The organism is Catellatospora vulcania (assembly GCF_009720385.1).
Classification (GTDB): domain Bacteria; phylum Actinomycetota; class Actinomycetes; order Mycobacteriales; family Micromonosporaceae; genus Catellatospora; species Catellatospora vulcania.
This window is the reverse complement of sequence record NZ_ML769303.1, coordinates 149,979-265,321: the sequence shown is the minus strand read 5'-3', so window position 1 is coordinate 265,321 and position 115,343 is coordinate 149,979. Positions and strand designations below refer to the sequence as shown.

The 115,343-nt window shown below is 71.0% G+C and carries 97 protein-coding genes, 3 tRNA genes and 1 pseudogene (1 of these 101 only partly in view); 46 read left to right on the top strand and 55 right to left on the bottom strand.

The features are described from left to right. On the top strand, positions 1–2,606 hold the 3' portion of the coding sequence (locus tag F6W97_RS09235) for an ATP-binding protein (protein WP_155369792.1). The gene continues 208 nt to the left of window position 1, outside the view; the window shows 2,606 of its 2,814 coding nt (coding positions 209–2,814); the start codon falls outside the window, past its left edge; it ends in the stop codon at positions 2,604–2,606. A 14-nt stretch (positions 2,607–2,620) separates the two neighbouring features. Here the strand turns inward: F6W97_RS09235 and F6W97_RS09230 are convergent, their stop codons facing one another. Next, positions 2,621–3,817, bottom strand: a complete 1,197-nt coding sequence (locus tag F6W97_RS09230) for an LCP family protein (protein WP_155369791.1) — start codon at positions 3,815–3,817, stop codon at positions 2,621–2,623. Between the two features lie 158 nt (positions 3,818–3,975). Between F6W97_RS09230 and F6W97_RS09225 the strand changes: the two genes are divergently transcribed. Next, positions 3,976–4,179, top strand: a complete 204-nt coding sequence (locus F6W97_RS09225) for a CsbD family protein (protein ID WP_155369790.1) — start codon at positions 3,976–3,978, stop codon at positions 4,177–4,179. 98 nt (positions 4,180–4,277) lie between these two features. Here the strand turns inward: F6W97_RS09225 and F6W97_RS09220 are convergent, their stop codons facing one another. Beyond that, positions 4,278–4,460 carry a hypothetical protein gene (locus F6W97_RS09220; RefSeq protein WP_155369789.1) on the bottom strand — a complete coding sequence of 61 codons (183 nt, stop codon included), beginning with the start codon at positions 4,458–4,460 and terminating at the stop codon, positions 4,278–4,280. A gap of 131 nt (positions 4,461–4,591) precedes the next feature. On the opposite strand from F6W97_RS09220, the gene F6W97_RS09215 reads away from it, so the two are divergent. Together F6W97_RS09215 and F6W97_RS40020 are read left to right on the top strand one after the other, a co-directional pair. Continuing rightward, positions 4,592–5,008 carry a hypothetical protein gene (locus F6W97_RS09215; protein ID WP_155369788.1) on the top strand — a complete coding sequence of 139 codons (417 nt, stop codon included), beginning with the start codon at positions 4,592–4,594 and terminating at the stop codon, positions 5,006–5,008. A 76-nt stretch (positions 5,009–5,084) separates the two neighbouring features. Then, positions 5,085–5,240: a DUF6131 family protein gene (locus F6W97_RS40020; protein WP_166382865.1), complete on the top strand. Its 156-nt coding sequence runs from the start codon at positions 5,085–5,087 to the stop codon at positions 5,238–5,240. Between the two features lie 60 nt (positions 5,241–5,300). Here the strand turns inward: F6W97_RS40020 and F6W97_RS09210 are convergent, their stop codons facing one another. Continuing rightward, on the bottom strand, positions 5,301–6,401 hold the full coding sequence (locus tag F6W97_RS09210; RefSeq protein ID WP_155369787.1) for a hypothetical protein: 1,101 nt from the start codon (positions 6,399–6,401) through the stop codon (positions 5,301–5,303). Positions 6,402–6,505: 104 nt separating this feature from the next. Continuing rightward, entirely contained in the window at positions 6,506–6,979 is a 474-nt protein-coding gene (locus tag F6W97_RS09205; protein ID WP_155369786.1) for a hypothetical protein, read from the bottom strand. Between the two features lie 113 nt (positions 6,980–7,092). Here F6W97_RS09205 and F6W97_RS09200 point away from each other — a divergent pair, with 113 nt between their 5' ends. Beyond that, entirely contained in the window at positions 7,093–7,716 is a 624-nt protein-coding gene (locus tag F6W97_RS09200; protein WP_155369785.1) for a TetR/AcrR family transcriptional regulator, read from the top strand. Positions 7,717–7,820: 104 nt separating this feature from the next. On the opposite strand, the gene F6W97_RS09195 is transcribed toward F6W97_RS09200, so the two are convergent. Both F6W97_RS09195 and F6W97_RS09190 read right to left on the bottom strand, forming a co-directional pair. Next, positions 7,821–8,711 (bottom strand): diacylglycerol/lipid kinase family protein, encoded by an 891-nt coding sequence (locus F6W97_RS09195; protein WP_155369784.1) that lies wholly within the window; start codon positions 8,709–8,711, stop codon positions 7,821–7,823. After that, positions 8,711–10,267, bottom strand: a complete 1,557-nt coding sequence (locus F6W97_RS09190) for an FAD-binding oxidoreductase (protein WP_155369954.1) — start codon at positions 10,265–10,267, stop codon at positions 8,711–8,713. The genes F6W97_RS09195 and F6W97_RS09190 overlap by 1 nt, the downstream gene beginning before the upstream one ends. 57 nt (positions 10,268–10,324) lie before the next feature. On the opposite strand from F6W97_RS09190, the gene F6W97_RS09185 reads away from it, so the two are divergent. From F6W97_RS09185 to glsA, 5 genes are all read left to right on the top strand, one after another. Beyond that, positions 10,325–11,842 carry a glycerol-3-phosphate dehydrogenase/oxidase gene (locus tag F6W97_RS09185; RefSeq protein ID WP_155369783.1) on the top strand — a complete coding sequence of 506 codons (1,518 nt, stop codon included), beginning with the start codon at positions 10,325–10,327 and terminating at the stop codon, positions 11,840–11,842. Between the two features lie 97 nt (positions 11,843–11,939). Further along, positions 11,940–13,502: an FAD-binding oxidoreductase gene (locus tag F6W97_RS09180; RefSeq protein ID WP_155369782.1), complete on the top strand. Its 1,563-nt coding sequence runs from the start codon at positions 11,940–11,942 to the stop codon at positions 13,500–13,502. Between the two features lie 157 nt (positions 13,503–13,659). Further along, positions 13,660–14,547 carry a DUF4132 domain-containing protein gene (locus F6W97_RS09175; protein WP_230686520.1) on the top strand — a complete coding sequence of 296 codons (888 nt, stop codon included), beginning with the start codon at positions 13,660–13,662 and terminating at the stop codon, positions 14,545–14,547. Positions 14,548–14,549: 2 nt separating this feature from the next. Then, on the top strand, positions 14,550–19,313 hold the full coding sequence (locus tag F6W97_RS09170; RefSeq protein ID WP_155369780.1) for a hypothetical protein: 4,764 nt from the start codon (positions 14,550–14,552) through the stop codon (positions 19,311–19,313). Positions 19,314–19,421: 108 nt separating this feature from the next. Then, positions 19,422–20,801 carry a glutaminase A gene (gene glsA / locus F6W97_RS09165; RefSeq protein ID WP_230686519.1) on the top strand — a complete coding sequence of 460 codons (1,380 nt, stop codon included), beginning with the start codon at positions 19,422–19,424 and terminating at the stop codon, positions 20,799–20,801. 33 nt (positions 20,802–20,834) lie between these two features. Here the strand turns inward: glsA and F6W97_RS09160 are convergent, their stop codons facing one another. Together F6W97_RS09160 and F6W97_RS09155 are read right to left on the bottom strand one after the other, a co-directional pair. Then, positions 20,835–22,514, bottom strand: coding sequence for an AbgT family transporter (locus F6W97_RS09160; RefSeq protein WP_155369779.1), 1,680 nt, complete (start codon positions 22,512–22,514; stop codon positions 20,835–20,837). A gap of 58 nt (positions 22,515–22,572) precedes the next feature. Continuing rightward, entirely contained in the window at positions 22,573–24,108 is a 1,536-nt protein-coding gene (locus F6W97_RS09155) for a leucyl aminopeptidase (protein WP_155369778.1), read from the bottom strand. Between the two features lie 135 nt (positions 24,109–24,243). Between F6W97_RS09155 and speB the strand changes: the two genes are divergently transcribed. The 4 genes from speB to F6W97_RS09135 all read left to right on the top strand — a co-directional run bounded on the left by speB (position 24,244) and on the right by F6W97_RS09135 (position 30,297). After that, positions 24,244–25,278 (top strand): agmatinase, encoded by a 1,035-nt coding sequence (speB, locus tag F6W97_RS09150; RefSeq protein ID WP_155369777.1) that lies wholly within the window; start codon positions 24,244–24,246, stop codon positions 25,276–25,278. Positions 25,279–25,342: 64 nt separating this feature from the next. Then, on the top strand, positions 25,343–25,960 hold the full coding sequence (locus tag F6W97_RS09145; protein ID WP_155369776.1) for a class I SAM-dependent methyltransferase: 618 nt from the start codon (positions 25,343–25,345) through the stop codon (positions 25,958–25,960). A gap of 342 nt (positions 25,961–26,302) precedes the next feature. Next, positions 26,303–28,996, top strand: coding sequence for a glycoside hydrolase family 6 protein (locus tag F6W97_RS41375; RefSeq protein WP_155369775.1), 2,694 nt, complete (start codon positions 26,303–26,305; stop codon positions 28,994–28,996). 395 nt (positions 28,997–29,391) lie between these two features. Then, a complete protein-coding gene (locus F6W97_RS09135) occupies positions 29,392–30,297 on the top strand; it encodes an MEDS domain-containing protein (protein WP_155369774.1) in 906 nt (301 codons plus the stop codon). A 23-nt stretch (positions 30,298–30,320) separates the two neighbouring features. Here the strand turns inward: F6W97_RS09135 and F6W97_RS09130 are convergent, their stop codons facing one another. Next, on the bottom strand, positions 30,321–31,358 hold the full coding sequence (locus F6W97_RS09130) for a LacI family DNA-binding transcriptional regulator (RefSeq protein ID WP_155369773.1): 1,038 nt from the start codon (positions 31,356–31,358) through the stop codon (positions 30,321–30,323). A gap of 81 nt (positions 31,359–31,439) precedes the next feature. Then, on the bottom strand, positions 31,440–31,940 hold the full coding sequence (locus F6W97_RS40520; RefSeq protein WP_230686518.1) for a hypothetical protein: 501 nt from the start codon (positions 31,938–31,940) through the stop codon (positions 31,440–31,442). A 129-nt stretch (positions 31,941–32,069) separates the two neighbouring features. Here F6W97_RS40520 and F6W97_RS09120 point away from each other — a divergent pair, with 129 nt between their 5' ends. Further along, positions 32,070–33,326, top strand: a complete 1,257-nt coding sequence (locus tag F6W97_RS09120) for an MFS transporter (RefSeq protein WP_155369772.1) — start codon at positions 32,070–32,072, stop codon at positions 33,324–33,326. A 99-nt stretch (positions 33,327–33,425) separates the two neighbouring features. Continuing rightward, the gene (locus tag F6W97_RS09115; protein WP_155369771.1) at positions 33,426–33,725 is read left to right on the top strand and encodes a DUF2795 domain-containing protein; all 300 of its coding nucleotides are present in this window, start codon (positions 33,426–33,428) and stop codon (positions 33,723–33,725) included. A 51-nt stretch (positions 33,726–33,776) separates the two neighbouring features. On the opposite strand, the gene F6W97_RS09110 is transcribed toward F6W97_RS09115, so the two are convergent. Both F6W97_RS09110 and F6W97_RS09105 read right to left on the bottom strand, forming a co-directional pair. Then, positions 33,777–35,816, bottom strand: a complete 2,040-nt coding sequence (locus tag F6W97_RS09110) for a carboxypeptidase regulatory-like domain-containing protein (protein ID WP_155369770.1) — start codon at positions 35,814–35,816, stop codon at positions 33,777–33,779. A 222-nt stretch (positions 35,817–36,038) separates the two neighbouring features. After that, the gene (locus tag F6W97_RS09105; RefSeq protein ID WP_155369769.1) at positions 36,039–38,084 is read right to left on the bottom strand and encodes a carboxypeptidase-like regulatory domain-containing protein; all 2,046 of its coding nucleotides are present in this window, start codon (positions 38,082–38,084) and stop codon (positions 36,039–36,041) included. A 254-nt stretch (positions 38,085–38,338) separates the two neighbouring features. Between F6W97_RS09105 and thpR the strand changes: the two genes are divergently transcribed. Further along, positions 38,339–38,926: an RNA 2',3'-cyclic phosphodiesterase gene (gene thpR, locus F6W97_RS09100; RefSeq protein ID WP_196279035.1), complete on the top strand. Its 588-nt coding sequence runs from the start codon at positions 38,339–38,341 to the stop codon at positions 38,924–38,926. Between the two features lie 57 nt (positions 38,927–38,983). Here the strand turns inward: thpR and F6W97_RS09095 are convergent, their stop codons facing one another. The 3 genes from F6W97_RS09095 to F6W97_RS09085 form a co-directional block, all read right to left on the bottom strand. Then, positions 38,984–43,921, bottom strand: a complete 4,938-nt coding sequence (locus F6W97_RS09095; protein ID WP_196279034.1) for a carbohydrate-binding protein — start codon at positions 43,919–43,921, stop codon at positions 38,984–38,986. A gap of 65 nt (positions 43,922–43,986) precedes the next feature. Further along, positions 43,987–44,895 (bottom strand): HoxN/HupN/NixA family nickel/cobalt transporter, encoded by a 909-nt coding sequence (locus F6W97_RS09090; RefSeq protein WP_155369766.1) that lies wholly within the window; start codon positions 44,893–44,895, stop codon positions 43,987–43,989. Continuing rightward, positions 44,892–45,545, bottom strand: a complete 654-nt coding sequence (locus tag F6W97_RS09085) for a hypothetical protein (RefSeq protein WP_155369765.1) — start codon at positions 45,543–45,545, stop codon at positions 44,892–44,894. Before F6W97_RS09085 ends, F6W97_RS09090 begins: the two co-directional genes overlap by 4 nt. A 335-nt stretch (positions 45,546–45,880) precedes the next feature. Here F6W97_RS09085 and F6W97_RS09080 point away from each other — a divergent pair, with 335 nt between their 5' ends. Continuing rightward, a complete protein-coding gene (locus tag F6W97_RS09080) occupies positions 45,881–46,390 on the top strand; it encodes a SigE family RNA polymerase sigma factor (RefSeq protein ID WP_155369764.1) in 510 nt (169 codons plus the stop codon). Continuing rightward, on the top strand, positions 46,387–47,202 hold the full coding sequence (locus F6W97_RS09075) for a hypothetical protein (RefSeq protein WP_155369763.1): 816 nt from the start codon (positions 46,387–46,389) through the stop codon (positions 47,200–47,202). Before F6W97_RS09080 ends, F6W97_RS09075 begins: the two co-directional genes overlap by 4 nt. A gap of 118 nt (positions 47,203–47,320) precedes the next feature. On the opposite strand, the gene F6W97_RS09070 is transcribed toward F6W97_RS09075, so the two are convergent. Continuing rightward, positions 47,321–48,601 carry an MFS transporter gene (locus F6W97_RS09070; RefSeq protein WP_230686517.1) on the bottom strand — a complete coding sequence of 427 codons (1,281 nt, stop codon included), beginning with the start codon at positions 48,599–48,601 and terminating at the stop codon, positions 47,321–47,323. A 134-nt stretch (positions 48,602–48,735) separates the two neighbouring features. Between F6W97_RS09070 and F6W97_RS09065 the strand changes: the two genes are divergently transcribed. Then, a complete protein-coding gene (locus F6W97_RS09065) occupies positions 48,736–49,233 on the top strand; it encodes a MarR family winged helix-turn-helix transcriptional regulator (protein ID WP_155369762.1) in 498 nt (165 codons plus the stop codon). A 69-nt stretch (positions 49,234–49,302) separates the two neighbouring features. Here F6W97_RS09065 and F6W97_RS09060 read toward each other — a convergent pair whose 3' ends face one another. The 3 genes from F6W97_RS09060 to F6W97_RS09050 all read right to left on the bottom strand — a co-directional run bounded on the left by F6W97_RS09060 (position 49,303) and on the right by F6W97_RS09050 (position 54,912). Beyond that, positions 49,303–51,726 (bottom strand): MSCRAMM family protein, encoded by a 2,424-nt coding sequence (locus F6W97_RS09060; protein WP_155369761.1) that lies wholly within the window; start codon positions 51,724–51,726, stop codon positions 49,303–49,305. Positions 51,727–52,080: 354 nt separating this feature from the next. Beyond that, positions 52,081–53,616 (bottom strand): hypothetical protein, encoded by a 1,536-nt coding sequence (locus F6W97_RS09055; protein WP_155369760.1) that lies wholly within the window; start codon positions 53,614–53,616, stop codon positions 52,081–52,083. A 972-nt stretch (positions 53,617–54,588) separates the two neighbouring features. Beyond that, positions 54,589–54,912, bottom strand: a complete 324-nt coding sequence (locus F6W97_RS09050; RefSeq protein ID WP_155369759.1) for a hypothetical protein — start codon at positions 54,910–54,912, stop codon at positions 54,589–54,591. A 133-nt stretch (positions 54,913–55,045) separates the two neighbouring features. Here F6W97_RS09050 and F6W97_RS09045 point away from each other — a divergent pair, with 133 nt between their 5' ends. Then, a complete protein-coding gene (locus F6W97_RS09045) occupies positions 55,046–55,594 on the top strand; it encodes a hypothetical protein (protein WP_155369758.1) in 549 nt (182 codons plus the stop codon). 28 nt (positions 55,595–55,622) lie between these two features. On the opposite strand, the gene F6W97_RS09040 is transcribed toward F6W97_RS09045, so the two are convergent. Further along, the gene (locus F6W97_RS09040) at positions 55,623–56,219 is read right to left on the bottom strand and encodes a DUF4238 domain-containing protein (RefSeq protein ID WP_196279033.1); all 597 of its coding nucleotides are present in this window, start codon (positions 56,217–56,219) and stop codon (positions 55,623–55,625) included. A 419-nt stretch (positions 56,220–56,638) separates the two neighbouring features. On the opposite strand from F6W97_RS09040, the gene F6W97_RS09035 reads away from it, so the two are divergent. Beyond that, positions 56,639–56,854, top strand: coding sequence for a hypothetical protein (locus F6W97_RS09035; protein WP_155369756.1), 216 nt, complete (start codon positions 56,639–56,641; stop codon positions 56,852–56,854). A 125-nt stretch (positions 56,855–56,979) separates the two neighbouring features. Here F6W97_RS09035 and F6W97_RS09030 read toward each other — a convergent pair whose 3' ends face one another. From F6W97_RS09030 to F6W97_RS08985, 10 genes are all read right to left on the bottom strand, one after another. Next, the gene (locus F6W97_RS09030; RefSeq protein ID WP_155369755.1) at positions 56,980–57,261 is read right to left on the bottom strand and encodes a hypothetical protein; all 282 of its coding nucleotides are present in this window, start codon (positions 57,259–57,261) and stop codon (positions 56,980–56,982) included. Between the two features lie 221 nt (positions 57,262–57,482). Then, positions 57,483–58,715 carry a hypothetical protein gene (locus tag F6W97_RS09025; RefSeq protein WP_155369754.1) on the bottom strand — a complete coding sequence of 411 codons (1,233 nt, stop codon included), beginning with the start codon at positions 58,713–58,715 and terminating at the stop codon, positions 57,483–57,485. A 178-nt stretch (positions 58,716–58,893) separates the two neighbouring features. After that, complete coding sequence (locus F6W97_RS09020; protein ID WP_155369753.1) at positions 58,894–59,811, bottom strand: hypothetical protein; 918 nt, start codon at positions 59,809–59,811, stop codon at positions 58,894–58,896. Positions 59,812–60,075: 264 nt separating this feature from the next. Continuing rightward, a complete protein-coding gene (gmk, locus tag F6W97_RS09015) occupies positions 60,076–60,690 on the bottom strand; it encodes a guanylate kinase (RefSeq protein ID WP_155369752.1) in 615 nt (204 codons plus the stop codon). Between the two features lie 352 nt (positions 60,691–61,042). Next, positions 61,043–63,052: a hypothetical protein gene (locus tag F6W97_RS09010; RefSeq protein WP_155369751.1), complete on the bottom strand. Its 2,010-nt coding sequence runs from the start codon at positions 63,050–63,052 to the stop codon at positions 61,043–61,045. 160 nt (positions 63,053–63,212) lie between these two features. Further along, a complete protein-coding gene (locus F6W97_RS09005; RefSeq protein ID WP_155369750.1) occupies positions 63,213–64,145 on the bottom strand; it encodes a protein NO VEIN domain-containing protein in 933 nt (310 codons plus the stop codon). A gap of 6 nt (positions 64,146–64,151) precedes the next feature. Further along, positions 64,152–66,035, bottom strand: a complete 1,884-nt coding sequence (locus F6W97_RS09000) for a DEAD/DEAH box helicase (RefSeq protein WP_155369749.1) — start codon at positions 66,033–66,035, stop codon at positions 64,152–64,154. Continuing rightward, positions 66,032–67,474: a hypothetical protein gene (locus tag F6W97_RS08995; protein ID WP_155369748.1), complete on the bottom strand. Its 1,443-nt coding sequence runs from the start codon at positions 67,472–67,474 to the stop codon at positions 66,032–66,034. Before F6W97_RS08995 ends, F6W97_RS09000 begins: the two co-directional genes overlap by 4 nt. Positions 67,475–67,551: 77 nt before the next feature. Next, positions 67,552–68,676, bottom strand: a complete 1,125-nt coding sequence (locus F6W97_RS08990) for a hypothetical protein (protein WP_155369747.1) — start codon at positions 68,674–68,676, stop codon at positions 67,552–67,554. A 261-nt stretch (positions 68,677–68,937) separates the two neighbouring features. Beyond that, complete coding sequence (locus F6W97_RS08985; protein ID WP_155369746.1) at positions 68,938–69,189, bottom strand: hypothetical protein; 252 nt, start codon at positions 69,187–69,189, stop codon at positions 68,938–68,940. 683 nt (positions 69,190–69,872) lie between these two features. Here F6W97_RS08985 and F6W97_RS08980 point away from each other — a divergent pair. Both F6W97_RS08980 and F6W97_RS08975 read left to right on the top strand, forming a co-directional pair. Beyond that, positions 69,873–70,040, top strand: coding sequence for a hypothetical protein (locus F6W97_RS08980; RefSeq protein WP_155369745.1), 168 nt, complete (start codon positions 69,873–69,875; stop codon positions 70,038–70,040). A 96-nt stretch (positions 70,041–70,136) separates the two neighbouring features. Continuing rightward, on the top strand, positions 70,137–70,934 hold the full coding sequence (locus F6W97_RS08975) for a protein kinase family protein (RefSeq protein ID WP_155369744.1): 798 nt from the start codon (positions 70,137–70,139) through the stop codon (positions 70,932–70,934). A 55-nt stretch (positions 70,935–70,989) separates the two neighbouring features. Here F6W97_RS08975 and F6W97_RS08970 read toward each other — a convergent pair whose 3' ends face one another. Both F6W97_RS08970 and F6W97_RS08965 read right to left on the bottom strand, forming a co-directional pair. Beyond that, positions 70,990–71,280: a hypothetical protein gene (locus F6W97_RS08970; RefSeq protein WP_155369743.1), complete on the bottom strand. Its 291-nt coding sequence runs from the start codon at positions 71,278–71,280 to the stop codon at positions 70,990–70,992. A gap of 333 nt (positions 71,281–71,613) precedes the next feature. Continuing rightward, positions 71,614–71,689 (bottom strand) — tRNA-Lys (locus F6W97_RS08965). 314 nt (positions 71,690–72,003) lie between these two features. Here F6W97_RS08965 and F6W97_RS08960 point away from each other — a divergent pair. Both F6W97_RS08960 and F6W97_RS08955 read left to right on the top strand, forming a co-directional pair. Continuing rightward, the gene (locus F6W97_RS08960; protein WP_155369742.1) at positions 72,004–73,272 is read left to right on the top strand and encodes a L,D-transpeptidase; all 1,269 of its coding nucleotides are present in this window, start codon (positions 72,004–72,006) and stop codon (positions 73,270–73,272) included. A gap of 128 nt (positions 73,273–73,400) precedes the next feature. Further along, positions 73,401–74,735, top strand: coding sequence for an Ig-like domain-containing protein (locus tag F6W97_RS08955; protein WP_155369741.1), 1,335 nt, complete (start codon positions 73,401–73,403; stop codon positions 74,733–74,735). Positions 74,736–74,786: 51 nt separating this feature from the next. Here the strand turns inward: F6W97_RS08955 and F6W97_RS08950 are convergent. Both F6W97_RS08950 and orn read right to left on the bottom strand, forming a co-directional pair. Continuing rightward, a tRNA-His gene (locus F6W97_RS08950) sits at positions 74,787–74,862 on the bottom strand. Between the two features lie 97 nt (positions 74,863–74,959). Beyond that, entirely contained in the window at positions 74,960–75,565 is a 606-nt protein-coding gene (gene orn, locus F6W97_RS08945) for an oligoribonuclease (RefSeq protein ID WP_155369950.1), read from the bottom strand. A 105-nt stretch (positions 75,566–75,670) separates the two neighbouring features. On the opposite strand from orn, the gene F6W97_RS08940 reads away from it, so the two are divergent. Next, positions 75,671–76,882, top strand: a complete 1,212-nt coding sequence (locus tag F6W97_RS08940) for a glycosyltransferase family 87 protein (protein WP_155369740.1) — start codon at positions 75,671–75,673, stop codon at positions 76,880–76,882. A 144-nt stretch (positions 76,883–77,026) separates the two neighbouring features. On the opposite strand, the gene F6W97_RS08935 is transcribed toward F6W97_RS08940, so the two are convergent. From F6W97_RS08935 to F6W97_RS08920, 4 genes are all read right to left on the bottom strand, one after another. Beyond that, complete coding sequence (locus F6W97_RS08935; RefSeq protein ID WP_155369739.1) at positions 77,027–78,229, bottom strand: hypothetical protein; 1,203 nt, start codon at positions 78,227–78,229, stop codon at positions 77,027–77,029. A gap of 137 nt (positions 78,230–78,366) precedes the next feature. Beyond that, entirely contained in the window at positions 78,367–79,068 is a 702-nt protein-coding gene (locus F6W97_RS08930; protein ID WP_155369738.1) for a YcnI family copper-binding membrane protein, read from the bottom strand. Positions 79,069–79,101: 33 nt separating this feature from the next. Continuing rightward, positions 79,102–80,793, bottom strand: a complete 1,692-nt coding sequence (locus F6W97_RS08925) for a copper resistance CopC/CopD family protein (protein ID WP_155369737.1) — start codon at positions 80,791–80,793, stop codon at positions 79,102–79,104. Positions 80,794–80,849: 56 nt separating this feature from the next. Beyond that, a complete protein-coding gene (locus F6W97_RS08920) occupies positions 80,850–81,500 on the bottom strand; it encodes a hypothetical protein (RefSeq protein WP_155369736.1) in 651 nt (216 codons plus the stop codon). Positions 81,501–81,606: 106 nt separating this feature from the next. Between F6W97_RS08920 and F6W97_RS08915 the strand changes: the two genes are divergently transcribed. Genes F6W97_RS08915 through F6W97_RS08900 form a run of 4 tightly spaced genes read left to right on the top strand, consistent with a single transcriptional unit; the run spans position 81,607 to position 84,692 of the window. Further along, on the top strand, positions 81,607–82,182 hold the full coding sequence (locus F6W97_RS08915; protein ID WP_155369735.1) for a sigma factor-like helix-turn-helix DNA-binding protein: 576 nt from the start codon (positions 81,607–81,609) through the stop codon (positions 82,180–82,182). 30 nt (positions 82,183–82,212) lie between these two features. Beyond that, positions 82,213–82,785, top strand: coding sequence for a DoxX family protein (locus F6W97_RS08910; protein ID WP_155369734.1), 573 nt, complete (start codon positions 82,213–82,215; stop codon positions 82,783–82,785). Positions 82,786–82,800: 15 nt separating this feature from the next. After that, a complete protein-coding gene (locus tag F6W97_RS08905; RefSeq protein WP_155369733.1) occupies positions 82,801–83,535 on the top strand; it encodes a DsbA family protein in 735 nt (244 codons plus the stop codon). A 20-nt stretch (positions 83,536–83,555) separates the two neighbouring features. Beyond that, positions 83,556–84,692: a hypothetical protein gene (locus tag F6W97_RS08900; protein ID WP_196279032.1), complete on the top strand. Its 1,137-nt coding sequence runs from the start codon at positions 83,556–83,558 to the stop codon at positions 84,690–84,692. A gap of 179 nt (positions 84,693–84,871) precedes the next feature. Here the strand turns inward: F6W97_RS08900 and F6W97_RS08895 are convergent, their stop codons facing one another. The 4 genes and pseudogenes from F6W97_RS08895 to F6W97_RS40510 all read right to left on the bottom strand — a co-directional run. After that, the gene (locus F6W97_RS08895) at positions 84,872–85,630 is read right to left on the bottom strand and encodes an energy-coupling factor ABC transporter ATP-binding protein (RefSeq protein ID WP_155369732.1); all 759 of its coding nucleotides are present in this window, start codon (positions 85,628–85,630) and stop codon (positions 84,872–84,874) included. Beyond that, positions 85,627–86,397 (bottom strand): cobalt ECF transporter T component CbiQ, encoded by a 771-nt coding sequence (gene cbiQ / locus F6W97_RS08890; protein WP_155369731.1) that lies wholly within the window; start codon positions 86,395–86,397, stop codon positions 85,627–85,629. Before cbiQ ends, F6W97_RS08895 begins: the two co-directional genes overlap by 4 nt. 2 nt (positions 86,398–86,399) lie before the next feature. Next, positions 86,400–86,762, bottom strand: a complete 363-nt coding sequence (locus F6W97_RS40515; RefSeq protein ID WP_230686547.1) for a PDGLE domain-containing protein — start codon at positions 86,760–86,762, stop codon at positions 86,400–86,402. Positions 86,763–86,780: 18 nt separating this feature from the next. Continuing rightward, positions 86,781–87,458, bottom strand: a pseudogene (locus F6W97_RS40510) (energy-coupling factor ABC transporter permease); the annotation flags it as partial. A gap of 107 nt (positions 87,459–87,565) precedes the next feature. On the opposite strand from F6W97_RS40510, the gene bcp reads away from it, so the two are divergent. From bcp to F6W97_RS08870, 3 genes are all read left to right on the top strand, one after another. Further along, positions 87,566–88,042, top strand: a complete 477-nt coding sequence (gene bcp, locus F6W97_RS08880) for a thioredoxin-dependent thiol peroxidase (protein WP_155369730.1) — start codon at positions 87,566–87,568, stop codon at positions 88,040–88,042. Between the two features lie 76 nt (positions 88,043–88,118). Then, positions 88,119–88,191 (top strand) — tRNA-Leu (locus F6W97_RS08875). Positions 88,192–88,322: 131 nt separating this feature from the next. Continuing rightward, positions 88,323–88,856, top strand: a complete 534-nt coding sequence (locus F6W97_RS08870; protein WP_155369729.1) for a hypothetical protein — start codon at positions 88,323–88,325, stop codon at positions 88,854–88,856. Between the two features lie 24 nt (positions 88,857–88,880). On the opposite strand, the gene F6W97_RS08865 is transcribed toward F6W97_RS08870, so the two are convergent. Further along, a complete protein-coding gene (locus tag F6W97_RS08865) occupies positions 88,881–89,234 on the bottom strand; it encodes an MmcQ/YjbR family DNA-binding protein (protein ID WP_155369728.1) in 354 nt (117 codons plus the stop codon). Positions 89,235–89,400: 166 nt separating this feature from the next. On the opposite strand from F6W97_RS08865, the gene F6W97_RS08860 reads away from it, so the two are divergent. Beyond that, positions 89,401–92,508: a M14 family metallopeptidase gene (locus F6W97_RS08860; protein ID WP_155369727.1), complete on the top strand. Its 3,108-nt coding sequence runs from the start codon at positions 89,401–89,403 to the stop codon at positions 92,506–92,508. Between the two features lie 89 nt (positions 92,509–92,597). Further along, the gene (locus F6W97_RS08855) at positions 92,598–93,113 is read left to right on the top strand and encodes a GNAT family N-acetyltransferase (RefSeq protein WP_155369726.1); all 516 of its coding nucleotides are present in this window, start codon (positions 92,598–92,600) and stop codon (positions 93,111–93,113) included. Here F6W97_RS08855 and F6W97_RS08850 read toward each other — a convergent pair. Further along, complete coding sequence (locus F6W97_RS08850) at positions 93,106–93,948, bottom strand: MOSC domain-containing protein (RefSeq protein WP_155369725.1); 843 nt, start codon at positions 93,946–93,948, stop codon at positions 93,106–93,108. The genes F6W97_RS08855 and F6W97_RS08850 overlap by 8 nt on opposite strands. Positions 93,949–94,005: 57 nt before the next feature. Next, positions 94,006–94,848: a class I SAM-dependent methyltransferase gene (locus F6W97_RS08845; RefSeq protein ID WP_155369724.1), complete on the bottom strand. Its 843-nt coding sequence runs from the start codon at positions 94,846–94,848 to the stop codon at positions 94,006–94,008. Between the two features lie 124 nt (positions 94,849–94,972). Between F6W97_RS08845 and F6W97_RS08840 the strand changes: the two genes are divergently transcribed. From F6W97_RS08840 to hutH, 6 genes are all read left to right on the top strand, one after another. Then, complete coding sequence (locus tag F6W97_RS08840) at positions 94,973–95,842, top strand: MurR/RpiR family transcriptional regulator (protein WP_407924562.1); 870 nt, start codon at positions 94,973–94,975, stop codon at positions 95,840–95,842. A 12-nt stretch (positions 95,843–95,854) separates the two neighbouring features. Beyond that, on the top strand, positions 95,855–97,504 hold the full coding sequence (gene hutU, locus F6W97_RS08835) for a urocanate hydratase (RefSeq protein ID WP_155369723.1): 1,650 nt from the start codon (positions 95,855–95,857) through the stop codon (positions 97,502–97,504). 142 nt (positions 97,505–97,646) lie between these two features. Beyond that, on the top strand, positions 97,647–98,846 hold the full coding sequence (locus tag F6W97_RS08830; protein WP_155369722.1) for an allantoate amidohydrolase: 1,200 nt from the start codon (positions 97,647–97,649) through the stop codon (positions 98,844–98,846). Further along, on the top strand, positions 98,840–100,228 hold the full coding sequence (locus F6W97_RS08825) for a formimidoylglutamate deiminase (RefSeq protein WP_155369721.1): 1,389 nt from the start codon (positions 98,840–98,842) through the stop codon (positions 100,226–100,228). Before F6W97_RS08830 ends, F6W97_RS08825 begins: the two co-directional genes overlap by 7 nt. Beyond that, complete coding sequence (hutI, locus tag F6W97_RS08820; protein ID WP_155369720.1) at positions 100,216–101,433, top strand: imidazolonepropionase; 1,218 nt, start codon at positions 100,216–100,218, stop codon at positions 101,431–101,433. The genes F6W97_RS08825 and hutI overlap by 13 nt, the downstream gene beginning before the upstream one ends. Beyond that, on the top strand, positions 101,430–102,965 hold the full coding sequence (gene hutH, locus F6W97_RS08815; protein ID WP_155369719.1) for a histidine ammonia-lyase: 1,536 nt from the start codon (positions 101,430–101,432) through the stop codon (positions 102,963–102,965). The genes hutI and hutH overlap by 4 nt, the downstream gene beginning before the upstream one ends. Positions 102,966–103,304: 339 nt before the next feature. Here hutH and F6W97_RS08810 read toward each other — a convergent pair whose 3' ends face one another. From F6W97_RS08810 to murI, 5 genes are all read right to left on the bottom strand, one after another. Next, positions 103,305–104,522: an FAD-dependent oxidoreductase gene (locus F6W97_RS08810; protein ID WP_155369718.1), complete on the bottom strand. Its 1,218-nt coding sequence runs from the start codon at positions 104,520–104,522 to the stop codon at positions 103,305–103,307. A 125-nt stretch (positions 104,523–104,647) separates the two neighbouring features. Further along, entirely contained in the window at positions 104,648–105,271 is a 624-nt protein-coding gene (gene rdgB / locus F6W97_RS08805; RefSeq protein ID WP_155369717.1) for an RdgB/HAM1 family non-canonical purine NTP pyrophosphatase, read from the bottom strand. Beyond that, positions 105,268–106,044 carry a ribonuclease PH gene (gene rph, locus F6W97_RS08800; RefSeq protein WP_155369716.1) on the bottom strand — a complete coding sequence of 259 codons (777 nt, stop codon included), beginning with the start codon at positions 106,042–106,044 and terminating at the stop codon, positions 105,268–105,270. Before rph ends, rdgB begins: the two co-directional genes overlap by 4 nt. Positions 106,045–106,062: 18 nt before the next feature. Next, positions 106,063–106,809, bottom strand: coding sequence for an MBL fold metallo-hydrolase (locus tag F6W97_RS08795; RefSeq protein ID WP_155369715.1), 747 nt, complete (start codon positions 106,807–106,809; stop codon positions 106,063–106,065). A gap of 67 nt (positions 106,810–106,876) precedes the next feature. Beyond that, entirely contained in the window at positions 106,877–107,671 is a 795-nt protein-coding gene (murI, locus tag F6W97_RS08790) for a glutamate racemase (protein ID WP_155369714.1), read from the bottom strand. 167 nt (positions 107,672–107,838) lie between these two features. Between murI and F6W97_RS08785 the strand changes: the two genes are divergently transcribed. After that, entirely contained in the window at positions 107,839–108,330 is a 492-nt protein-coding gene (locus F6W97_RS08785; RefSeq protein ID WP_155369713.1) for a hypothetical protein, read from the top strand. 139 nt (positions 108,331–108,469) lie between these two features. Here the strand turns inward: F6W97_RS08785 and F6W97_RS08780 are convergent, their stop codons facing one another. From F6W97_RS08780 to clpS, 5 genes are all read right to left on the bottom strand, one after another. Continuing rightward, positions 108,470–109,435, bottom strand: coding sequence for a PLP-dependent cysteine synthase family protein (locus F6W97_RS08780; protein ID WP_155369712.1), 966 nt, complete (start codon positions 109,433–109,435; stop codon positions 108,470–108,472). A 175-nt stretch (positions 109,436–109,610) separates the two neighbouring features. Next, positions 109,611–109,925: a MoaD/ThiS family protein gene (locus tag F6W97_RS08775; protein WP_155369711.1), complete on the bottom strand. Its 315-nt coding sequence runs from the start codon at positions 109,923–109,925 to the stop codon at positions 109,611–109,613. Positions 109,926–109,990: 65 nt separating this feature from the next. Further along, a complete protein-coding gene (locus tag F6W97_RS08770) occupies positions 109,991–110,506 on the bottom strand; it encodes a M67 family metallopeptidase (RefSeq protein WP_155369710.1) in 516 nt (171 codons plus the stop codon). A gap of 64 nt (positions 110,507–110,570) precedes the next feature. Next, positions 110,571–111,086 (bottom strand): DUF2017 domain-containing protein, encoded by a 516-nt coding sequence (locus tag F6W97_RS08765; RefSeq protein WP_155369709.1) that lies wholly within the window; start codon positions 111,084–111,086, stop codon positions 110,571–110,573. Positions 111,087–111,096: 10 nt separating this feature from the next. Beyond that, positions 111,097–111,399, bottom strand: coding sequence for an ATP-dependent Clp protease adapter ClpS (clpS, locus tag F6W97_RS08760; protein WP_120316753.1), 303 nt, complete (start codon positions 111,397–111,399; stop codon positions 111,097–111,099). Positions 111,400–111,549: 150 nt separating this feature from the next. On the opposite strand from clpS, the gene F6W97_RS08755 reads away from it, so the two are divergent. The 3 genes from F6W97_RS08755 to F6W97_RS08745 all read left to right on the top strand — a co-directional run bounded on the left by F6W97_RS08755 (position 111,550) and on the right by F6W97_RS08745 (position 115,258). Further along, positions 111,550–112,842 (top strand): nicotinate phosphoribosyltransferase, encoded by a 1,293-nt coding sequence (locus tag F6W97_RS08755; RefSeq protein ID WP_155369708.1) that lies wholly within the window; start codon positions 111,550–111,552, stop codon positions 112,840–112,842. Positions 112,843–112,920: 78 nt separating this feature from the next. Then, entirely contained in the window at positions 112,921–113,496 is a 576-nt protein-coding gene (locus F6W97_RS08750) for an isochorismatase family protein (RefSeq protein ID WP_155369707.1), read from the top strand. A 118-nt stretch (positions 113,497–113,614) separates the two neighbouring features. Beyond that, positions 113,615–115,258 (top strand): glycosyl hydrolase family 18 protein, encoded by a 1,644-nt coding sequence (locus F6W97_RS08745; RefSeq protein WP_155369706.1) that lies wholly within the window; start codon positions 113,615–113,617, stop codon positions 115,256–115,258. The last annotated feature ends 85 nt before the right edge of the window (positions 115,259–115,343 follow it).

Below are 115,343 nucleotides of genomic sequence, written 5' to 3'. Positions count from 1 at the left end.
AGCAGCAACTGCCGTTCTCGGCGATCGCCAACTGCCTGGGCATCGGCGCGGCCACCACCGATCCCGAGCTGGCCCGCGCCTCCGGGCTGCTGCGCGGCGAGCAGGCCTTCACACAGAGCCTGGCCGCCGTCAACCACGACTTCGTCATCACCGAAGCGATCCTCGACCTGTTCGACGACTGGTTCGCGCAGGGCCCGGTAGCCCTGCTGCTGGACGACGCGCAGTGGGCCGACCCGCAGAGCCTCGTGGTGACGCACCGGCTGGGCCGCGGCATCGAGCAGCAGCCGATGCTGCTCGTCGTCGCCACCCGGGCCGCGCCCCGGGCCGAGGCGGTCGACGCCCTCGAACGCAGTCTCGTCGCCCGGGGCGGGCACGTGATCGAGCTGGCCCCGCTGCCGCCGGACGAGGTCGACACGCTCGCCCGCGACCTGCTCCACGCCGACGCCGGACCCCGGCTGCGCCGGCTGCTGACCACCGCCGGCGGCAACCCGATGTACGTCACCGAGCTGCTGGCCGAGCTGTCCGAGGAGGGCGCGCTGGCGGTCCGGGACGGTGGCATGGAGCTGGTGTGGGACACCGACGAGCGGGCCGAGGGCTGGGTGCCGCCGCCCCTGGCGGAGGTGATCCTGCACCGGCTCGGCTTCCTGCCGCCCGCCGTACGCGACGTGCTGCAGACCGCCGCGGTGTTCGGGCGCGCGGTCGACCTCGCCGAGCTGTCGCAGGTGCTGGGCCGCCCGGTGGCCGAGCTGGCCGGCGTCGCCGCCGGCGCGGTCGAGGCGGGCATCCTCACCGACACCGGCGCCCGGCTGGAGTTCCGGCAGCCGCTCATCCGGGAGGCGCTCGCGGCCCGGGTGCCGCCCTCCGCCCGCGCTGCGCTGCACCGGCGGGCGGCGCGGTCGCTCGACGCCGGCGGGGCGGGCGTGGAGCGCATCGCCGAACACCTGATGGCGGGCGAAGGCGTCGACGACCGTACGACGGAATGGCTGATCGGCGTGGCCGATCCGCTGACCGCACGTGCTCCCGACCTGGCGGTGGACCTGCTGCAGCTGGCGTTGCCGAAAGCGCCCCGGCGGCAGGCGGGCAAGCTGCGCCTGCAGCTGATCCGGGCTCTGCTCTGGCGAGGCGAGCACGGCGAGGCGGAGCGGCTGGCCCGGGTCGCCGTCGCCCTGGGCGAGGATCCCGCATGCGACGGAGCGCTTCGCTGGCTGCTGGCCCAGACCTGCTACCGCCGCGGGCACCTGCGCGAGTCGCTGGAGGTCATCCAGCAGGCCCTGGCCGAACCCGGGCTGAGCCAGACCGAACGCGGCCGCTTCCACGGCTTCGCGGCCGTCTGCCTGTTCTTCCTGACCCGGTTCGGCGAGGCGCGGGCCGCCGCCCGGCAGGCGGTGCTGGACGGCGAGACGACCGGCGATGCGCGCACCATCGGCATCGGCGACTTCGCCCTGGCCATGACGCTGGCCATGGAGGGCGACCTGACGGCGGCGCTGGCGGTCAACGACCGGGCCTTCGCCGCGCTCACCGAGGGGGTGCAGCCGGACCTGCAGGTCGACCCCCACACCCTGCGCGGGATGTGCCTGCTGGAGCTGGACCGGCTGGACGAGGCCGACCAGGCGCTGGCCACCGCGATCGCCGCCAACCGCGACTCCGGCGGGGCGTACCTGCCGATCGCGCACACGCTGCGGGCGCGCCTGCTGTTCCTGGACGGGCGCTGGGACGACGCGCTGGTCGAGATCGAGGCCGCCGCCGACCTGCCGGACCTGCTCGGCAGCGCGGTGCGGCTGCGCGGCCTGGCCGACCTGATCGCGGTGCACCGCGGCGCGACCGTCGACCCGCCCGCGGGCGCCGGCACGTCCTATCCGCACCACTTCAGCCGCTGGGCGCGGGCGCTGTGCGTGGAATCCCAACAGGGCCCGGCGGCCGCCTTCGAGCTGCTGGCCCCCGCCTGGGAGAAGGCGCACGGGCTGGAGCCGCGGCGGCTGGTGTACCGGGTGTGCGCCGACCTCGCCCGGCTGGCGGTCGCCGCGGGCGACCGGGACCGGGCCCGCGCGCTGGCCCGGGAAGTGGACGAGCTGCTGGCCCAGGGCGCCCACCCGAGTCTCACCGCGACCGCGAAGCTGTGCCACGGACTCGCCACCGACGACGCGGACCTGCTGCTGGCCGCCGCTGCCGACTTCCATGAGGCGGGGTGGCCGCTCTACGAGGGCAACGCCTACGAGAACGCCGCCGAGGCGCTGGCCCGCCAGCACCACCCGGCACGGGCCCGCAAGGCCCTGGACCGGGCACTGGAGCGGTACGGCACGCTGGAGGCGACGGCCGACGCCGACCGCGCCGAGGCACGCCTGCGGGCGGCGGGTGTACGCCGGGGCGTACGCGGGCCGCGCAAGCGCCCCAAACACGGCTGGGAGGCGCTCACCGAGACCGAGCAGCGCGTCGCCGCCCTGGTGGCGGCGGGTCTGTCCAACCCCGATGTCGCCGCGCAGATGTTCCTGTCCCGGCGTACCGTGCAGTCGCACGTGTCCAGCATCCTGGCCAAGTTGCAGCTCAGCTCACGGGTCGAGCTGGCCGTCCAGGCAGCCGAGCGCACCGCGGTGCGCTCGGCCGGTTGAACGCGGCCCGCGGATCACCGCCGGTTCGCGGCCCCCGGACCCTCGGCGGGGACACCGACGTCCTCCGCGTCGCCGATGACGGACTCGGGGTGGGCGGCGACGTACTCGTCGAGCGTGCCGTCGGCAGCCGCCTGGAACATCAGCAGGGTCTGCGGGCTGATCGCCTGGGTGCCCTTGACCTTCGCCCGGTTGTACATGCCGTTGTTGGTCTTGAGCATGACCAGGTCGGACGGGGTCAGGCCGCGCAATGTCCAGATGTAGTCGAACAGGTCTGCGTGGCCGGTGTCGAGCTTGAGCGTGCTGCCGGCGGCCTTGAGCAGGGAGTTGATTTTGATCGGGTTGGTGATGATCCCGGCCGAGGTCACCTTGTCGCCGATCGCCTTCAGCAGCTGCTGCTGGTGGCGCTGCCGGTCGTAGTCGCCGTACGGGCCGCTCTTGCGCTGGCGGGCGTAGTCCAGCGCCTCCCAGCCCGCCATGTCGCGGCAGCCGACGTGGTGCACGAAGGTGTTGGGCAGGTACACCCCGGTCTTCTTGCCGTAGGCGTACTGCGGCTTGCCGTCGACCACGACGAAGTGGTCCGAGCGGGTCTCCTGGTCGACGCACATGTGCACGCCGTCCAGCTCGTCGACCACGTTCTTGAACGCGTCGAAGTCCACGACCGCGACGCCGTCGAACTTCAGCCCGGTCAGCTCGTGCACCATGTTCGCGGTCAGCGCGGCCCCGCCCTGCCAGCCCTGCCCGTTGCGCGAGCCGTACGTGTAGGCGGCGTTGGCCCTGGTCCGCGCGCCGTAGAAGTTGGCCTTCGGGTACGCCGGGATGTGCACCAGGGCGTCGCGCGGGATCGACATCAGGTATGCCCGGTCGTGCCCGGCGGGCACGTGCAGCACGATGATCGTGTCAGCCCGCCCGCTGCCCTCGACCCAGCCGTCGCGGGTGTCCAGACCCAGCAGCAGGACGTCGATCGAACCCCGCAGGGTGCGCCCCTCGACCGCCGGCTCCTTGCGCGCGTCGCCCTCCAGCACCGAGCCGGTCTCCACCGCGCTGGTCAGGCTGTGCAGGTAGGACTGGGTGACCATGGCGCCGCCGAACCCCAGCGCCAGCACGAGCACCACCATGCCCAGCATCAGCACCGCCCACACCGGAAGCCGCCGGCGGCGGGGCCGGAGCGGGGGGATGTCGGGCAGGCCGCGGGGGCTGTCGAGCAGGGTCATCTGTGTCTCCGTGCCGGGGGTCTCCTGGCGATGGACCATATCAGCCATTAAATGATCGTTAGCGTGTTTTGTCTCGTTCGCTCGACTCGGGAGGTTTCAGAAGATCCGCACCGGGTACTCAGGTGTCAGAGATATCCGCTATCTCGAAGGAGTGCACCATGGGCATCACCGACAAGATCAGCAACACCGCCGAGAACGCCAAGGGCAAGGCCAAAGAGGCCACCGGCAAGATGACCGACAACGAGAGCCTCGAGGCCGAGGGCAAGATGGACCAGGCCTCGGCGAAGGCCAAGCAGGGTGGCGAGAAGGCCAAGGACGCCATGGGCGACGCCAAGGACGCGGCCAAGGACGCGCTGCGCTGATCGCCGGCAGTTGCAGATCATGAAAGGCGCCGCCCCTGGGGGCGGCGCCTTCACTGTCGCGTATCGAATGTCGCGTATCGAATTCGGCTCGGCAGCCCTCAGTGCTCGGAACCCGAGAACGGCTCGGGCGGGTTGCGCGGGTCGCGGCGCTCCTCGGTCAGTCGTTCGGTGTCCTCGTGCCGACGTTCCTCGTCGCGGTGCGCCTCGTCCCGGGTGTGCTCCAGGTCGGAACCGGCCGCCGGCTCGATCGGCTCGTACTCCTCCGGGCTGTGATCGGTCATGTCTGACTGCATACCCCCGCCACGGCCTGCACAAACGCTTGCCAGAAGGGTGTCGGGTGTATCCTGATCATCTCGGCGACATCCCGTGTTGTGCCCGCCGCGAACCCATCGTGACCCTATGATCTGTTGACATGACAGTCAGTGAACAGCTCATCACGGCGAGCGACGAGGAGCGGGCGGAGCTACGCGCCGAGCTGATCACTCTGCTCGACCGCTGGCAGGCCTGGCGCAACGACCCGGCGTACCCGGGCACCGGCCGGGTGGGACCGGCCTGGCAGGCGGGTCTCGACCGGGCCATCGCCGCCACCCGGCAGTCCGTCGATGCACTGCCGCCCGACCACGACCCCAGCGCGCTGGCCGATCTGACCCAGCCCCTGCTGAGCACCTTCTGGGCGCACCGGCCCGGCCCGATGTCCGAAGTCGTCACGCAGGTGGCGCTGCTGCGGCTGCGGGCGGTGGCGATGCACGGCCGGGTCGCCCGGCAGCTCGCCGAGGAACTCGCCCAGGCTCAGCCGGCGAGGGAACCCGTGGGCACCGCCGCCAAGTGATCGGCCCGGTTTAACCCCGCGGGGTGCCGGGTACCTGATCGCTGATGGGGAGTGTTCCTCGAGTGGGGAGATCGAAGTGCTCGTTCTAGGCCTGATTCTGTTGCTGCTGGGGTATTTCCTCCACATCAGCATTCTCTGGACGATCGGCTTGATTCTGCTGATCGTCGGCGCGATCCTCTGGATCCTGGGCGCGGTGGGCCGTCCGGTGGGCGGAAGACGCCATTACTGGTGACAGGATCCACAACGAAGAAAAGGGGCGCCCTCGGGCGCCCCTTTTCTTCGTCCCCGGGCACTACTCCTGCGTGACCGCCGCGCTCGGGCGGCCGGTCGCGGCCAGCACGACCGCCACCAGCAGACCCGCCAGCGCCTGCACCACCGGGATGCCGGTGTAGAGCTCGGGCAGCGCCTGCGCCGCGACGGAGGTACCCGAGGGGTCGATCATCTGCGGCGTGAACAGGAAGCCGATCGCCAGGTAGAGAGACCAGGTGAACAGGCCGGCCAGCGCGGCCAGTGCCCACAGCCTGCCGCGGCGCGCGGGCGACGGCCGCAGCCACAGCACGACCAGGTCGGTGAGCACCCCGGCGACCAGCAGGCCGCCGATGAGTTCGAGGTTGCCGAACCCGGTGATCGCGGCGCAGAGCGCACCGATCACCGCGTAGACGACCGTGACGCTGCCGGGCGGCAGCGCCCAGCGCCGGGCCAGCGTCAGGATCGGGATGAGCAGCACCAGGTTGGTGACCAGGATCGAGGTCGCCATGTCGGAGCTGAGCCGCTCGTCGAGATTGGTCAGCGCCATCATGATCCGGCCCGGGGTGTACACCAGCGCGTTCGCGTACTGCAGGAAGAGCAGCACCAGGGTCGCGCCCAGCGCGATGGACAGCACCGCCGGGAGCAGGCCCAGCAGCCCGGGGGCCGGGTCGGTGCGGCGCGCCCACGCCGTGCGCAGCGGCGTGGTCACGATGACCATCATCGCGGTGACCAGGCCCAGATGGGTGGGGCTGAACAGGATGTCGATGGTCTGCTCGACACCGAACACGACGTGCCAGAGCATGTCCCCGAGACCCGCCAGCGCGAACCCGCCGATCGCCAGCAACGCCGCCGGGTACCCGGCCGGCATGGCGCGCAGGTCGGGCAGCCGCCCGCCGCGGAACGCCGCCCGGCAGGTCCACAGGATCCAGCCCGCGGTCACGATGAAACCCCAGTAGAAGACCGCGTGCCAGGGCGTGAAGAACGTCTCCAGCTCGGGCACGTTGTTGTGCGCCCAGGCGTCGACCATCAGGCCGATGGTGAACCACGTGCCCAGCAGCACGGTCACCAGGTCGGTGCGGTAAGAGGTCACCGGCCGGTCGGGATCGGACGCCGTGGCGACCTGTTCGGGTGCGGTGCTGACCATGTGGATCCCCATCCTGCCGTGAGCGGTTCCGTGGCGGGACAAAGGATATCGCCGTCGATCACCACGCGCCGACCGCAGGAGTGCCCACGATCGACCCGCACGGGTCAGGGCGCTGTGGTGGGCGAGGCAGGCGCGGCGGGCGCGATGGGCGCGGTGGGCGGAGGCACGGGCAGCGGCGCGCCGCCGCCGTCCGGCAGCGTCCTCGGCGGGAGCGGCCAGGGCATCGGCTGGCCCTCGAAGCCGCGCTGGCGCAGCCGCTCCAGCAGCTGACGCTTCAACTCCTGGTCACGCAGCCGCTGCTCGGGCCGCACCCGCTCCCCCCGGTCGCGCTCGCCGCCCCACGGGCCGCGCTCGACCCGGTCGAAGTCGTGGTGGCCGCGGTGGTGTCCCGCCATCAGGCCGGCCGCGAGGCCGAGCCCACCGCAGAGCAGGCCGCCCAGCAGGAACGCGATCAGCACCGCGGCCAGCGTCCCCGCGGACGGCCGGGACCAGGTGCGGGCAGGCGGCGCGGGCTGCGGGTCCGGCTGCGGCTCCGGCTCCGGGGTGGTGTCGTCGACCGGCTGCGGCTCGGTGGTCATACGGGCTCCCAGGCTGAGGGGTACGGCAGGACGCCGGCGCTGCCGCGCGGGCCGGGTACCACTGTGACACCGTCCGGCGCTGCGCGGAAGCCGGGCGTGGTACACATGGGCCGGTGGACGCTGAGGAGGAGCCGGGCGGACGGCGCGTGGAGGACCTCGTGCTCGACGCCGCCCGTGACTGCGTGCTGGCGTACGGCGTGCGCCGGACGACGGTGACGGACGTGGCGCGCCGGGCCGGGGTGTCCCGGATGTCGGTGTACCGCCGCTGGCCCGACGTGCAGAGCCTGGTCGGCGACCTGATGAGCCGGGAGTGGCATCGCGTGATCGTGGACGCGGCACGGCAGGCGGCGGCGTCGGACGGGCCGCTGCGGTCCCGCCTGGTGGCGCAGTCCGTGGCCGCCGCGGCGACGCTGCGCACCCACCCGCTGCTCCGCAAGATCATGGAAGTGGATCCGGAGATCCTGCTGCCGTACATGCTGGACCGTCGCGGCGCGGGGCAGGAGGAGATGCTCGGCTTCCTGGTCGAGATGATCGCGGCCGGGCAGGCCGAAGGCTCGGTGCGCCCCGGCGACCCGGCCCGCCTGGCCCGCGCCGTCCTGCTGACCGCCCAGTCCTTCGTGCTGTCCGTGGCCACCGTCACCGACGGCCACACCCCGTCCGACCTCGACGAGGAACTGACCCTCCTCCTCGACCGCTACCTCTCCCCCACCGCGCCCGCCAACCGTGCCCCGCGCTGATTCCGGGGGCGGGCACTCCGTGCCGCCGCACCGCCCGTCCTTGATAGACGCTGGCCTATCTGATCGATTTTTTGTAGATCGGACTCGATCAGATAGGCCAGCGCCTATGACAGAACAGGGCTCGCGACAGGGGCGAAGAGCGACAGGGCGGCGGGGAGCACACGGATCGGCAGCTCGCCGAGCACGGTGAGCGGGTCGCCGTCGGCGTAGGCGGGCACCGGGCGGTCGGCGGCGACGGTGACCGAGGTCCCGCGCAGCACGGTGACCTGCGGGCGGCGTACGTGCCTGCCGCCGCGCATCTCCCGTAGCACCAGCGGGAACAGCAGTTTGGACACCTCGCCGAGCACGACCACGTCGAGCAGCCCGTCGTCGGCGGCCGCGCCGGGCGCGACGTGCAGGCCGCCGCCGTAGTAGCCGGAGTTGGCCACCACCACCGAATACGCCCGCACCGACCGCTCCTGCCCGTCGACGGTGAGCCGGTAGACGGTGGGCCGCCAACCGACCAGCGCACGTGCCCCGGCCAGCGGGTAGACCAGGGCGGCCGGGGTGAACCGGGCGCGGTTGGCACGCTCGTTGGCGGCGGCGTCCACCCCGGCGTACACGCTGCCCAGCACGATCTCGCCACCGGCGTCGAGCACGTCGACACGGCGCGGCTCGCCGTCCAGCAGGAGCCGCGCCACGTCTTCCGGCCGGGACGGCAGGCCGAGCTGGCGGGCGAAGTCGTTGCCGCGCCCGGCCGGGACGACGCCGAGCACGCCGCCCGTGCCCGCCAGCGCCGCGCCGAGGCAGCGCAGCGTGCCGTCGCCCCCGGCGGCGAGCACCACGTCGCCGTCGGCGGCACAGCGCCGGGCGACCTCGCGGGCCTGCTCGACACCGCCGGTGTACTCGACGCGCACCCGCGCCCCGCCCGCGCGAAGCAGCTGCGCGACCGGCATCAGCCGGGCCAGCCCACGCCGCGCGGCCGGGCCGACCACCGCCGTGAACGACCGGGTCATCAGGGCACCAGAATCCCCGGGTTCAGCACCCGCGCCGGATCCAGTTCGCGCTTGACGGCGCGCAGCACGTCGACCCCGAGCGGGCCGATCTCCTGGGCGAACCAGTCGCGGTGCTCGGTGCCGACGCCGTGGTGGTGGCTGATCGTCCCGCCGGCCGCGATGATCGCGTCGTTGGCCGCGGCCTTGGCCCGCTGCCAGCGCGCCACCGGCTCGTCGCCGTACGCGGTGACGACGGTGAAGTAGAGGGAGGCGCCGGTCTCGTACACGTGCGAGATGTGGCACAGCACCATCGACGGCACGGGCAGCGCCGCGAACAGCGCTTCGCGGACGGCCTCGTACAGGCCGGGCAGGGCGGACCAGAACGCGGCGGTCTCCAGCGTCTCGGCGAACGCGCCCGCGTCGAGCAGCGCGTCGCGCAGGTAGGGCGCGTCGAACCGGTGTGCGGCCCACTGCTCCCCCGGCTCGGTGCCCAGCTCCTGGCCGCCGCACTCGCGCAGCACCGCCGCGGTGTCGGCCGCGGCCCGGTCCACCGACGCGCCCTCGTGGCCGACCACCATCAGGCAGCCGCCGTCGCCGCGGCCCCGTCCGGTCGCCCCGAGCATGGTCTCCACCTCGTCGGACAGCCGCAGCACGGTCGGCCGCGGCCCGTCCTGGGCCAGCCGCCGGGCCGCCGCGGCGCCGTCGGTGAACGACTCGAACCGCCAGCCCTCGTAGCGCCGCTGGGCGGGCAGCGGGCGGACCCGTACGGTCACGTCGGTGATCACGCCGAACGCGCCCTCCGAGCCCAGGAACAGCCGGCGCAGGTCCGGCCCGGCCGCCGAGGCGGGAGCGCGGCCGGTGCTGATCGTGCCGCGCGGGGTGGCCACCGTCATCCCGACGACCATGTCGTCGAAGCGGCCGTAGCCCGCCGAAGCCTGGCCGGAGGAGCGGGTGGCGGCGAAGCCGCCGATGGTGGCGTACTCGTACGACTGCGGGACGTGGCCGAGGGTGAAGCCGTGCTCGGCGAGCAGCTCGTCGGCGCGCGGCGCGGGCAGCCCGGCCTGCAGCACCGCGGTGCGCGACACCGGGTCGACGGCGACCAGCCGGTCGAGGCGGCGCAGGTCCAGCGTGAGATAGCCGCCGGTGTCGGGGGTCAGCCCGCCGACGACCGAGGTGCCGCCGCCGAGCGGCACCACCGCGAGCCGGTGCTCGGCGCAGACCGCCAGCACGGCCAGCACCTGGTCGTGGTCGGCCGGGGCGACGACCGCGGCCGGGAGCGCGGGCAGCTCGCCGGTGCGCTGGTGGAACAGGTCGGGAGTGGACTTGCCCGAGGCGAGCAGCGCCCGCGCCGCGAGCTCGGTGCTGACGTGTTCCGCGCCCACCACCGCGGCGAGCGCGGCACGGGCCTGCTCCGCCAGCGCGGGAACGGAGACGGCGACCGCGTCCGGCGTGACCGCCGGGGCCGGCGGCGTGACCTCGAAGACTTGCTTGAGCAGCCCTGCCACGGCCTCGGGCAGCGGCTTCGCCTGCTCCGGTGTGCCCCAGCGCGCCCAGCCGGCCCGCCGCTCTTCCCGCATCGCATCCATGTGTGACAGAGTTACATCAAGTGTCACTTCGGCGCAAGGAGGAGACCCGTGTCGGACACCTCTCTGACTGCGGCACGCCGGGCGCGCGAGCTGGCCGCACTCACCGCGGGCGAGGTGGTGGACGTGCTGGTGGTCGGGCTCGGCGTGACCGGCGCCGGGGTCGCGCTGGACGCGGCCACCCGCGGGCTGTCCGTTGCCGCCATCGACGCCCACGACCTCGCCTTCGGCACCTCGCGGTGGAGTTCCAAACTGGTCCACGGCGGGCTGCGCTACCTGGCCAAGGGGGAGGTCGGGGTGGCGTACGAGAGCGCCGTCGAGCGCGGCACGCTGCTGGCCCGCACCGCCCCGCACCTGACCCGGGCGCTGCCGATGGTGCTGCCCGCGACGGCGTACACCGCGCCGCTGACCGTCGGGCTGGCCGGGGCCGGGCTGCGCGCCGGCGACCTGCTGCGCCTGGCCGCGGGCACCCGGCGCGCCGTCCTGCCCGGGGTGCGCACGCTGTCGGCCGCCGAGGCGCGAGGCATGGTGCCCGCGCTGCGCTCCGGCGGGCTGCGCGGGGCGCGGCTGTCCTGGGACGGGCAGCTGTGCGACGACGCCCGGCTGGTCACCGGCCTGGCCAGAGCCGCGGCCGGGGCGGGCGCGAAGGTGCTGACCCGCTGCCGCGCGACCGAGCTGGCCGGCGACGGGGCCGCCGTGGTCGACACGCTGACCGGGGCGCGGCACACCGTCCGGGCCCGGGCGGTCGTCAACGCGACCGGCGTCTGGGCCGGGCAGCTCGCCCCCGACATCACCCTGCGGCCGTCCCGCGGCACGCACCTCGTCCTGCCGTCGGCGCTGCTCGGCGGCCTGTGGGCGGGGCTGACCATTCCGGTGCCCGGCGAGCTGTCCCGCTTCGTGATCGTGCTGCCGCAGGCGGACGGCCTGGTCTACGTCGGGCTCACCGACGAGCCGGTCGACGGCCCGGTCCCGGACGTGCCCGAGGTCCCCGAGTCGGATGTGGACTTCCTGCTCGACGTGCTCAATTCCGCCCTGGAGACCCCGGTGCGCCGGGCCGACGTGCTCGGCACGTTCGCCGGGCTGCGCCCGCTGATGGCCGCCGGTGGGCGGACCGCCGACATCTCCCGCCGCCATGCCGTCGTGCAGGGCCGCGACGGGGTGGTCACCGTCGTCGGCGGCAAGCTGACCACGTACCGGCGGATGGCGCAGGACACCGTGGACGTGCTGGCCGCACGGCGGGGCGTGCACGCCGGCCCATGCCGCACGCGCGACCTGCCATTGCCCGGGGCGGCGTCCCGCGACCTGCTGGCCCGCGTGCCCGCCCCCGCCCGCCTCATCGCCCGCTACGGCACCGAGGCCCCGGCCGTCCTGGCGCAGGCCGCCCCGGAACTGCACACCCCCGTCGCGCCCGGCAGCCCGGTGACCGGGGCCGAGCTGCAGTGGGCGGTGCGCCACGAGGGCGCGCTCACCGTCGACGACCTGCTCGACCGGCGCACCCGCCTGGGCCTGGTGCCGCCGCAGCGCGCCGCCGCCCTCCCGGTCGCCGAACACATCCTCGCCACCAACTGAGGCGAAGGAAGGGCACCTTCTTATCGCTATGCGTTGTAGAAGGTGCCCTTCCCATCATCACAACGCTGTGAGCAGCGACGATTCGAGCGGAGGCGGTATGAGCGACGGAACCGGCCGGGAGCGGTCGTGGTGGGGCTGGGGCTGGGCGGACCAGGCGGTCGACGCCGACGGGTGCGCGAAGCTCGCGCGGCGGGTGAGCCCGTTCCTGCCGCTGGACGGCGAGCTGACGCCGGTGCCCGCGGTGCCGGAGCTGCCGCCGTCACGGCTGCGGCCGCCCGCGAGCGTCGCCGCGCTGTGCCGTGACGACGCGCGGACCCGGGCCGCGCACGCGTACGGGCGCGCGTACCGCGACGTCGTCCGCCTGCTGCACGGCGCGCTGGACAACCCGCCGGACCTGGTCGCGTACCCGCGCGACGAGCCGGACGTGATCGCGCTGCTCGACTGGGCGTCGGACGCCGGGGTGCCGGTGGTCCCGTTCGGCGGCGGCACCAGCGTCGTCGGCGGCGTCGAGTACCGCGGCGGCGGCCCGTGGCTGTCGCTGGACCTGACTCACCTGGCCGGTGTCGTCGAGGTGGACGAGGTCAGCCGGGCGGCGCTGATCCGGGGCGGCACGTTCGGGCCCGACCTGGAGGACGCGCTGCGCCCGTACGGCCTCACCCTGCGCCACTTCCCGCAGAGCTTCGAGTTCTCCACGTTCGGCGGCTGGCTGGCCACCCGGGCCGGCGGGCACTACGCCGCCGGGTACACGCACATCGACGACCTGGTCGAGTCGATGCGGGTGGTGACCCCGGCCGGGGTCGCGCAGTCGCTGCGGGTGCCCGCCTCGGGCGCGGGCCCGTCGCCGGACCGGTTCTGGCTGGGCTCCGAGGGCATCCTCGGCGTCATCACCGAGGGCTGGGCCCGGGTGCAGCAGCGCCCGTCGTTCCTGGCCAAGGCAGCGCTGCGCTTCGAGGGGTACGCCGACGCGGTGCGCGCCGTGCGGGCGGTCGCCCAGTCCGGGCTGCGCCCGGCGAACTGCCGGCTGCTGGACCCGCTCGAAGCGATGCTCGGCGCGGCCGTCGCCGACGGTTCGAGCCGCCTGCTGCTCGGCTTCGAATCCGCCGACCACCCGGTCGACGCGCTGCTCGCGCGGGCCGTCGAGCTGTGCCGCGAGCACGGCGGCACGGTCGAGCAGGCGCAGGACACCACCGGGCGCTGGCGGGACACCTTCGTCGGCGCGCCCTACCTGCGCGACGGGCTGGCCCGGCTCGGGGTGGTGGTGGAGACGTTCGAGACCGCGTGCACGTGGGCCGCTTTCGACACGCTGCACGCGGCGGTGGTCGAGGCGGTCGCGTCGGCGGGACTGTCCGAGACCGGTAGCCCGGCGCTGGTCACCTGCCGGTTCACGCACGTCTACCCGGACGGCCCGGCGCCCTACTTCACCGTGTACGCGGCCGGCCGGCGCGGCGGCGAGGTCGCGATCTGGGACGCGCTCAAGCGGGCGGCCGGGGATGCGATCGCCGCGCACGGCGGCACGATCACCCATCACCACGCCGTCGGCCGCGACCATCTGCCCTGGTACACCGGGCAGCGGCCGGAGCCGTTCGCACTCGCCCTGCGCGCCGCGAAGTCCATTGTGGACCCAGCCGGGGTGCTCAACCCGGGCGTGCTGCTGCCCTGACGAGGGCATGAAGAAGCCCGCTTCGGCGATCACGGGGGAAACCGTCGAAGCGGGCTTGCAAGCGAAGGTACCTCGTTTTACGGCGCGGCGCCATCCCTGCCCTCAGGAATTTCTGCGCAAGCAACTTTGTCGGGCGGCGGTGGCACAATCCCGCGTCGTGAACGGGGAAACGGAACCGGGCTGGCTGCCCGCGGGCACGGGATACCAGGTGGCGCTGCACGGCGGGCGGGTCGTGGCGCGCAACGCGTCCGGTGTGCGGCTCAAGAGCCTGCCCGCCGCCCTGAAGGACGATCCGGTCGTGCTCGACCTGCGGCAGCTGCGCGAGTGGCTGGCCCGCCACGAGGCGGAGTGCCTGGCCGAGGTGGAGCGCTGGATGGTACGCGGGCTGCCCGTGGCCGCCCCGGTGCTGGCCCGGATCTGGGCCGACGAGGCCTGGCGGGCGGCCCTGCGCGACCTGGTCGTCGCGCCCTACGGCGAGCACGGGCCGGACCTGGCGCAAGCCGGGTTCCTGCGCGACGTGGACGCCGAACGCGGCGCGGGAGTGGTCGGGCTCGACGGCGAGTCGGCGTGGCTGCGCCCCGGCCCCTTCGCCGTCCCGCATCCCGTGCTGCTCGACGAGGTGGAGGAGCTGCGCGAATTCGCGGCCGAGCTGGACGTCCGGCAGGGCGTGGCGCAGCTGTTCCGCCAGGCGCACCGCCGCCCGGCCGGCTTGGCCGAGCAGGCGGCCCTGCTGCACGGCTACGCCGGGGCGCACTACGCGCAGCTGCGGCACGCGACCTCGCGCGCGCTCGCGCTCGGCTACGCGGTGCGCGGCGGCATCGCCCGCTGCCGGATCGTCGAGCACGGCCGCGCCGTCGACGCCTCCGTCTGGCTCGGCGACGGCGACCCGGGCTACGAGACCTGGACCGGCCCGCTGCAGTTCGCCGACGCGTCCGGCCGCACCGTGCCCGGTGCCGAGGTCGGGCCGATCACCTGGTCGGAGGGTGTGCGCCTGGCCGCCGCCGTGCACTCCGGCCGCACCGGGACCAGCGAGACGGGGAGCTGAGCATGACGACGACCTACGAACCGTCCGCGGCGGACGGCCTGCTCGACGCGGGCGCGGTGCTCGACGGCCCGGGGCCGGACGATCCGGCCGTCGCCGCCGTGACCGGCCGGGCCTACGTCCACCCGGCGCTGCCCGGCCGCACCGTGGTGCGCCTGGTCAGCGAGCCGGTCAGCGCGGCCGAGGACCTGAGCATGGAATTCCTCGGCTTCACCGCGGACGGCGCGGTGCCGGTGGGGCACGGCCGGATACGCGCGCTGGCGTTCCCCGCCTCCGCGCTGGTGCAGGACCCGGCGCACGGCCGCGAGGCGCTGGCCCTGGTCAAGGAGATGGAGAAGCTGGCCCGGCTGGCCCGCTCGAAGCCCGGCAACGCCCGCGACGGATATCTGGCCGTGGCGGCCCGCCTCGCCGGAACCGTGCCGCACTTCCTGCCGGGCTTCTGGGAGCAGGCGGGACGCGCGTTCATCGACGCGGAGAACCTGCGCCAGGCCGCGACCTGCTTCGGCGACGCGCGCCGCGCCGAGCAGACCTATGCGCTGCCCGTCGACGAGGCCCGCCTGCGCGACGCGCATCTGGAGTTCGCCCTGGCAGGCGCGCTGACCGCGAAGGCGTTCCGCGACTACGCGCGCGACGCGCTCACCCGGGCACCGGCCGCGTCGGCGTACCCGCTGGTCCGCTCGGTGGCGGTGCGGCGGGTCGCGGGCGGGCTGCCGCCCGGCCCGGGGCTGGCCGCCGACCTGCGACGGCTGGCCAAAGCCGCCGGGCTCGGCGCGGCCGCCGAGGACGAGTCCGTCGTCGCCGAGCTGCTGATGCTGCCCGCTGTGGTACGCGCCGACGCGGGCTTCTGGACCGCGTACCGCAAGACGCTGCCCCGGCTCGCCCGCCGCGACCCGGCGGTGGCGGCCCGCCTGCTGGAACTGCTGCCGGAACCGCCCGGCTGGAAGGCCGACCTGTCCGAGGAGTGGCTCGACCTCATCCTCGACGCGGGTGTGCTCGACGCGGCGGACGCCGACGTCGCCGGCTGGCTGGAGCGCTTCGCCTGGTATCGGGCGAAGCACCGCTGGGCCGTGGGCGCGGTCAGCCCGCGGCTGCACGACCTGGTCGCCCGGCTCGCCCCGCGGCTGCGCGCGGCGGGACGGCCGCTGCGGCTGCGGCCCGCCGACGGCTCCGGCCCGGTCGACCTCAACCTGGTGGACGTCTGCCTGGCCCACGGCGTGCCGGTGGCCGTCGACCCGACACCCGAGGGCCTGCCGGTGACCCGCTGGCACGACATGATCGGCGAGGGCCGCCGGGATCTGCGGGCGATCGCCGCCGACCCCGGCCTGCTGCCGGAACTAGTGCGCGGCCTGTGGCGACTCCTGGACCGGTACTCGCAGGTCGACCCCGACGGAGCCAACGCCGCCAACCTGATCACGACGCTGACCGAGGTGCCGGGCCTGCTCGTCGCGCTCCGGCACGGCATCGGGCGGCAGCGGCTCGACGGCAGCACCGTCGCCGGGCTGGAGGCCACCCTGCGTGAGCTGTACCCGCTGTGGTCGGCGGCCGGGGTCCGGCTCGCGGCCGGCGAGCTGCGCCGGGTCGCCGCGCTCGACGCCGCCGAGGTGCTGGCCGGCTCGCTGCGCGCGGGCCTGGTCGACGAGCTGGGCTGGCCCGCGTACGAAACGGCGGTCGCCGATCTCAAGCGGCTGGGCCTGTCCCCGAGCTGGCCGACGCTGGCCGCGTGCGACTTCAACCGGGCGGTGACCGTCGCCCCCGACGGCACGGCCACGCAACACGTGGTGCGCACCCCGCCGGACAGCTGGCGCACCGACGTCAGCTGCCACGAACTCGGCGGACGCCTGCTGGTGTCCGGGGACTCGCACTACAGCGAGGGCTGGGCCTACTGGGCCGACCGTCCAGATCAGACTTTCAAGGTGCCGCGTGCCGACCGGGCCGAGCACGCCGGTCCGCCCACGCCGTTCCTGCCGCTGCCCGGCGGCGGGGTCACCGGCGGCGGCCGCCCGTGGCTGCCGGGCGACCCGGTGGCACCGGCGCCGGGCCCGGTGAGCAGCGACGGCGTCACGTACTGGCGTTGCGAGCAGGAGCCCGACGGGCCGCGCTGGCGTGAGTACGACCCGCAGACCGGCGAGCCCGGTCGGCACAGCCTGCCCGCGTTCCTCGCCGACGGCGTGCCGGACGGCGGGCGGCTGCTGCCCGAGTGGTCGTGGCTGCGGCCGGGCCCGGACGCGTTCGCGGACTCGCCGCTGGGCAGCGCGGACGGCCTGCTCGGCTGGCGCGTGCACGTGCTCCCCGACGGCACCCAGGTCGGCCGGTCGGTCGACGGCCGCACCGTGCGGTGGCAGCCGACCGTGCCCGGCGAGGTCCTGGTCGGCGCGCTCCGGCTGCCCGGCGACGACCGTCTCCGCCCGGTCACCACGCGGGTCGGCGACCGGCCGCGGCCAGGTGACCTGGCCGTCACGGTCTGGGCCCCCGACGGTGGCGGCCCGTTGCAGGAGTGCCTGGCCACGCACAGCCGCCCGCCGTTGCCGCACTGGCACGCGCTGCGACCCCGCGACGCGGCGGGCTCGGCGGCGCTGCGCGCGATGACCGCCCCGCGGGCCGCCGCGCTGCTGGCCGACGTAAGCAACGGCAACGCCGCCCTGGACCACCTGACCGACCAGGCCATCGCCCGGCACCTGCCCGAGGTCACCGACCCGACGCTGCTGCGGGCCCTGCGTGCCGTGGTCCGCACGACGGTGCGGTTGCAGGTCAGGCTGGAGCGGTTGCGCGAGCTGCTCGCCGCGAACGACGCCGAGCAGGCCGCGTCGGCCGCGTCCGGCCCGGACGGCACGCCACCCGCCGCACCGCAGGCCGGCGAGGAGGGCAAGTCGTCCGTCGGGTCGCAGCCGGGGCCGGGCCCGGCCCGGCCCGAGGTCTCCGACACCGACCTGTCCCAGGCGCTCGTCGCGCTGGTGGCGTGGCGGGGGCGCTACTTCCATGGCTCGAAGGACTCGCGCACCGCGGTGATGGGCCAGCTCAAGGCGCTGTCCCGGCTGTTCGCCGACCCGCCGGAGCCCGAGCAGGTCCCGCCGCCGGACGCCGAGTCGTCCTGGCCCTGGCTGCTGCACGGGCTGGGCGCGGTGCTGATGGTCGCCGCCTCCCCCGCCACCGCGCCGGAGGCGCGCTCGGCCCTGGCCCGGCTGCTGCGCGCGTTCGCGGCCTCGCCGTTCGCCGCGCCCGACCCGCGGATCCGCTTCGTCACACTCGCGGTCACCACCGCGCACAGCGCCGCAGAGGCGGGCGAGGGCGGGCGGCGCATCGTGTTCCTCTCCGGCGGTCACCGGCTGCACTCCGTCGGCCCGCGCTTCTCGCGGTACGCCGTGGACCGCTGCGCGGACGCCGAGTTCGCGCCGATCGCGGGCATCGACGTGCACACCGCCATCCACCGGGACGGCTGGGGCGACGCCGCCCGGCTCAACGCCGCGGCCGACCGGCTCGACGGCGAAGGCCCCGTGCCCTGGCGGGCGGACGGCCCGCCGCGGCTGGCCGAGCTGACCGGGCTGACCCGGGCCGAGGCCACGATGCTGCTCGCCGGGCTGCCGATCGGCGGCTGGAGCGAGCACACCCTCGACACCGCGCAGCGCAAGGCGCTCGGCCTGTCCGTCGCCGAGGCACGCCTGGCGGCACAGCTGTGGCACGGGATCGGGCGCACGCACCGGATCGCGCTGCTGGACGCGGCCGTGCCGGCCGACCCGGCGGACCTGTGGCGGCACGGGCCCGACGTGGACGCGCTGGCGGCCCGGTGGATCGCCCTGTTCGGACGGCGTACGCCGCTGCCCGAGGAGCTGCTGGTCGAGGCGAAGCGGGTGATCCCCGGCGAGATGGGCCAGGAGGTGCTGCGGATCATCGCCGAGCCCCAGCCCCGCACCTGGCTGTGCACCGACGGGGTGACCGAGGCGGGCTCCTGGCGGCTGGAGACGGTCGCGACCCAGGGTGACGCCTTCGACGAGGGCTGGCTGAAGGCGGCCGCCGCGGCGCTGGCCTGGCTCGCCTACCGGCTGCCCGCCGGCGACCCGCTGCGCGCGGCGCTGCCCCGGGCGCTGGACCTGGTGCGGCAGCGGCTGGACAACCCGAAGCTGGCCGTGGGCACCACGGTCCGCCGCCTCGGACTGGTGCCCGACGGGCTGCCGGGCGTGTGGCACAGCACCGAGAACGGCGGCTACGGGGTGTACCACCTGCTGCCCGCCGCGATCACGACCCCGGACGACCCGGCGCTGGCGCTGGGCGAACCGGGTGTCGCGGACGCCCTGCGGCTGCTGCGCGATCCGGCCCTGGCCGCGGCGGTCGCCGAGGCGGACGCGCTGGCCGCGGGGACCTGGCCGCAGGACCCTCGGCACACGGCGCCCGACCTGGTGGCCGAGGTGGCGGCGGCGCACGCGCTGACGCCGGAGGCCGCGGCGTACTACCTGCAACTGCTGGCGCTGCCCGACCCGACCGACGCCAACGCGGCCCGCTGGCTGGGCGTCACCACGGCGGGGCTGAAGCCGCTGCGGGCGGCGCTGATCGCGGCGGGGCTCGTCGTCGAGGCGCGGCGCGAGCGGGCGGGCCGGGCGGTGTTCCTGCCGGGAGGGTGGCTGAACCTCAAGGCCCCCGCGCTGCCGGTCGAGGCGTGGAAGGCCCCGCTGCTGGGCCTGCGCGACGACACCGCCCCGCCCCTGGGCACGGCGCTGCTCGGCCGCCCGGTCGCCGACCTGTTCCGCGCCGCGTGGGCGCGGGTCACGGCACGTTGACGGGGCCATGATCGCTGTTTCGTGTCGGAAAGTGCGGTCCGGCTGCACTTTCCGACACGAAACAGCGATCTTCGCTGCTGCTGCGCGGCGGAACCGCAGGTGGACGGGGTGCGGCTCCCATACGCTGGCGGCGAGGACGACGGGTGGTGGGCCGTGGCGGCGGTGGGGGTGGTCTCGCGGGCGCTGGCCGAGCTGCACGCGCGGCTGGCCACCGTGGACGACGGCACGGTCGCCGACTACATCCCGCAGTTGGCGCTCGCCGACCCGGCCGCGTTCGGGCTGGCCCTGGTCAGCATGGACGGCCACCGGTACACCGCGGGCGACGCACTGATCCCGCTCACCATCCAGTCGGTGTCCAAACCGTTCGTGTACGCCCTCGCGCTGGCCGAACTCGGCCTGGACGCGGTCACCGCCCGCGTCGGCGCGGAACCCAGCGGGGAGGGCTTCAACGCGATCAGCCTGGAGCCGGGCACCGGCCGACCGGCCAACCCGATGATCAACGCGGGCGCGATCGTGACCACGTCGCTGATCCCGGCCGCCGACCCGGCGGAGCGCTTCGAGCGCATCCTGGCCTGCCTGTCCGCGTTCGCGGGCCGCCGGCTGGACGTCGACGAGGCGGTGTACGCCTCCGAGTCGCGCACCGGTGACCGCAACCGGGCGCTGGCCTACCTGATGCGTGGGGCCGGCTCGCTGACCGGCGGCGTCGAGGAGGCGGTGGACGTCTACTTCCGGCAGTGCTCGGTGCAGGTGACCACGGCCGATCTGGCGGTGATGGCGGCGACCCTGGCCAACGGCGGGGTGAACCCGGTGACCGGCGAGCCGGTGGTCCCGGAGCTGACCGCCGAGCGGGTGCTGGCGGTGATGGCGACGTCCGGCATGTACGACGCGGCGGGCGACTGGCTGCTGCGGGTGGGCCTGCCGGCCAAGGGCGGCGTGTCCGGGGCGCTGATCGCGTGCAGCCCGGCCCGTTTCGGCATCGCCGCGTACAGCCCGCCGCTGGACGCGGTCGGCAACCCGGTGCGCGGCGTGCTGGCGCTGCGGGAACTGTCCGAACGGTACGCCCTGCACCTGATGCACCACCCTGGTGCGGCTCCGGCGACGGTCACCCGCGACCTGCACGGCGAGGCGGTCGCGCTGGTGACCGCGCAGGGGCCGCTGGAGTTCACCACCACCGAGCGGCTGCTGTCCGCGCTGACCGAAGCGGTCGCGCCGCTGCCCGCGGCCGGCGGCGTGGTGCTGGACCTCGACCGGGTGAGCCGCGTCGACCGGGCCTCGGCGGCGATGCTGCGCGAGGAGCTGACCGCGCTGCGCCGCCACGGCCTGACCGTCGCCGCCGTGGGTGAGGCCGGGGCGGCCGTGCTCGACGACCCGGACCACGTCTTCGGCTCCCGCGAGCGCGCCGCGGCCTGGTGCGAGCAGCAGGTCGCCGCGGCGGAACCGCCGGCCGACCGGCACCGGCCGGAACAGCCCGGCGAGCCGCACTGGTGATCGGGCGACCGGCAGCGGCGCCGGCCGGCGTGGCTACCCCAGCTCGACCGGCGCGCCCGGACCGAGCGGGATGCCCAGCAGGTACCAGAGCACGAAGAACAGCGTCCAGGCCACCGCGATGATCAGCATGTACGGGATCATCAGCGAGATCACCGTGCCGACGCCGGCCTCCTTCTTGTACTTCTGCGCCAGCAGCACGATGAACGGCAGGTAGACCATCAGCGGGGTGACCACGTTCATCGGCGAGTCGGCCACCCGGTACGCGGCCAGCACTGTCTGCGGCGCGACGCCCAGGCGCAGGAACAGCGGGACGAAGATGGGCGCGAAGATGGCCCACTTCGGGATGACGCCCGGGATGATGATGTCCAGCACCAGCACCACCAGGATGAAGCCGATGAGCAGCCACAGCGGCCCGATGTTGGCGCGTTCCAGGCCGTCGGCCATCTTCACCGCGGCGACGGTGGCCATGTTGGTGTAGTTGAAGTACGCGATGAACTGGGCGATCACCAGCAGCATGAAGATCAGGCCACCGAGCCCGGCGAACGTCTTGGTGATGGCGTCCATCGCCGCCGCGCTGCCCTTGAGGGTGCCCGCGCCCGCGCCGTAGCAGAGGCCGCAGACCAGGAAGACCAGCATGATGATGAAGATCAGGCTGTCCATCAGCGGCGAGTCCTCGACCAGGCTGCCGGTGACCGGGTTGCGCAGGATGCCCCACGGTTTGGGCGGCACGGACAGCAGCAGCAGCACGGCCAGCACCGCGAGCAGGCCCCAGAAGGCGTACCGCAGCCCTCGGGCCTGCGCGGACGCGGGCGCGTCGCCCTCGACCGGGGCGGCGTCGGGGATGTCAGTGGCCTCGTGCGACACGGCTCCCGTGTACTTGCCCAGGCGCGGCTCGATGACCTTCTCGGTGATGAAGGTGATCAGGAAGGCCAGGAAGATGGTGGAGCCGATGGCGAAGAACATGTTCGCGGTGAGGCTGATCTTCCGGGCCGGGTCGGCCAGCGCGACCGCCTCGTTGGTGATCTCGGTGATGATGCCGTCGGTGGGCGTGATGAGCACGTTCACCATGAACGTGCCGCCCACCGCGCCGAACGCGGCGGCGAGCCCGGCCAGCGGATGCCGCCCGACGCTCATGAACGCGACTGCGCCGAGCGGGATCAGCACCAGGTATCCGGCGTCGGAGGCGATCGACGACAGGATGCCGACGAGCACGATGATGAAGGTCAGCGACCACGGCGGGGCGACCGCGACCAGCTTGCGGATGAGCGCGCCGATGAGCCCGGCGCGCTCGGCCAGGCCCACGCCGATCATGGCGACGAGGATGACGCCGACCACGCCGAAGTTGGTGAAGTTGCTGACCGCCGAGGTGAAGATGAACCGGATGCCGTCCGCGGTGAGCAGGCTCTTGATCGCGGTGGTCTCGGTGTGGGTCTTGACCGGCGGGTGGTACAGCTCCTCGGGCGGGATCTCCAGCGAGGGTTCCTGGGTGCCACCGGGGTAGGTCTCCTCCGCCACCACCGGTGCGGGCGCGGCCGACTCGTAGGTGACCTGCACGCCGATCGCGGCGAAGACCGCCGACAGCACGATGATCAGACCGATCAGGATCAGGAAGATCATCACCGGGTGCGGCACCTTGTTGCCGACCTTCTCCACTCCGTCCAGCATTCGAGCCGTGAACGGACGCTTACCGGCGTCCGCGGTCGCTGCGGTCATGCCCGCTCCTCGCTGCGCTCGTCCTCGGCATGAGCCGATGCTGACCCGGTTCGCTCGCTCACGAGCGCTCCTTGGCAGCCAGTGGGTCCGGTTCCGGGCGCTGGAAGGCCAGTGCCAGGTCCAGCAGCAGGCGCGCGCCGAAACCGGTGCAGCCCTGCGGGTACCAGGTGCGCGGCTTGTCGTTCTGCGCCGTGCCGGCGATGTCGATGTGCGCCCAGGGGGTGCCGGCGACGAACTCCTCCAGGAACAGCGCGGCGTGGATCGCGGCGGCGTTCGCGCCGCCCATGTTCTTGATGTCGGCGACGTCGGAGTCCATCTCGGCGCGGTAGCGGCGGGCCATCGGCAGCTGCCAGACCGGCTCGTCGACCCGTACGGCCGCGGCCCGGACCTGGTCCACCAGGCCCTGGTCGTTGCCGAACACCCCGGCGATCTGCGCGCCGAGCGCACGCAGGCAGGCCCCGGTCAGCGTGGCGATGTCCACGATCGCGTCCACCGGCTCCTCGGTGGCCAGCACCAGCGCGTCGGCCATCACCAGGCGGCCCTCGGCGTCGGCGTTGACCACCTCCACGGTGGTGCCACCGCGCATGGTGAGCACGTCGCCGAGCTTGACCGCGCTGCCCGAGGGCATGTTGTCGGTGCACATCAGATACCCGGTGACCGCGACGGGGCAGTCCAGCTCGCCCAGCAGCGCCATCGCGGCGAGGATCGCGGCCGCGCCGGACATGTCGTTCTTCATGGTCGCGTGCACCGCGTCGGCGGGCTTGAGGCTGATGCCGCCGGAGTCGTACATGATGCCCTTGCCCACCAGCGTCAACCGGGGCACGTCGGGGTCGCCCTCCGGGCGGTAGCGCAGCTTGATCATGCGTGGTTCGTCGGCGCTGCCCGCGTTGACCCCGAGCAGGCCGCCGCAGCCCAGCTCGGTGAGCGCGTCCCGGTCGTACACGTCGACGGACAGCCCGCTGTCCGCGCCGAGCCGCGCGGCGACCCCGCCCAGCCGCTCCGCGGTGAGCAGGCTCGGCGGCGCGTTGGCCAGGTCGCGGGCCAGCGCGGCGGCCCTGGCGTACGCGAGCCCGCGCCGCACCCCGCGCCGCACCGCTTGCACGTCGCCCTCCGCGGCCACCAGGGTCAGCGCGGTGACCGGCGGCGCGGGCTCCTTCTTCAGCACCTCGAAGCGGTACCGGGCGAGCAGCGCGCCCTCGACGGCGGCCTGCCCCGCCGTCTCCGGCGGCACACCGGTCGCCCCGTCCAGCGCCAGCACCAGCCGTCCGGCGGCGCCTGCGGCACGGGCGTACGCGGCGGCCGCGTCCCGCAGCAGGTCGGCGTCGAGTTCCGCCGGGTCGCCGACGCCCACCGCGATCAGGGCGGGTCCGCCCGGCCGCGGCAACGCCAGCGTCTGCCCGATCCCGCCGGTGAACCCGGCCCCGGCCAGGTCGCCCCGGTCCACGCCCAGCGCCTGTGGCACCGCGCCCGAGGCGGCCACCAGCACGCCCATCGGCGCGTCGGCCGCGTCGAGGTCCCCGGCCGCGACGACGGTGACCTCGGGGACACGCGTCCAGGACGGGACTGGGTCGAAGCCTGTCGCCGTCGCTGTCATTCCACCGCTCCTCCATGCCGACGGCACACCACCGGTCTGTGCAGCCCTGAAGCACAGCATCACGGCTCGAAGGTGAATATGTGGACGTTTTGCGAGGATTGACCGGGCGACCCGGCCACCGGCGAGAATGGAGGCGTGACCCGCTACGGCGCGCAGTACGGCCCCGACTTCACGTTCCTCGGGGTGCCCCGCTGCGACTGGGCCGACCCGCGGACGTACGCCGACGCCGACGTGGTGATCCTGGGCGCGCCGTTCGACGGCGGCACCTCGCACCGCCCCGGCACGCGGTTCGGGCCGAGCGCCATCCGCGGCACCGACTACCTGCCGCACGACGGCTCCCGGCCGCACCTGGCGTTGCGGGTCGACCCGCTCGGCCCCGACCTTGTCGTACGCGACGCGGGCGACCTGGAGCTCTACAGCGGCGAGGTGCTCCGCAGCTGCCAGAGCATCGAGGACGCGGTGGCGTTCCTCGCCGGGCACGGGGTGATCCCGCTGATCCTGGGCGGCGACCACACGGTGACCTGGCCGGACGTCACCGGCGTGGCACGCCACCACGGCTACGGCCGCAGCTCGGTGATCCACTTCGACGCGCACGCCGACACCGGCGACATCACGTTCGGCTCGCTCTACGGCCACGGCCAGCCGATGCGTCGGCTCATCGAGTCCGGCGCGGTGCGCGGCGACCGCTTCCTGCAGCTCGGCCTGCGCGGCTACTGGCCGGAGCCGCCGACTCTGGACTGGATGGCCGACCAGGGCATGCGCTCGTTCCACATGAGCGAGATCGGGGCCCGCGGGCTGGACGCGGTGCTCGACGAGGCGTTCGCGATCGCCCTGGACGGCTGCGACGCGGTCTTCCTGTCCGTCGACATCGACGTGTGCGACCCGGCGCACGCCCCCGGCACCGGCACGCCCGAGCCCGGCGGCCTCACCGCCCGCCAGCTGCTCGACGCCGTGTCGCGCATCTGCCGCACGCTGCCCGTGGTCGGCATGGACGTGGTCGAGGTCTCCCCGCCGTACGACCACGCCGAGATCACCGCGATGCTCGGCAACCGGGTCGTCCTGGAGGCCCTGTCCGGCCTGGCCCGCCGCCGCCACGACGCCCGCACCGGCACCACCTGGAACCCCGCCACCCCGCTGCTCGACGGCCGCGGCTCCACCACCTCCGACTGACCCGCCGGGCGGGTCCGGCGATGGTGCGGCGGGCGGAGGGGTCGGGGCGGTAGGGTCGGCGGCGATGGACGCCGAGGACTGGAACCGCCGCTACGCCGCTGCTGACCTGGTGTGGAGCGCCGAGCCCAACCGCTTCGTGGCGGCCGCGCTCGACGGGCTGCCGCCGGGACGGGCGCTCGATCTCGCCTCGGGCGAGGGGCGCAACGCGCTGTGGCTGGCCGGCAAGGGCTGGCGGGTGACCGCGATCGACTACGCGCAGGTCGCGGTCGACAAGGGACGTGAGCGGGCCCGGCAGGACGGGCTCGAGGTCGACTGGGCGGTCGGCGACGTGCTGGCGTACCGGCCTCCGGTGGAGGGGTTCGACCTGGTCCTGATCGCCTACCTGCAGCTGCCGCCGGAGCAGATGGCGCAGGTCTGGGCGCTGGCGGCGCGGGCGGTCGCACCCGGTGGCACGCTGTTCGCGATCGGCCACGACCGGACCAACCTCACCGACGGCACCGGCGGCCCGCAGGACCCCGAACTGCTCTGGGCGCCCGAGGAGCTGACCCACACGCTGGTCGCGGACGGCCTCACCGTGGACCGCGCCGAGCGGGTGCGGCGCGAGGTCGCCACCGAAGAAGGTGTACGCCACGCCGTCGACACCCTGTTGCGAGCCCACGCCCCGGTGCCCGACCTGCCCTGACCCGTAGCGCCAACTGGAACGGCGTCGGACGGATCATGCCAGGTCATCATACCTCTTAGTTGCACGACCCTACTTTGTGCCAGATCTATCGGCACGCATTGCAGTCCTGTTGCGACGGTGTGAAACTTCCATCACGCGCGCAGGGAGCCATACGCGCGACTCGGCACCGAGGGCCCCGGTTCTCCGGGAGGTGCCGCGCACCGCCGTCACAGCCTGTCCGGGTTGTCCATTCCTTCCTGCGCTCGAACGCGCCGCCCGCCCGGTGGTTTGCGATCCCTGCGCAGGCCCCGCACCGGTCCCGAGGCGAAACCGACCGGTCCGGCCTGGCTCAAGGAGTACCCAGTGAGGATTCCGATCAGATCCACCTTGCGACGCCGATTGACGGCGCTGCTCGGCGTGAGCGCGCTGGCCACCATGGGGCTCGTCGCCGTGGCCACACCCGCCCACGCCGCCGTGTCCTGCCAGGTGACCTACACCAAGGCCTGGGACAACGGCAGCGGCTTCGGCGCGAACATCAACATCACCAACACCGGCGACCCGCTGACCAGCTGGTCGCTGACCTGGACCTGGCCCGGCAACCAGGGCGGCATCCAGGGCTGGTCGGCCAACTACGCCCAGTCCGGCCAGAACGTCACCGCCACCAGCCTGTCCTACAACGGCAGCCTGGCCACGGGCGCGTCGACCGGCATCGGCTTCAACGCCTCCTACAGCGGCACGAACACCAACCCGAGCAACTTCGCGATCAACGGGGTCTCCTGCGGCGGCACCACGCCGACGGTGAGCCTGGTCGTGTCGCCGACCTCGGTGAGCGTGCCCGAGGGCGGCACCGCGACGTATGCGGTACGCCTGTCCGCGCAGCCCAGCGGCAACGTCACGGTCGCCACGACCGCCGGTTCCGGTGACTCCAACCTCACCGTGTCGTCGGGCGCGAGCCTGACGTTCACGACGAGCAACTGGAACACCAACCAGAACGTGACCCTCGCCGCGGCGGAGGACACCGACACGACCAACGGCACAAGGCCGTTCACGGTCGCGGCGTCCGGGCTGTCGTCGGTGACGGTGAACGCGACCGAGGCCGACAACGACAGCACCACGACCCAGTCGCTGGTGGTCTCGTCGACCGCCGTCAACGTGCCGGAAGGCGGCACGGCGACCTACACCGTGCGCCTGGCAGCCCAGCCGTCGGGCAACGTGACCGTGACCAACACGGCCGGTTCCGGTGACACGAACATCACGGTGTCTTCCGGTGCGAGCCTGACGTTCACCACGAGCAACTGGAGCACCGCCCAGACGGTGACCCTGGCCGCGGCCGAGGACAGCGACACGACCAACGGCACCCGCCCGATCACGGTCGCGTCCAGCGGCCTGAGCTCGGTCACCGTGAACGCGACCGAAGCCGACAACGACAGCACCACGACCCAGTCGCTGGTGGTCTCGTCGACCAGTGTCAGCGTGCCGGAAGGCGGCACGGCGAGCTACACGGTGCGCCTGGCCGCGCAGCCGTCGGGCAACGTGACGGTCACCAACACGGCCGGTTCCGGTGACACCAACCTCACGGTCTCGTCGGGCGGCAGCCTGACGTTCACCACGAGCAACTGGAGCACCGCCCAGACGGTGACCCTGGCCGCCGCCGAGGACTCCGACAACACCGCCGGCACCCGGCCGATCACGGTCGCCTCCAGCGGCCTGACCTCGGTCACCGTCACCGCGACCGAGGCCGACAACGACGGCGGCACCGGTGGCCCGCGCGCCGACAACCCGTACGCCAACGCCGGTGTCTACGTGAATCCGCAGTGGCGGGCCGCGGCGCTGGCCGAGCCCGGCGGCAGCCGGATCGCCAACCAGCCGACCGGGGTCTGGTTCGACCGGATCAGCGCGCTGACCGGCAACGGCAGCCCCACCACGGGCACCATGGGCCTGGCCGACCACCTCGACCAGGCGGTCATCCAGGACGCCGCGAACGGCTCCGCGCCGATGGTGATCCAGATCGTCGTCTACAACCTGCCCGGCCGTGACTGTGCCGCGCTGGCCTCCAACGGCGAGCTGGGCCCGACCGACCTGCCGCGCTACAAGGCGGAGTACATCGACCCGATGGCGGCGATCCTGGCCCGCCCGGCGTACGCGAACCTGCGCATCGTGGCGATCATCGAGATCGACTCGCTGCCGAACCTGGTGACCAACGTCGGCGGCCGGGCGACCGCGACCCCGATGTGTGACACCATGCTCGCCAACCGCGGTTACGTCGACGGCGTCGGTTACGCGCTGAACAAGCTCGGCGCGGTCCCGAACGTCTACAACTACATCGACGCCGGGCACCACGGCTGGATCGGCTGGGACGACAACTTCGGGCCGAGCGCGAACATGATGTTCACGGCCGCGACCTCGTCCGGCAGCACCGCCGCCAACGTGCACGGCTTCATCGCCAACACCGCCAACACGTCGGCGCTGACCGAGCCGTACGTGGGCTCGATCACCGAGCAGCTGCGCCAGACCAGCTGGATCGACTGGAACCGGTACAACGACGAGCTGACCTTCGCGCAGGCGTTCCGGTCGCGACTCATCCAGTCCGGCTTCTCGTCGAGCATCGGCATGCTGATCGACACCTCCCGCAACGGGTGGGGCAGCTGCGTGCAGACGCCGTGCCAGCCGACGCAGGCCACCCGGCCCACGGCGCCGAGCACGTCGACTGACCTGAACACGTTCGTGAACCAGTCGCGTATCGACCGCCGCATCCACAAGGGCAACTGGTGCAACCAGGCCGGCGCCGGCCTCGGCGAGCGCCCGCGGGCCGCGCCCGCGACGGGCATCGACGCCTACGTCTGGATCAAGCCGCCGGGCGAGTCCGACGGCTCCAGCAGCCTGATCCCGAACGACGAGGGCAAGGGCTTCGACCGGATGTGCGACCCGACCTACGGCGGCAACGCCCGTAACGGCAACAGCATGTCCGGTGCGCTGCCCAACGCCCCCGTGTCGGGGCACTGGTTCTCCGCTCAGTTCCAGCAGCTGATGGCGAACGCGTACCCGCCGTTGAGCTGACCGCTACCGAGTGACGGTCCCGCATCCGCGTGGGTGCTCAGGATCGGGGCCGTCCTCGCGCCGGCCGGGCATCCGTCACGGCTGCCCGGCCGGCGGGAACCCCGCCGCACCGGGCGCACCGGCGCGGCGGGTCTGTAGGAAGTGCCGCTGGGGCGGAAACTTGGGCCCCGCCGGCAGCGGCACGGCCGCCGGCGTCGTTCTCACGACGCCGGCGGTCCGCCGTTGCACGGTGCTCATGCCGTCCCGCGAGGGCTTGGCGAATCTTTTCCGCGAACGGTGTTTAACCGCTGTCGGCGCGGGGTAACGCCCCCGCTATGGCATGGCAACAGGTGGCCTCATGGCTCGTGCCCCGCGAAGGCGCGTCCACCGCACCACCGCTCCCGGCCGCGTGACGCATGTCCGAACCTGCACCACGCGAACACGTCGGCTTCCCCTATCGCGGGGTCGCCGAGTACGTCAGCGGCACCCTTGCCTTCGTCCACACCGCCCTCGGCGCCGGGCAGCCGGTGCTGGTCGCCGTGCCCAGCGCGAAGCTGGAGATCCTGCGCGACTGCCTCGGCTCGTACGCCGAGCGGGTGCGCTTCACCGATCTGACCGTCGCCGGCCGCAACCCCGGCGCCATCCTGCCCGGGGTGCTGCTGGCCTTCGCCGACGAGTTCGGCGGCCGCCGCACCGCGATCGTCGCCGAGCCGCTGTGGCCGGGCCGCAGCGCGCTGGAGTATCCGGCCTGTGTCGCGCACGAGGCGCTGGTCAACCTCGCGTTCGCGGGCCGCGACGTGGCGCTGCTGTGCCCGTGCGACGCGGCGAACCTGGACCCGCACATGGTGTCGGACGCCCACCGCACCCACCCCGAGCTGCTGCTGCGCGGCGAGCGCCGACCGAGCCCCGCGTACGGCGACCCGCGGCAGACCGCCGTCGCGTTCCACCCGCCGCTGCCCGCTCCCCCGCCCTACGCGGCGACGATGCGCTACGACGCGGTGCACGACCTGGCCGGGGTGCGCTCCTTCGTGACCGGCCACGCGACCACCGCCGGGCTGAAGCCGGAGCGGCGCGACCTGCTCGCCGACGTCGTGTCCGAACTGGCCGGCGGCACCCTCGCGCACACCGACGGTCCCGGCGCGGTGAGCGTCTGGCCCGAACGCGACCTGGTGGTGTGCCAGCTGCGCGACTCCGGCCAGCTCACCCACCCGCTGGCCGGCGGCGGCGGCCTGCTGACCGCCAACCTGCACTGCGATCTGGTACGCGTGCACGCCCGCCCCGGCGCGACCACCATCCGCCTGCACATGGCCGTCCACGACTGAGCCCGGCCGGCCCTCGGCCCAGGTCAGGCGGAGTCGCGCACGATGAGTTCGGTGGGCAGCACGGTGGCGCTCTCCCCGGGCAGCTCACCGTTGGCGGCCGCGAGCAGGCCCTGCACGGCGGTCGCGCCCATCAGCTCGACGGGCTGGCGCACCGTGGTCAGCGCCGGGCGCACCTGCACGGCCAGGGCGTGGTCGTCGAACCCGACCACGGCCACGTCGTCGGGGATGCGCCGGCCGGCCTGGCGCAGGTAGCGCACCGCGCCCGCCGCCATCACATCGGACGCGGCGAACACCGCGTCTAGCTGCGGGCGCTGGCCGAGCAGCCGCTGCATGGCGTGGGCCGCGGACGCCTGGCTCCAGTCGCCGTACGCGACGGGCAGGTCGGTCAGCCCGGAGGCATGGATCGCGTCGCGGTAGCCGGCCAGGCGGTCGGCCCCCGGCCCGGTGTCCGGCGGGGCTGCGATGTGCCCGATCGACCGGTACCCCTTGCTCAGCAGGTGTTCCACAGCCGCGCGGGCCCCGCCGCGGTTGTCGGCGTCCACATAGGGCAGCTGGTAGGGGTGCAGCGGCCGGCCGACCACGGTCATCGGCAGCCCGAGCGCGGCCAGCGAGCCGGACAGCGGCAGCGGGCCGTGATCCGACACGATGATCACGCCGGCCAGGTTGCCGGCCCGCAGGTAGCGCCCGACGTTCTCGGCCAGCGAGCCGGACACGTTCGTCACCAGCAGCGGCAGATCGTAGCGCGCCAGCTCGGTCTCCACCGCGCCCAGGAAGCGGGCGAAGAACGGCTCGGTGAAGACCAGCCGGTGCCCGGCGTGCACGACCGCAGCCACGGCACGGGCCCCGGCCGACGAGCGCCCCCAGGCCGCCCGGTGCCGCCGGTAGCCGAGCCGGCTCGCCGCGTCGCAGACCCGCCGGTACGCCTCGGCGCTGACCTGGCTCGAGTTGTTGAGCACGCGCGAGGCGGTCGCGATGGAGACCCCGGCCGCGCGGGCCACCTCGGCCAGCGTGGCCGGCCCGGCAGGTCCCGGGTGCGGCGTGGAAGCGCTCCCGTCCGTCATTGATGCACCATAACCCGCTGTTCCCGGGCGGCGGTAGGGTTCGCGTACGCCATCGTCCACTGTGGGCGAAAGCAGCCCGGCTCACCCGGCGTAGACCAGGTCCATCGTGTCGGTGTGGCCGGGCCAGCTCAGGTACAACCGCCAGCAGCCCGGCCCCGGCAGGTCGATGATCGACGGCCCCGGTCCCCGAGAGACCTCGCGGAGCACCGGCTCGCCCGTACCCTCCCGCCGCGCCTTGATCGTCAGCGTGCCCGGCTCGGACGCCTCCCGGGACACCCACAGGATCTTGTTGCTCGCACCGTCCTTGCGGTCATGGGTCAGCGGGTGCCCGAACAGCACCGCGGCGATCTCACCCTGCACGCCGAGCACGTACACAGCCCGCGCGTCGCCGCTGAACCCGGCGCGCGCCCAGTCCGGCAGCGGCCCGTTCTCCACCTTGGTGGCGGCGCACCCCGGCGCGAGGGAGGGGGCCGCCGGCGACGGGCTCGGCGTGGCGGACGGCTGATCCTGTCCCGTGCAACCGGCGGCGAGCATGGCGCAAGCGGCCAGGACGGCTGCAGATTGCCTCAGCGAAACGGTCATCGGAGTCTCCCGGGTGCGGGGCGGCGGTCACCAGGACGAGTCGCCACAGCCCCGCACGGTTCCGGCACAGTCGCCCGACCCGCCGGACACCCTTGACCTCAAGCCTGGTTGAACTGGCAGGCTGTGCCGATGCGTGTGACGAATCGCCTGGTCCCGGCCGCCTACCGGGACGTGCTGCAGGTGCCGGGGTTCCGCCGCCTGCTGTCCGGCGAGACCGTGTCCTACCTCGGCGACGGGCTGAGCGTGGTCACCATCTCGCTGCTGGCCATCCGCATCGCCGCACCGGAGCGGGCGGCCCTCGTCGTCGGCGCGGCCGTCGCCGCGTACACGCTGCCCGCCGCGCTCGGCGCGCTGGCGCTGGCCCCGTGGCTGCGCCGGGTCGACGCGCGTCTACTGGTCACCGCGAACGCGCTGCTGCGGGCCGGCGGCCTGGGCGCAGCCGCCGTGCTGCACCTGCTCGGGCTGCTCTCCCCCGCCGGCTACGTCGCCCTGCTGGCCGTCTCGTCGCTGCTGGTCGCGTGGGGGTCGGCCGGCACCTACACGCTGGTCAGCCGACTCGTGCCGGCCGAGCACCGGCTGCCCGCGAACACGCTGCTCGGCACCAGCCAGACCACGGCCATCATCACCGGGCCGCCGCTGGCCGGGCTGCTGGTCGCCGCCACCGGCCCCGGCATAGCGCTGGCCGTCGACGCGCTGACCTACCTCGTGCTGGCCGCGCAACTGCGCCGCATCCCGGCCGCCGCCGCCCCGGCCGAGCCCGAGCCGACCGGCACCACCAGCGGCTTCCGCCTGCTGGCCCGGCGACCCGAGCTGCTCGGCCTGCTCGCGCTCACCGCGGTCTTCTTCTTCCTGTACGGCCCGGTCGAGGTGGCGCTGCCGCTGTTCATCGTCGACACGCTCGGCCGCTCGGCCGGCTTCCTCGGTGTCTACTGGGCCGTCTTCGGCGTCGGCGCGCTGCTCGGCGGCCTGCTCGCGGGCTCGCTGCGGCGGGTGACGCCGTGGCCGTTCACCATCGTGGTCATCGCGGGCTGGGGGGCTGCGCTGCTGCCGTTCGGGTTCACCACCTCGACCTGGATCACCATGGTCGGGCTGGCCGCCGGCGGCCTCATCTACGGCCCGTTCCCGGCGTTCAACATCACGCTGTTCCAGTCCGCGGCCGGTCCAACCGACCTGCCCGCGGTGCTGGCCGCCCGGGGTTCCATCACCGTGGCGGCCGCCCCGATCGGGGCCGCGTTCGGCGGGCCGCTGGTCGCCTGGCTCGGACCGGGCAGCACGCTGCTGGCCTCGGGCGCGGCGACGGTGGCGCTGGCCCTCGTCGCGGCCGCCCTCCGGCTGGCGGGCACGGCCCGGCGGCGGGCCGTGCCGGTGGCCGCCGCCACGAGCTGACGCGGCAGCGGCCCTGCCCGGACGGCACGGAAGCCGCTGCGGCGAAGGATTTTCCGGGAACAGGCCGTGTGCGGCACAGCGACGGATCAGAGTCGAAGCATGGAGAACCAAACCTGGCTGCAGATGCAGCAAGCACTGCGCGACATAGACTTTCCGGCGGATAAGCACGCAATCTTCTCACACGTCATCGAATACACCAGTGACGGTGACGTGCTGAAGCTCGCCCGGACGCTGCCGCCCGAGGTCTACCGGAACATGTCCGAGGTGCGCAGCTCGGTCCGGCTCGACCCGTCGGTCGAGGAGGGGACCACGGTCACGCAGAAGGCCGCCCAGGCACGCTCGCACAACAAGAAGGTCGCCTCGTACCTGCGCGAGGTCCCGAACACCGAGCTCAGCTGACCGGTCGCGCGGCGGCGGAGCCGGGGCGGGCGGACCCGCCCCGGCAGACCGTCATCGGGTGACGTTCACCGTCAGGGTGCCCGTCGCGGGGATGTTCACCGAGGTGGCGGTGGCGAAGTCGGCTCCGCCGTACCAGAAGTCCTCCTCGTTGCCCCAGATCTTGAAGCGCACCTTCTGCGGGCCGAGCACCAGCATGTCGCAGCTCATCGCGGGCCAGCCGCTGCAGCTGCCGCTGGTCTCGCCGGTCGCCGCGTGGTACGCCACGAACGCGCCGCTGTCCGGGGCGTTGACCGTGACCTTGGTGCCCTTCAGCAACTGGATGTCGTACACGACCGTTTTGCCCGCCCGCACCTTGACCTTGGTCGCGCCGGACCGGCCGCCCGAGTTCCCGCTCCACTGCGGCGCGTGGTCCTGGGCGTAGAAGTGCAGCGGCCACAGGTACGGACCGAGGAAGTCGACGGAGTAGGCGCCGTCGGCCGCCGCCGGGAAGTTGATGCCCCCGTCGCCGCTGTGGTAGTGGAAGTTGCCGAAGCCGACGTACGCCTTCTTGGCGGGCGTGCCGTCAGCTGCCCGGATCTTGCCGGTGACGGTGCCGCGGCGGTCCAGCTTGACGGTCGGCGCGGCGACGGTCTGCCCCGGCACGGCCGTGATGACCGCGGCCAGCGTCTGGGTGCCGGTGCCACCGTCGGCGGTGACCCACTGCGCGCCGTAGGGCGTGGGGTTCTGACTGTTCGGCAGCTTGTAGGCGAACAGCTGGTAGGTCCCGGCGGCCAGCCAGTCGATGACGACCTTGCCGGCGCTGTCGCTCTCCGCGCAGCCCGTGCCGATGGCGAGACCCGTGGGCACGATCGGCTGCACGCAGAAGCCCTCGACGGGCGCGCCGGTCTTCGCGTCGACCACCGTCGTGGTGACCTTCGCGACCGGGCTGAGCGCCACGGCGATCTCCGTGGTGACGCCTTCGGCAACCACGACCCCGGTCCGGGCCGCGCCGAGATAGCCTTCGGCGCTGACGTAGTACCGCTGCGCGCCGGCGGTGACACCCTCCAGCGTGAGCGAGCCGTCGACGCCGTCCGCGTGGATCATGCCGACCTCTCCCCAGAACGCCGGGATCGGCGCGCCGGTTACCGCGTCGGTCACGGTGAGGTGCACCGTGCCGGTCGGCAGCAGGGTGTCGTCGACCCGGGTGACCGCGTCCGCGGTCACGGTGAACGCCGTCGCGTCGGCGCGGTCGAGCTTGCCGTAGGCGTGCTGCTCGAAGTTGCGCTCCCAGCTGTAGAAGGACACCCGGTAGTCGTCGCTTTCGAACACACCGTCGATGCGGTAGTCGCCGGCCGCGTCCGTCATCGCGGAGTAGTACGGCCCGGCGTCGCTCTGCACCGACACCTGCACGTCGGCGATGCCCGCCCCGGCCCGGTCGACGAAACGCCCCGCGACGGAGCCGGAGGGCAGCAGCGTGTCGTCCACCGTCACGGTCTGGCCCACCGCCACCGGGTAGACGGAGGCGGTCTCGTGCCCGATCTTCCCCGGTGCGTACTGGTAGGCGCCCGAGGAGACCTCGAACAGCACCCGGTAGGAGCCCGGCAGCACCCGCAGCGTGTAGCGGCCGTCCTGATCGGTGTACGCGCTGACGCTGTCGCCGTCGGGCGAGTCGGCCCGCACGTACAGCGACGGCACGGGGTTGCCCGACCGGTCCCGGAACGTGCCGGTGATGGTGCCGGTCGGCAGCAGCGCGTCGTCGACGGTCACCTGACCGCCGGCGGGCACCGTGATGCTCGCCGCCGCGTAGTAGTCGACCGTCCCGTAGGCGTACTGGCCCGGCCGGCCCGACACGTCGAAGTAGACGCGGTAGGCCCCGGCGGGCAGGTCCGCGAGCTGGTAGTGGCCGGTCTCGTCGGTGGTGGTGTAGCCCCAGCCCTCACCGTCCACGGCCGTGGCCTGGACCGACGCGCCGTGGACGGGCTGACCGCCGTCCGTGAGCTGCCCGACGATCGTGCCGGGAGCAGCGGCCTGGGCAGGCGCAGCCAGGCCCAGGGTGCCGATGGCGAGCGCGAGGGCGAGCACGCCCAGTCGCCTCGCAGATGTTCTCAACATGACGTCCTCGAGGGGTACGCGAAGCGTCGCCGCGTTTCGCAAAGATGGAGCCGCCCCGTGAATCAACTGCGGCGCACGTGATTGTCCACGACGGACAGCTATCGTGCAGGCCCCCCGAACGGCGGCGACACCTACCCCAACAGCTGATCCCGCAGCACGGACCGATGGAGGAATCACCGGTGGCGGCGGAGCCGGGGCGGGCGGACCCGCCCCGGCAGACCGTCATCGGGTGACGTTCACCGTCAGGGTGCCCGTCGCGGGGATGCTCACCGAGGTGGCGGTGGCGAAGTCGGCTCCGCCGAACCAGAAGTGCTCGCGCTCGCCCCAGATCTTGAAGCGCACCTTCTGCCCCCCGAGCACCAGCATGTCGCAGGTCATCACCCACCTGCCGTTGCACATGCCGCTGGTCTCACCGGTCGCCGCGTGGTAGGCCGCGAACCAGCCGCTGTCCGGCGCGTTCACCGTGACCTTGGTGCCCTTGAGCAGCTGGATGTCGTAGGCGACGCTCTTGCCCGCCCGCACCTTGACCTTGGTCGCGCCCGAGCGGCCGCCCGAGTTGCCGCTCCACTGCGGGGCGTGTCCGTCGGCGTAGAAGTGCAGCGGCCACAGGTACGGCCCGAGGAAGTCCACGCTGTACGCGCCGTCGGAGGCCACGGCGTACGACATGGCCCCGCCGCCCATCTGGTAGTCGACGTTGCCGAAGCCGACGTAGGCGTTCTTGAGGGGGGTGCCGGCGGCCGACCGGACGGTGCCGGTGACGGTGCCCCTGCGGTCCAGCTTGATGGTCGGCCCGGTCACGGTCTGCCCCGCCACCGCGGTGACGACCGCGGCCAGCGGCTGGGTGCCGGTGCCGCCGTCGGTGGTGACCCACTGCGCGCCGTACGGCGAGGCGACGTCCGCGTGCCGCTGGCCGTAGGCGAACAGCTGGTAGGCGCCGGGACGCAGCGTGTCGATGAGCACCTTGCCCTCGCTGTCACTCGGCGTGCAGCCCATGCCGATCCCCAGCTCGGTCGGCACGATCGCCTCCACGCAGAAGTTCTCGACCGGCGCGCCGGTCACGGCGTCGACGACCGTCGCGGCGATCTTCGCGGTGCGCTCCAGCACCACGGCGACCTCTGCGGTCCCGTTCTCGGTGACCGAGACCCGGCCCGAGTTCAGGGTCTGGTAGCCACTCGCGTAGATCGAGTAGCGCTGACGGCCGACCGGAACACCGGCCGCCGTGGCCGTGCCGCCGGCGCCCTCGGCCGACAGGTTGCCCAGATACGCGGAGAACTCCGGCAGCGGCCCGCCCGTCACCGAGTCGGTCACCGTGAAACGCACCGAGCCGGTCGGCAGCTGCGTCTCGTCGACCCGCGTGGTCGCGCCACCGGTGACGGTCACCGGGGCGGCGTCGAGGCGCTCGACCTTTCCGTGGGCGTACTGGAAGACGCCGCCGCGGTTCCAGTCGACGAACTCGACCCGGTAGTCGGCCGGGAGAAGGTCGTCGAACCGGTACTCGCCGGCCGCGTCGGTGACCGCGAAGTGCCAGCGGTCCCCGGTCATGCTCGACGCCGTCACGTCCACGCCGGCCAGGCCCGCGCCGGCGCGGTCGGTGAAGCGGCCCGCGATGGCGCCGGTAGCCAGCACCGTCTCGTCCACGGTCACGGCCTGCCCGCCCGCCACCGTGTACCGGGTCGCGGACTGCTGGTCGACCGCGCCGGCGGCGTACTGGGTGCGGTCCGCGGCCACCTGGAAGGCGACCGTGTAGACGCCCGCGGACACCTGCAGCGTGTAGCGGCCGTCCTGGCCGGTCTGCGCCGAGACGCCGTCACCGCTGCCCACGGGCCCGGCCGACACCGTCACCCCGGCCACCGCGCCGCCCGCGCCGTCCCGGAGCGTGCCGGTGATCGTGCCCAGGGGCAGCAGCTCGTCGTCGATGGTCAGCTGACCGCCCGCACGCACGAGGAACGTCGACGCGTCGTTGGCGGCCACCGTCCCGGACGCGTACTGCGTCTGCCGGCCGGGCGCCTCGAAGGTGACCCGGTAGATCCCCGTCGGCAGGTCCGGCAGCGAGTAGTGGCCGGTGTCGTCGGTGGTGGCGTTTCCCCAGGCGGGGCTTTCCAGCGCCGTGGCCGAGACCCGCACCCCGGCGGCGGGCTGCCCGCCGTCGGTGAGCCGTCCGACGATGCTTCCGGTGCCGGCGGCCTGCGCCGGTGCGGCCAGGCCCAGGGTGCCGATGGCGAGCGCGAGGGCGAGCACGCCCAGTCGCCTCGCAGATGTTCTCAACATGACGTCCTCGAGGGGTACGCGAAGCGTCGCCGCGTTTCGCAATGGTGGAGCCGCCCCGTGATCAACTGCGGCGCAGTGATTGTCCACGAACGATCAGGTCCTCGCAGGTCCCCCGAACGTCACCGGAACCCGTCCGATCGGGCATCAGCGCACCTGAGAGCTGCCGCTGACGTCTCCCCGGCACGGCGTATCCCTGCGCACCGCGACGGCACCCGGCAGGCGGGCACCGCGCCGGCTCGATAGCGTGGTCTGCCGTGCGACCTCCCACGCAGCGCCTCTTCGTCGCGGTCTACCCGCCCGCACCGGCGATCACCGACCTGGCCGGGCTGGTGTCGCGGCTCGCCTTCACCCGGCCGCACCCCGAGGGCCTGTCGCTGCGGCCGGTGCCGCCGGAGCAGTGGCACGTCACCGTGGCTTTCCTGGGCGAGCTCGACCCGGCGCAGGTCGGCGCGACGACCGCGGCGATGAGCGACGCGGCGGCCGCTACCGGGCGCGCCCCGCGCCTGCGGCTGTCCGGCGGTGGGCGCTTCGACAACGGGCGGGCGGCCGCGGTCTGGGCCGGACTGCACGGCGACCTCGACGGCCTGCACGAACTCGCCGACCGGCTGCGCGCCGCGCTGACCGCCGCGCGCATCCCCTTCGACCCGCGCCCCTACCAGCCGCACCTGACCCTGGCCCGGCCCGGCGACCGGCTCGGCCCCGACGAGCTGCGCGAGATCATGGACCAGCTCGGCGCGTACGCCGGACCGGTCTGGGCCGCGCCCGCCCTCGTGCTCATGCGCAGCGACCATCCGGTGAGCAACCGCTACACCGAGGTGTTCTCCGCACCCCTGCCCGAATGACCACGGGCACACGTCGGCCCGGGACCGTAGCGGTCCCGGGCCGACGCGCGCCGTCCACTACCTGATCAGCTGCCAGGGGTTGCCGGAGCCGGTGGCGGGCGCCTGGTTGCGGGTGTACCACTTCGCCTCGTAGACGTGGCTCTGGTACGACACCCGGTCGCCGGCGTGGTACACCGTCGTGGGCGTCCAGGCGGCCGGGCTGCCGTCGGGTGACGGCGGGGCCAGCTCCTCCCAGGGACCGTTCGGGTCGCCCGGGGCCTGATTGCGGGTGTACCAGCGGGCGCGGAACCTCTTGTCCTGGTGGACCACGACGTCGCCGCCGGTGAAGATCCGCGACGCTGTCCAGACCGTCACGCCGTCCTCGGTCATGGCGAGTTCCTGCCACGGACCGTTCGGGTCGCCCGGCTTCTGGTTCTGCGCGTACCAGGAGGCCTTGAAGACCTTGCCCTGGTAGCCGACCTTGTCGCCTTCCTTGTACGCCTTCGACGCGACCCAGGCGGCCGGCAGGTTCACCGTCACCGTGCCGCTGCCCTGGGCGGGGTCGAGCTGGTCACTGCCGGCGTAGGACGCGGTCAGCGGATGGCTGCCCGCCGCGAGGCCCACCGGCAGCGCGAACGTCGCGGACCCGTCGGTCGTGGTGACCGAGCCGCGGACCTTGTCACCCTCGCGCAGCTCCACGGTGCCCGCCACGGGCAGCCCGCCTGCGGCGACCTTGACGGTGACCTTCGCCGCCGTGCCCCAGTCCACCGCCGCCGAGGTAACCGTGACCGCGGGTTTGCCCTTGCCGGTGCGGAACACCGCCGGCTGCGCCACGGCCGTGCCGTCGTCGGCGCTGCGCGCCGAGACGATCCAGGCGTACGACGTCACCGGCTTGAGCCCCGGCCAGGTCACCGCCGCGGTGCCGTTCGCCGCCACCTCGTCGGAGCCGATGACGCCGGCCGGCACGTAGACCGCCAGCGAGTCGGTGGAGAACGACGTCTTGCGGCTGGTCAGGTCGACGGGCAGGGTCAGGTTGTCCTCCGCGCCGTTGTAGCGCGGCCTGGTCTGGCTGCCGTCGGCGCGGATGTCGAACTCGGTCGCCCCGAAGGTGTCCAGGAACGGCGAGTACGTGTCGATATGCATCTCGGCGTTCTTGACGTCGAACTGCATCAGCCGCAGGAAGCTGGCGCCGAACTGCAGCCGGTCGGCGGCCTTGTGGTCGATCGTGCCGTCGCCGTCGACGTCGATGTTCCCGTTCGCGTCGACCCTGTCGGGCCACAGGTCGCTCGCGGGCACCGTGTAGAACTGGTAGTCCGCCAGCAGCTCGACGACGTCGTGCGACACCGTCACGCCGACCTTCGACTTCAGGTTGATGCCGACGCCGTGCTCGTGGCCGGCGAGGATCAGGAACACGTTCGGGTTGTTCTCGACGACGCCCTTGTAGAGAGCGGAGCCGTCCGGGTCGGAGAACGCCGCCCCGCGGCCGTCGGGGTTCGCCGACGGCTTGAGGTAGTCGTGGGAGAGCAGGATCCCGTTGCGGTCCTTGTACCGCTTGAAGATCGAGTCAGCCCACCGGGCCTCGGCCGGGGTGACGCCGTAGGACAGGCCGACCGCGACGAAGTCCAGACCGCCCGCGCTGAACAGCACGTAGTTGTTCTGGTTGTCCCGGCCCGGGGTCACCGTGCCGTCGGCGTCGGCGACCTCGTCCCACGCGTGGTACGACGCACCGGCGGGCCACGACTTCGCCACGCCGTAGTACCGGTCGGCGCTGAACGTCTTACTGAACCGGGAGTCCGGCCCGGTCTCGGCACCGAGCTGGTCGTCGTGGTTGCCCGCGATGACCTGGTTCACCACACCGCTGTCGTCGAGGATCTTCTGGTACCCCGACGAGACCGCCAGCTCCTTCTCGACCTGCTCATGCAGGCCTGGCCGCAGCAGCGTGCCGTCGGGGTTCCTCGCGAGCGGGTCGTAGTAGTCGTTCTCGATGATGTCGCCGGTGTGCGCGGAGTACGCGATCTTGCGGCTGGCCGCGTTGTCCGCGATCCACTGCGTCTCCGCACGGTAGGCCGCCTGCCAGATGGCCTGCTCCTCCGCGGCCATCACGTCCCACGGCTCGGCCTTGCCGTCCCAGTCGTCGTACGTGCCGCCCGCCGCCCCCTCGGTCAGGTACTGCGTGTCGGTGAAGTGCGAGATCGCGAAGTCGTACGTGCCTGCGTCCTCGAAGTGGTTCTTGTCGGCTGCCGCGGACGCGTCGCGCGGCGACAGGTCGTCGGCGAACGGATCCTCACCGGTGACCAGCACGTGCACGGTCGTGCCGTCCCGGTAGCCGGCGGCCAGCGGCGCGGTCAGCACCGTGCTGCGGGCGGCCTGCCCGCGGGAGCTGGTGAGCACCGTCCACTTCGCCGCGGCCGGGTCCCACACCCGCAACGCCACCAGCCGCTTCGGGTCGATGGCGCCCTCCCAGCGCAGCGTCGGCGGCGCGGCGGTCTCCCCGATCGTCAGGTCGTACCGCTGGAACACCACGTCACGGCCGGACGGCGTGTCTACCGTCAGGCCGTCGAGCGGACGCAGCGAGTCCACCTTGACGGCCGTGTCGTGCGCGACGTCGAGCGTGCTCGGCACGGCGACCGCCTCGCCCTGGTAGCCCGCGGTCGGCAGCACCACGTCGGCCTTGGTGAAGGTGGCCGTCAGCGGCACACCCTGCTCGCCGGGGATCCGGGCAGACAGCCTGGCCGACGGCGCATTGGGGTCGGACACGGTCGCGGTCAGCTCGGCCGGGACGTCCGGGATGCTCGCGCTGGTGAAGCGGATCTGCCGGGTGCCGGTGTTGCCGAGCACGTCGGTCGCCGTGACCGCGATCGTGTGCGGGCCGGCGGGCAGGCCGTGGCCGATCTGGTCGCCCTGCGCGACCGTCTTGCCGTCCAGCGTCATCGTCGGCGTGCCGGCCACGCCCGAGGCGTCCTTGACCTTGACGTTGAGCGCCACCGTCGCGACCAGCTTCTGGCCCTCGGCGGGCACGCTCCCGTCGAGTTCCGGCGCCGTGTTGTCGACGGTGAACCGCCGCGTCGAGGTCCTCCCACCGACGACGGCCGTGATGGTGTGCCGCCCGTCCGCCAGTTTCGCGGTGTCGACGTCGGCCCGCGTGCCGAGCACCGGCAGCGCCGCGCCGTCCGCGGCGGTGACGTCGAACAGCATCGCCTTGACCAGCGCGCTGTTGAAGCTGCTGCCGCAGGTGCCGTCACCCATGTGCACGGTCACCGGCGCGCCCGCCGGGTAGCTCGCCGACCCGATGGTCACCGTGGTCTGCGCGAGCTGCCGGGTCAGCTGCGTCGCCTTCGCACCCGCCGGGAGCAGCTCGAAGTCGCGCAGCGTGAAGTCGTCGAAGTTGTCGCAGCCGCCCGGCTTCGCGCTGCCGTGGTCGCTGCCCGCGACGAACTCCAGCACGTTGACGCCGGGCACCAGCCACTCGTTCGGGAACGCGACGTCCGCGGTCTCCTTCTCCCACACCCCGAGGTCCAGCGGGATGCCGTTGATCAGGACCTTGTTGTCGTACCCGTTGTCGGTGCCGTTGCCGCCGACGAACATGCGCAGGTGCGCGTCGCCGCCGCTGCCCAGGGTGCCGACGGTGCGCACGGTCGGCGCACCCGCGATGTCGAAGTGGAACTCGGCGTCCTTGCCGGGCCCGCACGTGCCGTCGCCCAGCGCCAGCGAAACGGCCGTCGTCTCGGCCTTCGTCTCCGTCGTCCCCGTCGTCGTCACCAGGTACGTCGTACCGGACGTCACCGTGCCCGCCACGCTCAGCGCGAGCTTCGCCGAAGCCCGGGTGACCTTGAAGTCGTCGTGGTTGGCGCAGGTCGCGCCGCTCGCCGTGCCGTTGTAGTCACCTGTGCGGACCTGGACGACGTTGTCGCCATTACGCAGGAACCGGGTCGGGAACCGCAGGCTGACGTCCTCCGCGCCCAGCGCGCCGAAGTCGCCGCCGAGGTCGACGCGGTTGCCGTTGACCAGCAGGAAGTTGTGGTACTTCGCCTCGGCGGAGTTGCCTGCCTCGACGGTCAGGCCGAACGTGGCGGTGCCCGCGGCCAGCGTCTCCGCGTTCGCGGCCGGGACGCCGTCGATCGCCAGCGACTCGACCGCGTCGCCGCTGCCGAACGGCTGCGCCGCGATGACCAGCTGCGTGCCGCGCGACAGCGCGCCATCGGCCGGCGTCACCTTCGCCGCCCCCGCCGGGGCGTTGTTGACCTCGACGGTGACACTGGTCCGCGCGCCCGACTCCGCCGTCGCGACGACCGTGTGCGAGCCGTTGGACAGCTTCGTCGTGTCCAGGTCGGCGCTGAGCCCGGCGGTGCTGCCCGGCTCACCGGAGACGACGAATGTCAGCGGCTGGCTCAGCAGGCGCTTCGAGCTGCCGCAGGTGCCGTCACCGAAGCTGTAGCTGAACGCGTTCTGCTCGCCGTCGGCCACCACCCCGAGCAGGCCCAGGCCGATGCTGCTCAGCGCGAAGTCGTCGAAGTTCGGGCAGCGCATGCCCTCCCCGTACGGCAGCTGCTCCACCCCGACCGCGGTCGCGTTCGTGGTGTCGACCCAGTTCGCCCCTGCCTTGACGGTGATCGTGTTGGTGCCGGTCTGCAGCCACGAGCCCGGGAAGTCCAGCGTGCCGCGCGTTCCGCCGGCGACGTCCGGAAGGAAGATCCGGTCGGCGTCCGCGGTGTGCCCGTTGACCACGATGTAGTTGTGGTAGCGGGCCTCGGTGCCGTTGCCGCCCATGTCGAAGCTCAGGCGCGCGGTGCCGGCGGTCTTGTCCGCGCGGACCGTCACGCCGTCGACCGTCAACGCGGCGACCGAGTCGCCCTCCACGGTCGGCCCCGCGGTGACCTTCACGGTGCCTTCGAGGCTCTGGCCTTCGCGCAGGTCGAGAGTCGGCGCGCTGTCCGACGCCGACGCCGGCGAGCCGTCCGCGGCGACCGCCGCGACGATCCCGGCACCCGTGCCGGTGACGAGCGCGAGCGCGAGCACCGGCCCGAGTAGGCGCGGACGTCTCCGTCCGCGACTCCAAAGGTGGATCATGAGGGGGTGTCTCCTTAGGTGACATTCGTGAGCTGCACCGCTGCGACAGCGGTGACACCGGCGCCGAACAACGTGATGCCGGCGGCGGCGAGAACAGGGGCCACCCGGGTGGCCAGATGCAGGGCGGCGCTCGACCGGGCCCCACGGACTACCAGCGAACCGCCCGCGATCGCGAGCACGCCGACCCCCGACAGCACCACGGCCATGCCGATGCCGAACGTCATCACCAGCAGCAGCGCGAACCCCGGCCGCCCGATGAACAGCCCGGTCACCAGCACCAGGAAGGCGGCCGGCGACGGGGTGAGGCCCCCGGACACCCCGAGCAGCACCAGCCCTGGCCGTTTACCGTGGCCGCGGGTGTGAGCCGCGTCGATGTCGTGCGCAGGTGCGGAATCGGTTTCGTGCGCGTGGTCGAGGCCGTAAGCACGACGGTGCCCGTGCGTATGACGGTGCCCGTGCGCATGTCCGTGGCTGTGCGTATGTCCGTGGCTGTGCGAGGGGTCATGCGAAGGTCCGTGGCTGTGCGAGTGGCCGTGCGATCCGCCGTTCCCACGGACGTGCCGTCGCACCAGGCCGAGACCCGTCGCGAGGACGAGCAGACCGGCGAGCAGTTGCAGCCAGCCGGTCAGCTCCTCCATCCGCAGGAGGTCGGAGAGGGACAGGAACGTCCAGGCCAGGCCGATGACGAGCACCGACACGGTGTGCATGACGGCCACCGACCCGCCGAGCCAGGCGGCGTCGCGGAGCCTGCCGCGTGACCCGATGAGATAAGCCGCGGCCAGGCTCTTGCCGTGACCCGGAGCGACCGCATGCGCCGCACCCGCGACGAAAGCGAGCCCGAACGCCAGCGGTGGCACCCCCGGTGAGTGGATGACGTTCTGCAACTGGTCCGCGATGGACGCGGTGGATGCGGCGGCGCTCATGCGATGACCTGCCGCCCGCGGGCCCACCGGCGGCACAGCAGCGCCGCGAGCGCCGCCACCAGCACACCGCCGATGACGGCGGACAGCTGGACCGCGGCGCTGCGGCCGAGGTCCGCGGTGGTCGGGGGCGGTGCGTCGCCGAGGACCCAGTCGTGGCGGGGCTGTTCGGAGGTGTACACCGCGCGGGCGCCGTCCGGTCCCGTGGCCAGCGTGCGGTACGCGGGATTGAGGTCGGTCAGCGTGCGCACCGTGACCGCGACGGCGCCGACCGGGCCGGGGCACGTGTAGTCGATGGTGACACCGCTGCGGGCCAGGTCGGCCGGTGGGGTGAGGGTCCCCGCGCACGCCTGCCCGGCGCTTTCGACGGTGATCTGCCTCAGCAGGTACGCCGTGAACTCGCCGGACGGGGCGATCGTCGCCGCGTCGGAGTCGTGGAAGAAGACCGCGCCGTCGAGCATGACCCGGTCCTGCGGCAGCAGGCCGAGCGCGACGCCGAGCAGGGTCAGGTCGTCGGCGCCGCCCACCCTCCAGCGGACATGCACGACCTCGGGATGCGCGGCATCGGGTGCGACGGCGACGGTCTGCGGATCTCCGAACGGGTGTGCTCCCGCCGGGGCGGCCGTGGCGAACAGGGTCACGACGAACGCCATTAGCGCGAAGGCGACCGTCGCGCCGCGACGCGGCCGATGTGCGTATGAGGGCAAGGACGTGGCTCCGGATCCCTTGGTGCTTGTGGCACGCCGAGGGCGCAACCAGCCAGGGACTCTGCCGAGCGTTCGCGAACTCGAATGATGGCCCCAGTGATCATCAGAGGTCGTCCGCGTGAACAGTCGGTAGCCCAATCACGAGCGTGTATATGCGGCGGATGTCGGACGCCGCAGCACACCGTCGGGTCGGCGCCCGACCGTCCTCATGCAACCGTCACGGCAAGCCGTTCCGTGTCATACCCGTACCGACGGACGAACCAGAACAGGATCGGGGCGAGATGGATCGTGACGGCGAGTTCACGGCCTACTGCGCGGCTCGGAGCGAGACGCTGCGCAACACCGCGTACCTGCTGTGCGGTGACTGGCACCTGGCGCACGACCTCACCCAGACCGCGCTTATCAAGCTGTACCTGGCCTGGTCGCGGGTGAACCGGCACGGGGCGCTCGACGCCTACGCCCGCCAGGTGCTGGTGCGGGTGTTCCTCGACGAACGCCGCCGTCCCTGGCGGCGCGAACGCGGTGTCGCCGACCCGGCGGTGTTCGACCGCCCGGCGCACGACCCGGCGATCGCGGAACGGCTGGCCGTCCGAGCCGCGTTGGCCGAGGTGCCACCGCGTCAGCGGGCCGCGCTCGTGCTGCGGTTCTGGCTGGACCTGTCGGTCGACCAGGCGGCCGAGGCACTGCGGTGCTCACCCGGCACTGTGAAGAGCCAGACCGCACGCGGCCTGGCGACGCTGCGGGCCGCGCTGGAGCGGATGCCCGAACTCACGGAAGGACAGCGCAGATGAACGACGTCAGGGAGGCGTTCGGAAGGCTGCTGGAGGAACCGGGGCCACCGCCGGCCACGGCCGTGCAGCTGCTCGGGGCCGCGCACCGGGCGCAGGCACGGCGGCGGCGTGCTTTCGGCGTGGCCGGGGCGGCGCTTGCGGTGCTCGCCGTGGTGGGCGCGGGATGGCTGATCCCCACCGAACGGACGCCTCCGCCGACGGCGACGGCGACGGCGACGGCGACGGCGACGGCGACGGCGACGGCGACGGCCAGTCCTTTCAGCGGCCGGCCCCTGTCGGAACCCGCTGCCCGGCTCGTCGCGCAGCGGATGGAGAAGGCGCTGAGCAAGGTCCTCCCGGCGGGTGTGATCCCCATCGGCGAGGCCTCGGAGTGGGGCGGCGACGGCAGCAGCCCGCCGAACGGGATCACCACCGTGGGCGCGTTCACCGACCTGTTCGTCGGCCCGCGGCACGGGCCGCTCAAGGGCGGTCAGTTCCTGGCATACCTGCTGGCCGGTACGGAGACAGGTGACGGCGATCTCTGCGCGCTCGCGCCGGACCGCCGCCTGATGAACGGCACGGAGATCGGCTGCGAAGTGCTGGCGATCCGCGGCAGCAAGGTGCGGGTGGGACGCATGCGCGAGGCCGTCGCGCCGACCCGGGTCGCGAGCGGGTACGTCGAGTTCCACTACGCCGCCCGCTACGTCGACGGGTGGATGATCATTGTCTGGGAGCTTCCGTACACCAACGAGCCGCTGGACAACCCGGTCGGCGAGGGGGCGGTGCCGATGCTCGACCAGCCGGTCTTCAGCCCACGCGGCTGGCGGAACTGACCCTGGAGCCTGGATTCGCCCCACCGGCGTGACGCGCGTGGTCGCCGACCGCACGGCACCGGCATCAGGGCCCGACCGTTTCCGGTGCGCGCCCTGATGCCGGCCGGTGCGATGCCGCTCAGGCGCGGGCCGGCACCCGGCCCAGGGTGCGGATCGGGCGGGCGGCCAGCAGGGCGACGGCGGTGAGCAGGGCGACCACGACGCCCACCAGGAGCACCCGGTCGGTGCCGAACGCCCCGACGGCCGGCCCGGCCAGCGCGCTGCCGATCGGGTACATGCCGACGGAACCGGCGACCTCGTACGCGTGGACGCGGTTGAGCACCTCGCCCGGCACCTGGGTCTGCACGCTGGTGGCCCACATGACGCCCCAGACGCCGATCCCGGCCCCGACCGCGACCTGGGCGGCGGCGAGCAGCCAGACCGGCCAGCCGAGCACGATCCCGAGTGGATAGAGCGGGTAGGCCAGCATGGCCACGGCTCCGGCCGCGAGCGGCCGCGCGGGCTTGTAGCGGATCGCCAACAGGCCACCGGCCACGGTGCCCGCGCCCAGCGCGCAGTTGAGCAGGCCGAAGGCGGTCGCGCCGTGCTCGGGCACGATGACCCCGGCGGCCACCGACAGCTGCGGCCCCCAGGACAGCACCGCGAAGAACATCCAGATCGCGATGACGCCCCAGAGCCACGCCCGGGAGCGGAACTCCTGCCAGCCGACCGCCAGGTTGCGCCACAGGCTCTCGCCGGCAGGCGGGGCGGGCACCACCCCGAGCCGGAGCGCGAGCAGGCAGATCGCGCTGGTCCCGTAGGCGACGGCGGCGAGCACCATCACCCAGCCGGTGGCCCCGAACCCGACCAGGGCGCCGGCCAGCGCCGGGCCGCCGAGCCCGGTGAGCGCCTCCGCCGTACGCAGCACCCCGTTGGCGCCCTGCACGTCACGGGCCACCAGCGGGACGGTCGACGACGCGCCCGGCTGGAACATCGCGTTGGCGGTGCCGGCCATCGCCAGCACCGTGTACAGCTGCCAGAGGTGGTCGATGCCGTAGAAGAACAGCAGGGCGAGCAGCACGTGGGCGGCGAGGTTGGCCAGATCGGCGGCGATCATCATGCGGCGGGCGGTGAACCGGTCGGCGAGGACCCCGCCGAACAGCACCAGCCCGGCGAACGGGCCCACCAGGAAGGCCATCGCGTACCCGGCGGTGTCCAGGCCGTACCCGCCGCTGAGCAGCCCGGCCGCAACCGCGACCGGCAGCATGGCCCAGCTGAGCAGCCCGGCGCTGCGGCCGGTGAAGTAGTACCGGAAGTTGCGGGACCAGATCGCCGGTTCCCTGGTCGTGACCTGCGGGGAGGGTAGCGCTGACGGAGGTCTGCGGGACGGCTGGAGTGCGACGGTGTCGTTGTGGCTCACGCCGCAGCACATTACGTGCACACGCACTTAATGCACAAGAACTAAATGACGGCACACCTTGTGTGCTGCAACCTTATGCGCCATCACCTAGTGCATATACATTTAGTGCAATCGCATGTGCTAGCCTGCGCGTCATGGAGACCACCGCCGTCGGCACCCGGGTCGATCGAGCCCTCGTCGACCAGTGGCGGGAGCTGACAGCCCGCCAGGTCCGCATCGGGAACGCCCTGGAGCAGGCGCTCGAACAGCAGCACGGCCTGAGCTGCCAGGAATTCGAGGTGCTGGACCAGCTCGCGGAGTGCGCACCAGAGGACAAGCCGCGGGTTCAGGACATCGCGGACGTCGTGTCGATCACCCAGAGCGCCCTGTCCCGCCTCATCGGCCGCCTGGAGAAGCAGGGCCTCATCGAGCGCCGGCTCTGCGAGGTCGACCGCCGGGGCATCAACGTGTTCCTGACCGACGCCGGCCGCGCCCGGCACGCCACGGCCCGCCCGACGTACTGCGAGGTGCTGGCGGGGCAGCTCGCCCCCGGCGACGCCGCGGATGCGGCTGCGCCAAAGCGCGGGCTGGGCGAGATCCTCGAGTCGCGGAGAGACACCTCCGACCGGCACCGGTACGGCGCCACGGAATGAGAGGGGCCGGGACCAACCGGTCCCGGCCCCTCTCAGGTCACCTCCGTACGGGCTACCGCCCGCCGGTCACTACGGCCGGTGCGGGGGCAGCGCCGGGGCCGGGACCTTGGTGTCCCCCGTGCTCCCCCGCGGCGGGCGGCTGCCGCAGACCTCGAACGTCGTGGCCGAGACACCGCAGAAGTCCAGGGTGACGTTGCCACGCAGTTCGATCCGGCTGGTGCCGAGCAGGTTCGCGCTCGACTCGGCGTCGTACTTCTCGAAGGCGAACCACGCCGGCACCGGCGTGAGCACACGCATCTGGTAGACGCCGCCGATCGTCTCGCCGACGGCGATGTACTCACCGGTCGCCGCGTGGGACACGATGAACCGGCCGTCCGGGGCCGAGCCGTCAACCAGCTTGATCTTGCCCTTGACGAGGCTGCCGACCTTCATCGTGTAGTTGTAGGTCGTGGTCGCGTCCGAGGTGACCTTGACCGTCTGGGCGGAGAACCGGTTGGTCGCACCGCCGCTCCACTGGGTCGCGTGGCCCTCCGCCGCGAAGATCAGCGCCCAGTTGTACGGACCGAGGAAGTCCGTGCTGTAGCGGCCGTTCGCGTCGATGGACACGTGGCCGTAGCCGTTGCCCAGGCCGGGGTGCGGCGAGTAGACGCCCACCGACCCCCACTTGATCGGCTGCCCGCTGTCGCTCTTCACCGTGCCGGTGATGGTGCCCGCGCGGTCGAGCTTGATCGTCGGCGCTGCGACCCACTGGCCCGCGGCCGCGGTGATCACGGCCGCCTTACGCGGATCGCCCGTGCCGCCGCTCGCGCCGACCCACTGGGCGCCGTACGGGCCGTCACGGTCCGGGATGGCGAACAGGTGGTAGCTGCCGGCGCCGTTCCACAGCGGCATGAGGTAGTTGCCGGCCGCGTCGGTCTCGTACCCGCAGCCCTCCGGCAGGCTGAACCGGCTGATGGCGATCGGCGCCACGCAGACGCCCGCCACCGGCGCCCCGGCCGCGTTCACGACCTTGCCCTGGACACTCGCGACGCGGTTGAGGGTGACCGTCGCCGATGCCTGCTGGCCCGCGGTCACCGTGACGTTCACGACGCCGTCGCTCTCCGCGTACCCCTGGGCGGAGACGCGCAGCGGGTGGGTGCCGACCGGCACGTCAGCCAAGGTCACGGAGCCGCTGGTGGCGTCGCCGTAACGGTAGAGGACACCGACGCTGAAGTCCGGGATCGTCGCACCGGTGGTGGCGTCCTTCGCGGTCACCTTCACCGATCCGGTGGCCAGCAGCTTGTCGTTCACCGTGGTGGTGGCGCCCGCGGTCACCGCGAAGGTGTTCGCCGTCTCATAGCTGAGCTTGCCGGTCGCCCACTGGTCGAACTCGCCGGACTCGTACTCGGTGAAGTTCACCCGGTAGCTCCCGGTGAACACCGGCTCGATCCGGTAGTCGCCGTTCTCATCCGTGACACCGCTGACACCCTGGTAGAGGGCGAAAGAGGCCATGACGCCGGCGTGATCGACCCCGGTGGTGCCATCGGTCCTGGTCAGCCGGCCCGCGATGCCCCCGGTGGGGAACAGGGTCTCGTCGACGTCGACCACCTGGTCGGCCACGACGGTCACCGTCTGCGCGTTGTCCATGCCGAGGACGTGCGGGTGGTACATCGTCGCGCCACTGCCGGGCAGCGTGAACGAGACCTCGTACTGCCCCGGCGCGAGGTTGTCGATCCGGTAGCCGCCCGACGAGTCGGTCAAGGTGTTGGCGAAGCCGTTGCCCGTCTTGAGGCTGAAGGCGACGTCGATGTTCTCCGCGGGCTGGCCGCCGGCGGTCAGCACCGTGCCGCTCGCCGACCCGGTCGGCAGCAGGGTGTCGTTGACGGTCAACGACTTTCCGGCGGCGACGACGAACGTCTGCGCCTCCCAGTCCTCCCGCTTGCCGTAGGCGTACTGCGAGGAGCCGCCCAGCTCGAACTCCACCGTGACCTCGCCCACCGGCACGGGCACGGCGTAGTTGCCGTTCGCGTCCGTGGTGCCCCGGTTGCTGATGCTCCAGTCAGAGGTGGAGGCGACGGCGACGGACACGTCCGCGACACCGCCGCCGGCGCCGTCGGTGAGGCGGCCGACAACGGTCCCAAACGGGATCAGCGTCGCGTTGGCGGTGGTCGTCGCGTTCTCGTTCACCGCGTAGAGCTGCGCCGCGTCCCAGCTGGGAGTGTTCGGCGCGTACTGGACCGGGTGGCCCTCCGCGAAGATCTGCACCAGGTACGGGCCAGGCACCAGGTCGGTGACGGTGTAACGGCCGCTGCCGTCGGCCACGGCCGAGCCCCCGTCGCCGGTGTCGACATTGGAGGCGTAGATGAAGGCGTTCGCGACAGGAGCGCCGTTGTAGGTGATCTGTCCAGCGATGACGCCGGTGTCAGCAGCTCGTGCGGGCGTGGTCATGCCCATAGTGGTGACGACCACGGCCAGCAGCATCAGCCCGAACCGGCGCAGCGGTGTTCTGCGCATGAGTCCTCACAGGGGAAGGGGTGAACGCATGGACCGGGCTTGAAGGAGCCCCGTTGGCAGGCAGGCTAGTGGATCGAGCCAAGTCGAGCCGCCCCGGCTCATGGGGATTCGGGAGTCACGATCCGCGCGGCCGGGCAGATCAACCCGAACAGAGGAGGCCCCCGTCGGCCCCGTACGACGAAAGGCCGTAGGCCGCTGCCGGCAAGCCCCGTCCGGCGAGTGGGCATCGCGTGACCACCGTGCGCCGCCCGCTGCCTCGACGAGCCGGTCGCCGTCCGACCGGCCCCGCACCGGAGCAGCGAAAAGGGGACCGGGCCGGGCGCCGTGCCCGACTCGGTCCCCTCGTACCTACGCTCAGGCGTCGGTGACGGTCAGCTGGAGCGGACCGCCGGGCATCGCCAGCCCTTCCGGCCCGTACATGGTGCGCAGGCCGCCCGCGTCGTAGAGCACGAACCCGTACGTGTACACGCCCGGCGCGATGCCGTACGGCAGGTAGCCCCAGATGGTCAGCTCGCCGTTGTAGACGGAGCCGCCGCCGCCCTGCTGGGCCACGATCGTCCCGTTCGCGTCGTAGAGGTACATGTCGTAGCCGCTCACCGGCGCGAGCGGGGCCACCACCTGCACGGTGACCTTCGGCGACACGTTGCCGGCCTGGCTGCGCGCGATCGTGGTCGGCGTCAGCGTGACCGCGGTCGCCGTGGGCGGGGTGGTGTTGGGCAGCCGGTCGATGCGCAGCCCGACCGCGGGAGCACCGTAGTCGGGGCCGTACACCGCGACGTTGCCCGCGCCGTCCCGCACCGCGTACCCGAGCACGTTGCATCGCTGCACCTGCCGCGGCACCCGGACCGGCACGGAGTACACGCCGTTGCCGTCGTCGGTAGGCGTGGTGGACGTCTGCCGGCAGCCGAAGATGTCGAACTCCACGACGATCTCCGCGACGCCGTTCTGCGCCCCGGTGATCGTGGCGCCCACCCGGGCGGTCACGTCGGCCGTCCAGTTGTTCACCGGGTTCGGCGTCGCGGTGAAGCCCGCCGCGCTCACCGTCTCGTTCGACGTCACGGTGATCACCAATTCGGGCGCCAGCCCGGTCAGCGTCGCCGCGTTGCCGGCATTGTCGACCAGCGTCAGCTGCGACACCCGCCACTGGCCCGAAGCGGTGCCCGGCGGGAACACCACCTCGATGGTGCAGCTGACCGAGTGGAGATCCCCGCCGGTGACCGAGCCGCAGCTCCGGTCATCGGTGAAGTAGCGCAGCTCGAAGGGGGTGTCCAGGGTCCGGCCGCCAGGGCCGGACAGCCGCAGCGAACCCTTCCAGAAACCCGCCCCGCTGTCGTTCACCGTGAAGCCGAAGTGCTGGTAGCCGGGGGTGCCCCCGACGTACACGTACGGCTTCTCGGCCTGGATCCGCTCCCAGCTGAAGTACTGCTGGCTCGGCGGCGTGCTGTCGGCCACGGTCCGGGCCTTGAGCGTCGCGGCGCCGAGCGCGGTGCCGCGCACGGTGGCCGTCGCGCCCCGGTCGTCGCGGAGCTCGACCTCGGTCACCGCCCACGAAGTCTGGTGGGTCCGGCCGTAGCGCGGCACGACGAAGTCGTAGTGGTACGTCGACTGCGCAGGCGTGCCCGAGACGAACTGCGCCTCGGTGTACCACTGCTCGCCGTACTCGAAGTCGATCTCGTAGAGCTGGCCGACGCGGTTGCCGTCGGAGTCCAGGGCGTGGAGTTTCACGCGGCCGGACACCTCCTCGGCGGTGGTGTCGGTGTCGCGGACCGTCCATTCCAGCGGGACGACGGTCCAGTCGCCGCGGGCGTCGACCGTATTCACCGAGAAGTTGATCGCGCTGATGCTCAGCGGATCGGCCGGCGCCGCAGCGGCCGGCAGGGCTGCTCCCACGAGCCCCGTACACGTGATTACCGCCAGGAGGCGCGCCGCCTGGCGAGTGAGCAGAAAGGACATGGCGATCTTTGTACCACTGCGGGGCAACGAGATTCGCTGCCTTTCCGCCCACACCAACCACCGGGCCACGACACGGATCCGCGGCCCACGTAAGCCGAACGGCCACCCGTACCCGCCTCCGACCTCTGCACTGTGCCCGAAGATCAGTGCTTTGTATCGAGATAGGTCAGACCCGACGGCCTGACAGGAATTCGCGATCTTGCAGACCGTATGGCAGCCGGGGAACCTAGCAATGTCAGAAGCCCTGACCACGTCAGACGGGGCTTTCGCCGTGCAGCGTGGTCACCGGAACGGGTACCGATTCCTGCTGGTTACGGGTAGGCCGCTGCCGGTGACCCCCGTCCGGCGGGTGAGCACCGCGAGGTGACCGTGCCCGGAGGCACTCGGGTGCCGCCACGGCGCACCGGGCCAGCGCAAGGCCCTGATCGAGGAGAACGTCGCCGAGTTTCAGTTCCACGGAGCCCGGCTGATCCAGGTCTTCAAGTCCCGGAAGAAGCAACAGAGCCGGTCGAAGAATCGACCGGCTCTCCCGTTGCATCGGTTCTCAATGGAACCTGTGGTGCGCCGCCAGGGACTCGAACCCCGAACCCGCGGATTAAGAGTCCGCTTTGTAATTTTACAGCTGTAAGAGACTGTTCATAACATATAGTTCCTCAAGTCCCAATAAAGGACCGGGAGATGTCCCGTCGTATCAGCACCTGGCGGAAAGCGCCGGGAACTGCCGCAGCGAGTACCCATCGCAATCGAGAGTCGTCGCCCAGATTCATCGATATCTGCCGGGTGGTGCCGGGAGAGCGTAGGACGTATGAGCACACACCGAGCGCACACGAGCAGCTCCTTCTGAGCGGCGCCGCGAAGACCAGTCCGCGGGTTTGGGAAGGCTGGCTTCGCTTGAGAGGTCGAATAGCGTCAGATCGTGCCGCGTGGGACGGCATGGGCCGTATGAGCACGCACAGTCGTAGCGCTACCGCTCACTAGCTGGCCAGCGAGCTGGCGCGGGTCGTCGGCAGCGCGTTCGTCGCGTCCCGCTTCGGCCCCGCCAAGTACGGGCTCCTCGACGTTTCTGCTGCCTGCCTGGCTGATCGCCGTTTCGAATTCAGCGACGTCACGAAGGACGCTTAACTGGCGTGTTTTGCGCCAGAGATAGATCGCCAGAAGGTAGGCGCGCGCCTCAACCAGCAGCGCGCCGCTGGCTGCCAGTAACGCCGTCGCGGAGGTGATCCAGATGAGCATGGCGATCAGCTTCCGCGATTGCCTCGCGTGGGCCAACCTTCCTATCAGGTTTCCGGCCCTACATCGAGTGTGAGCGCATGACCTGCGATAACGTCATTTTGAGACGTCAGGGAAAACCTGACAGAATCGAGCGATGGCCAAGCCGTTCCGCAACACTCTTCGAGCTCACGCTCACGCAATTTCGGTGCTCGCCCGAGCTCTTAACGAGCTCGCGACCGAGCACCGGGTTGCGGCGAGCGCCCTGGAACGTGGCGACACAACTGTCCTCACCGCCGACAGTCATTTCGCCGAGTGGCTGGCGGGGATATGCGAACTGTCTGCGGCTGCCGAACGGCTGCTGGCGCTGGAAGCGGAGCTGGCTCGAAAATCCGGTGTCACCTGGGAAGAGATCGGAGGCGCGATCGGCATTAGCCGACAGTCCGCCTGTGAGAGGTTCGGCACGCATGAACGCTGGGACAAAACCCATCGGACGAGTCAGCTGCGACGAGCAAGGCGTGCCACGTACGTGAGGTGGCTGAAAGCGGAGAAAGGCGAAGAGATTGCTGAGTACGCACGCAAGGCGTTCGGCCTTGGCGGCAAGGTCAGCAGCTCCACATCCACAGGCAAGTTGGCCGCATCAGACCCGAGGAGCCGGCAGTCACGTGTGCAGCTCCGCGATCGTGAACCTCACGATCGCAACTGATGATTTGTCGCGGTGACCTATCCAAAGGTCACAAAGCAACCTGGGATACCGCCTCCAGCTGGGCACCGTCGCGACCGACATATGGCCGTTTGGTATTCAATCCTTCTTGGACACAACCGGACCCGTCAAGCGCCTCGGTGCCGAGCCGCACGGTCCGCACAAAGCCTTCCAGACCGCTGGCAGGGTGCACGAAAACGTATTCGCGAGCCGCACGAACCTGGAAGGTGTTCAACTCCGCCACGACTTCGGCAGGCACCACGCCGGTGGCTGAAGGGCCGAAGGCGATCAGCGTTCGTGGGGTCAACGGCATGAGTATCTGGATTGCGTTCCCCATTGCTACGCCATTTTCAGGGCCAAGTTGCCCGAGGTGATCGATGGAGATCACCGGCGAATCGCCAATGAGGAACATCCCGTCCCCCGGATGCAGCAACTGCACCGGCTTGTTGACCATCCACTGGCGGCATTCCATGAATGCACTTTCAAAATAGGCATCATGGTCTTCATCATTTCGTAGTGCCCGGCCGAATTGACTGCGGAAACCCTCCTCGTATCCTGGCATGTTTCGTGCGTTCTGCCGCAGCTCCTCTCGGATCTGCTCATACCCGCGCTCATGAATCGCCAACACCGGGCGTTCGGATATAGTGCAACGCCACTGTATCCCGAACAACCGCGAGCGCAGCGGCATCGCCGTGCAGGCGGTCCTGCTCGCATAGCTTAATAACTCTCGGTACGAGGTTCTCGGTTCTACCCCATAGTTCTTCTGCGGACTTCGACGCCTGACGTACGAAGTTGGGCACCTTACCCAAACCACGTGGACCTCTTATGAGGGGCCCTGCCTCGAGATCGGTGACGCTGACCGCATGTAGTAGACGTCTATTGTCGGTAAACTGCTTCAAGATTACTTTAGATAGAACGTGTTGCGCTTCGATATTGTTGCCTGCTTCGGCCCGAAGTTCTTCAACACGACGGGCTAGGGCACTACGATTAGGTCTGCTGTCTCGCAACGGGCTAGTGGCGATTCGCGATGTCTGGAGTGGCGTAACTGTGGAAGACACCACCCACTGGAAGGCCATCGAGGCGCTGAACATTGCCGTAATTCAGAACCTGAGCGTGCCCAACACAGAGAAAAATCGGCGCGATGCACGCGAAGTCCGCGACAATTGGATCTTTCCTCTCTACTCATTGGACCTCGGGATGGAAAGGGTGCCTCTGGCCGAGCTGCAGTTGGCTCGGCAGCGTTGGCTCGAGCGCGAGATGTGATTCGGCGCGTCACATGGGCACCCACACGATAGCTGAAGGGCGCGCAGGCGAACTGCCGGCATGAATGCCAACGGGGTGATGCCCAGCCTGGTCGTGGGAGACGAGCCGGGCGCTAACACCACAACCTAATAGTCGACGATCCGAACCGTGCCCTCGTGATCCCTGAGGATTCGGGTGGTCCCGTTCTCGAGCAGATCGAGCACGAGGTCGATGTTGTGAGCAGCCATGTTCGCCAGGTCCGCAGGATTGATCACGAAGTTCCCCCGGCCCTCCGAATCCCAGGCGTGAAGACCCACGATGTCGGGGTCAGCTGGCGCGGTAGAGAACTCCAGCTCCCAGCCGACCTTCTCACCAACTTCACGGGCACGCTTCTGAAAGTGTTCTAACTGGTCGGGCGCAAGAGACATATCCAACGTCTAACACCTCCAGCACCCGCAGGAAACCACACACGCAGCGCCCTAGGCAAAACCACCCGGAAGTGGCCGGGCGCTAGTGGGATGGCGTCGAACACGCAACTGCGCGAGCAAAAGATCGGCCCTCCAAATCTAAACTCACTACATGCTGCTTATCCCGCGTCATGTTCTGGACGACATAATCGAGCACGCAATGGAGGACCACCCCACCGAGATTAAGCGACTCGAACGGACCGAAGTACTTGAAGCGAGGCGGAAAGCGCGTCGAATACTCCAAAGACATCCGCCACGAGGTCGAGATATTGGACACCATCTGGTTTCGTGTCGCTGAAGATTTTTCCAGTACGGAGGTCGTGCCAGGCGGTCGCGTGGCCGATCGCGTTCCGAGTGTGGTTGTTGAGGAGGGCCGCGTACCTCTCCCATCCCGGAACCTGTCCGATGTAGGCCAGGCGGGCTGCGTTGCCCAGCTTGTCGTAAGCGTTGAGAGACTTTGGGTTCGCCTTTTGATTGTTCAGGCTGAGTGGCACATCAGGTCCGAAGTCGTCCGGGTCCTGCCGCTTGATGGTGTTCTGCGCCGCAACGGCAAATCTCAGCGTCTTGCAAACCGTTTCGAACCCTTGTTGATAGAGATCTCGAAGGATGTCGAACTCATCGCGAAAGAGCGTTAGATCCTCAAGCATTACCAGACGATTGGTAGGCATCACGCGGCGCAGGACACCCATCTGCCATGCGTCAAAGTGACCAATGAATCGATCCAACAACTGAAAGGAGCCCCGCTGCAACTGAGGCACTAGTCCAGAGGCAACATCCGCTCGCGAGGAATGAAGGTACTTTGTCAACCTTAATGCGGCGGTATGTTTGTTGCGGAACTTGTGCAGGTAGCGAGTCGCAGAATCGTTAATGTCATCTGTTATCGCCGCAGTCACTGCCCACACGGCTTGGTGCGCCGCGGTAGCTCGCCCGTGATTCGTCGCGGCCGTTTGCCAATCATTAAATGCATCCTTGCCGGCCTTGTCGAAGTGCTTCCAGTCTTCGACCAGGTAATATTCGTATATTCGACGAACCTTCGGCCAGACCTCGTCGACCGCCGACCTACTTCTGGAAAGCACTTCGAAGAGGGCTTCTTCGCGCCCGGCTCCTACTAGAAGCATCAACGTCATGGTAGGAAATGTGCCGAGCTCCCCTCTCTGCGTGGCCGAATAGTTTGAAGGGACGTTCGGATCCACAGTGACGAACGTATCCTCGAGAGAAGGCTCGCTCGGCAGCACCTCGGCCTCGAACTCGAGCCGATGCGAATCCAAATCCTGGCCGTGGGATCGCCCTCTGATCGGCAGACTGCAATTTGCGCACGGAACATAGAAGCGAGCCATCTTTGACGGACCGACGCCGAACCGGACGTGAAACGGCTGCTCGCAGCCTGGGCACCGCAATGTGTTCAGCATAATCACTCGGCAAATTTAGATGATGCCCCCTAAAATCTGCAGCGGGTTTTTGGCCACGAAATCCTGGATATCGTTCCGATAGTCGAAACGGAAATATGAACGCGAGTTGATGGCGGGCCACCTCAGCTGCCAGCAGCACGAACGTCTCATGGCCGCCTGTCAGTTGCGCCAACCCGTCTCTGCGTCACCGCAAGTCTGGGAGTTCGTCAGCTTCTGGCCACTCGTAGATCATCACGATGGTTAGTGGGATCCCAAGGTCTTTCATTGCTTGTGTTCGATGCTGACCGTTGATCCAGGCCCACCCCTCACCGTCGCGCACAATGTGAATGGGGTCGTGGAGCAAGGTGCCCAGCGCGTCTCGCGAACCTTGATCCGACAACAGGCCGGCGGCCCGGTCCTCGACCTCCGTGATGAGCTCCTCCCCTCGCAGTCCCTCACCCCACGCCTTCTTCAGCACAGGTATGCCCACTTTGTTCACCTGCACCCAGTCGATCTGGTGATAGAAGCAACAGGTCCGTCTGCCGATAGCGCCTCGACGCCGAGATAGGAACTGGAACTGACCTGGCCATGAACGGCGCGAGGGCTCAACCATGCAGGCGGCCCGAAACGGAGTGGTCAATGGGAGTTGCTGCACCGGGAATGCGATAAAGACCTCGATCGGCTCAGGTTCCGGCGGTGGGGGGATGTACCCGTCTCCTCGGGTTAGGTCGACCTCGCAGCCGACCAGCTGCGACAGCCGGGGCGGGTCGATCGTCTCCCAGCTTGGGTCAGTCAACCGAAACGGCTCAGCGTGGCCGAATCTCACCACCTTCAACCGTGGCTCAGCAGTGCTTTGGAGTAACTGGTTCTCGATCCAGATTGGGGGTTGTGCCTCTTCTGGACACAGCCGCTCCCATACCGCCGCAGCATAGATCTCGGCAGCATTCGTCAGCGACCGCCCGTCTTGCCCGGGGATCTGCGTCGCTATCCCGACCGGCCGCAGTCCGGGTGCGGTGAACACCTGGATCCGGAAGGTAGCGTTCGTCCAGGTCCCGCTATCAGGCTGGAACATGTGCTCATCGGCCGTCCGCCGTCTCAGACCGTCTTGTCCATCGATCGTCACAGATTCTGCGTCCCTCAGTCATCGAGCCATCAAGCGCTACCCGCCGTAGCCGATAGTTGCACGATGCAGGCTTCTGTACGTCAGTCCAGGCGGGAGCAAGTTAGCCAGAGGCACGGAATAGGGCTTCATTTCCACGCCTACATCGCGCGCATACATTTCGACGTCGTGCCGACGCCAGCCAGCGTGCGTCGATCTGAGCACGTAGTAGGTCGGACCCGTGGAGCGGCTACGAAGCCGGAGGGCGTGAGGCCCTGGTTGCGTTCATCAACGCCGAGCCGGTGCGGCGACGAGCGGTGTCGCCGCCAGCAGCCCGATCAGCTCATCTGCGGCTCGTTCGAGTCTGTCGTTCACGACGGTTACATCGAACTCCTGCTCTGCGGCCAGTTCCTCGTCGGCGTGGGCCAGCCGGCGGCGCAGAGTTACGGGGTCTTCGGTGCCGCGGCCTACCAGCCGGCGGCGTAGCTCTTCTCGGCTGGGCGGTGCGAGGAAGACCAGTTGCGCGTCGGGCATGGTCTCGCGGACCTGACGGGCACCTTGCAAGTCGATCTTCAGGAGAACCGGCACACCGGCGCGGAGACGATCCTGCACCGCGGCGCGCGGAGTGCCGTAGAGGTTGCCGGCGAACTCTGCCCATTCCAGCAGCAGGCCGGCATCTACGAGGGTCTGGAACTCGGCCCGGGACACGAAGGTGTAGTGCATGCCGTCGATCTCATAGTCCCGCTTGCGGCGCGTTGTTACCGACACAGATAGCCAAACGTGGGCGGACCTGTTGCGGACGGCTTCGATAACCGCGTCCTTACCGACACCGGAGGGCCCGGACAGCACGGTCAAGCGGGTGGGCGAGGGCGCTGACGTGGTGAGCACTCCGGCATCTTCCATTCTCAGGTTCTACCCGACCGAGGATCGCCGCCGCCATTCGGGGCTCCCCCTGCAGGCTCACCGAAGAACTCCAGGCCGAGCGCAGACATCATGATCTACGGCCGGCGAGCGCAACAGCGTAGGTCCGCCATCGCGTATGGCCGACAACTCTGATCTTGACTGCGTGGCACTGGCTTGTGATCGCCATATCGCTGGTGATGGTGGCCGTGAAGCAGCGGCCCGATGCGCTGCCACGCAGGGCGTACCGTTCTTCAGGCGGATCCAGCTGAACGTGGCATGCGCGAAGGCGGGTGGTCCCGGAGGGGGAGCGCGGCCCGTGTCGGGAGGACGTCGACAACGGGCCGCGACGACCCTATGCCTTCTCTGGCGGTGCGGGCTTGGCCTTCTTCGGCCCGGCCAGGAAGGCGGTGCTGGCCAGGTCGGCCTGGAACTGCTTCTCCCATCCGGTCGGCAGGGAGCCGATTTTGGCGAACGTGTCCGCGACGATCCTGAGGAACGTCACCTCGATCGAATCTTCGGTGGTGCGGGGATGGTGCGGCTCGATGGGGGTCTCGTCGGCTACCACCAGGTCGAGGATTAGGTCGAGCGTACAGGCGCGGACGCCGCGTTTGGCGTGGTCTGTCTCGTTCTCGCTGTGGACGATCTCGCAGCCGGAGGCACGGAAACCAGCTGCCTGCAGCGCGTTGAACACTTCAACCCACGCTGATGGACTGCGATTGGCGTAGCTGAAGACCAGGTGTCCTGATGGCTTGAGTGTGCGCCGGACCTCGGTGAAGATCCGCTGCAGTAGTCCGCCGTAGGCGCCGTCTTCGGTGAGCTGGCCGAGCGCCCCGTTGACCACGGCTTCGCCGGACAGATGACCGTCGTCCATCTGCGGGTGCCACAGCGGGCCGTCAACAATGTTGGCCCAGGCCCGGAACGGGCGGGACAGCTCCGAGTATTGGACGTCGTCGTGGTAGGGCGGATCGGTCAGGACGAGGTCGACGACGCCGTCGGGCAGCAGGATCGTCTCTGAGGAACCCTCGACCACCCTCACGTCGTCGGTGAACGGCGCAGGAGTCTTTGCTGTCGCGAACAGGGGCCCTTCCACGCTGACGTCTTTAGCCGTCTTCTTGTGGAACCACTCAGCGGCCTTGATCAGCTGGTTGATGCGACGCAGCACCGTTCCGCGGCCGCTGTTGTGGGTGCCCCACGCGTTCGGCTCGACGGTGAGGGTGGTCAGGTTGAACCGGTGGCCCGCCATCGATTCGTAGCTCTTGAGGTAGTAGCGGTCCCAGCGTGAGACATGTCCCGCCATTTCGGCAGAGCCGATGACCGCCATCGACATGGCCTGTACAACGGCGGCGTCTTGGGAACAGCTCTGCGCGGACAGCAGGATGCGTTCAAGCAGGTACCGCTGGCGGCGCGGGTAGAGGTCGTCCCAGGTGGTAAAGCCGTGCCGAAGCAGGACCTTGGTCTCTTGGCCTTCGGGGATGGCTCCGAGTTGGCGGCTTGGCTGCCAGCGTTCGTGGTCCGCGGCTTCGATCTCGCTGGTGGACGGCAGGGCGAGTTCACGCTTCTTCTTGCCGCTGCGTTCGACCAGCACGATCTCCCATTGCCAGGTGCCAGCACGTTGCTCCAGCCGGTCCTCGTGTTTGCAGGAGCGGCAGACGACCTGGCGACGTGCCGTATAAGTGGCGTCGGGGTCGGTCTTGGTCTTGCACTGCGGACAGATGTTGACCTCGGAGGAGTCGCCTGCGAAGAGGTGGCCTTCGGGGCAGGCCAGGAAGGCTTCGGGCTTGTCGCGTTCGCGGCGGGCGAGCAGTGTGACCATGGCGTGGGGGAAGAGGCGGGCACGGACGTGGCAGTTGGTGCATTCGGCGGTGGCGACGCGGAAGGTGTGGGAGACCAGGCCGCTGGTGCCGTCGGACAGTGTCGTTCCGTAGGCGGCCGATACCTCGGCGTCGATCCACTGGCGCATGGCCGCGTACGCTTCTCGCAGTGAATTGGCCGTAGGCAGGCCGAGCATCGCGGCCAGGCCTGTGGCGGCCCAGGGGTTGAGGTCCTGCGCGTACACCTGGTGATTACGTACCGCTGCCGCCAGTGGGATGACCCCGCCGCCTGCGAAGACGTCAGCGATGAGGAGCTTGCCCGGGTGGTCTTGGGCGAAGGCGTCGATGATCGCGCCGTTGACGGCGGCCGTGCGGCGGGCCCACCAGCGGTAGATGCTGACGGGTGGCAGGTGGACCTCGCGGTTGCGGCTTTCGATCTTGGCTGCCGCGCTCACGGCGGTGGGGTTGAGGTGTCGTAGAGGGCTGACACGCGCGGATGGCGCGTCGAGCGACTCCCGGGTCTGGTGTCCCGTTATCGTCGCCGTAGCCATGGTCGTTGCTCCAAGTCGGTCATTGCGTGAGTGAGGCCAATCTATGCCGCCGTTAGCGGCGCGACCGGCAGCAACTCGACCTGCTGATCCGCGAGCCGCGTGGCGGCCTTGATCATAAGTGGTCTCGCTGATGATCGCGAGTCAACGCGCAGTGGCCGGGTCAGTCAAGTGGTAGCCCTGGGCGTAGCCGCCACTGGGGGACGACGATCTTCGTCGACGCCCATCGGGCAAATGAGTCGGTGTCGGTGATCGTGTCACTGGGAAGCAGGTCGTGAATATCGGTGTACTTCAGCCAGCCGACGACCTCGGTTTCGGCCTGGCCGTCGCCCGACACGACCACTTGCCTGGCCACCACGATGGCCCAGCACTCGTCCCTCTGGCCGACTATCGCCTCGTTGCGGCTCAGGTAGAACCCAATGCGCTCGGTGATCGACCGCGTGGTCTTCACTTCCATGTGGTGTCGGCTGCCGGCGCAGTCCAGCGCGTAGACGTCGAATCCGGCCGTGTCGTCGGTGAGGCTGACCCTAGTCACCATCGCGGCCAGGTCGCCCCGGTTCTTGCCGGACAAGTGCTCGCGGCATCTAGCGACAACAGCAACTTCCCCGTCGGAGCCGATCTCGGCCAGCAGCGCCGCGTCGACTTTGCGGGCGGAGGCGAGGATGAAGGCTTCACGTCGTCCGGTGTCTTCGAAGACTGAGGCCAGCAAGTTGTGCGCCTCGGCCGGGACGCGCTCCCAGTGGACCTCGTCGGCATCGGCGAACGTAGGCAGCCACAGCGTCGCCCACGTCAGCAGCGCACGCTCGGTCAGGACCTCGACACGCATTTGGTGCGCCATATCCTGAAACGCCCGCAGGTCAGGGTGGGAATACAAGGAGCCGTCACGTTCGACGATCAACCCGAGGCGCAGCAGCAGTTGCTGACCTTGCCACAGCGAGGCGTGGTCGTGCACGCCCTGGGTGGGGATCCTGTGGTACTGCGACTCCAGCTTGCGGGCGTTCACACCTTCCTCGGTGAAGATCGGCCAGAGTTCGGCGGCCGCGTTCACCTGCAGGATGCCCGGGATAGTGCGCTGCGCGGGAAGAAGCAGGTTCATCAGCGTTCACCGCTCTCCGCGAAGGTGCGCGAACAGGGCCTGGACGTCTGCTTCGTCGTCAATAGTGGCGCCGTAGCCCTCCTCGTCGCTGTCGGGCAAGGCCATCGCGACCAGATCGGGATCGTTGAGCATGTTCCCCAACGCTGTCGCCTTGATCTTGATCCGGTCGTTGACGACGTCATCGATGGTGTCGGCGGTCGCCAGGAAGGTGAGCCGTGTCTCGACGCCGGGGTCCAGGCCCAGCCGGTGGATGCGGTCGATGCTCTGCAGGTACTGGCCTGCGTTGAAGGTCCGATCAAGGTAGATCGCGTCGTGGCAGGTCATGTGCAGGCTCACGCCCTCGCTCATGGCGGCGGGGTTGGCCAGCAGCACCATGCAGTCGTCGTGGCGGAAACGGCGCAGCTCCTGCTCGCGGGTGCGACCGTTGCCGGGCGGGCCGTTGCCCTCCGACGGCACACCGCCGTAGATCATCGCCGGGTTGAGTCCGCGAAACATCCGCTCGAGCATGTGCAGGTTCCGGACGAAATTCGACCACACCAACGTCTTACGGCCCATTTCGGCGTTGGCCTTGACCATCTGCGCGAGCCGGACGAACTTGGTAGGCGTCTCGTACTGGTTGTAGCGCTGCAGCAGATCCCACAACCTGCTGCCTGGCTCCACAGACAGCGGCGGGTGCCGGAACTCCGGCGCGTCGTCAACGCTGGACCCGGTCGCCAGCAGGAACGGGTTCGTCGCCGCCTCCAGCAGGTACATCACGACCGCGCCCATGCGGCCCAGCTCGACCCGGTCGGTCATGTTGACCTTCATCTCACCGGCGTACTGGTCCCGCAGCGCCAGGTAGATGTCGCGGTGCAGGCCCTCCAGTGGCACGGACTCGACCCGCAGCCGCGGCGGGGTGAGGCCGAGTTCCTGCTTGCGAGTGCGCACGAACAGCGGCCGGATGGCCCGGGCGACGTCGTGCACGGCTTCGGTCGACGGGCGGCTGGCCAGCGCAGCCCGCGGGATAAGCCTGCGAGCCTGCCCCGGCCACAGGAAGTCCAGTAGCGCCAGGAAGTCGTTCGGGGCCTGCGGCGCCGGGGTGCCAGTAAGGATGTCGCGACGAACTGCGCCGAACGCCAGGTCCAGGCACGCGCTGCCGTGCTGGCCGTTGCGGCCGGCCTTCATACGGTGCGCCTCGTCCAGCAATGTGAGCGTCGGCGCCTGCGCGACCCAGCGCACGACCGTCTCGAAGTTGCCGGCCAGCCGGTGGTAGTTGACCAGCAGCACCTCGGCGTCGCCGGGGTCGCCGTCGGTCAGCACCCGGACTTTAGGCGCGTCGGCAGCGTCGAAGCACTCAGTGATCTCCGAGCGCCATGCATCGAAGGCCGACAGCGGCGCCACGACCAGCATCTGCGACACCTTGCCCGCGACGCGTTCGGCCTCGTAGACGGCGTAGGCGACCGTAGTCTTGCCTGCGCCCGGCACGGAGAAGTTAGCGCCGTGCGGCAGGGCGAGCAGCCGGCCGACGTCGCGCAGCTGGAAGTCGCGCAGGTCCCGGTTGAACCGGGTGTCGGCGAGGCGTGCCCGGACCTCGTGAGGTTCCAGCGGCACGGCCTTGTCCAGCAGCGCCTCAACCTGTCGGCGTTCCTCGATAGATTGACGGACGACGTCCTTCAGCTTCAGATCCCAGTCGAGGCTGACCTCGTGCTGCTCACACGCAGACCGCAGCCACCCCAGGTTCGCCCGGAACCGCGCCATAGGCACCCGCACCGACCGCGCCGGATCACCCGCGTAGCCCCACTCCACCCGCAGACGGTCCCAGAACACTTCCGGCACTGCGGCGTTGCGAGTAGCGATAGCGAACGGAGGTGCGCCCTCACCGAGCACCAGCGTCAGCAGCGGGGCCGTCACGCCAGGTCGCCGTCGTCGATCGACACACCGAACTGCTCGAGCACCATGACCATCTCGTCACGTGCCCGCTCAAAGGCGCCCAGCGCGGACTTCACCTTGTCCAGGTCGACGTCGCTGCGGTCGTTCACCCTCGCCACTGCCTCCTTAACCTGGTCACAGGCACGGGCAGCCAGCATCAAGCGACGGTAGGGCGACTCGAGCTCCGTGCCGTGCTTGCTGTCGCTAGCCATGGCCATCAGTGCCGTGTTCAGCCCGGCGAACACAGCCTTGGAGAAGACCTCACGCGCAAGGGTCTTCGCGGGGCTGTCACCAACAGCTGGCAGCTTCACCTCTCCATCCTTCGGCGTCGCGGCGAGCAGCCGGTAGACCGGCTCCAGCGTCACCACGCCGGCGCCCGCCTCGTCGTCACGGCTGTCGAAGTCGTCAAGATCGTCGAGGTCGTCGAGGATATCCAGCCCGGTCACGTCAGCCGCCGCATGGTCCGACGGCTCGGCGGTGGTCAGCAACGCGACATGGTCCTTCAGCAACGGCTGCTCGCGAAGCGCACCGACGACATAGTCCGACAGCAGCGTCGCGTCGATGTCACGCACCTTGCGGTAGTCCATTTCGGCCAACATTCCGGCGATCTTCGCCCGGCGCACCCTGTCTGCCAGCTGCGGCTGGCCCCTCCGCAGCAGCGCCTCGTAAGCGATGTCGATATCCTTGACGTTCTGCTGCTCACCATCGAAGAACTCGTAGGTCAACGCCCCACCGGAGTCGTGGATGACGTTCTCGATCATGTTGAGGAGCCGAGCACTGGTCTCTACCTCGGCCGTGGCCTTCTTGCGGTCAGCCTCGATGTTCCTGCTCAGCGCTGGGTCGAGCTTAAGACCGACGTCTTCAGGCTGGTGGGTGCGCAGCAGGTCGCGGATGAACAACAACCTGTTCGTGAACGAGTAGGGCTGCTTGCTCTCCACCTCCATCTGCAGACTCAGCTCAAGATCTGCGAGTTCGATCTCGTTCGCGTCGGCCGGCAGGACCTGCACCTTGACGTACTCGCGGTTCAACTCACGAAGCGCGACCACGCGCGTGTTGGCGTTGATCAACACGCCCGCCGTGGTGACCATCCCCGGCTCGCGCTGTGGCTCCTGCGACAGCAGCTTCCTGATCCGCTCGTAGCCCGGCGTCTCCTTGATGATCTGCGCGATCACATCCTGCGCGGGCGCGCCGAACGGATCCGCGGCCATCAGGTCCGTCCACGCAGGGTTGGATTTGAGCTGCGCCTGGATCCGGTGGCTGCGCGGGTTGAGGACGACATGATCAACACGCAGCGACACAACGGGCAGCAACTTCTTGCCTGCGCGCCACGGAATCTCCCGCCGCTCCACGTGGGAATCCGTCGCGGCCACAGCCAACGTTTCCTCGATCACACGCCGACGGACCTGCGTCAACACGACCATTGCCACTCCCCGACTACCTGTCCGCTCCTACGACCGCACCAGTCTGCACCGACCGGCCGACATTCGGCCTCCGCGCCCTACCTGCGGCCGCCGGCGAGGTCCCCTACGAGCTGATCGAGAGTGAGATCCGAGTACACCCTCCCATCGAATCCACGGATGAGGTCGGCGGTGTTCCTACGCTGCGACCACCCCTTGCCCATGAGAACGACCGCCACACGCATCTTGAGATGATCAACCAATCCCAGTAGCTTTGCTCCGCTCTTGTTAGCGGTGCCGGTGTCGGTAGCCACCGACACGATGATCGCCATCGGGGCCTTGCCTTCGGTGACCAGCTTCACCTGCTTGACCGTGTCCCGGTCTACTCCGTCTTTGATGAAGTCCGCCATGAACGCCTTGGACACGGCGTCGCTTCGCAGACGGCGAACCTTCACACCGGCCGCTTCCAGCTTCTCCTGCAGCTTGTCGTTCACCTCGTCCTGCACTCGGCCGGTGGTCGAATTCCGGTGGGCCAGCCAGGCCGATCCCACGGCACGCTGCGCGAGCAGCACCGAGTAGGGAACGCCGCCGGTGCGCATCTGCTCCACAGCTCCCCAGCCGTCGCCGAAGCCGTCCGCAGGCATCATCAGCTCTACCGGGCGCATGGGAGACGCCACAGGCGAGCGACACTCCACCGTGCCGCGCACGATCATGTCGACCACCCCGAACGCCGCGGTTACCTGCTCCCCGTTCCACCTACCCTGCGCCTGTCCGGGCAGCTTGACCGAGCATCGCGCCTTCAGCTCCTTGAAGCTCAGGCCCGCGATCAGACACAGCACCCGCATGGTCAGCGAATTGCGCGCCTGCGCCGCCAAGACAATGGCCGGATTCAGGTCGCGTAGCGAGCGCCCGGGCGTCAGCCCCACAAGGTCGCTGAGGGCCTGGTCGTATTCGCTCGAACGAGTGACCTTGTCGACGGCGAGTAGTTCCGCGGCGGGATCGATGTCCGACTTCAGGTGAGTCTTAGTTGCGGCCAGCAGGGCGCTACGGCCGAGCTCGGCGAGGTTCGGCGACTGGTCAACAATGGTGATCAATGCGACGAACAGGTCGCGGACGTCCGGTGGCTGGGCAAGCTGCCGGCCCTCCACCAGCCACTCCAAAGCGTCGCTGACCTTCTTGCGCCTGGTCAGCGCCAGCAGAATGTCCGAAGCCCTCTCGAAATCCACCGACTACCTCCTACACAGGCCCGAACTTGAGATCCTATGGCCCCGGTCACCCGGGCCGAAAGCTTCGATCATTGTCCCCCGGCTGATCGTCACCACCCAAAGTGGCGGACGTTGCCGCTACGGAGGCTTTGGCCGATGACTCGCAGTGACCGCTATATCCGTAGATACGGCCCTACTGGTCAACACTGTTCTGTCGATCGTTTCAGCTCCGGAGGCCGTGTCGGCCCAATGCTGAGGCTGGACTGAGCGCCGCCGACTGTTTCAACCTCGGGTGACCGCAGATGCTCCGCTAGCCCCGACCAACCCTCGGTTGCCCAGCGGTGCGTTCAACCGCACCTGGTACGGCTCGGCTAGCTGCTCGAAGTCGCGGAAGCAGTCGTCGCCCGTGGTCGTGGCGGTAGCCGGCACGATCTCCGCCACGTACAGCCCGACGGTGACCGCGGTCACGGACTCCGTCGCCTTCGCTGCCAGACGCAGAGTCGGCTCGCCGCGGCATGGCGCCTTCAGCTTCATCATCATGATGGTCAGTGCCCGCCCGTCGGCGGACACTGTGGCCGCGGAGGTCGCCGTAGTTGGGCTCGCCTGGGTACCAGAACGCCTCGGCGGCAAGTGCGGGCACGGCCAGTGTTCTGACCGGCTCCGCCACGGTGAACAGCCATGCGGGAAGCGTCAGCCTTCCGCGGTCGGAGATGTACTCCGCCGCGCCCAGGGTGACCTCCGTGATCCGGCAGCGGTCGGCGACCGCCGCCTCACGGGTGTCGAATCCGCTACGGCGTGGCAACCGCCGTTCGCCGCGTGGCGATGCGGGTAGGTCCATCTGGTATTGGTAGGTGCCGTGGTCGGCAGGCCACGACCCGTCTTCGCGTCGTAGCTTCGGGCATAGGGCACCGAGCGGTTTTAGTCCATTTCGTAGTCTTCCAGGTCTTGGGTCGGTAATTCCGGATGGGTCCGTCGAATGGCCTCGATCTGCAAGGTCGGCCGGGACCCCAACATCGACCTCCTCGCCGAAGGCGTGGAGGGCCTGCGCCGACTCGGCGGCATAGCCGACGGCCTGCTCGCCAGGACCGGCGGGTGCAGCGGATGCGGCGTGCAAGGCACGTGCAACACGTGCATGCCGCTGGTCCGGCTGTACCGGCAGGCGAAGTCGCCGATGGAGCGCTACTGCCAGCATCGAGAAAGTGGGGAGGTGATTGTCAATGGCACCGACACCCACAGCGACCCGGCCGGCACCGGTCATGGTCGCGCTGTCCCAGCGTCCGCAGCCGCGGCCTGAGGTGACGGAGATCGAGTTCGTCAACGTCGAGCAGACCGTCCTGGCCGCGAACAAGTGCAACTGCAACTCCAGCGACGACAACCCGTACTAGCCGCTCGGTGGGGTGGTCCCGGCGTGGGCGCTGGGACCATCCCCAACGTTCCCTGTAACCTCGCCGCCGGTAAGCGGCCCAGCGATGGAGGAGACCATGAACCCGCGTGTGTCATGGGATGACCTTCCCGCCAACCTGCGCCGCATGATCGAGGCCGAGACAGGCGCGTTCGTCCGTGCCGACCAGGTCGACACCGGGCACAACTGTCTGCTCGGCATGGTCATGCACACGGCGCGCGACCGATACTTCCTCAAGGGTGTCCCAGCCGACCACAAGCGGGCCGTCTGGACCCATAGCAACGAGGCCGCGATCAACGAGCATGTCCGGCACGTGTCGGCTCCGCTCGCCTTCCGCGTGGCCGCGGACGGCTGGGACGTGCTCGGCTTCCTGTATCTCGACGGCCGCCACGCCGACCTCAGCCCTGGATCGCCGGACCTACCGAAGATCGCCACAAGCCTGCAGGCCCTCGCCTCGATCCCCGCCCCACGAGGGCTGACCCTGCGCACCATCGAAGACCGCTGGCGCGACTACGCCGGAGACCGCGCTCATCTGCTCGCCGGAACGACCATCGCCCACACCGACCTGCACCGCCACAACATCCTGGTCGACGGAACCGCGAAATTCATCGACTGGGCCTGGCCGACGCTCGCCGCATCCTGGCTCGACACCGCCTGCGTAGGTCTGCAGCTCATCCAGGCCGGGCATACCCCGAAGAACGCCGAGCACTGGTGCCAGGACTCCCCCACCTTCACCCTCGTCACCGACGAAGCGGTGTCGACCTTCGTCACCGCGGCGAGAGGCCTGTGGGCTGAGATCAGCGCCGCCGATCCACAGCCGTGGAAGATCGAGGTCGCCGAGGCTGCCCGAGCCTGGGCGGAGTACCGAGGCGTGTAGCGGCCCGCAGACAGCCCGCCCCCTCCGCGCGAATCCAGTGCGCGCAGGGACGGACTCAGTGCTCGTCGATGGCGCGTTGCCGCTCACTGCCCGTATCGAAGAATGCGTCGAGATAGGCGTCCAGGTCGAGGTCACTGTCACGCATCAGGGAGAACACCTCTGCCCCGTGGCCCGGCATGTCGGCGAGTTCGTAGGCCTGAGCCAGGCCGGTGTACTCGCCGCCGATAGCGGCCGCATACTCGCGGACCTCCACCTCCGCAAGCCGCACCGCCTCGTCGAAGTTCGCCACCCGCCACAGCGTGACCCGTTCCTCGAACGTCGAGCGCTGCTCGGCCGGAAACCGCACGACGCACCGCACCGAGAATCATCCGCCGTCGCCCACAGCTGCCGCCTCCTCCCCGTTCTGGCCACTTTCTGCCGAACCCGTCTGAACGAACCGTCTGACGATCCCACTCCAACTCCACTCTGCGCGACCGTCGGGAACGTTGCCGAAACGACACCTGAGCCGATCCCCGTCGACGCCCCGAAACAAGATCAAAGATCAGTCGGTGACAGCACCTGACGCCACGTATCGGATGCTCACGGCGCATACGAGCACACGTCGAGCGCACCGGCCGCCGACAGATACGGCCCCGTAATGCCAGAAGCCCCATCTGACCAGGTCAGATGGGGCTTCTTTTGGTGCGCCGCCAGGGACTCGAACCCCGAACCCGCGGATTAAGAGTCCGCTGCTCTGCCAGTTGAGCTAGCGGCGCTCGTTGGCAACGGAGAGAACATTAGCATGACGATCCGGGGGTTCTCCAATCGGTTAGCGGACTCGCGGTCGGCATCCGCAAACCCCCGCAAACCACCTGCCAGAACGCCGCATACCACCCCACAATGACGCGCCGCCCGGCCTCCGCCCCGCAGCCACGAAGCGTCACGACCGCGCCATGTGAGCACGCTCACGCAAAGATCATCCGTGTCGCCACGCCAGATCCTGAGATTCCGTCAGAACCGCCCACACACCCCACCCGCCTGCGGCAATATGTGAACCGGGACATATCGGCGGTAATGGGTAGGTGGCGTCATGGGTGCACTGCGCAGGTTCGGCATAGCCGCGGTTACGGCCGCGGTCCTCGTACCGCTGGGCTCGTGCGACACCGGCGATCCCGTCAAGAATCAGGCGGCCCCGCAACCGGCCCCGCCCGCGCAGACCCTGGAGCTCACCCCGGCGGCCGAGCAGAAGGACCTGCCGGTCAGCGCCGAGATCGGGATCAGCGTCGCGAACGCCTCGGTCCGCTCGGTGGCCCTGGCCGACGCCAAGGGCCGGCTGCTGTCGGGCCGGATGCGGCCGGGCGGCCTGTCCTGGGTCCCGGACAAGCCGCTGGAGTACAAGGGGCGCTACTCGGTCACCGTGACCGCCACCGACGGGCGACGGGCGATCACGAAGTCGACCTCGTTCAGCACGATGGCGGAGCCCACGCGGCAGGTCGGCACGGGCATGTACCTGTTCGACGGCAACACCTACGGCGTGGCGATGCCGGTGGTGGTGGAGTTCTCGGAGCAGATTCCGGAGGCGTCCCGGGCGCAGGTGGAGTCGCGGCTGTTCGTGACGACGACACCGGCCCAGCCCGGCGTGTGGCACTGGATGAGCGGGCGGCAGGTGACCTACCGGGCGCCGGAGTACTGGAAGCCGAACACCGTGCTCAGCGTGCGGGCCGCGCTGAAGGGCCTGCCGATGGGCGAGGGCCGGTTCGGCGACGACGACCGCAAGGCCACCGTGAAGATCGCGGACGAGAAGCTGGAGCTGATCGTCAAGAACTCGAACAAGCACATCGACGTCTTCCGCGACGGTAAGAAGGTCAAGTCGATGCCGGTGAGCCTGGGCAAGGCGAGCACCCCGTCGTCCTCCGGCACCATGGTGATCATGGATAAGCAGGAGTCCACCATCTTCGACACCACCGGCGAGCCGGGCGACCAGTACCGGGTGGCGATCCAGTACGCGCAGCGGCTGACCTGGGGCGGCGAGTTCATCCACTCGGCCCCGTGGAGCGTCGGCGACCAGGGCAACCGCAACGTGTCGCACGGCTGCCTGAACGTCTCGTACGGCAACGCGGTGTGGCTGTTCCAGAACACGCACGTGGGCGACCCGGTGACGGTCAGGGGTACGGGGGTGAAGCTGGAACGCGGCAACGGCTTCACCGCGTGGGACCTGAGCTGGAAGGAGTTCGTCAAGGGCAGTGCGCTGCCGATCCCGCAGGAGCTGCTGGAGCCGGTGCCGGCGGTGGCGCCCTCGCCGTCCGCGGTCGCCTCTGCCGCTCCGGTGAGCCCGTCCCCCTCGGATCCGGCCAACTAGTCCGGTTTATCCTCGAAGATCCCGGTGTGCAGCCTCACTGGATGCAACGCATACCCTTGGCGGAGCGTCTTTGAGGCAGTATGGATACGCGCATCGCGCACACACCCCTCGATCTTGGTGAGGAGCCTATGCCCACCCCCGATCTCCCGACCCCCATGTCCATGACCCGGCGGCGCGCGCTCACCGCGCTCGGCCTGGCCGGCGCGGGTGTCGCCGGAGTGGCCGGCCTGGCTGCCTGCACGGGCGACAAGTCGCCGATCTGGAACGGCTCGAACGGCGACGGGGACTCCCCGGCCGAGACGCCGCCCAAGGCGACGGTCACCATCAGCGGCCCGGCTGCCGATGCCAAGGACGTCCCGGCCAGCGCAGAGATCGTGTTCGCCGCGACCGAAGCGGTGGACACCACGGTCTCGCTGAAGGACGCCAACGGCGCCGAGGTGAAGGGTGCCATGCACCCCGACGGCAAGGGCTGGCTGCCGGAGAAGTCGCTGGCCTTCGGCACGGCGTACACCGCGACGGTGACCGCGACCGGCGACGACGGCAAGGCCGCCACCGCCACGACCACGTTCACCACCATGGCCAAGCCGTCCAAGCTGGTCGGGTTCAGCAGCTTCCTGGCCGACAACGCCGTCATCGGCGTCGGCATGGTGCTGATCTTCCGGACCAGCCGGGACATCGCGAAGGCCGACCGGGCCGCGGTGCAGCGGCGGCTGCTGGTGGAGACCCAGCCGTTCCAGGAAGGCATCTGGACCTGGTACACCGCTCGCGAGCTGCACTTCCGGCCGAAGGCGTTCTGGAAGGCCGGCACGAAGATCAACGTCAGCGTGCGGGCCGGCGGCCTGCCGATGGGCGGCGGCTACTACGGCCGGCGTGACTCGACGCTGGTCTGCACCGTGGGTCCGGACCTGCAGCTGCGGGTCGACGACAAGACCCACAAGATGACGGTGCACAAGGACGGCAAGCTCATCCGGACGATCCCGGTCAGCCTGGGCCGCCCGAGCATGCCGTCGTCCAGCGGCACGATGATCATCATCGAGAAGAAGCGGAACACCGTCTTCGACACCATGGACGCCCCTAACCCGGCCAACCGCTACCGCACTCCGGTGGAGTACGCCCAGCGGATGACCTGGGGCGGGGAGTTCATCCACGCCGCCCCGTGGTCGACGCAGCACCAGGGACGCCGCAACGTGTCGCACGGCTGCGTGAACGTGTCCATGGCGAATGCCGCCTGGCTGTTCGCGAACACGCTGGTCGGCACGCCGATCACCACCAAGGGCACGCCCCGCGAGCTGGAGTACGGCAACGGCTGGACCGACTGGGACAAGTCCTGGGAGCAGTACGTGAAGGGCAGCGCCATCCCGTACGTGGCCCCGGCCGAGCCGACGCCGGACCCGTCGACGGCGCCGTCCACCGACCCGTCGGCGACCCCCTCTGCAGGCCCCTCGGGCACCCCGAGCGCCTGACGACGAGCAGCGAAAAGCCCCGGCGGGATTTCCCGCCGGGGCTTTCTCGTATGGGGTGATCGACGGGACTTGAACCCGCGACCCCCGGGACCACAACCCGGTGCTCTACCAGCTGAGCTACGACCACCATCGCACGCCGCTGACCGTGTGGCCGCGGCGACTGACCAATGATAGCCATACCCCCCGGCACCACGTCGAGCGGGTATCGCTGTGTCTCCCGCTACTCAGGGAAGGATCATCGTCGCGGCGATGCGCTTGGCCTCGTCGACGTCCGGTCCGGGCTGCGGCACGAAGATCGCCTCGCGGTAGTAGCGCAGCTCGCGGATGCTCTCCCGGATGTCGGCCAGGGCCCGGTGGGCCAGCCCTTTCTCCGGCTGGCCGAAATACACCCGGGGGTACCAGCGGCGGCACAGCTCCTTCACCGACGACACGTCGATCATGCGGTAGTGCAGGTGCGTGTCGAGGCGGGGCATGTCCCGGACGATGAAGCCGCGGTCGGTGGCGATCGAGTTGCCGCACAGCGGCGCGGTGCGCGGGTCGGTGACGTACTTGGTGACGTACTCCAGCACCATGTCCTCGGCCTGCTCGACCGTGACCGTGGACCGGCGCACCGCCTCGGTCAGGCCCGATTTCTCGTGCATCTGCTTCACCACGTCGACCATGCCGTCGAGGGCGGCGTCGTCGGTGTGGATCACGACGTCCACCCCGTCGCCCAGCACGTTCAGGTCGGCATCGGTGACCAGGGCGGCGACCTCGATGAGGGCGTCGCTGCCCAGGTTCAGGCCGGTCATCTCACAGTCGATCCATACCAGATGGTCGGCGCTTCGCAGATCTCCCACCGGCACAGCGTACGCCGTAAGGGCGCACTGTCAGTGTCGCCACTGTCGAGCCCGGGGTGTGCCCCGGTGACCGGCGTGGCGGATAGGGTGTCGACCATGTCTCAGGTCCGCACCCGCGACCCGCTCGTGCGGGTGCTCACCGTCGTCGCCGTGCTCGCGCTGGCCGCCGTGGCGTTCTGGCGGCTGCGGGTGGAGCACGACTTCTTCGACCTGAAGATCTACATGTCCGCGGTGAACTGGTGGGGCGACGGGCACGACCTGTACGACTACGCGCAGCCCGACCGGGTGCAGGGCGCGCTGTACTTCACCTACCCGCCGTTCGCGGCGCTGCTGCTGTTCCCGTTCGGCCTGCTCCCGCTGGGCGTGACCCAGGCGCTGTTCACGCTGGGCACCGTGGCGGCCGTGGTGGTCACCACGTACTGGCTGGTGGCCCCGCTGGCCCGGCGGCAGGGCTGGCCGGCCTGGTATGCCGTCGGCATCGCCGCGCCGCTGGTGCTGGTCATCGAGCCGCTGCGCGAGACCATCACGTTCGGGCAGATCAACCTGCTGCTGATCGTGCTGATCATGTTGGACCTGCTGGTGCTCGGGCCGCGCGGCTCGAAGTGGACCGGCGTCGGCATCGGCGTGGCCACCGCGCTGAAGCTGATCCCCGGCCTGTTCATCGTGTACCTGCTGGTCACACGGCAGTGGCGGGCGGCGTTCACGGCGATGGGCGCGGCCGCGGGCGTGACCCTGCTGGCCGCCGCGATCGCGCCGCGGGCCTCGTGGGACTTCTGGACCTCGGCGCTGTGGGACACCGCCCGGGTGGGCCGGCTCGACTACACCGGCAACCAGTCGTTGCAGGGCCTGCTGGCCCGGCTGGTCGCGCCGGAGCAGCCCGCGAAGTGGCTCTGGCTGCTGCTGGCCCTGGCGGTGCTGGGCTTGGGCATGTGGCGGGCGGCGCGGGCGGGCCTGGCCGGCGACGCGGTCACCGGGCTGGCGCTGACCGGCCTGGTGTCGGGGCTGATCAGCCCGATCACCTGGCCGCACCACCTGTACTGGTTCGTGCCCGCGATCGTGACCCTGGTCGCCGCGGCGCAGCATGCCGGGGACGGCCGCCGGTGGGGCTGGCTCGCCTTCGCGGCCGGGACGTACGCCGTCTGCGTGATCGGGGTCGTCTCGGTGGTGGACTGGGGTGTGGCCGCGGTGCCCACCGACACGGCGGGACTGTTCCTGGCCCGCAACGCCTACGTCCTGCTGAGCCTGGTGCTGCTGGTCTTCCTGCCGATTAATCGCCCAGGGGATTATCCCACGTCAAGAGCTGTTTAGCCAGTCTTGTCCGTTCTGACGGTTTTACCGTAACGTGAGGGGCAGGGACAACGTCTCCCCCGGGACAGGTCCCCAAGTGGTGACACCGTTCCCCCGGTGAGAGCGGCCCGTACGCCGGTACGTGCGGGCCGCTCGACTTGTCCCTCAGACCCGCTGGCGCGGACGATCCAGCCGCAGCTCGCAGCCCGGACGGGGCAGCCACTCCCGCAGGAACTCCTCGGTGAGCACCTCCCGGACCGGCTCGGTCGCGCACAGCGTGCCGCGCGGCGGTGGCCACGGCAGCTCGGGCCCGGCGACGGTCCGCATCGCGGGCACGGCAGGCGTGGTGGAGTCGGCGGTGCGCACCGCCACCGTGTCATCGAGCGCCGCACCCGGCCCTGTGGCGGCCTGCACGCAGGTGACCAGCGGCGTCGTGGCCGGGCCCGTGTAGGGCGCGCCGGCCCACGGAACGGTCAGCGGTGCGTGCCCGGCCGGGTCGCGGTCCGCCCGCACACCTGGGTCGCGTTCCAGCGGCGTGCGTACGCCCGGCGCGGGTTCCTGCGGCGCACGCTGCTCGGGCGCGAGCGGCAGGGTGACCGCCTCGGTCTGCCCGGACAGCACCGGCCGGGTGTCGGTGGACAGCAGCGCGGTCAGCGCGCCGTCGCCGGTCGTGTCGGCCCGGTCGGCCGGTTCCTCGGCCACCCGAGCGGGCCAGGACAGGGTCACGAACGCCAGGATCAGCAGCACCATGCCGAGGATGAGCAGGCCCCAGGAGGCCGAGCCGAGCCAGCTCGCGCCGAGCGCCACATCCAGGACCGCCGCGTCCGACGGCAGCGCCGGCCCGGCCGTCACCGGGATGTCCCGCAGCACCACCACCAGGGCCAGGTGCCGCCCCCGGTCCAGTTGCGGGTTCCAGGACAGCGAACCCAGCCCCTGCCGCAGCCAGAACCCCTGGGCGAGCGGGTCGCGCGGGTCCCGGCCGGGCGCGTCCATCCGGTTGGTGCGCAGCGCCACCGGCCCCGACCCCACGACCGTCTGCGCGACCTCGGTGTACCGGACGCCCGCCAGGTACGCGGCGACCTCGTCGGGGGCTGCGACGCCGATGAACGCGGGCGTGTTCGCCGAGCTCGCGGACAGGCGCAGGGTGGTCGCGCCGACCCGCGCGTACGGCACGTCGCGTTGCAGCAGCGCGTCGAGGTCCGGCACCACCAGCACCCGGTTCGGGTCCTTCGGCGGCACGATCGGGGCGTGGAAGGCCCCGTCGGGGCTGTCGTGGCCGGACAGCCAGGCCGCGCCGCCGCCGGCGGCCAGCGCGGGCACCGCGACGAGCAGGGCCAGCAGGCCGACGAGAAGACGAACAGCGCGCATCGGGTGTCCTCCCAGGGCTCGCCGGCGGGGTGGCGAGGCTCTCCGCGCGCCGCTGAGGCCAGGCGCGCTCTCCTGGGACAACGCGGCCGGGCACCCGGCAGATGCGGGCACCCGGCCGATGACGACCATGCGGATGACTAGCGCACAGGCTCCTTGCGGGTACGCGCCAGCGCCAGTCCGGCGAGGATCAGGGCCAGCACGCCGGCGATCAGGCCGGCCACGCCGTACCAGTCGGTGCTGCTGCTCTTGGCGTCCCCGACGGCGAGGGTGTTGTTCGTCGCCGTGGTGGCCGCCGCGCCGGCCGCAGCGGGCAGCAGCGTCAGCACCGGAGCCGGGTTCTCCGGCTCGGCGCCGTCGCCCGCCGGCGGGTCGATCCAGCGCACCACGACGCCGTCGGAGTAGGTCTGCAGCGTCTTGAAGACCATCTTGTCGACCTTGGGCAGCGGGCCCATCGACACCGGGAACTCCTGGAACTGGCCCGGCTTGACCGCCGCCTCAGGTGAGGTCGCGGTCCAGGTCAGCGTGGAGACGACCTCGCTGACCGGGCTGCCGTGCACCTCGATCGGCGTGGCCAGTTTGCGCTTGGCCACGGCCACCGTCCAGCCGGGCACCGGCATCGTGGTGACCGACGCGACCGGGGCGTCCTCCGGCAGGTACACCTCGATCTTGGTGGTGTTGGTGTCGTCGGACTCGTTCGGCACCCGGAACGCCACGCGGGCGTAGCCGCCCTGCACGGCCTCCTTCGGGTTGACCGTGACGTGGGCCGACGCGGGCACGGCGACGGCCAGCAGGCCGAGCACCGTCGCCGCGACCACACCGAAACGGCGCGTCATCTTCATGCCAGGGACCTTTCGTACGGCTCGACGTGAGCGCTATGAGATCGGCACCGTCGCGGTGACCGAATCCTGATCGATCTCGGAGAGGCGAAGGGTGAAGCGCAGCTGCCAGTCTCCGGGCGTGGGCAGGGTGACCTGCCCGCTGGCGTGGTTGTCGGTGAGCTTGAGCAGCGGGAACGTGACCGGCTCGATGCCCGCCGAGGGCAGCGCCGCGGTGGCCTTCCACTCCACCACCGGCAGCGGCGAGCCGTCGGCCTTGTACGCGTACAGGTGCACCGCGTTGTCACCCAGCTTGGCCGGGTCGACCTCCACCTGCAGCGTGTACAACGAGCTGGTCAGGGTCGTGGAGTAGATGACCGGCTGGGCGGGCAGCTGCGCGGTCTCCTGGGCGGTGCGCGCCGGGGTGGTCTGCGTCAGCGCCCCGGTCACCGCCAGCACGACGGCCGCGATGGCCAGCTCGGTGGTGACGATGCGGCGCAGCGGGCGCGGGTTGTCGGCGGCCCCGTTGTTGGTCCACCGCCGGGCGAAGTAGGCGGCGACCAGGATCAGGCCCACCAGCACGATCTTGGCGATCATGATCTGGCCGTACGTCGTGTCGATCAGCGCCCGCGGCGTGCCGATCTGGATCAGGCCGGACACCACCCCGGCCAGCAGCACGGTCGACACGGCCAGCGCCGCCCAGCGCGACCAGATCGGCAGGATCGCGCCCAGCTCGCGGTGGTCGGCCTGGCGCAGCAGGAACAGCGCCAGCATGAGCAGGCCGCCCAGCCACACCGCCGCCCCGGCCAGGTGCAGCGCGTCGACGACCACCGACACGGCGGGCACCGGTGAGGCGGCCGGGTGCCCGGCCAGCGGCCAGGTCAGCGCGGCCCCGGCGGCCACCGCGAGCAGCAGCACCCGGTCCACGACGCCGTCGCGCCCGGCCAGCAGCGGGCGCACCAGGAACGCGGCCACCGCCAGCAGCGCCAGCCGCACCAGCAGCGCGATGCCGTACTGGCTGCCCAGCACGTCGCCGAGGTCGCTGCCGGTGGCGCCGAACAGGCTGCCGCCGGTCGAGTACGGGGCCTGCAGGTACAGGCCCGCCAGGGTGGCCAGGGCGACCACGCCGAAGCCGGTCCACATGACGCGGCGCGGGCCGCGTTGGCTGAGCCGGGCCGGCCACAGCAGCGTCAGCACCAGCACCGGACCGACCAGCAGCACCAGCCCGGCGTACCCGATCGCCTTGCCGACCGCGATCAGGTTGCGGATCGTGGTGTCGACCTTCTCCTCCGGCAGCGCCGCCGGGGTGGCCGACGGCGCGCCGACCGAGAACGTGAACCCGCCCGGGATCGGGTGGCTGTCCGCGGAGATCACCCGATAGCTGACCAGGTACGTGCCCTTGGGGGCGTCCTCGCGCAGCCCGATCTTCAGTACGTTGCCCTCGACCGACGGCTTGCCGCGGTCGGCCCGCTGCCCGTCCGGCCCGATGATCCTGATCTTGTCGGCGACCGGCGACACCGGCTCGCTGAACGTCAGCGTCACGTCCCGCGGGGCCTCCGGCACCACCGACCCGGCGGGCGGGCTGGTCCGCAGCAGCGCCGCATGCGCGTACGCCGGCGACCCCGGCAGCAGCGTCAACGCCAGGAACGCCACGACGGCGAGCAGCGCCCGCATCCTGCTCCGGCCGCGCCGCGCCCGGTCCTCGATCGTCGGACCTGCCTGGCAGACGTGCGTATCTTGACCACTCATTCGCACACTTGCCGGGCAAGTCGAGTGATCGAGGGGGGAAGGGGCAGTCATGTGACTCACGGGGCGACCGTAACGGGGCGGGCGGGTTCGCGCGAGATGGCAGTGGTGCGGCTGAGCGCCCACAGGAGCCCGGCCTGCACCAGGGCGGCGGCGTGGCCGATCTCGTGCGCCAGCGCGGTCACACCCTCGGCGACGTCGAAGGCGCTGGTCATGATCAGACAGGCGGCGAGCACGAAGGCCACCGGCACGAACGCGCGGGCCCGCTCCGGCCGCCACGCGGCCAGCGCGAACCCGACCGCCAGCGCGATGTCGAACGAGGCCGCCTCCCGGCCGGTGTGCAGGCCGCCGCCGCCCGCGAACAGCGCGGGCAGCGCCAGCAGCACCTGGACCGCGGCGGTCGCCCCGAGCGCGACGCGCAGGATCTGCCGCCGCCCCTCGGCCTGCCGCCGGGCGGCCCGTGCCGCGCCGTCCCGCTCGGCCGCGACCGCGGCGAGGATCGGGGCGGTCAGGTCGGGCACCGCGACCGCCTGCACCCGCACCGCGCGGGTGAGCTGCTCGGCAGCCCGTGACCAGGTACGGCAGTCCGGGCAGCCGACCAGGTGCGCGTCGAGCGCGTCCGGTGCGAGCCCGGCCTGCGCGGCCCACGCCTCGGCCTCGCCGTCCAGCCGCGCGGACAGGCCGACCCGCACCTCGTCGCAGTTCGTCATGGGCGGGTAGTCGCCGCCGACCGCCGTTCAGTTCCCGGCGGTGGCGCGGGACACGCGTGCCGTCACCGCCCGGAGTGTGCCCGACCGGCGGTTAGGCTTTGTCCCCGTGCCCCCCGTGCCACGTGACGACACGCTCCCGGACGACGGTGTCCCCGTCGACCCGGCTACCGAGTGGGCGCTGGCGGCACGGACCGGCGATCCCGTCGCCCAGGCCGCCTTCGTGCGGTCCACCCAGGCCGAGGTGTGGCGGTTCGTCGCCGCGCTGGTCGACCCGGGCAGCGCGGACGACCTCACCCAGGACACGTACCTGCGGGCGTTCCGGGCGCTGCCCGCGTTCGAGGGCCGCTCGACGGTCCGCACCTGGCTGCTCGGCATCGCCCGGCGCACCTGCGCCGACCATCTGCGTACGGTGGTAAGGCAGCGCCGGCTGGGCGTGCGCCTGGCCGCACAGGTGCTGACGAGCGGGCCGCACCCGGACCCGGCGGGCCAGGTCGGGGCGGCACAGCTGCTCGACCGGCTGTCGCCGGAGCGCCGGGAGGCGTTCGTGCTCACCCAGCTGCTGGGCTTGTCGTACGAGCAGGCGGCGGCGGTGCAGGAGGTGCCGGTCGGCACGATCCGGTCCCGGGTCGCGCGCGCCCGCGCCGAACTGGTGGACGACGTCGTTAGCGCCTTAGCCGCCTGAGGCGGCACGCGGGGGCGAAGGAGGAGAGCGATGGACGAGCGCACCGGCTGGCATCGGGCACAGCCGTGGGTGAGCCTGCTGGTCAGGCTCGGTCTGGCCGGGATCTTCCTGGTCGCGGGCGGGCTCAAGGTCACCGACCTGGCCGCCAACGGCCGCGCCGTGAACGCGTACCAGATCATGTCGTACGACGCCGCGATGGTCGTCGGCGCGGTCCAGCCCTTCGTGGAGATCGTCGTCGGCCTGCTGCTCCTGGTGGGCCTCGCCACCCGGCTGGCGGCTTGGCTCTCGGCGGGCATGATGGTCGCCTTCATCGCGGGCATCAGCTCGGCCTGGGCCCGCGGCCTGAACATCGACTGCGGGTGCTTCAGCAAGGGCGGCCAGCTGCCGCCCGGGGTGACGCCCAACTATCTTCCGGAGATCTTCCGGGATGTGGCCTTCCTGGCGATGGCCATCTTTTTGATCATCTACCCGGTCAGCCGTTTCTCCCTCGACGCACGACTGGATCGACCGTTCTCCGCCGGGGTGCCGGCGGAAGACGACGTGCTGGAGGAAGACAGTGACGAATCGACCGACCACACCGCGCCGCGCCGCGAGCGCGCCTGATCAGGGGACGCGGGCATGAGCAGCCGGAAGGATCAGAACGCGGCTGCCCGGATGGTCCGGGACCAGATCGCCAAGGAGCAGCGCCGCAAGCGCACCATGTGGATCTCCATCGCCGCGGTGGCCGCACTGGTCATCGCGGGCCTGATCGGCTGGGGCATCTACGCGGGCAACAAGACGACCGACTACACCGCCCCGAAGGGGGCCAACGCCGCCGGCAACGGCATCAGCACCGGCAGCGGGCCGGTCGTCGTCGACGAGTACGTCGACTTCCTCTGCCCGCACTGCAAGAGCTTCCACGACGAGGCGTCCGCCTCGATCGCGCAGCTCGCCGCCGACGGCAAGATCACGCTGGTGACGCACCCGGTGGCGTACCTCGACGGCGCGTCCACGAACCGGTACTCCACCCGCTCGTCGGCCGCCTCCGGCTGCGCCGCCGAGTACGGGAAGTTCACCGAGTTCTCCAACGTGCTGTTCGCCAACCAGCCCGCCGAGGGCGGGGCCGGACCCAGCGACGATGATCTGATCGTGCTCGGCAAGCAGGCCGGGCTCGGCGACGACTTCGCCCAGTGCGTACGCGACAAGCGCTTCCTCACCTGGACCAGCCACGTCAGCGAGGAGGCCGGCCGGGCCGGGGTCACCGGCACCCCGACCGTCCTGGTCAACGGCAAGCCCGCCCAGGCCAGCGCGGCGCAGATCGCCGCCGCGGTGGCCGCGGCCGCCGGCGCCAACCCGTCCGCGAGCACCAGCTGACATGAGCTGAGCAGGAGCAGATGACACCCCTCACGGCACAGCGGGTGGGCGCGGTCCTCGGGACCGCGCTCACCCTGCTGCTCACCCTCGCCACCCCCGCCGCCGCGCACGGGGCCGACGCCCCCGACGCCACCAACTACCGCACCGCCATCACCGGCACGCCCGACCTGCCCGGCCTCGAAGTGATCACGATCGAGGCTGGCGCGCGGCTCCAGCTGACCAACCACAGCGGCAAGCCGGTCGAGGTCCTCGGCTACAGCAATGAGCCCTACCTGGAGGTACGCCCCGACGGGGTGTACGAGAACATCCACTCCCCCGCCACGTACCTCAACATCACCATCGCGCACGTCGACCCGCCCGCGCACGCCGACCCGACGGTGGCCCCGGAGTGGCGCAAGGTCAGCGACGAGCCGGTGTACCGCTGGCACGACCAGCGCGCCATCTGGACCGACCCGGCCGAGCCGCCCGCCGTCGCCACCGCACCCGACCAGCCCCACCGCATCCGCGAGTGGACCGTGCCGATGCGCACCGAGGTCACCCCGTTGCAGGTCACCGGCACCCTGGACTGGGTCCCGCCGCCGAACCCCGTGATCTGGTGGATCGCCGCCGTCGCCGGCGCACTCGCCGTCGCCCTGCTCGGCCTGGTGCCCGGCCGCCCCCGCCCGATCACGGTCGCGCTGTCCCTCAGCGCCATCGCCGCCGGGGTGCTCGCCCTCGCCTACGCGGTCGCGCGCGAGATCGACGCGGGCAACCGCACGCCCGGCCCGATCCTGCTCGAACTGCTCACGGTCCAACTGTGGGCCGTGGTCAGCGCGCTGGCCGCGATCGCCGCCGGGGCGTACTCGCTGTCCCGCCGCGCCGCGGGCGACTTCGCGCTGGCGCTCGGCGCGGCCGCGGTCGGCCTGTTCGCCGGGATGGTCAACGCGGCCGTCTTCCACCGCTCGATCGCCCCGGTCCCCTGGGGCGACACCGCTGCCCGCATCGCCGTCGCCATCGTGATCGCCCTCGGCGTGGGCGTCGCCGCGGCCGGCATGCTGCGCCTGCGCGGCACCACCTCCGGCACCCCCGACGCCACCTCCGCCGACACCACCGGCACCGTCCCCGACGTCACCGCGAACCCGACCGCCGACGCCCCAACCCCCACCACCCAGCCCTAACCCCCAACCCACCGCCGCCCAGCGCCCTCGCCGCGCTCCGCCGCGCCGCGCCGCCGCGCCCCGAATAGACGCTGGCCTATCTGGATGAGAATTCGCCGATCGAACTCATCCAGATAGGCCAACGTCTATGAAAAGCAGGGTGCGCGTGCGCGTGCGCGTGCGCGTCGGAGTGGGGCGCGTCAGGGCACGGGGACGGCGAAGCCGTACGGGAGTTCCAGCCGGTGGCGGGCCAGCAGGTCGGCGTCGGACAGCAGGTCACGGGTCGGGCCGTCGGCCACGATGCGGCCGTCGTCCAGGATCACCGAGCGCGGGCACAGCTGCAGCGCGTACGGCAGGTCGTGCGTCACCATCAGCAGCGTCACGTCCAGCCCGAGCACGATCTCGGCCAGCTCGCGCCGCGCCTGCGGGTCCAGGTTGGACGACGGCTCGTCCATGACCAGCAGATCCGGCCGCATCGCGAGCACTGTCGCGACGGCGACGCGGCGGCGCTGCCCCAGCGACAGGTGATGCGGGGCCCGTTCCTTGACGTCGCTCATCCCGACCGCGGCCAGCGCCTCGTCGACCCGCGCCGCCAGCTCGGCCCCGCGCAGCCCCAGATTCGCCGGCCCGAACGCCACGTCCTCGGCGACCGTGGGCAGGAACAGCTGGTCGTCGGGGTCCTGGAAGACGAGCCCGACGCGGCGGCGGATCTCGGCCAGGCCGGGCCGGTCCTTCGGATCGACGGTACGGTCGCCGACGGCCACCGTGCCGGAGGAGCCGGTCAGGCCGGACGCGGGCAGGATGCCGTTGAGGTGCAGGACGAGGGTGGTCTTGCCGGCGCCGTTCGGGCCGAGCAGGGCGACCCGCTCGCCGGGTTCGATGTGCAGGCTGACGCCGTGCAGCGCCTGGTGGCCGTCGGGGTAGGCGTAGCGCACGTCGTCGAGCAGCAACGCGGTCATACCAGGAACCTATCCGTGAGCAGGACCAGGACGGCGAGCGCGGGCACCGCGGCCCCGACCGCCCACTGCCGGGCGGTGGCCGTGCTGCCCTCGTGCAGGGCTGCGGGCAGCCGCCCGGTGTAGCCGCGCGAGCGCATGGCCAGGAAGACCCGCTCGCCGCGTTCGAACGCGCGCAGGAACAGGGTGCCGAGCCCGGCCGCGAAGCCGCGCACCTGCCACAGGAACCGGGGGTCGTCCAGCCGGGACAGCCGGGCGATGCGCATACGCCGCGCCTCGTCGGCGAGCACGTCCAGGTAGCGCAGCATGAACAGGGCGATCTGGGTGATCGCCTGCGGGGTGCGCAGCCGGTCCAGGCCGACGAGCACGTCGCGGGCCGGGGTGGTGCCGGCCATCAGCAGCGCGATGAGCACCCCGAGCGTGCCCTTGACCAGGATGTTCCAGCCGGCCCACAGGCCTTCCACGGCGACGGACATGCCGAGCACGTCGGTGCGGGGGCCCGCCGCGAAGAAGGGCAGCAGCACCGCGGTGGCCACGAAGGGCAGCTCGATGAGGCTGCGCCGGGCCAGCCACCCGGCGGGCACCCGGGCCAGCACCGCGAGTCCGGCGACGATCAGGGCGTACGCCCCGAAGGCGGGCAGCAGCTCGCGTGGCGTCGCCACCACCACGATGGTGAACAGCACCGACGCGGCGATCTTGACCTCGGGTGCGAGGTGGTGCACGGGCGAGTGCCCGTGCACGTACATCGGATGGGTGTGCCCGGCGCCCATGGCTACTTCTCCGCGGGCACGGGGGCAGGGGTCGGCTCGATCGCGGCGGCCTCGGCTGCCGCGTGCCGGCGGCGGCGCACCGACCAGAAGATCGCCAGGCCGACCGCGAACGTCAGCGCCACGCCGATGAGCCCGGCCAGGCCGGTCGCATTGTCCACGCCTTTGATGCCGTAGTCGGCCAGGAATGAGCCGCCGAGTTCGTGGTCGGCGGCGCGCTGCGCGATGCAGCTGCCGCCGGTGATCACCCCGTCGGCGTCGACGGTGCAGCCGGCGAGGGTGGTCGCGTCCAGGCCGTCCGGGGAGCCGGAGGCCAGGTAGCTGACGCCGCCGGCAAGCGCCGCGGCGACGGCCAGGCCGCCGAGCACGAAGACCCTGGTGGGCAGGCCGCCGGTCGCGGGGAGGTCCAGCCGCGCCCCGCGCAGCGCGTACACCAGGTCGGGGCGGACCTTCGCCACGGTGGTGACGGTGACCGCCGCGATGAGGCCCTCACCGATGCCGATCAGCGCGTGCACCCCGGCCATGGTCGCCGAGATCTGTCCGTAGCCGATGGTCAGCGGCACCTCGCCGCCGAGCACGAACTGCAGCACGAAGCCCTGCGAGGCGAGCACCACGGAGACGATCGAGGCGGCGAAGACGGCCAGGCCGACACCCGCGGCGGTACGCGGCAGCAGCTTCATGAGGGCGATCAGCACCAGGTAGCCGACGGCGGTGCCGAGCAGCGCCATGTTGGAGATGTTGAGGCCCAGCGCGCTGATGCCGCCGTCGGCGAAGACCAGCGCCTGCACGATCAGCACCACCGAGACGCACAGCGCGCCGACCCACGGGCCGACCAGCGCCGCGGCCAGCGCGCCGCCGAGCAGGTGCCCGCTGATGCCGGGCAGCACCGGGAAGTTGAGCATCTGCACCGCGAAGATGAACGCGGCCACCAGGCCGGCCATGGGCGCCAGCCGGTCGTTGAGGTCCTGACGCGCCCGGCCCAGGCACAGGACCAGCAGCCCGACGGCCACCACACCGTAGGCCAGGGAGACCGGGCCGCCGATGATGCCGTTGGAGATGTGCATCGCGATATTCACTCCGCCAGCCTAAGGTTGTTGCAAAGTACTTGCAATAAGCTGCGTCGGTCCCGCCCTCACCTGCGGCGTCCGCCGGCACGGATAGGGTGGCCGGTGTGACGGAGAACGTACGACTCGCACCCGGCGACGCCGCCCCCGACTTCAACCTGCCGACCGCCGACGGCAGCACGCTCAGCCTGTCCGACCTGCGCGGCAAGAAGGTCGTCCTGTATGCGTACCCGGCCGCGATGACCCCCGGCTGCACCACCCAGGCCTGCGACTTCCGCGACTCGCTCGCCTCGCTCACCGCCAAGGGGTACGCCGTGGTCGGCATCTCCCCCGACGCGCCCGCGAAGCTGGCCAAGTTCGTCGAGCGCGACGCGATCACCTTCCCGCTCGTCAGCGACCAGGACAAAGCCGTGCTCGTCAGCTACGGCGCGTACGGCGAGAAGAAGAACTACGGCAAGGTCGTGCAGGGCGTCATCCGGTCCACCTTCGTCATCGACGAGAAGGGCCACATCGAGCACGCCTTCTACAACGTCAAGGCCACCGGACACGTCGCCAAGCTCCGCCGGGATCTCAAGATCGACTGAGGTCACCGGAAGGCGGGGCCTGCATCACGGTCGTGGACGGGGATGCGCGAGAATACGGCGGGCAGCTGATGCCCCTGGGGCCGTAGCCCAACGGCAGAGGCACGCGGTTTAGGTCCGCGCCAGTGCGGGTTCGAATCCCGCCGGCCCTACTCTTCTCGCGCACCGCCGACCCTGTCGCGGCCGGTTCGCGGAATTCGCCGCCCGCAGGGAACGCGGATGCCGCCGGCCCGGTCTGTGTAAGGGAGCACCTCCCCGACGCAGGCACGTGGAATGAGGCGTGATGACTCTCGACGACCCGGCGGGCGCACCGCCCCGCCCGCGGCCGCGCGCCGCCGGCGCCTGCCTTGCCGCGGCCGTGCTGGTCGCGCTGGCCGGATGCGCCACGCCGCCCGCGGGCACGGCCTCGGCGCCGCCGGCCGCGTCCTCGACAGCACCCGCACCGCCAGACGGGAACACGACGACGGGCCGACCGCCCACCACGGCACGCGTCTCGCCGGTGGACTGGCAGCACCCGCGAACCCTGCCCGCGCGACCGGAGCCCGGCGTCGACTACCCCTACGATCTCTACGCCCACTGCGGCATCGAGTGGACATGGTTCGCCGGGGCGACCTGGCGGGCACGGATCCCGCTGGCCGAGCCGAGGACCCGGGTCGGGGCGGACGGCATCACCCGCTACTCCGGTTACGTGCCCGGCACGATGCGGCTGCTGGATCCGGACACGGCCGAGTTCACGGCGGACGACCGCCACATCGAGCCGACGCTCCCGCCGATCGTCTTCGAGCGCACCGCCGCACAGGCCCCGGGCTGCGATTAGGCCGCAGCGCGGCAGGGAGCCGCGTCAGCTCGGCCCGAGCGTCCGCAGGTGTTCGGCGGCGACGCGCTTGGGCACGCACATGCGCCAGGCGTCGATGATCAGCTCGCGCATCTCGTCCTCGTCGAGCGCGGCCATGCGCGCCTGCACCCAGTGGTAGCGCAGGTCGGACGTACGCGGCAGGAAGAACTTGTCCGGCTCGGCCGCCACCAGCGCGTCGCGGGCCTCCTTCGGGTAGCCGAAGCCCAGCTCCGCCTCGTCGGCCGAGAACGCGGCGAACACGATCTGCCCGACCCGGAACTTGACCCGGTCCCGCACCAGCGCCTCGTACGCCCGCGGCAGTGCCAGCGCCACCTGCCGCACCTGGTCCACCGTGACCATTCGCGCCCACCCCCGTTTTGCCCTGTGCCCGGCCTCGCGCCCACCAGTCTGCTCCGCACCGGTGACATTCCGCGCACGTCTTCGCAGAAGACGGCGTGTCTATTGACATATTTAACGGTGTTCCGAAAGGCTCGGTGCGCGAGTCCTTCGACACCCTGGAGGGGCAGTGAGGAAACTACGAGTCGTGGCGGTGTGCCTCGGCATGATCGGCGCCATCGCGCTGGTCGTGCCGGCAAGCGCGAAACCCGTCGGTGACAGCGATCGGGGCAGGAACCCGCTCGACGTTTATGTGGGAGAGCTGGATCAGAAGCAGCTGGACGCGCTGCGCAAGGCAGGCGTCGACAGTGAGGAGCTGCGGACCGCGCCGCTGGCGGGCGGCAAGGTGAAGGTCGAGGTCATCCTCTCCCAAGTGGAGGCTTCGCGCCTGGCCGGCCGTGGCGTGCCGCTGTCGGTGAAGATGATCCGCGGCCAGAAGGCGTCCGACGCGCTGCGCAAGCAGGCGCTGGCCGGCAACACCGTGTACCGGTCGTACAGCGAGGCCGGCGGCATCCGCGAGGAGCTGGAGAAGATCGCGGCGGACAACCCGGCCATCACCAAGCTGGTGACGATCGGGCACACCGTGCAGGGCAAGCCGATCCGGGGCATCAAGCTGTCCCTGGGCGCACGCTGGCTGCCCGACGGGACCAAGCCGTCGGTGGTCTACGGCGCCGCCCAGCACGCCCGTGAATGGATCACGCCGGAGATGGTGCGCCGGCTGCTGCACCACTACCTCGACGGGTACGGCAGCAACGCCGAGCTGACCAGCCTGATCAAGACGCGGGAGCTGTACTTCTTCCCGGTGGTCAACCCGGACGGCTACGACTTCACCTTCACCGAGGGCAACCGGCTGTGGCGCAAGAACCTGCGCGACAACAACGGTGACGGGCAGATCACGCCGGGCGACGGCGTCGACCCGAACCGCAACTACGCCTTCAAGTGGGGATACGACAACGAGGGATCCTCACCCGACCCGGCCAACGAGACCTACCGGGGCAGCGGCCCGAACTCGGAGCCGGAGAGCAAGGCGCTCGACTCGTTCTTCAAGCGGGTGCGCCCGGACTACTACATCAACTACCACTCGGCCGCGGAGCTGCTGCTCTACGGCACGGGCTGGCAGGTCAGCACGCCGACGCCGGACGACACCATCTACCAGGCGCTGGCCGGCGACGACGCGAACCCGGCGGTGCCCGGCTACGACCCCGACATCTCGGCGGAGCTGTACACCACCAACGGCGACGTCGACTCGCACATGCAGGCCAAGTACGGCACGCTCGGCTTCACCCCCGAGATGACGACCTGCGAGACGGTGTCGAACTCGATCCCGGACGACGAGTGGCTGGCCGAGGACTGCGCCAGCGGCTTCAACTTCCCGGACGACGAGGAGCTGATCCAGGCGGAGTTCGCCAAGAACATCCCGTTCGCCCTGTCGCTGGCCAAGTCGGCGGCGCGGCCGGACGACCCGGTGTCCGTGCTGGGCCACGTCACCCCGCACTTCGTGACCGACGCGTTCGACGTGTCGTACGGCCGCACCCAGGCCGTCGCCGCGACGATCCGCCGCTCGCTGAAGAACGTGAAGGTGCACTGGAAGATCAACGGTGGGGCGACGAAGTCCGGCTCCGTGAAGGAGTGGAAGGGCGGCGAGCGCTACGGCGACGAGAACGACGACTACTACGCCGAGTTCCGCGGCACGGTTACCGGGCAGAAGTCCGGTGACCAGGTCGAGGTGTGGTTCAGCGGGTTCTCCGTGACACCGGGACGGGCCGGGGCGGTCACCAGTGACCACTTCACCTACCGGGTGCACGACGACATCGGCGGCAAGGTGCTGATCCTGGCCGCGGAGGACGTCACCGGCATCAGCCCGGCGCAGGGGGTGACCACGGCGAAGTACGCCGCGGACTACGCCGCTTCGCTGAGCGCGGCGGGCTACTCCAGCGACGTGTACGACTTCGACGCCCAGGGCCGCAAGGCGCCGCACCACCTGGGCGTGCTGTCGCACTACAAGGCGATCGTCTGGGAGACCGGCGACGACATCATCCTGCGGTCCACCGGGCAGCCCGGCGGCACCGCGGCGAAGGCCGCGCTCGACATCGAGCTGGCCGTGCGCGACTACCTGAACGAGGGCGGCAAGCTGCTGCTCACGGGTCAGAACGCGCTGTTCGCGCAGTCGGCCGACGGGTCGTACTTCTACCAGCCCGACGCGCCGGCGCAGCCGGAGTGCACGGTGCGCGAGTACCCGTGCCTGCCGCTGCTGAACGACTTCATGCAGTACTACCTCGGCGCGTACACCTACGTCAGCGACGGCGGCACCGACCCGGACGGCGCGCCGTACGGGGTCGGCGGCGGCGCGGGCGCGTTCAGCGGCTTCTCGGGCACGCTCAACGGGACCGGATCGGCGGACAACCAGGCGCACACAGCCTCGTTCCTGACCACGTCGAGCTTCCTGCCACCGGCACAGTTCCCGCAGTTCAACAGTTCCGCTCCAGGGGACTGGCTGCGCCCGGGAGCGGCGCCGTTCGACCCGCGCACCGGCGCCTGGTACGCCTACAGCGACCGGGCGGACACCTCCTACAAGCGGCTCACCCGCACCGTGGACCTGTCCGGCAAGAGCTCGGGCGAGCTGCGGTTCTGGTCGTCCTACGACACCGAGCCGAACTGGGACTTCCTCTTCGTGGAGGTGCACCCGGTCGGTTCGGACACCTGGACCACGCTGCCGGACACCACCGGTCACAGCACCCAGGTGACCGGTGACAGCTGCGCGAGCGGCTGGGCCGACCTGCACCCGTTCCTGGCGCACTACCAGACGGCGGACTGCTCGCCGACCGGCACGACGGGCGCGTGGCACGCGCTGACCGGCCCCTCCGGGGGCTGGACGGAGCTCGCCTACGACCTGACCCCGTACGCCGGCCAGCAGGTGGAGATCTCGATCTCCTACGCGTCCGACTGGGGTACGCAGGGGCTCGGCGTGTTCCTCGACGACGTGACGGTCAGCGCCGACGGCGCGCCCGTCGCGACGACCTCGTTCGAGGACGGCTTCGGCGGCTTCACCGTCGCCGCGGCGCCGGACGGCTCACCGGCCGGCAGCAACACCTGGGTGCGCAGCCAGCAGGCGTTCGAGGAGGGTTCGATCGTGGTCACCCGTGACACGGTCTTCACCGGCTTCGGCGCCGAGGGCCTCACCCCGGCGCAGCGCGACGACCTGGTCAAGCGCTCGCTGAAGCACCTGCTCGGGTACTGACCTGGGTTAAGAAGGGCACCTTCTACAACGCATAGCGTTGTGAAGGTGCCCTTCCTTCTGCTCGGGCGCGGGTTCGTAGGATCTGGATCATGCGGTTTGAGGTGGATCCCGAGCTGAGCGACACGCTGCGCGACCAGATCATCGACATGTGGCTCGACGTCACGAACGCGGGCGGGGCAGTGGGCTTCGCCGGCCAGGTGACCCGGCACGACGTCGAGCCCGTGGCCCGTGCGACGTTCGACGGAATCGCGGCCGGGATCGACCGGCTGCTGGTCGGCTACGACGAGGACGGCGCCGTCGCCGCCATGCTGATCCTGGTGGACCAGCGGTTCAAGCTGTCGGCGCACTGGCGCACGCTGGGCCGGGTCATGGTGCACCCGCGCCGGCAGGGCCGGGGCGACGGCGCGGCGCTGATGCGCGAGGGCGAGCGCCTCGGCCGGGAGATGGGCCTGGCGGGCCTGCACATCACCGTGCGCGGCGGCATGGGCCTGGAGCGCTTCTACACGCCGCTCGGCTACCGGGAGGTGGGCCGACTGCCCGGCGCGCTGCGGGTGGCCCCCGGCGACGACCGCGACGAGATCAGGATGTGGCTGGACCTCAGCTGAGCCCGGCCGGGTCGGCGAACCGGCCGAGCACCTCGACCGCGTCGCCGACGCCGATCTCGCCGAGCGTGTCGGGGATCAGGTTGATACCGAACAGCAGCTTCTGGTCGACGCTGCGGTGGCGGGCCAGGGTGCGCAGCGGTTCGCGGCCGCGTACGCCGGTCTCCTGGTCGGTGGTGGTGACCACGCAGCGGCCGCACGCCTTCGCGGCCCGGAACACGACGGCGCCGATGCGCAGGCGGCGGCCGAGCCACTCGTCCTCGGCGAACGCCGCCGGGCCGTCGACGACGACGTTCGGCCGGAACCGGGCCATCGGCAGCGGCCCCTCGTCGGAGCCGGACTCGGCGATCCAGTCGTTGAGCCGGTCCAGCGAGGCGCTGTTGGCCAGCAGCAGCGGGTAGCCGTCGGCGTAGGAGACGCGGTCGGTGGGCAGGGCGTACCCGGGCTCGATCGGGCGTCGTGTCGCCGGGTCGTCCATCCAGACCAGCCGCACGTCACGGCCGAGTTCCTTGCTGAGCAGCGCGTCAGCCGCGGGACCGGCCGCGGTCGCCGGATAAGGCTCGTTCCACAGGGTCGAGTGCGTCACCGGGTCCGGTACCGGCTGCTCCACCAGCAGCGGCGCGGAGTCGGGGAAGGAGAGTTCGAGGCCGCCGACGACGGGCAGCACGCGCAGCAGCGCGAGCCTGGCGACCTCACGCTGGGTCACCTCCGCGCCGTCCGGATCGATGATCATCCAACGGCGGTCGCCGGCCAGGCCCCATGGCTCGACCGTCGCCCGCTGGTGATCCACCCGGCGGCAGCCCTTGATCGGGTACGTGTGCAGCGCGCTCACTCGCATGACGCGACGTTATCAGCGCGTCACGCGCCCGGCTGTCCGCTGCCGGACGCGCCCGGGTCAGCGCCAGGCCGCCCCGATGCCGTCGCCGGGATACCAGTGCTCCTTGGGCTGCTCGCGGAAGGCCAGGAAGCGGCGGCCGGTCTTCTCCGCGAGCCGCAGCAGCACGGTGGTGACGGTGACGTTGTCGGTGAGCAGCAGCGCCCGCTCGGACAGGTGCGGCTCGACCGCGGTGAACTCGCGCTGCTCGTGCCCGGCGCTGTGGTCGCTGTCGTGCAGGAACATGTCCACCGGGCGGTCCATCGCGGTCAGCGTCGCGATCGAGTCGCCGATGACCAGGTCCACCACGCCGGCCCACGGCTGCGCCTTGGCCAGGTAACCCGCCTCGGGGTTGATGTCCAGCGAGGTGACCCGGCCCGGGTGGCCCTCGGCCGCGTTGCGCAGCAGCGCCGCGGCCAGCACGCAGGTGCCCAGGCCCTTGTCCACGCCGGTCTCCACCACGTGCTGCGGCTTGCGTGCCCGCACCAGGGCGTACCAGCCGACCCGGCGCGCGTAGCGGACCTGCTTGTCGGCCAGGCCCCGGCGGGCCGCCCCGGCCGTCGTCTGCTCGATGTGGGTACGCAGTGCCGTGTCCGCGTCGATCTCCGCCATCCAGCCGCGCACGTCGGCGATGGACGCCTCGGCGACGATGCTGACGAACCAGGCGAGGTGCTCGCGGTTCAGCGGGGTCAGGTCGTAGGTGTAGTTGTGGTGCTCGCGGGAGGTCACCAGCCAGCGCGCGGACTGGCGCAGCACCTTGGCGTCGTGGCGGGCCACCCGCGCCAGCCGCCCTGGTAGCGCGGCCAGCGGGGCCAGCGCGGTGCGCGACACGGCACGCCTGATCCGAGTCCTACGGTCGGGCATGAGGGACGCACCTTCCACGGCGAACATGAATCCGTGTGCGAGTTCTATCATGTCCGACCGCCGCCGGGACAGACCCGAGATTGTCGCTGAATGAAATTTTGCATACAGTGTCGATGTGAATGTGGTGCCAACAACCGACGCGCCCACCGGGGCTGCGACCGGGGCGACAGCCGGGGTGCGCTCGCTCGTGCAGGGCGCCCGCCTGACCCCCACCCAGCGGCGCATCGCCCGCGAGCTCGTGCACCACGCCGACACCGTCGCCTACCTGTCCGCGGCCGAGGTCGCCGAGCTGGCACAGGTCAGCCAGCCGTCGGTGACCCGGTTCGCGATGGCACTGGGCTTCGACGGCTATCCCGCGCTGCGCCGCCGCCTGCGGGAGCTCACCGCGGGGCAGCGCGCCGGGACCGCCGCAGACAGCGACAACGACCTGCAGCGTGCCGTACGCGACGAGATGGCCAACCTGACCCGGCTCGCCGACCACCTGGCCGACCCGGCCGCGGTGCACGCCGCCGCCGGGCTGCTGGCCGCCAGCCGCCCGCTGCCCGTGGTCGGCCTGCGTGCCGCCGCCCCGCTCGCGGGCTACTTCGGCTACTTCGCCGCCAAGATCCACCCCGAGGTGCGGGTGCTGGACACCGGCGGCAGCATGCTCGCCGAGCGGCTTGAACAGTGCGCCGACTCCGGCGCGCGGGCCGTGCTGGCGTACGCGCTGCCGCGATACCCCCGGGAACTGCGCGACGCCCTCGGCGAGGCCCGCAGCCTGGGCCTGAAGGTGGTCGTGGTGACCGACTCGCCGGTCAGCCCCGCCGCCGACCTCGCCGACGTGACGCTCACCGCCGCGGTCGGCTCCCAGCTCGTGTTCGACCTGCACACCGCGCCCATGGTGCTGACCATGGTGCTGCTGCAGGCCATCAGCGACGTCGACCCGGCGGCCACCCAGCGCCGGCTCGAACACTTCGAGAGCTCGGCCACCCGCCGCAGCGTCTTCATGGAATAGGTAGGGGAAGCGATGGAGCAGATCATCCGTGCCGCGACCGGCACCACCCGCACCGCGTTGGGCTGGCCGCAGGAGGCGGCGATCCGGATGCTGAGCAACAACCTGGACCCGGACGTCGCCGAGCGCCCCCAGGACCTGGTGGTGTACGGCGGCACCGGCAAGGCGGCCCGTGACTGGCCCAGCTTCCACGCGCTGATCCGCACCCTGACCACGCTCAAGGACGACGAGACCATGCTCGTCCAGTCGGGCCGCCCGGTCGGCGTGTTCCGCACCCACGAGTGGGCCCCGCGCGTGCTGCTGGCCAACTCGAACCTGGTCGGCGACTGGGCCACCTGGCCCGAGTTCCGCCGCCTGGAGCAGCTCGGCCTGACCATGTACGGCCAGATGACCGCCGGCTCCTGGATCTACATCGGCACCCAGGGCATCCTGCAGGGCACCTACGAGACGTTCGCGGCCGTGGGCGAGAAGAAGTTCGGCGGGACGCTGGCCGGCACGCTGACGCTGACCGGCGGCTGCGGCGGCATGGGCGGCGCGCAGCCGCTCGCCGTCACCATGAACGGCGGCGCGTGCATCGTCGTCGACGTCGACAAGACCCGCCTCGACCGGCGCGTGCAGACCCGCTACCTCGACGTGGTCGCCGACTCCCTGGACCACGGCATCGAGCTGGCGCTGGCCGCCAGGCGCGAGCGCCGCCCGCTGTCGGTCGGCGTGGTCGGCAACGCCGCGACGATCTTCCCTGAGCTGCTGCGCCGCGGCGTCGAGATCGACATCGTGACCGACCAGACCAGCGCCCACGACCCGCTGTCGTACCTGCCCGAGGGTGTGGCCATGGAGGAATGGCAGACCTTCGCGGCCGACAAGCCGGAGGAGTTCACCGAGCGGGCCCGCGCGAGCATGGCCAAGCACGTCGAAGCCATGGTCGGGTTCATGGACGCCGGGGCCGAGGTCTTCGACTACGGCAACTCGATCCGCGGCGAGGCCCAGCTCGGCGGTTACGACCGGGCGTTCGCGTTCCCGGGCTTCGTGCCCGCGTACATCCGGCCGCTGTTCGAGGAGGGCAAGGGGCCCTTCCGCTGGGCCGCGCTGTCCGGTGACCCGGCCGACATCGCCGCCACCGACAAGGCCGTGCTGGAGCTGTTCCCGCAGAACGAGTCCCTGTCGCGCTGGATCAGGATGGCGCAGGAGAAGGTCGCCTTCCAGGGCCTGCCCGCCCGGATCTGCTGGCTCGGCTACGGCGAGCGGGACAAGGCCGGCGTCCGGTTCAACGAGATGGTCGCCGACGGCACGCTGAAGGCCCCGATCGTCATCGGCCGCGACCACCTCGACTGCGGCAGCGTCGCCTCGCCGTACCGGGAGACCGAGGCGATGCTCGACGGCTCCGACGCGATCGCCGACTGGCCGCTGCTCAACGCCCTGGTCAACACCGCCTCCGGCGCGTCGTGGGTGTCCATCCACCACGGCGGCGGCGTCGGCATCGGCCGCTCCATCCACGCCGGCCAGGTGACCGTCGCCGACGGCACGGCGCTGGCCGCCCAGAAGATCGAGCGCGTCCTCACCAACGACCCCGGCATGGGCGTCATCCGCCACGTCGACGCCGGCTACGACCTCGCCGCCACCGTCGCCACCGACCGCGGCGTCCGCGTCCCCATGCGCGAGTCATGAGCGCGCGCATGCTCTGCGGTTTCGGGGAAACCGCACGAAAGCCGAGCCTGATTGCTGCAGTTTCCCCGAAACCGCGGGCGCGCGCCGCGGTGGTGGCGCACGCGACCGGGCTGCCGGGGCGCGGCGGCGCGGAGGTGTCGGGGTGAGCGCGTTCACGGAGCTTTGGGCGCAGCTTGCGCCGGTGGGGCGCGACCCCGAGACCGGCGGGTACCTGCGCTACGCGTTCGGGGCGGCGGAGATGACGCTGCGGGGGTGGTTCCTCGATCAGGCCAGGGCGCGTGACCTGGTGGTCGAGGAGGACGGGAACGGCAACATCTTCGCGTGGTGGGGTGATCCCGCCGCGGGGGGCGCCGTGCTGACCGGCTCGCATCTGGACTCGGTGCCGCACGGCGGGGCGTACGACGGCCCGCTCGGTGTGGTCAGTGCCCTGCTCGCGGTCGACGAGCTGCGGGCCCGGGGCGTCACCCCGGCCCGCCCGATCGGCATCGCGGTGTTCGCCGAGGAGGAGGGTTCCCGGTTCGGGCTGGCCTGCCTCGGCTCGCGCCTGCTCGCCGGGCTCGTCGACCCGGCCGCCGCGGCCGCGCTGACCGACCGCGACGGCGTCACCCTGGACACGGCCATGCGCGCGGCGCTCGGCACGGGTCCGGCCGGAGCCCGCCCGGACCTGCTGGGCCGCATCGGCTGCTACGTCGAACTGCACGTCGAGCAGGGCCGCGCCCTGGTCGACCTGAACCGGCCGGTCGCCGTGGCCAGCGCGATCTGGCCGCACGGCCGCTGGCGGCTGGACTTCCACGGCGAGGCCAACCACGCCGGGACCACGCTGATGGCCGACCGCCGCGACCCGATGCTGACCTTCGCGGCAACGGTGCTGGCCGCCAACGACGAGGCCCGGCGGCTCGGCGCGCACGCCACCATCGGCCGGGTCCAGGTCTACCCGAACGCCACCAACGCCGTCCCCGGCAAGGTCAGCGCCTGGCTCGACGCCCGCGCCTACTCCCCCGAGACGATGGAGCAGGTCGTTGCCGGAGTCCACCTGCACGCCCAGCACCGGGCCATGACGGACGGCACCAAGGTCACGCTGACCGCGGAGTCGGTCTCCCCGGAGACGGAGTTCCACAGCGGCCTGCGCGACCGCCTGGCGAAACTCCTCGACGACGCCCCCGTCCTGCCCACCGGAGCAGGCCACGACGCAGGCGTCCTGAGCGCCTTCGTCCCCACCGCCATGCTCTTCGTCCGCAACCCCACCGGCATCTCCCACTCCCCCGCCGAACACGCTCCCGACCCCGACTGCGAGGCCGGCATCCAGTCCCTCGCCGACGTCCTGGCAGACCTCGCATGCTGATCCACTGCCAGTACGCCTGGCTCCCCGACGGCGTCTCCCCCGACGTCCTCCTGGAAATCCACGAAAACCGCCTGACCCGCGTCACCCGCCTCCAAGATCACGACGATCTTGCGCGAACTGTTAGGGATATGCCCGATTCAGGCGTGTCGTCCCCACAGTCCACGCAAGATCGTCGCGGCGAGGTGGGGGTGGGGGGCGGGGCGGTTTATCGGGCCGGGCTGACCATGGCGGGGTTTGCCAATGCGCATTCGCATGCGTTTCACCGGGCGTTGCGGGGCAGGACGCACGGGGACCGGGGGTCGTTCTGGACCTGGCGGGAGCAGATGTACCGGGTGGCCGGGGCGCTGGACCCGGATTCGTACTACCGGCTCGCGCGGGGCGTTTACGGCGAGATGGCGCTCGCGGGGATCACGTCCGTGGGTGAGTTCCACTATCTGCATCACGGGCCGGGTGGGACGGCGTACGCGGATCCGAACGCGATGAGCCATGCGCTCGTCGCGGCGGCGCAGGACGCGGGGGTGCGGATCACGTTGCTGGACACGCTCTACCTGACCGCCTCGGTGGACGGCAAGCCGCTGGAAGGGCCGCAACTGCGGTTCGGAGATGGGGACGCGTTGCGTTGGGCAGACCGGGTCGACGCGCTGCCCGAGGCTCCGCACCTGGTCGTCGGGGCGGCGATCCACTCCGTGCGGGCGGTGCCGTTGCCGCAGATGGCGACCGTGGCCGCGTGGGCCGCGGGGCGTCCGCTGCACGCCCACGTGTCCGAGCAGCGGGCCGAGAACGAGGCCTGCCTGGCCGAGCACGGCCGTACGCCGACCGAGGTCCTCGCGGACTTCGGGGCGGTGCACGAGACGTTCACGGCGGTGCACGCCACGCACCTGACGCACCGGGACATGGCGCTGCTGTCGGACTCGTACGCCTGCTTCTGCCCGACGACCGAGCGCGACCTGGGTGACGGCATCGGCCCGGCGCGTCTGCTGGCCGATGCGGGCACCCGGCTGACCTTGGGCAGCGACAGCCACGCGGTCATAGACTTCTTCGAAGAGTCACGGGCCCTGGAGCTGGACGAACGCCTCGCCACCGAGCAGCGCGGCCACTTCACCGCGGCGGAACTGCGCAACGCGGCGACGGTGGCCGGGCACACCAGCCTGGGCTGGCCCGATGCCGGGCGCATCGAGGTCGGGGCGCGTGCCGACCTGGTGACCGTGGCGCTGGACAGCCCGCGCACCGCGGGGATCAACCCCGAGGGCGTGCTGTTCGCAGCGGGCGCCGCCGACGTCACCCACGTGCTGGCCGACGGCCGGGAGATCGTCCACGACCGGCGGCACGTCTCCGTGGACGTGGCCCGCGAACTGCAGGAGGCGATCACGTGTCTCTACTGATCACGAACATCGGCGAGCTGACCACGAACGACCCGGAGCTGGGCATCCTGCGCGACGCGGCGATGGTCGTCGGCGAGCGCGTCGAGTGGGTGGGCCCGGCCGCCGCAGCCCCCGCCGCCGACGAGCGCCTCGACGTACGCGGGGCGGCGGTGCTGCCCGGTTTCGTGGACAGCCACAGCCATCTGGTGTTCGCCGGGGACCGCGCGCCGGAGTTCGCGGCGCGCATGGCCGGGCAGCCCTACACCGGCGGCGGCATCCGCACCACCGTCGCCGCGACCCGCGAGGCCACCGACGACCAGCTGCGCGCCAACGTGGCCCGCCTGGTCGGCGAGGCGCTGCGGCAGGGCACCACCACCATCGAGATCAAGAGTGGGTACGGCCTCAGCACCCTCGACGAGGCCCGCTCGGTCCGGATCGCGGCCGAGTTCACCGACGAGGTCACCTTCCTCGGCGCGCACGTGAAACCCGCGGACTCCCCCGACGGCTACGTCGACCTGGTCACCGGCCCGATGCTGGACGCCTGCGCGAAGTACGCGGGCTGGGTCGACGTGTTCTGCGAGCGCGGCGCGTTCGACGTCGCGGAGTCACGCCGGGTGCTCAAGGCCGGCATCGCAGCCGGGCTGAAACCGCGTATCCACGCCAACCAGCTCACCATGGGCGGCGGTGTGCAGCTCGCGGTCGAACTCGACTGCGCCAGCGCCGACCACTGCACCCACCTGTCCGACGCCGACGTCGACGCCCTGGCGCACTCGAACACGATCGCGACCCTGCTGCCGGGTGCCGAGTTCTCCACCCACGCGCCCTACCCGGACGCGCGCCGCCTGCTCGCCGCCGGGGTCACCGTCGCGCTGGCGTCGGACTGCAACCCCGGTTCCTCGTACACCTCGTCCATGCCCTTCTGCATCGCCCTCGCGGTGCGGGACATGGGCATGACCCCCACCGAGGCGGTCTGGGCCGCGACGGCAGGCGGGGCCCGCGCCCTGCGCCGCCCCGACCTCGGCCACCTCGGCATCGGCGCGTCCGCGGACCTGATCGTCCTCGACGCCCCCTCTCACCTCCACCTGGCCTACCGCCCCGGCGTCCCGCTGACCAGCTCGGTGGTAAGGAAGGGCACCCTCCAATCGCTATGCGTAGAGGAAGGGCACCTTCTTAACCCGCGGGCATCGCACCAATCGGAATCTCCGCACAAGGGAGTGCTCTCATGACCGTCATCGTCGAACCCACCGGCATCGCCCCGGACGCCGTCGCCGCGGTGGCCCGCGCCGACGCGCAGGTCGCCATCAGCGCGGCCGCCGTCGCCGCGATGCAGGCCAGCCGCGCCATCGTCGATGACATCGAACGCGCCGGCCGCCCCGTCTACGGCGTCTCCACCGGCTTCGGGGCGCTGGCGAACACCTTCATCGCCCCCGAGCGCCGCTCCGAACTGCAGCACGCGCTGATCCGCTCGCACGCCGCCGGCATCGGCGCGCCCATGCCGCGCGAGGTGGTCCGGGCCATGATGCTGCTGCGGGTCCGCTCGCTCGCGCTGGGCCACTCCGGCGTACGCCCACTCGTCGCCCAGGCGCTCGTCGACCTGCTCAACCACGACATCACCCCGTGGGTACCCGAGCACGGCTCGCTCGGCGCGTCCGGCGACCTGGCCCCACTGGCCCACTGCGCGCTGGTCCTCATGGGCGAGGGCTGGGTGCTCGGCAAGGACGGCGCACGCGTGGCCGCCGAGGACGCCCTGCACGCCGCCGGGCTCAGCGGCATCTCGCTCAGCTCCAAGGAGGGCCTGGCGCTGATCAACGGCACCGACGGCATGCTCGCCATGCTGCTGCTGGCCTGCGACGACCTGGGTCACCTGTGCACCATGGCCGACGTGACCGCGGCGTTGTCGATCGAGGCCATGCTCGGCACCGACCGGCCGTTCCACCCGTCGATCCACGAGATCCGCCCGCACCCGGGCCAGGGCGCCAGCGCAGCCAACATGTACAAGCTGCTCCAGCAGTCCTCGATCATGGACAGCCACCGCGACGACCACGAGCATGCCGTCCAGGACGCGTACTCCATGCGCTGCGCCCCGCAGGTCGCCGGCGCGGCCCGCGACACCCTGGAGTTCGCCCGCACCGTCGCCGCCCGGGAGCTGATCAGCCTCGCCGACAACCCGGTGGTGCTGCCCGACGGCCGGGTCGAGTCGACCGGCAACTTCCACGGTGCGCCGCTCGGCTTCGCCGCCGACTTCCTCGCCATCGCCGCCGCCGAGATCGGCTCGATCAGCGAGCGCCGCGTCGACCGGCTGCTCGACATGACCCGCTCCCGCGACCTGCCGCCGTTCCTGAGCCCCGACGCGGGCGTCAACTCCGGCCTGATGATCGCCCAGTACACCGCTGCGGGCATCGTCGCCGAGAACCGCCGGCTGGCCTCGCCCGCCAGCGTCGACACCATCCCGACCTCGGGCATGCAGGAGGACCACGTCAGCATGGGCTGGGCCGCGGCGAAGAAGCTGCGCACCGTCCTGGACAACCTGACCAGCCTGCTCGCGGTGGAACTGCTGGCAGCGGTACGCGGCCTCCAGTTGCGCGCTCCGCTGACCCCGTCTCCCGCGGGCCGGATAGCCATCGAGCAGCTCACCCCGGTCATCGGTACACCCGGCCCCGACGTCTTCATGGCCCCGATCCTGGAACAGGTCCGCGCCGTCGTCTCCGGCCCACACCTCCTCAACACCATCGAATCCGAAGTCGGCCCCCTCGCCTGACCCCGCCTCCCACGCCGCCCCCACCCTGCGCCCACGCCGCCCCGCGCGGCGCGGCCCGGCGCGGCGCGGCGCGGCGCGGCGCGGCGACGATCTTGCACGGACCGTGGGTACGACACGCCCAAAACGGACGAACTGCCCACCGTTCGCGCAAGATCCCCGCGGCCAACGGCGGGAGGGCGTGATGATCGCTGTCTCGTGTCAGAAAGTGCGGTCAGACCACAGGTTCTGGCACGAAACAGCGATCATCACGCCATCGTCGCGCCTGCCGGAGGGCGCGCCACCCGTCGCGCCTGACGGAGCGCGCCGCCCGCCGCGGCTAACGTTGCGACCGGCGGTGTGTCAGGCGACGTGTTCGGGGCGGACGCCGCGGCCGACGAGGCGGGCCGGGACGGCCTGCAGGGCGGGGAAGCGCTGGAAGAGTTTCAGCACGCCGGGGGCCTTGATCGGGGATTCGGCGCGGAGCACCGCGCCGACCAGGCGGCTCTGGGCGACGCGCTGGGCGCGCTGGGTCACCCGGGTCGGGAACATGCGGCGCTTGCGGACCAGGTCGAGGTCCTCGGTGCGCAACCGGCCCGCCCGGAGCTTCGGGCCGAGTAGCCGGGCCGTGGCGACCGCGTCCTGCACCGCGAGGTTGATCCCGACGCCGCCCACCGGGCTCATCGCGTGCGCGGCGTCGCCGATGCACAGCGCACCGGGCACGTGCCACTTCTCCAGCCGGTTGACCTGCACCGTCAGCAGATGCAACTGGTCCCACGAGGTGATCTCACCGACCCGGCCCGACGCCGTCGGTGGCGCGAGCCCCGCGACCCGTCGCCGGAACCCGTCCAGCCCTTCGGACTGCACCCGGGCGTAGCCGCCTTTCGGAATGACGTACCCGCACTGGTAGTAGTCGTGCCGATCGATCATGACCAGCATCGCGCCCGCCCCGACCCGGCCGAGCAGCCCTTCCGGGTCGCCGGGCTCCCGTGAGATCCGGAACCAGAGCACGTCCATCGGCGCACCGAAGTCCACCGGCACCAGCCCGAGCCTGTCCCGGATCACCGAGGACCGCCCGTCACAGGCCACTGTCAGCTCCGCGTACACCCGCACCGCGGCCCCGTCGGGGCCGATCGCCGCGACCCCGGTGACCCGCCCGGTCTCGTCCCGAAGCACGTCGACCGCCTCGGTCGAGCGCAGCAGCGTGAACCCCGGCAGCTTGGCGGCCTCGGCCGCGATCAGGTCCAGGAAGTCCCACTGGGGCAGGATCAGCAGGTAGTTGTGCGGCTTGCGCAGCCGGGTGAAGTCGCCGACCTGGTAGTTCCCGTCGTCGAACGAGACCGTCACCCCGGGCTCACGCCGCCCCGGTAGCTTGGCGATCTCCTCGCCGAGCCCCAGCTCGTCCAGCACGTCCAGGGTGGACGGATGGATCGTGTCCCCTCGGAAGTCCCGGAAGAAGTCGGCGTGCTTCTCCAGCAGCACGACCTCGGTCCCTAACCGCGCCAGCAGAAACGCCAGCATCAACCCCGCCGGCCCACTCCCCACCACGCAGACCTGCGCCCGCGACTCCCGCTCCGCCACGCCCCGCTCCTCATGATCGCGACGATCTTGCACGAACTGTTAGGGATATGCCCGGTTCGAGTGTGTCGTACCCACGACCCACGCAAGATCGCCGCCCCGGGGGGAGGGAGGCAGGGGTCGGTGGGTCAGGAGAGGTTTTTGGCGACGACGGCGGCGAGGGCGCGGAAGGCTTTTCCGCGGTGGCTGATGGCGTCTTTTTCGGCGGGTTCGAGTTCGGCGTTGGTGCGGGTGTTGCCCTCGGCCACGAAGATGGGGTCGTAGCCGAAGCCGTTCTCGCCGCGGGGGGCGCGCAGCAGCCGGCCCGCCATCTTGCCGCTGACCAGGTGTTCGCGGCCGTTCGGCGAGGAACCGCCGCCGGGCAGCACCAGGGCCGCCGCGCAGACGAACGCCGCGCCGCGGTGCTCGTCGGGCACGTCGCCGATCTGCGCCAGCACCAGGTCCAGATTGGCGCGGTCGTCGCCGTGCTTGCCGGACCAGCGGGCGCTGAGCACGCCGGGCATGCCGTTGAGCGCGTCCACGGCCAGCCCGGAGTCGTCGGCGACCGTGGGCAGGCCGGTGTGCTTGGCACCCTCACGCGCCTTGAGCAGCGCGTTCTCCGCGAAGGTCAGGCCGGTCTCGGGGACCTCGACGTACGGCGGGACGTCGTCGAGGCCGACCAGCTCGACCTGGAGCAGCTCCGGCGAGGCGGCCAGGATGCGGCGCAGCTCGTCGAGCTTCTTGACGTTGCGCGTGGCGAGCAGGAGCTTCACTTGCGGAACACCTCCAGCAGCCCGGCCGCGTCGAGTGTGGGCAGTCCCAGCGTCTGGCGCTGGAGCGTGGTCAGCGTCTCGCAGCCCGCAACGGCCAGGTCGAGCAGGGCGTTGAGCTGCTTGCGGTCGAAGACGCCGTCCTCACCGGTGCCCTGGACCTCGACGAAGTCCCCGGTGCCGGTGCAGACTACGTTCATGTCGACCGCGGCCGTCACGTCCTCTTCGTAGCAGAGGTCGAGGCGCGGCTCGCCGCTGACGATGCCGACGCTCACCGCGGCGATCGAGCGGTGCAGCGTGGTCTCCACGGTCTGCTTGCGGGTCAGCATGTTCTTGGCGGCCAGCCAGCTCACCGCGTCGTGCAGGGCCACGTACGAGCCGGTGATCGCGGCGGTGCGGGTGCCGCCGTCGGCCTGCAGCACGTCGCAGTCGATGACGATCGAGTTCTCGCCCAGCGCCTTGAGGTTCACGCAGGCCCGCAGCGCGCGGCCGATCAGGCGGGAGATCTCCTGGGTACGCCCGCCGACCTTGCCCTTGACGCTCTCCCGGTCGGACCGGGTCGTCGTGGCCCGCGGCAGCATCGCGTACTCGGCGGTGACCCAGCCCTGGCCGGTGCCCTTGCGCCAGCGCGGCACGCCCTCGGTGACGCTCGCGGTGCACAGCACCCGGGTGTTGCCGAACTCCACCAGCACGGAGCCCTCGGGATGCATGCTCCAGCTCCGCGTCAGCGTGACCGGGCGGAGCTGGTCGGCCGCACGGCCATCAGGTCTGGTCATGCGACCCACCCTATGGGGTCAAACTTCGTACCGGGCACCGGGGCGGACGATCTCGACGGGTCCGGCGAACGTGGCGGCGGCGTTGTTCAGCGTCTCCGCCTCCGAGCCCCACGCGGTGACCAGATGCGTCAGCAGCAGCCGGCGTACCCCCGCCTTGGTCGCGATCTCGCCCGCCTCGCCGCCGGTCAGGTGCAGGTCCGGCGGATTGTCCACGCCGTCGAGATAGCTCGCCTCGCACAGGAACAGGTCCGCCCCCTGGGCCAGCCGCAGCAGCGCGTCGCAGACCGCGGTGTCACCCGAGTACGCCAGCACCCGCCCCTCGTGCTCCAGGCGCACGCCGTACGTCTCCACCGGATGGTTGACCCGGTCCACGCTGACCTGGAACGGCCCGATCGGGAAGCTGCCCGGCTGGAGCGCATAGAACGTGTAGACGTCGTCCAGCGGACCCTCGTCCAAGCTGTACGCGGTGGCGATGCGCTCCGGCGCGCCCGCGGGCGCGTAGACCGGGATCGGCGGGTACGGCCCGTCCGGTGCGTACCGGCGCACCACCACGTACGAGCAGGCGTCCAGCATGTGGTCGCAGTGCAGGTGGCTGAGCAGGATCGCGTCGACCGACTTCAGGCTCGCGTAGCGCTGCAGCGCCGACAGCGAGCCGGTGCCGAAGTCCAGCAGGAGCCGGAACCCGTCCGCCTCCACCAGATACGCCGAGCAGGCCGACTCCGGCCCGGGGAAGCTGCCCGCGCAGCCGAGGACAGTCAATCTCATGCCGATTCTCCGCTCCGCGGAGAATCGGCATAAGGCACGAGGCCCATGTTTCGCTCGCTTCGCTCGCTCATGCCCGCGCTCCCGCAGGGTCCAGCGCGGATCCGAGGAACCGCTTCGCCAGCCGGTCGAAGATCTCCTGGTCTCCGGTGCACAGCAGCTCGTGCGCGGGAGTCGGGGCGTCGTCCGGGCGCAGCAGGTCGCGCTCCACGAGGACGCGGTAGACGTCGCGTGCGGTCTCGTCCGCGCTCGACACCAGGGTCACCTGATCCCCCATCACGAGGCTGATCACACCGGTGAGCAGCGGATAGTGCGTGCAACCCAGCACCAGCGTGTCCACCTGGGCCCGCTGTAGCGGCTCCAGGTAGGCGCTGGCCAGGCCGAGCAGCGCCCGGCCGGACGTCACTCCCCGCTCCACCAGCCCGACGAACTGCGGGCAGGCCGCCGCGGTCACCGACAGGTGCGGCGCGGCGGCGAACGAGTCCTGGTACGCCCCTGAGTTGATCGTAGCCGTGGTGCCGATGACACCGACCCTGCCGTTGCGCGTGGCGGCCACGGCACGTCGCACGGCCGGGCGGATCACCTCGACGACGGGCACGGCGTAACGCTCGCGCGCGTCGTGCAGGCAGGCGGCGGAGGCGGTGTTGCAGGCGATGACCAGCATCTTCGCGCCGCGCTCGACGAGGGCGTCCAAGCAGTCGAGGGCGTAGGCGCGCACGTCGGCCAGTGGCTTGGGCCCGTACGGCACGTGTGCCGTGTCGGCCATGTAGACGACGCGTTCATGAGGCAACTGGTCGAGAATGGCGCGGGCCACCGTCAGCCCACCGACCCCCGAGTCGAAGATGCCGATCGGCGCGTCCGTCACGCTGCGCAGCCTACTTGGCCAACCCCCCTTCAGGGGAACGGTCCGTTCCGAGATGTCGCGAACGTGACACGGTAATCAGCCTGCCGTTACGGACCGTCGCCGAAGACCGTTGCACTCAGTGCACGGCCCGATCAACGGGCAGGTCAGGCAGAGGATTGGCGAGCACAGTGCGTACTGAGTCGAACTCCGAGCGCGACGCCGACGGCGTCCTCGCCACGGCGGCGCCGGCCGGCACCGCCGGCAACCCGCCGGGCACTGCCAGTGACGAGCCTGCCGCCATGCCGTCGGCGCGCACCGCACCCGACGACCAGGACGGCGCGGGCACCGGGCTGCGCACCGCCGTGACGTCGCGGTTCCGGCTGCCCGGCGAGGACGACCCGTCCCCGCGTACCGGTCGGCTGCTGGGCCTGTGCGCCTGGGCCGCCGCGCTGGGCTTCCTCGGCCTGATCCCCGGCGGCCGCCTGGCCGTCGCGCTGGCCACGAACCTCGACGTGCCCACCTGGTACGCGCCCACCGCCCTGACCATCGGAGTGCTCGGCATCGTCGCGATCGCCGCCGGTTTCGCCGCGATCCACCGCTTCCGCCTCCCCCTCATCCTCTTCACCATCTCCACCTTCCTCCTCCTGACGAACATCACCCTCGCCTACACCACCCTCTGAATCCCTGGCACTCACGAACACGAAAGAGCCCGACCGGTCAACCCGGTCGGGCTCTTTTTCGATCACGGCGCCAGGTGGCGACACGCCGTCGAACACGTCCACAAGTTCATGATGAACGCGGTCGGCGGCGGCGCGGCGGTCAGGCCCAGAGCTGGCCTTCGAGGGCGGTTTCGGCGTCGTTGAGGGTGCCGGTGTAGGCGCCGGTGGACAGGTATTTCCAGCCGGCGTCGGCGACGAGGAAGGCTACGTCGGCGGCGCGGCCGTTCTTGGCGGCCTCGTGGGCCACCGCGAGGGCGGCGTGCGCGACGGCGCCGGTGGAGAAGCCGACGAACAGGCCCTCGACGTCGACGAGCTGCCGGGTGCGCAGCACCGCGTCGCGGGTGCCGACGGAGAACCGCCGGGTCAGCACGGACGCGTCGTACAGCTCGGGCACGTAGCCCTCGTCGATGTTGCGCAGGCCGTACACCACCTCGCCGTAGCGGGGCTCCGCCGCGATGATCTGGATGTCGGGGTTCTTCTCCCGCAGGTAGCGGCCGGTGCCCATGAGCGTGCCCGTGGTGCCCAGGCCGGCCACGAAGTGGGTCAGCGTGGGCAGGTCGCGCAGCAGCTCGGGCCCGGTGGTCTCGTAGTGGGCGCGGGCGTTGGCCTCGTTCCCGTACTGGTACAGCATGATCCAGTCGGGGTGCTCGGCCGCGATCTGCTTCGCCGTGGCCACGGCCTGGTTCGAGCCGCCCGCCGCCGGCGAGAAGATGATCTCCGCGCCGTACATGCGCAGCAGCTGGACGCGCTCGGTGGAGACGTTCTCCGGCATCACGCAGACCAGCCGGTAACCCCGCAGCTTGGCCACCATGGCCAGCGCGATGCCGGTGTTGCCGCTGGTCGGCTCCAGGATCGTGGCCCCGGGGCGCAGCCGCCCGTCGGCCTCGGCCGCGCGCACCATGTACATGGCGGCCCGGTCCTTGACGCTGCCGGTCGGGTTGCGGTCCTCCAGCTTGGCCCACAGGCGCACCGGCGGCGCGCCCTGCGGCACGGCCGGGCTGAGCCGGGGCAGCCCGATCAGCGGCGTGTCCCCGCAGACGTCGAGCAGTGAATCAAAACGCGCCATGATCAGCTCCGTTCGCGCAGGTCGCCTGCGACGATCGCACACGAGCCGCCGACGGGTGCCCGGAACGGGCCACGCCGGCGGGTCGTCCCGCCGGCCCGCCTGAGCGGACCGGCGAGAACGCCCCACCGGCGCGTTCACCCACGGTTGCGCGCGAGATCGTCGCGGCGGGGAAAGGTCAGCGGCCGAGGACGGCGGCCGCGGCGGCGAGGCCGAAGGCGCCACCGGCGACGGCCGGCAGGATGGTGACGGTGTCACCGTCGCTGATCTTGGCGTCGAGCGAGCCGAGGAAGCGCACGTCCTCGTCGTTGACGTAGATGTTCACGAAGCGGTGCAGGCCGCCCTCGGGCGTGATCAGCCGGCCGCGCAGGCCCGGGTACGTGCCGTCGAGGTTGGCGAGCAGCTCGGAGAGGTTGTCACCGGCACCGGTGACGGCCTTCGCGCCACCCGTGTAGGAGCGCAGGATGGTGGGGATGCGAACGTCGATGGCCATGGCAGAGAACTCCTGAAAGAAGAAAAGTCGAACGGACGGTAGTCGGGACCAAGCGCGAGATCAGCTCAGCGCTGACACTCGTAGTCCACCGCCGCCGGGCTCTGCCCGAACATGAACGACTGCACGGCGTGCGGGTCGCCGTTCTCCTCGTAGCTCCGCATGGCGTCCATACTCTCACCAACGAGCTGGACCGGCTCTTCGGACACCTGCCCGTCCAGAATGCGGAACGAGCGGATCTCCGCGGTCTGCGGGTCGCGGGTCGAGACGAGAAGGTAGTGGGCGTTCGGTTCGCCCGCGTAGGAGATGTCGGTGCGCGAGGGGTACGGCTCCGTCGCCGTGTGCGAGTGGTAGATCACCACCGGCTCCTCGTCGAGGTCGTCCATCTCCCGCCACACGCGCAGCTGCTCCGTCGAGTCGAAGCGGTAGAACGTGGTGGAACGCTCGGCGTTCTCCATCGGGATGTGCCGCGCCGGCGCGTCCGAGCCCACGGGACCGGCGACGACACCGCAGGCCTCGTCCGGGTGGTCCCGGCGGGCGTGGGCGACGATCGCCTCGATGATCTCCCTGTGGATGGTCAGCACGGCGACCAGCCTACCGATCCGCACCCGTCCGCGAACAGCCCTGTGACCCGCGCCATGCAGCGCGTCAGCGCCGGAAGTCGGCGCCGATGACGGCCTCCAGCAGGGACTCCTGGAGGTAGCCGAGGTACGAGTAGACGCTGAGCTGGAACACCCGCGCCGAGCCGGCGTCCTGCTCCAGCGCCTCCTCCAGCTCGTACTCCACCACCGTGTCGTCGGTCAGCTCCAGCCGGATGCCGAGCGCGAGCCGGGCGTCGTTGATGGCCCGCAGCCACGCCTCGGCGGACTCGGTGTCGAGGCGCACCTCGCCCTTGCCGGCCTCGGGCAGCCCGGCCAGCACCGCGCCGGCCTGGTCGATCTTCGCGGTCTTCAGGTCGCCCTCGGTGAAGCGCCGGAACTCGGCGGAGTTCTTGACGTCCTCGGGGTACACGTCGGGGAACAGTCTCCCGACGACGGGGTCCTCGCGGTCGAAGCCGTCGGTCAGCAGACCGACGACCTCTTCGGCGACCTTGCGCAGCACCCGTACCTCGTCCTCGCGAAAGTCCGCCACGCACTCCGCGCCGACTCTGCGGAAGATCGTCATGCGCGCTCGCTCACTGTCGGTCGACCGTGGCCCACAGGCCGTACGTATGCAGCCTGCTGGCGTCGTGCTCCATGCGCTCGCGGGCCCCCGCCGAGACGACGGCACGGCCCTTCTGGTGCACGTCGAGCATCAGCAGTTCGGCCTTGTCCCTGCTGTAACCGAAGAGCTGCTGGAAAACCCAGGTCACGTAGCTCATCAGGTTCACCGGATCGTTGTGCACGATGGTGACCCAGGGTCGGGCGAATTCCGACGCTTCGTCTATGTCCGGTTTATCAACCGGAACTGTCTGTGGGGCGGCGGTCACGTCCCCCATCCTACGAGTTGATTCGGGCAACACACAGGCACGAGGAAGTGCCGTCCTGACGAGCTTCAAACGATCTTGTGGGGATCGGCCGCGGCCAGGCCACGACCACGGCGCACGGGGGACACCGCACAAGATCGGGCTAGGCCATAGGGTGTGGGGATGCATGCTGGGGCGCCGAGTCTGCTGACAGACCACTACGAGCTGACCATGATCAGCGCAGCGCTGCGCGACGGCACTGCCCACCGCCGCAGCGTCTTCGAAGTCTTCGCGCGGCGGCTGCCGCAGGGCCGCCGCTACGGCGTGGTCGCCGGGACCGGCCGCCTGCTGGAGCAGCTCGCCGAGTTCAGATTTCACCCGGACGAGGTCGACTTCCTGCGTGACAAGGGCGTCGTCGACGAGCAGACGGCGGCCTGGCTGACCGACTACCGCTTCCGCGGCGACCTCGACGGGTACGCCGAGGGCGAGCTCTTCTTCCCCGGCTCCCCCATCGTCACGGTGACCGGCACGTTCGCCGAGTGTGTGGTGCTGGAGACGCTGATCCTGTCGATCCTCAACCACGACTGCGCGATCGCCGCCGCCGCGGCCCGCATGGTCACCGCGGCCCGGGGCCGCCCGCTGATCGAGATGGGCTCGCGCCGCGCGCACGAGGAGGCCGCGGTGGCCTCCGCCCGCGCCGCCTACCTGGCCGGCTTCGCCTCGACCTCGAACCTGGCCGCGGGACTTCGCTACGGCATCCCGACCGCGGGCACCGCAGCCCACGCCTTCACCCTGCTGCACGACGACGAGAAGGCCGCGTTCGCCTCGCAGGTCGCGGCGCTGGGCGAGCAGACCACGCTGCTGGTCGACACGTACGACATCAGCCAGGGCATCCGCAACGCGATCGCGGTCGCCGGGCCCGGCCTGCGCGCGGTGCGCATCGACTCGGGCGACCTGTCGGTGCTGGCGGCCCAGTCGCGCACGCTGCTCGACGAGCTGGGCGCGCCGGACGTGAAGATCGTCGTCAGCGGCGACCTCGACGAGTACGCCATCGCCGCCCTGGCCGCCGAGCCGGTCGACGTGTACGGAGCGGGCACCGCGGTGGTGACCGGCTCGGGCGCGCCGACCGCGGGCCTGGTCTACAAGCTGGTCGAAGTGGACGGCCGCCCGGTGGTGAAGCGCTCCGAGAACAAGGCCACCGTCGGCGGGCGCAAGACGGCGTACCGCCGGCACAAGCCGACCGGCACCGCGGTCGAGGAGATCGTGCTCGCGCAGCTGGCGACTCCCCCGGCACAGCCCGGCGACCGGTTGCTGCAGCGCCCGTTCGTGCGCGGCGGCGAGTTCGCCGCGGACCTGCCTACCCTGGCCGACAGCCGGGCCCACCTGCGCGACTGTCTGATCACGATCCCGTGGGAGGGCCTGAAGCTGTCCGCCGGGGACCCGGCTGTGCCGGTGACGGTGACCACCGCCACGTGATCGTTGCGGGACGGCCGTGACCGGAGCAGCATGATGGGCGGTGGAAGGCACCACCGTTGTCTGTCCGGGGAGGCGGCTATGGCCCGCGCACTGATCATCGTCGACGTGCAGAACGACTTCTGCGAGGGCGGCTCGCTGCCGGTGGCGGGCGGGGCGGCGGTGGCGGCCGGAGTCTCGGCGCACCTGGCCGCGGACGAGGGCGCTTCGCCGCGCCGCTGGGACCACATCGTCGCGACCAAGGACCACCACCAGGACCCGGGTGGCCACTTCGGCAATCCGCCGGACTTCTCCAGCAGCTGGCCGGTGCACTGCGTGGCGGACACCTTCGGCGAGCAGTTCCACCCCGCGCTGGACACCGACCGGATCGAGGCGATCTTCCTCAAGGGTGAGTACGCCGCGGCGTACTCCGGGTTCGAGGGGCAGAGCAGCGGCATCGGGCTGGCGGCCTGGCTGCGCATGCGCGACGTGACCGAGGTGGACGTGGTGGGCATCGCCACCGACCACTGTGTACGCGCGACCGCGCTCGACGCGGCCCGGGAGGGCTTCGCGACCACGGTGCTGCTCGACCTGACCGCCGGCGTCGCCCCGGAATCGACGGAGCTCGCGCTGACCGCGCTCCGCGAGTCCGGAGTGGAGATCACCAACGCGGCCTGAAACCGCTGCTCAGAGCACCTTAAAGGACCTTTTAGGTAAACGCTCTTCCATTTTAAGGAAAGTTAACTTAATGTTTGGCCGCATCGGGGGGATAGGTGTCAATCATTAAGGGAGAGCCATGCTCAGAACACGGGCCCGCCTGATAGCCGCCACTGCAGCCATGGTCGTCGCCGGTTCCATCGGCGCCGTCACCATGGCGAACGCGGCCGGCACCGTCACCGCCTCCTACACCCAGACCTCCAACTGGGGAAGTGGCGCCGAGGGCAAGTACACGATCACCAACGGCACCAGCGCGGCGGCCACGTGGACGCTCGTGTTCACGCTGCCCGCGGGCACCACCGTCAGCTCGTTCTGGGACGCCAACCTGACCGGCTCGGGCCAGACCCGCACCGCCACTGGCACCTGGAACGCCTCCATCCCGGCCGGCGGCAGCGCCTCGTTCGGGTTCGTGACGGCGGGCTCCGGCCAGCCGACCGCCTGTACCGTCAACGGCGCGAACTGCGCCACCGGCGCCAGCCCGTCGGTCGTGCCGACCACGCCCGGCACCAGCCCGAGCGCCTCGCCGTCGCCCCGGCCCAGCACCTCGCCGAGCGCGTCGCCGAGCACCCCGCCGAGCCCGTCGAGCAGCCCGACCAACCCGACCCCGGGCAAGAAGGTCATCGGCTACTTCACCAACTGGGCGCAGTACCAGCGTGCCTACCACGTGAAGAACATCGTGAGCAGCGGCTCGGCCGCGAAGCTGACGCACATCAACTACGCGTTCGGCAACGTGACCAACGGCCAGTGCGTGATCGGTGACTCGTACACCGACTACGACCGGGCCTACTCCGCGGCGGAGAGCGTCGACGGCGTCGCCGACACCTGGGACGCGGGCGCGCTGCGCGGCAACTTCAACCAGCTGCGCAAGCTGAAGAAGCAGTTCCCGAACATCAAGATCGTGTGGTCGTTCGGCGGCTGGACCTGGTCCGGCGGCTTCACCCAGGCCGCGGCGAACCCGACCGCGTTCGCGAACAGCTGCTACAACCTGGTCGAGGACCCGCGCTGGGCCGACGTGTTCGACGGCATCGACATCGACTGGGAGTACCCGAACGCCTGCGGTCTGTCCTGCGACAGCAGCGGCCCGCTGGCCTTCCGCAACGTGGTGCAGGCCCTGCGCAGCCGCTTCGGCGCGGGCAACCTGGTCACCGCCGCGATCACCGCGGACGGCAGCAACGGCGGCAAGCTCGACGCCACCGACTACGGCGCCGCAGCCCAGTACGTCGACTGGTACATGCCGATGACGTACGACTTCTTCGGCGCCTTCGCGGCGCAGGGCCCGACCGCCCCGCACTCGCCGCTGAACTGCTACGCGGGCATCCCGCAGGCGGGCTTCTGCACCGAGGCGGCCATCGCCAAGCTGAAGAGCAAGGGCGTTCCGTCCAGCAAGCTGCTCATCGGCATCGGCTTCTACGGCCGCGGCTGGACCGGCGTCACCCAGGCCGCCCCCGGCGGCTCGGCCACCGGCGCGGCCCCGGGCACCTACGAGGCCGGCAACGAGGACTACCACGTGCTCAAGACCTCGTGCCCGGCCAACGGGACCGTCGGCGGCACCGCCTACTGCTTCAAGAACGGGCAGTGGTGGGGCTACGACACCCCGGCGACCATCCAGGGCAAGATGACCTGGGCCAAGAACCAGAGCCTGGCCGGCGCGTTCTTCTGGGAGCTGTTCGGCGACACGTCCAACGGTGAGCTCATCACCGCGATCAAGAACGGCCTTGCCTGATCCAGCAGGGCTGGGCGGCCCCCCGGGACCCCGGGGGTGCGGCGGGGCCCCCGCGGTTTGGCCACGACGCCCCACCCCCCAGCTC

Coding starts and splice junctions, on each gene's coding strand:
- F6W97_RS09215 (WP_155369788.1), top strand. CDS start 4,592: ATGACAGTCAGTGAACAGCTCATCACGGCGAGCGACGAGGAGCGGGCG.
- F6W97_RS08850 (WP_155369725.1), bottom strand. CDS start 93,948: ATGCGAGTGAGCGCGCTGCACACGTACCCGATCAAGGGCTGCCGCCGG.
- F6W97_RS08995 (WP_155369748.1), bottom strand. CDS start 67,474: ATGGTCGTGTTGACGCAGGTCCGTCGGCGTGTGATCGAGGAAACGTTG.
- F6W97_RS09170 (WP_155369780.1), top strand. CDS start 14,550: ATGACGACGACCTACGAACCGTCCGCGGCGGACGGCCTGCTCGACGCG.
- F6W97_RS08910 (WP_155369734.1), top strand. CDS start 82,213: ATGGACGAGCGCACCGGCTGGCATCGGGCACAGCCGTGGGTGAGCCTG.
- F6W97_RS09045 (WP_155369758.1), top strand. CDS start 55,046: ATGGCCAAGCCGTTCCGCAACACTCTTCGAGCTCACGCTCACGCAATT.
- F6W97_RS08765 (WP_155369709.1), bottom strand. CDS start 111,086: ATGACGATCTTCCGCAGAGTCGGCGCGGAGTGCGTGGCGGACTTTCGC.
- F6W97_RS09080 (WP_155369764.1), top strand. CDS start 45,881: ATGGATCGTGACGGCGAGTTCACGGCCTACTGCGCGGCTCGGAGCGAG.
- F6W97_RS40520 (WP_230686518.1), bottom strand. CDS start 31,940: ATGACCGTTTCGCTGAGGCAATCTGCAGCCGTCCTGGCCGCTTGCGCC.
- F6W97_RS09180 (WP_155369782.1), top strand. CDS start 11,940: ATGAGCGACGGAACCGGCCGGGAGCGGTCGTGGTGGGGCTGGGGCTGG.
- F6W97_RS09050 (WP_155369759.1), bottom strand. CDS start 54,912: ATGCTCATCTGGATCACCTCCGCGACGGCGTTACTGGCAGCCAGCGGC.
- F6W97_RS09090 (WP_155369766.1), bottom strand. CDS start 44,895: ATGAGCGCCGCCGCATCCACCGCGTCCATCGCGGACCAGTTGCAGAAC.
- F6W97_RS09225 (WP_155369790.1), top strand. CDS start 3,976: ATGGGCATCACCGACAAGATCAGCAACACCGCCGAGAACGCCAAGGGC.
- F6W97_RS08925 (WP_155369737.1), bottom strand. CDS start 80,793: ATGAGTGGTCAAGATACGCACGTCTGCCAGGCAGGTCCGACGATCGAG.
- F6W97_RS09005 (WP_155369750.1), bottom strand. CDS start 64,145: ATGAACCTGCTTCTTCCCGCGCAGCGCACTATCCCGGGCATCCTGCAG.
- hutU (WP_155369723.1), top strand. CDS start 95,855: ATGGAGCAGATCATCCGTGCCGCGACCGGCACCACCCGCACCGCGTTG.
- F6W97_RS08780 (WP_155369712.1), bottom strand. CDS start 109,435: ATGGCGCGTTTTGATTCACTGCTCGACGTCTGCGGGGACACGCCGCTG.
- F6W97_RS09135 (WP_155369774.1), top strand. CDS start 29,392: ATGTCCGAACCTGCACCACGCGAACACGTCGGCTTCCCCTATCGCGGG.
- F6W97_RS08955 (WP_155369741.1), top strand. CDS start 73,401: ATGCCCACCCCCGATCTCCCGACCCCCATGTCCATGACCCGGCGGCGC.
- F6W97_RS09060 (WP_155369761.1), bottom strand. CDS start 51,726: ATGCGCAGAACACCGCTGCGCCGGTTCGGGCTGATGCTGCTGGCCGTG.
- F6W97_RS08745 (WP_155369706.1), top strand. CDS start 113,615: ATGCTCAGAACACGGGCCCGCCTGATAGCCGCCACTGCAGCCATGGTC.
- F6W97_RS08895 (WP_155369732.1), bottom strand. CDS start 85,630: ATGACCGCGTTGCTGCTCGACGACGTGCGCTACGCCTACCCCGACGGC.
- F6W97_RS09155 (WP_155369778.1), bottom strand. CDS start 24,108: ATGACAGCGACGGCGACAGGCTTCGACCCAGTCCCGTCCTGGACGCGT.
- F6W97_RS08755 (WP_155369708.1), top strand. CDS start 111,550: ATGCATGCTGGGGCGCCGAGTCTGCTGACAGACCACTACGAGCTGACC.
- F6W97_RS09210 (WP_155369787.1), bottom strand. CDS start 6,401: ATGGTCAGCACCGCACCCGAACAGGTCGCCACGGCGTCCGATCCCGAC.
- F6W97_RS09105 (WP_155369769.1), bottom strand. CDS start 38,084: ATGTTGAGAACATCTGCGAGGCGACTGGGCGTGCTCGCCCTCGCGCTC.
- cbiQ (WP_155369731.1), bottom strand. CDS start 86,397: ATGGGCGCCGGGCACACCCATCCGATGTACGTGCACGGGCACTCGCCC.
- F6W97_RS09010 (WP_155369751.1), bottom strand. CDS start 63,052: ATGGCTACGGCGACGATAACGGGACACCAGACCCGGGAGTCGCTCGAC.
- F6W97_RS08960 (WP_155369742.1), top strand. CDS start 72,004: ATGGGTGCACTGCGCAGGTTCGGCATAGCCGCGGTTACGGCCGCGGTC.
- F6W97_RS09220 (WP_155369789.1), bottom strand. CDS start 4,460: ATGACCGATCACAGCCCGGAGGAGTACGAGCCGATCGAGCCGGCGGCC.
- F6W97_RS08795 (WP_155369715.1), bottom strand. CDS start 106,809: ATGAGATTGACTGTCCTCGGCTGCGCGGGCAGCTTCCCCGGGCCGGAG.
- F6W97_RS09130 (WP_155369773.1), bottom strand. CDS start 31,358: ATGACGGACGGGAGCGCTTCCACGCCGCACCCGGGACCTGCCGGGCCG.
- F6W97_RS08985 (WP_155369746.1), bottom strand. CDS start 69,189: ATGAAGCTGAAGGCGCCATGCCGCGGCGAGCCGACTCTGCGTCTGGCA.
- F6W97_RS09205 (WP_155369786.1), bottom strand. CDS start 6,979: ATGACCACCGAGCCGCAGCCGGTCGACGACACCACCCCGGAGCCGGAG.
- F6W97_RS09085 (WP_155369765.1), bottom strand. CDS start 45,545: ATGGCGTTCGTCGTGACCCTGTTCGCCACGGCCGCCCCGGCGGGAGCA.
- F6W97_RS09030 (WP_155369755.1), bottom strand. CDS start 57,261: ATGTCTCTTGCGCCCGACCAGTTAGAACACTTTCAGAAGCGTGCCCGT.
- F6W97_RS08775 (WP_155369711.1), bottom strand. CDS start 109,925: ATGGCCATCGACGTTCGCATCCCCACCATCCTGCGCTCCTACACGGGT.
- F6W97_RS09120 (WP_155369772.1), top strand. CDS start 32,070: ATGCGTGTGACGAATCGCCTGGTCCCGGCCGCCTACCGGGACGTGCTG.
- F6W97_RS09065 (WP_155369762.1), top strand. CDS start 48,736: ATGGAGACCACCGCCGTCGGCACCCGGGTCGATCGAGCCCTCGTCGAC.
- F6W97_RS08825 (WP_155369721.1), top strand. CDS start 98,840: ATGCTGATCCACTGCCAGTACGCCTGGCTCCCCGACGGCGTCTCCCCC.
- F6W97_RS09160 (WP_155369779.1), bottom strand. CDS start 22,514: ATGACCGCAGCGACCGCGGACGCCGGTAAGCGTCCGTTCACGGCTCGA.
- F6W97_RS08870 (WP_155369729.1), top strand. CDS start 88,323: ATGACTCTCGACGACCCGGCGGGCGCACCGCCCCGCCCGCGGCCGCGC.
- F6W97_RS08750 (WP_155369707.1), top strand. CDS start 112,921: ATGGCCCGCGCACTGATCATCGTCGACGTGCAGAACGACTTCTGCGAG.
- F6W97_RS08865 (WP_155369728.1), bottom strand. CDS start 89,234: ATGGTCACGGTGGACCAGGTGCGGCAGGTGGCGCTGGCACTGCCGCGG.
- rph (WP_155369716.1), bottom strand. CDS start 106,044: ATGACCAGACCTGATGGCCGTGCGGCCGACCAGCTCCGCCCGGTCACG.
- F6W97_RS08900 (WP_196279032.1), top strand. CDS start 83,556: ATGACACCCCTCACGGCACAGCGGGTGGGCGCGGTCCTCGGGACCGCG.
- F6W97_RS09075 (WP_155369763.1), top strand. CDS start 46,387: ATGAACGACGTCAGGGAGGCGTTCGGAAGGCTGCTGGAGGAACCGGGG.
- F6W97_RS09115 (WP_155369771.1), top strand. CDS start 33,426: ATGGAGAACCAAACCTGGCTGCAGATGCAGCAAGCACTGCGCGACATA.
- F6W97_RS09195 (WP_155369784.1), bottom strand. CDS start 8,711: ATGACCCGGTCGTTCACGGCGGTGGTCGGCCCGGCCGCGCGGCGTGGG.
- F6W97_RS08975 (WP_155369744.1), top strand. CDS start 70,137: ATGAACCCGCGTGTGTCATGGGATGACCTTCCCGCCAACCTGCGCCGC.
- F6W97_RS08855 (WP_155369726.1), top strand. CDS start 92,598: ATGCGGTTTGAGGTGGATCCCGAGCTGAGCGACACGCTGCGCGACCAG.
- F6W97_RS09145 (WP_155369776.1), top strand. CDS start 25,343: ATGGACGCCGAGGACTGGAACCGCCGCTACGCCGCTGCTGACCTGGTG.
- F6W97_RS09230 (WP_155369791.1), bottom strand. CDS start 3,817: ATGACCCTGCTCGACAGCCCCCGCGGCCTGCCCGACATCCCCCCGCTC.
- hutH (WP_155369719.1), top strand. CDS start 101,430: ATGACCGTCATCGTCGAACCCACCGGCATCGCCCCGGACGCCGTCGCC.
- F6W97_RS08980 (WP_155369745.1), top strand. CDS start 69,873: ATGGCACCGACACCCACAGCGACCCGGCCGGCACCGGTCATGGTCGCG.
- F6W97_RS08930 (WP_155369738.1), bottom strand. CDS start 79,068: ATGAAGATGACGCGCCGTTTCGGTGTGGTCGCGGCGACGGTGCTCGGC.
- F6W97_RS08920 (WP_155369736.1), bottom strand. CDS start 81,500: ATGACGAACTGCGACGAGGTGCGGGTCGGCCTGTCCGCGCGGCTGGAC.
- F6W97_RS08935 (WP_155369739.1), bottom strand. CDS start 78,229: ATGCGCGCTGTTCGTCTTCTCGTCGGCCTGCTGGCCCTGCTCGTCGCG.
- F6W97_RS09110 (WP_155369770.1), bottom strand. CDS start 35,816: ATGTTGAGAACATCTGCGAGGCGACTGGGCGTGCTCGCCCTCGCGCTC.
- gmk (WP_155369752.1), bottom strand. CDS start 60,690: ATGGAAGATGCCGGAGTGCTCACCACGTCAGCGCCCTCGCCCACCCGC.
- F6W97_RS08940 (WP_155369740.1), top strand. CDS start 75,671: ATGTCTCAGGTCCGCACCCGCGACCCGCTCGTGCGGGTGCTCACCGTC.
- clpS (WP_120316753.1), bottom strand. CDS start 111,399: ATGGGGGACGTGACCGCCGCCCCACAGACAGTTCCGGTTGATAAACCG.
- F6W97_RS08845 (WP_155369724.1), bottom strand. CDS start 94,848: ATGCCCGACCGTAGGACTCGGATCAGGCGTGCCGTGTCGCGCACCGCG.
- F6W97_RS09190 (WP_155369954.1), bottom strand. CDS start 10,267: ATGCGGGAAGAGCGGCGGGCCGGCTGGGCGCGCTGGGGCACACCGGAG.
- F6W97_RS08905 (WP_155369733.1), top strand. CDS start 82,801: ATGAGCAGCCGGAAGGATCAGAACGCGGCTGCCCGGATGGTCCGGGAC.